The organism is Flavobacterium sp. MDT1-60 (genome assembly GCF_014844035.1).
Classification (GTDB): Bacteria; Bacteroidota; Bacteroidia; order Flavobacteriales; family Flavobacteriaceae; genus Flavobacterium.
This window is the reverse complement of sequence record NZ_CP062159.1, coordinates 115,344-230,686: the sequence shown is the minus strand read 5'-3', so window position 1 is coordinate 230,686 and position 115,343 is coordinate 115,344. Positions and strand designations below refer to the sequence as shown.

The following is a 115,343-nucleotide window of genomic DNA, read 5'->3' as shown; positions in this document are numbered from 1 at the left end:
TAGTTCGCGTTCAATTTTGATTGATAAAAATCAAATGGAGCAGGTGATTATCAATTTGATTACGAATAGTATTTATGCTTTAAAAGAAAAACAGGAAAAGAAAATGTTTCTATCCAGTTATACCGAAAACAATCGTTTTTTCATCACGATTTCGGATAACGGAAAAGGTATCGATTCTGAGATTCGGGACAAAGTTTTTCTGCCTTTTTTCACCACCAGAAAAGACGGTGCCGGAATTGGTTTAACACTCTCAAAAAACATCATCGAAGCCCATGGAGGATACTTAAGCTATCAAACTGATGAAGATAAAACGAGCTTTGTTATTTGTTTAATTTAGGTTTTTTTCTTTCCTGCAAGGTTTTCAAAACCTTGTAGGTATGTTATTTGATGATGAAAAGGAATGTAAACCTACAAGGTTTTGAAAACCTTGCAGGAAGCTCTAAAATGAACTTATATCACTTATATGGTGGAAATTTCCGGTTGCCAAAAGTGTTTTTCCAAATCAATAATTTGATTGTTCACGACTTCAATGCCTTCGCTTTCGAGAAGTTGCTGCATTAAATTGGTTCCGTCAAAATGATGTTTTCCGGTTAGAAGTCCTTTTCGGTTTACGACTCTGTGCGCCGGAACATCATCCCTATTATGACAGGCGTTCATCGCCCAGCCCACCATACGGGCAGAGCGAGCGGTTCCTAAGGCCTTTGCAATAGCACCATAAGAAGTTACTTTCCCGTACGGAATTTGTCTGGCGATCTCATAAACTCTTTCAAAAAAATTATCTTCAGCCATAGTTATTTTTGCCACGAATTTCACGAATTATTGTATTGCGTTAAATCTGGAGAAACTTTTTTTTAGCACTTATTTATATGAATGTAAAAATAAAATTAATTCGTGGAGATTAGTGAAATTCGTGGCAAACTAATCTTTACCCAAAATAGTAATTCAAAATATTGAAAAGAGTAACCACAGCAACTAACCCCGTAATGCTTCCAATAATAGTATTCATGTTGCGCATTAGGTAATCGGTTTTCTTTTCTATTTTTCCGAAGAAGCCAATATAACTGTACAAAGCAGCAAACGAACCCAAAACAGAACCCATTACAAAAGTAAAAATGATATTGTTTTCAAACACGAAAAGATGGTAAGATGCTAAAGTAACACTTACCAACACATAATAGGGAATCGGGAAAAAGTTTAAGCCTGAAAGCAGCATTCCTAAAAAGAAACGACTTTTTTTACTGCTCTTTTTGATTTTTGATTTCTTTTTGGTTTTCGGTTCTTTAGCAATAAATAAAAAGTATATCGTCAAGATTGAAAAAATTACAAATCCTACTTCGCGCAGCAACGTTACAACATCAGGGCGATTATCAATAACATGTGCAAATAAAAGTGCCACATAAACCTGAAAAAAAATAACCAAAAGCGCACCGGCAACAAACCACAAAGCATTCTTTTTTCCTTCTTTCAAATTTACTTTTGCTGCGGTCATGTTGATTAAACCAGGTGGAATAATCCCAATGAAAGCGGCAATAAAACCTGAAAGTAATGGAGTAAGTAATGCCATTCAGTAATAAAATCGGTTAGAAAGTTGGTTTCAAAAAATAAATTAGTCTTTAATTTTGAAACGAATATACGTAATTGCCTTGTTAATTTCTAAATATTGTTTTTCATAAAAGGTCTGAAAAGCAGTTACTTCTTCCGGACTTCCTTCATTTGTGTAAACATTATGATTTGCATACAAAACTTCGTGGCCTTCACCATGAAGCAATCCAAGGGTATAACCGTGCATGAATTCGCTGTCGGTTTTAAGGTTTACGACACCGTCTTTTTTAAGGATTTTTTTATATAATTTCAAAAACTCAGAATTCGTCATTCTGTGTTTTGTCCTTTTGTATTTGATTTGCGGATCCGGAAAAGTAATCCAGATTTCGTCTACTTCATTATCAGCAAAAATATGATTGATCAATTCGATTTGAGTTCGAATAAAAGCAACATTATGAAGACCAGTTTCAACAGCAGTTTTGGCACCTCTCCAGAAACGGGCTCCTTTAATATCGATTCCGATAAAATTTTTGTTGGGATATCTTTCTGCTAATCCAACAGAATATTCTCCTTTTCCACATCCTAATTCTAAAACTAATGGATTGTCATTTTTAAAGAAATCAGAATTCCATTTTCCTTTTAAAGGCATTAAATCGCCTACAACTTCTTCTCTGGTTGGTTGAAAAACGTTTTGAAATGTTTCGTTTTCTCTGAATCTTTTTAGTTTATTTTTACTTCCCACTTTTACAAAAATTTTCAGCAAAATTAAGGAATATAAACGAATGAATGTAGCGTAATTAGGGTTTAAAATTTTTTGCCACGAATTTTCATATTTCAGATCTTTTTTTTGCCACGAATTTCACGAATTTCCACAAATTAATTTAATCGGAATGATTGAAAAAAAATTAGTAAAAATTAGTGTAATTGCTTCGCCTGTTCCCTTTGGTCGGGTCGTGGTAAACCTTTTTCAATATTTTTTCCCAGTAATACGGTTCTGCTATTGCTTTTGATTTGGGATCTAAAGTTTCGTCGTGTAGTGATTGTGGTTTAAAATTTTTTGCCACAAAATTTTACATTGTGGATCTTTTTTTTAACCACAAATTACACAAATTACCACAAATTAATTTAATCGGTAGGATTGAAAAAAATTAGTGGAAATTAGTGAAATTGCTTCGCCTGTTCCCTTTGGTCGGGTCGTGGCAAACTTATTTTTTTACCCGTAATGAGGTTCCGTAATGGGTTTTGATTTTGGATCAAGTGTTTCATCGTGTTGTGATAAATCCAATCCGATGTGTTCTGATTCTTCTGAAACTCTTAGTGGGATTATAAAGTTCGTTACTTTGAATAGGAAATAAGCTCCGAAGAAAGTAAAAATAGAAACCAGTACCAACGCCATCATATGATGTCCAAAAACATTCCATCCTCCGTGTAACAAGCTCGCGTCTTCACCGTGAGCAAAAATAGCAGTCAGAATCATTCCCATAATTCCGCCAACACCGTGACAGGCAAAAACGTCCAGCGTATCATCAAATCTTTTTGAGAAACGACAGTTTACAACAGAGTTTGAAACCAAAGCGGTAACGAATCCAAAGAACATACTTTCAGGTACTGATACATATCCTGCAGCAGGAGTAATGGCAACTAAACCTACTACAGCACCAATACAAGCACCTAAAGCCGAAACTTTTCTGCCGTTCATTCGGTCAAAGAAAACCCAGGTTAACATGGCTGCTGCCGATGAAGTGGTTGTGGTTGCAAAAGCCATTGCGGCAGTTCCGTTGGCTGCAAGTGCAGAACCAGCGTTGAATCCGAACCAGCCAAACCAAAGCATTCCCGTTCCTAATAATACAAACGGAATATTGGTTGGTATATGATCACTGTTTTTTCTTTTTCCTAAAACGATAACTCCGGCAAGCGCAGCGAATCCTGAACTCATGTGTACTACAGTTCCTCCGGCGAAATCTTTAACGCCAAAATAACTTCCTAAAACTCCGGTCGGATACCAAACGGCATGACACAAAGGAGCGTATATGAAAATGGTAAATAAACTGATGAAAATTAAATAGGAGATAAAACGAACGCGCTCTGCAAATGAACCCGTAATAATAGCCGGAGCAATAATGGCAAATTTCATTTGGAACAAAGCAAAAAGCATAAACGGAATCGTGCTCGCTAATTTTTTATGTGGTAAAATATTAACGTAATCCATAAAGGCAAAAGTGGTCGGATTCCCGAAGAAGCTGTAAAAATGTTCTCCAGATCCAAAACCTACAGGATCTCCAAAAGCCAGACTAAAACCAACCGTAACCCATAAAAGTGTTACAACGCCCAGACAGATGAAACTTTGCAACATGGTAGAAATGACATTTTTCTTGCCTACCATTCCGCCATAGAAAAACGATAATCCCGGCGTCATGATTAAAACGAGACAACATGAAGTTAACATCCAGGCAACGTCGGCAGGAACAATTTGATCGATAGTGCCAAATTCTGATAAAACATAATTGTTCTCCGTAACTGTTGGCCAAAATGCACCCGTAATACAAACTAAACTTATAATAATAAAGGAAATGATCCAGCGTCTTTCTATTTTCATTTTTCAAATACTTTATTGAACCCTATTTTTTTTGGGGTCAAAGTTAAAAAAAAATAAAGATTTTGATTTTGAGGGCTGTAAAAATAGAGGCTAAGTTTTTATTTTAGTCAATATTGTAAAATTCGGGTTGTTTTTTTGAGACAATGTTATTTTGAGCTTCTAAATTCAGGCTAATATTGTCAATTGTATTATAATTAAATTGCTATTGTTTTTTGTAAAGCCCTAGAAAAGTTAGGATTATAAGAAGAAACTTAAAAATTGTTTTATTTTTTCTTAAGCTTATCAATCAAAGCGTCTTCGATTGGCGCTTTTATTTTAATTGCCGCACTAACTTCATCATTCGGAACGGTCATTGATAAAACATAATGCTGAATTTTCCATTCTTTTCCCACTTTCACCAAAACACCAGAACCGCGACAAATTTTCATTTGCGTATTCAGCAATTCATCAAACCAGGCAACATTTCCGGTTTTGTCAAAAAAGATATGACGTTCCAATGCGGTGAAATTCCATGTTTTGCCACTTTTGAAAAAAGGTTTCGCCCAGATTTGAAAGTCTGGTTTGATCCAGTTTTCTGTAGCATCCGTCCCAATGAAAATCGCATCTTCCGTCATTGCATTAAAATAGTCATCAAATTTCACATCGGCGGCCGCTTTGTGCCAGGCATCGAGTGTTTTGTTGACTTTTTCTTTTTCCGCGTTTTGTGCATTTAGAAAAGTAGTAACAAATAATAAAAGTAAGATGGTTTTTTTCATGGCTTTGGTTATTTGAGTTAAAGGTAAGAAAATTTCTTTTAAAGGTTCAGAGGCACAGTCCCGAGGCTTCGGGAGCAAGGTTCAAAGGTTTTTTTAGGCTTTGCGCATAATATCTCTCGCAAAGTCGCAGAGGCGCAAAGTTTTTGTTTCACGCAGATTTAAAAAGATTTAAGCAGATTTACGCAGATCATTTCTAAATTAAATCTGCTTAAATCTGCAGAATCTGCGTGAAATAATCTTTTTAATCTGTAGCTATAAATAAAACTTTGCGACTCTGCGCCTTTGCGAGATTAAATGACAAAGCAATTCAACATAAAACTTAAAATCTCTTATATCACTTATATGGTGTAAATTTTTTTATATTTGAATGCTTTAAAATACCACATTATGAATCCGAGAATCTTTATCAGTTCGATTGTTATTAGTTCATTGTTTTTTGTGTCTTGCAAAAAGGAATTAGAACCTCAGGAAAGTACGCCAACTTCTGAATTAGTTAAATTGGGATTGGTAAAAGATACGGCCAAAGTCAAGTCGGTAGTAGAGGCACCACAGCCACAAACTAATCCGAATACGGTATTGGGAGAAACAAAAGGAATGAATCCTGCACACGGACAGCCAGGGCATCGTTGTGATATTGCGGTTGGCGCGCCGTTGAATTCGGCTCCAACGCAAGGACAAACGGCAACGGCACAACCAACACAAACGGTACAGGTAAATCCGAATCAGAATAATAGGGTTACCACAACAACAACTGTTGCGGCACCGGCAAAAGTGGCGAAAGGAATGAATCCATCGCACGGACAACCAGGTCACAGATGTGATATTCCGGTTGGAGCACCATTAAATTCTCCGGTTGCAAAACCAGTTGCGGCGACACCAGCCCAAAGCGGAAGCACTTCTCAAACTTTTACGGTTACACCACCAGCGGCTAATCAAAATGCAGTTCCGGCTTTATTAAGCACCGAAGCGCCTAAAGTTGCTGAAGGAATGAATCCCGCTCACGGACAACCCGGACACCGTTGCGACATCGCAGTAGGTGCGCCGTTACCAAAATCTTAAATTAGTCGAAAGTCGAAGGTCAAAAGTCGAAAGTAAAAACCATATAAGTGATGTAAGTTCATTTAATTGGGGTGTTTACTTTGCGCTTAATTTTTTTTCACCATATAAGTGATATAAGTTCATTTTAATTGGGGTGTTGAACTTTGCGCCTAATTTTGTAAAGGATAGAAGCTCACATAAGTGTTGAACATAGATTTCACCAAAGTCACGAAGCCGCAAAGAAAATAAACTTTGCGGCTTCGCGACTTTGCGTGAGAATTGCTCCTATGAGCAACTTTATATGTCCTTATATCATATTAGGTAAAAAAAATAAACACAAAGTTTATTAAATGAACTTATATCACTTATATGGTGAAAAAACCGGTTGCTATATATTTAAAAAGTTTTTTGCTTTTCGAAAGTAGTCGTTAATGTTTTTTTGGCTTTGGCCAAAGCGCCACTAAAAGCTTTTTCAAGTGTATCAGAGTGTTCTGTAACGGTTATGGGTTGTAGTTTTGCTGTGCGGACTTCGATTACGCATTTTTTATCGTTCAAGCTGAATTTCTCGCCATTTTCATCTCCGAAATGAACCTCAACGCGGGTAATTTTTTCTTCAAAACGGGTAAGCCCTTTTTCTAATTCTCCAGAAAAATAAGCTTCTAATCTTTCGTGTCCTTCGATGTTTTTATCGGTATTGATTTGAATTTTCATATGGGTTATATTTTAATGATTGTTTCTCAAAGCTATCTTTTTTAAGATGAAATGCCAAGTGAGTTAATAAAACATTATGAAATTTCGTTGCCCTTTTTTTGTCATTCCGATCCCGAGTCTCTGGTAAAGAAACTCAAAAATTTTTGTCAGGCTGAGCGGAGTCGTTTGTCAGGCTGAGCGGAGTCGAAGCCCCCCGCAAGTAGCTCAACAATCAAAAGCAAATCAAAAGTAAAATTAATTCCTACAACTTTTTTCAATTGATACTGAACGCCCGTGTTTTTTGGTATCTTTGCAGTCCTAAACGTTAAAATTATGACTTCGACAAAACTTTTGCCCGTGTGGTATGGTGGCGGTATTGGAAACAACTGCAACGCATTTAACGGCGTAGGACACCTTAGCTATGCGGGTTTTATATTTCCCCTAAACGTTAAAAATTATGAGTACAAACACCCTTTCAAAAGAAGCCGAAGTCCGGCTAATTGATTTTTTCAACAAATCAGTCGATCCGGAAACTCTGGCAAAAACAATTAGACGAATAAATTACCTTTTCGCCTTAAGTGTAATGCGAGAATGCGAAACCCTTCAAACCAATATTACAACCGTAGAAAATGGTTTTTATTGGTTGAATGAATTAGCAGAAATTTTAAATCCTTATTTTGAGATTGAATAATTAGAAATTGAAAAAGCCACTAGAAGTGGCTTTTTTTGTTTTGTTTTTTCCGTCTGTTTTGTCATTTCGAGGCACGAGAAATCTTCGCAAGTAGCTCGATGATCATAAGAAACCAAAAGAGCAATAGGCAGTTATTCCTATTCAGATTTTCTTAATTCTAAATTTAATTATGTGATCACAGCAATCACACTTAATAAAACTACTATCATCTACATCCATATCTATTTCAATTTCGTAATCACAAATAGGACAATTGTAAATAATATCTATAAGTTTTATAGGCGGATTAAGTACAGTTGGAATGTCTAAAATTGAATATTCTATCATAATCATTTTATATTTTCAGCTAGTTTTTTAATTATCTAAAATCTTTCTTTTAATATTTTCAATTTATCCAAACTGTATATAGTCAAATATAAAATCATTGATATCTTCTCCTTCAGAATCAAATTTTAAAATAATTCTAGAGCATAAATTATCAACCCAATTTTCAATTTCTTCTAAAGAATTAATGTTATTTAGAAAAGACAAAAGCTTATTTTGATTTGTAAAATCATCTATGAACATAACAATATCTTCTTTAAAACTATCTGCGTAATTTTCATTTGGTCGAGACAAGTAATTTTCTAAATGCTGAATTTTTTTATTAAAGCTTAACATAATGTTTTTTCAATTAATATCTGAAATTAAATGATATTCTTTAATTTCTTTAGATCTTATAGTTCTTTCTTCAAATTTTAAATTACCAATAGGATTTTCAATTGTCAAAAAATTTGGTGAATCATTCATGTTTAAAACTAAAGCAATAATATAATCATTTTTATATTCTGAAGCCATTAAAAACTCTTTTTCAGTTAATCTAAACTTTCCTCTTTTCTCCCTAATTCCTTTAACTTCTGCTAAAAATGAACTTTCATTAACATTAATTTGAAAATCATAACCATCTCCGTATAATCTTGCATCTTCTAAAATTCCATTCTTAAAGTTAGAAATTTCATTGTAATTATTTATAAAGTATAACTCGGCTTCTAAACCTGTTTCTTGAAGTTTTTTAAATCTTGATTTTACGATTGGTTTAACTTCAACATAAAGTTCTTTTATCTTGTAATTTTCCTTTAAGTATAATTTTACGATATCGGCATAGCTTTTTACATTTTCATTGCCAAATAAACTGTCAATTAAATGTTTTCTGTGAAGGTATGCATTACCTTTTTGCCACCAACCTTTTCTTTCATTTGGAAAAAAGGGGTCAAATATGTCCATTCTATTTTTTACAACGCTTGGCGTTTCGGCTAGTCCAATTTTTACAAAATATTGAAAAAAACTAGTTTGTGTGGTAAAACCAAACTCCTTTATGAATAGCTTATCAAATTTAGATAATCCATAACCAATCAAATTTAGAACTTCATAATTTTCATGTTTATTGCTATTTTGAGTCATAAATTACATGCTTAAATTTAATTACTTACCTATTTGTACCAAAAGTAACAATAAAAAACGTTCTTAATTTTGGGAAATATGTAAATGTGGAAGAATTAATATTTAATATAATTCATGAATTGAAGTTTATCTATTTGGATATTGAAAGATTGGAAATAAATATAGAGGCTTTTTATGGACAATTGATCAACTAATTTTTATTGTCGATTTATAATTGCTTCCATATAAAATAAAATGAGTAACAAGTAAAGTATGAAAATTCCCCACTAACTTTTATCTTAAATTAAATTTGAATTTAAAACATACTAATTAAAAAAAGTTAATTTAGCAATTAATTTAAAACTATACTTCATGGCAAATAAATATTTAAATTTCATATCTGATGAGCATTTCTTATTGTGCATTTCTAATTTACATAAATCATATGTGAAAGCTAAAAAGAATATTACTAAGAAGAAGTTTTATAATAATAAAGTAGATACTATAAAGTTAACTTTGGATTCAAAGTTCAATGACATAGAAGAAGAGAGTCTTATTCAATCGGAAATATTGAGGCAGATAGATAAATCAATAAACAATTCAATTGGAACATTTCATGAGCAAATTTTGGGCGGAATAAATGGTTATGAAATTGGGAATTTAAGTGGATTTGATATAAAGGCGACTAATGATACATTATTTGCAGATATTAAAAATAAGCATAATACAATGAATAGTAGTTCGTCTGAAGCTCTTTTTCAGAAACTTGCTAGATATGCCGATACTTATAAAAAGGCAAATTGCTATTGGGTTCAAATTTTAGCTAAAAATAGTTTTAATACTTTATGGCATGGAGACATCAATGGGAAAGAATACAGTCACTCACGTGTTTATCGAATTTCAGGTGATAAGTTCTATGCTTTGCTTACTGGTCAAGAGGATGCTCTTTTTCAATTATATCAAAAATTGCCTGTTGCTATTGATGATTATTTAAATTCAATTACCAGAGATCAAACATTGAGTGAAAATACAGCAATAAAGGAAATAAAAGCTATAACAGATTCTTCAAAAAGAAGTCTTTTAGATCAAATTACTTTTGAGAGCTACGGTTATTACTTAGGTTTTGATAAATTATAGTATTGATTTAAAAATTTCACAATAGAATATCCAACTTCCTTTCCTAAGTTAACGGGAACCGCATTTCCAATCTGTTTGTATTGCTGGGCAATCGATCCTGAAAATCCCCATTCATCAGGAAATGTTTGAATCCTCGCATATTCGCGAACTGTAAATGGTCTTGTCTCTTCTGGATGGCATCTTTCCGTTTGCTTTTGCGCAGGACTGCAAGTTAATGTTAGGCAAGGTTCATCCCAACCAATTCTTCTAGCAATTCCTGTTTTTCCTCCTCCAAGATAAAAACTACCACCCATAAATTCTTTCTGAATTTCAATTGGTAAATCTCTCCAATACCCTTTTTGAGGAACTAATTTTAAAACGTCAATTTTACTTTTAGGATATTTTGAACCTCCTGAATTTGGAACATCACAATCAAATAAATCACCCTTCTTTAATGCATCTTTTAAGTTGTAAATTTTCTTATAAGGCTTTGGATATTCATATTTCAAATCAATATCTTTTCTAATTCCAACCAAGATTAATCTTTCCCTTTTCTGTGGGACATTAAAATTAATTGCTTTTAAGACTTGTACAGGAACAACATTGTATCCAATTTCATCTAAAATAGAAATCATTCCTTGAAGGGTCTTGCCATTGTCATGATTTAATAACCCTCGTACATTTTCTCCTATACAAATTGGTGGATTTACTTCTTTTACTGCTCTTGCAAATTCATAAAATAATGTCCCTCTAGCATCAGCCAAGCCAAGTTTTTTTCCTGCATAACTAAATGCTTGACATGGGAAACCGCCAGTAACAACATCTACGGTATTATGATATTCTGAAAAATTAAACTGTTTTATATCTCCTTCAAGAACATTCCAGTTTGGTCTGTTGGTTCTTAAAGTTTCACATGCCCACTTGTCTATTTCATTTAAAGCCACACATTTTAATCCAGCTTTTTCCATTCCAATGGCTAAGCCGCCAGCGCCAGCGAAAAGTTCAAGAACAGTATAATTGTTTTCGGGGATTACATAATTTGAAACGGTTTCTTGTATAGTATCATCTATGAAACTTGAAAAAAGAGTGTTAATTTCTGATTTTTTGTACATTCTATAATTGCTCATAGGTTCACGTACAGCATTTAATTTCCCTTCATTATCCCAACGTCTCAAAGTCTCTTTACTCTTTCCTAACAATTCTGATGCTTCAGACAATGAAATATAATCACTCATAACCAAGTTGTTTAACATTATACAATGGTTACAAAAATAAATGAAAAAATTTCAGAATCAAGAGTATTTTTTGTTATAAATTGGAACAAAAAGTAGTTGTTTTTTTAATTCATTAAAAATCATTTAGATAAGAGCAAATTAACTGAATACATTTTTGACTTTCTTTTTTTACGTCATGTTCCCAAAAGCGAAAAACTTTATATCCTATATTTTTAAGCTTGATATTATTTTCGATATCCCTTTGCATATTTCTTTCTATTTTAGGGATCCAAAAGTCTCGGTTTGACTTTATCTTTTTTTTCTTTTCTTCCCAATTGAACCCATGCCAAAATTCACCATCAATAAAAATAACTAGTTTAAGTTTCTTATTAACTATATCAGGATTTCCAGGAAGTTTTTTATTGTGTTTTCGATATCTTATTCCAGCATTCCATAACTCTTTTCTAAATAATATTTCAGGTTTTGTGTCTTTGGATTTGATTTTAGCCATAAGTTTGCTTCTTTGAGGAGTAGTGTAAAAACCATTAGACTCTTCAAATCGCAAAACTTTTATTCTATTTTCAGAATATTCCATTTTAAAAAAACATTTATCTCTCTTTCCTATTCTTCCCCTTATCCTTCTTCCCCCACTTAATTTTCATTTTCCCGCCATCATCCACAGCAATTAAATGCAGGACAATTCCGCGGTCGCGGACGGCGTCGCGTTCGGCTTTGGTGGCGAGTTGGGCGTCGTCTTTGGAGTTTCGGAGTGGGATGGTGAGCGCCATATTGGTGCCACGGCCAAAGGAATAAATACCTTCGGCATCGAGGTTTAACACGCTGGAGCTTATGGTGAGTTTTTTTACATCGACGAGTTCACCACGCAGTTTGAAATCGCCGGATAAATCGCTGAAGGTGATGTTTTCGACATCGCGAAACGGAAACGCAAATTTCCCCACTTTCATAATAGGTTCAAAGTTTACTAAAGCGCCGTGACTGACATTGAAAGCCAGATTTCCGTGTGCCGAATTTGGGATCAATTCGCCGTTGCTGTTGATTGAACCGGTTACATCGGCTTTGCTGGTGAGCTGTCCGTGGATATTATTTGGCGTAAATGATTTGATTCCGAAGTTGTTAAATGACTTTAAAAAGCTCGTAATATCCACCTTATTGACCTGCGCGTTGGAAGTGAAATTATAGTTTTTGCCATTTGGCGAAAGCGTGGTGTTAAAATTAATACTTCCGCCACATGTTTGTAGTGAACCGTTTTTGATCACAAGTCGGGAATCGATCATCTGGATTTGCGCTTTGGTGTTGGTTGCGGTCAATTTATTGTACGTGATTTTATCTGCTTTGAGGTTAATGTCGACAATACATTTTTCGATGGCAGTTCGCAATTGATGCGACATAGATGGTTTTTTTGAAGTCACTTTCTTTTTTTGAGAAGTAGCCAGAACGCCCAGAAACTGTCTGACATCGATACTTGGGCAATAGATATTCCAGTTTACGACCATTTTTTCGGGAGCATCGTAATAGAGATTGAGGAAATTATTGATTCTTCCGTCTATAAAAATGGTGTTGTTTTTATTTTTGTAGGCAATTTTATTAATGATCAGAGCCTCTTGTGTAAACTCAAGCTGCACGTTGATTTTTTCGGCATGAATGTTTTTAGGAATGAAATGGAAAGAGACATTTTTAACGTCGACATTGCCAATAAAACGCGGTTTGGTAATGTATAAATTGACAATATCAAACTGAAATTTAAGGTTTATTGTGGCGTGACCTTCGGTAAAATGAATCCATTTTTCGGTGCTTTCTTCATTAAAAACAGGAAGGTCAAAATCAGAATTCACGATTCCGGTTGCCAATGGTTTTTCGAGATTGTTGATCGATAACTGCGCAATTTTAAGCGGCACGTTTCTGTATTTGGCAGAAAAACGCGTTAGAATTACAGCCGAATTCGCATCGCTAAAACCTTCCTTTGGCTTGAAGTTATTGGTGAAAATTCCTTTGAAATTACAATCAGTCAATAATCCATCGGGAATGCTCAGTTCGTTATTGTGCACTTCGGCCTGAACGACAATTCGCGGATCGCCTTCGGCATTAAAATCGCCTTTGATGTCACAATTCACATCGATTTCTTTTTTTAAATTAAAGTGATTCAGCTTCGAACTGATGTTTGCGGATAATAAATTGGAAGCGTTTCGCCATAAAATCGTAGTGCTGATATTGATTCCGAACAACGCGCTGCCTTTAGCTAAATTGAAAAAAGCCACAATATCAAAGGAATCAGATCCAATTTTTAGACCATCTGTTTTAACGTCTATTTTTTGTCTTTCTGCCGAATAGGAAACCGCGAAAGTACCTTTGAGTTGTTTTTGTTTGGCAAAGCTTCCGTGAATGGTATTAAACGCCAAACTGGCAATTTGAGTGTCTAAAAAAACATCAGTTTCCCAATCGTCTCCATCGTAATTTACTTTTGATTTTAGGCTGGCGACATCAAAATCAAATAATTTATGCCCAACATGATTGTCTAAAATAAAATGAACTTTGCTGAGGTCGATCTGATCAATTGTGGTTTCAGTATCGGTTTTATCTTCGGGAGATTTTTTCTTTTTCGGTTTAAAAATATCCGAATTTGAATACCCATTTTCGGCTTTATAAAGATAAATCTGGGCGTCGTTGATCAGGATTTTATGAATGCTGATTTCCTTTTGCAGCAAACTCCAAACGTTTAAACGCACTTCTATTTCTTTGGCTTTTAGTAAAGTATGTTTGTGGGTTTTCCATTGTTTGTCTTTGAGTTCGACATCTTTTAACGCTAAAGTGAAATTGGGTAAACCGGTTAAAAATTTATACTGAAAATCGCCAATATGAAAATCACCGTTTATATTGTCGTTGATTTTGGTATTGATTTTCGCCATTATTTCGGTTTTGTTCCGATTAAAATAAATGGACAGTCCGCCACCGGCAAGTAACACTAATGCGATAAGGGCTAAAACAAAAAAGCCAAAACGTTTAGCGTATTTTTTAAAACGAACCGATTGCAAAAAAAGTTGCATTTTATGTAAAGTTTCTCTCATCTGGACGACTTTTCTTAATCATTAAAGATAAGATAAAAATTAATGTTATTTTAATAATTTGGTTTTCAATTTATTAAGATCAAAAGACGCCCGAATAACAGACATGTTAATTATATAACTATTGACAATGCATTTATAATCAAAACTAATTTGGGAATGGTGTTTCATTCGTATTTAATTTTTAAATTTGTACTCTAGTTTGAAGATTAATAATTCAGACATAATTTAAACCTAAGATATTATGGCATTAGCAATAACAGATGCTACTTTTGACGAAGTAGTTTTAAAATCAGATAAACCAGTAATGGTAGATTTTTGGGCAGCATGGTGCGGTCCTTGTAGAATGGTTGGACCAATCATTGACCAATTAAGCGACGAATACGCAGGTAAAGTTGTTGTTGGTAAAGTAGATGTAGATGCTAACCAGGAATTCGCTGCAAAATATGGTGTGCGTAACATACCGACCGTTTTGGTTTTTCATAACGGTGAAGTAGTAGGTAAACAAGTAGGAGTTGCTCCGAAACAAACTTACGCAGATAGTTTAGACGCTTTGTTGTAATCGTAAGATTATAATTGATATAAAAAAGGTTTGGCGAAAGTCAAGCCTTTTTTATTTGGATTTATTTTTTTGCCGCGAATTATATTAGTTTGCCACGAATTGCGCGAATTTTCACGAATTTATACTGGCTTGAAAATTGGATTTTTTTTGCCACAGATTAACACAGATTAAAATGATTTTGTTTCACGCAGATTCTGCAGATTTTTGCAGATCAGCGCAGATTTATTTAAAAGTATTTATCTAAATTTTTTTAAATCTTCCTAAACTTTCCCTATTAAATAGCAATCTGCGTGCATCTGCTTAAATCTTTTAAAATCTGCGTGAAAAATTTAGCATGCAGATTTGTTTCGCCAGTTCGTTATCGGTCGAGTGATGGCAAACATTTTTAATCTGTGAGAATCCTTTAATCTGTGGCTAAACTTTTTTAAGCAGCATTAAAATAAAATTAGTGGAAATTCGTGCAATTCGTGGCAAACCCTCTTTTAATCCGAATGCTTTTTTTATTTTTAACGAATCTTATATTCTTAAAAATGAAAATCCGCTACAGCTTTCTTTGTCTTTTTACTTTTATTACAATTGGTTTTTCTCAGTCGAAACAAAAAGGAAATCTTGTTTTGGAAAATGGTGTTTCAGAGCAAATGGCTATTTTTCGTAAACAGCAAATCTCCAATGTTTCTTACGGATTGTCTTTTGAAATTCCGAATCAGAAAGAGCAGAATATTATTTCCAATTTAAATTTGAATTTGACTTTATCCGATTTAAGTCAGCCTTTGTATTTAGATTTTAAAGAGAAATCTCAAAATATAAAATCAGTTTCAGTAAACGGGAAAAATATCACCATTTTGCACGAAAAAGGGCATATTGTTATTCCGGTTGAAAGTTTGATTTCAGGAAAAAATGTGATTGTCATTTCTTTCATCGCAGGCAATTTATCGTTGAACCGCAATGATGATTTTCTATACACTTTATTGGTTCCGGATCGCGCGAGTACGTTGTTTCCGTGTTTTGATCAGCCGGATATTAAGGCAACTTATAAACTGAGTTTGACTGTACCAAAAGACTGGTCGGTTTTGGCTGGTGCCGATGTAAAAGAGAAAGTCGAAAAAGGCGATTTTACAGCTTATACTTTTGGAGAATCAGACAAAATGAGTACGTATTTATTCTCCTTTGTAGCAGGGAAATTTAAAAGCGCAACACAGAAGCCAGGCAATTTAGAAATGACGATGTTGTATCGCGAAAATAATCCGGAGAAGATTCAGGTTAGTACGGACACGCTTTTCAAATTGCATGAACAATCATTAGAATTCTTAGAAAAATATACTAATTATAAATTTCCTTTTCAGAAGTTGGATTTTGCTTCGATTCCGGTTTTTCAGTATGGCGGAATGGAGCATGTTGGCGCAATTCAGTATCGCGAATCGACTTTGTTTTTGGATAATAGCGCTACTGACAGCGAGAAATTAGACCGTGCGAAACTTATTGCACATGAAACTTCGCATATGTGGTTTGGCGATTTGGTAACAATGAAATGGTTTGATGATGTCTGGATGAAAGAAGTGTTTGCGAATTTTATGGCAGACAAAATCATGAATCCGATTTTCCCGAAAGTCAATCATAATTTGCAGTTTTTTAGCGCGCATTATAGTAACGCTTACGCGGAAGACCGTTCGTTGGGTACACATCCGATCAAACAGCATTTAGCCAATCTGAAAGATGCCGGTTCGCTTTACGGAGCTATTATTTACAACAAAGCCCCTATTATGATGCGCCAGTTAGAAGCTTCGATGGGAAAGGAAGCATTTCAAAAAGGAATCGAAAAATACATTAAAAAATATGCCAACGACAATGCCGACTGGAATAATCTGGTTGAAATTCTGGATGCTGAAACGCCGCTTGATATGCAAAAATGGAGCAAGGTTTGGGTGAATCAATCGGGCAGGGCTATTTTTACGGATAGAATAAAATACGATGCTCAAGGTCGAATTTCGGCATTTGAAATTGAGCAGGAAGCAGAAGGTAAATCAGTAAATATTTGGCCTCAGGTTTTTCAGGTTGGTTTGGTTTATACAGATAAGGTGAAGGTTTTAAACGTCAATATAAAAGAGAAAAACCTTCTTTTGAAAGAAGCAATCGGACTTGAAAAACCGATACTTGTTGTTTATAATTATAATGGTTTTGGATACGGTGTTTTTCCGCTTGACGGGAATTATTTAAATGCTATTTCAAATTTAAAAGATGAGGTTGCAAGAGCTTCTTCTTATAGTAATCTATATGAAAACACTTTAATTGGAAATATTGCGCCAATCAAAGCTTTTGATTGTTTTTTGAAAGGAATTCAAACAGAAGAAAATGAATTAGTCTTAAGAATTGCCTCTAATAATCTGAATTCTATTTTTTGGAAATTCCTTACAGAGAAGCAACAGCATAAAGTTCAGCAACAACTTGAGGCTGTTTTATACGAAAGATTGCAAACGAATTTGACAAGCAATATCAAAAAGACGTTATTCAATTTATTCAGTTCCGTTGCGTATTCTGATTCGGCGAAAGTCAAATTATATCAGATTTGGAATAAAGAAACTGTGATTCCGAATTTGAAATTAAACGAAGACGATTACACGAATATTGCGATGAATCTGGCGATTTTCAAGCATGAAAAAGCAGCTGAAATTTTGGAAAAAACAAGAACAACCATTACCAATCCGGATAAACAAAAGCGATTTGAGTTTTTGCTTCCTTCATTATCCAAAGACGAATCGGTTCGTGCTGCTTTCATGGAATCTTTAAAAGACGATAAAAACAGGGAAAAAGAATCCTGGGTTTCAGTTGGTCTGGCGAATATTCATCATCCGTTGCGTCAGGAAAGTGCGCAGAAATACATTCGTTTTTCATTAGATTTAACAGAAGAAATCCAGCGCACGGGAGATATTTTCTTTCCAAAAGACTGGCTGAATAATACGATTGGGAAATATTCATCGAAATATGCTTTTGATGAAGTGCAGCGTTTCTTAAAAGAAAACCCTAATTTTAGTCCCATATTAAAACGAAAATTATTTCAGGCGACAGACGGTTTGTACCGCGCCCAAAATATTAAAAAAGAAACCGAATGAAAATTGAATCGGAAATAGAGAAAGTCTCCAGTTTTCAGCATCTTGAAATGCTGGCGAATCAGGTTGTAGAAGGTTTTATATCCGGAATGCACAAGAGTCCGTTTCATGGCTTTTCGGCTGAATTTGCTGAGCATAAAGTCTATAATGCCGGAGAAAGTACCAAACATATTGATTGGAAGTTATTTGCCAAAACCGATCGTTTGTACACGAAGCGTTTTGAGGAAGAAACCAATTTACGCTGTCATCTTATTGTCGATAATTCGTCGTCGATGCATTATCCCGAATTAAAATCGAATCAGCCTTTTTACGAAAAGAAGATTGGTTTTGCGGTTTTGGCTTCGGCCGTTTTAATGAACATTTTAAAGAAACAGCGCGATGCTGTTGGTTTAAGCGTTTTCTCAGATAGCTACGAATATTACGCTCCCGAAAAAGGAAGCGATCGCCATCATAGAATGTTGCTCAATAAACTGGAGCAATTGTTAGAACAGCCCAAAGTCAAAAAAAGCACCGATACGATTACCTATTTGCATCAGATTGCGGAGAAAATGCACCGCCGTTCGATGATTATTCTGTTTACGGATATGTTTCAGTCAGAAGACGATGAAAAGCTTTTTAATGCCTTGCAACATCTTAAACACAACAAACATAAAGTAGTTTTGTTTCATGTGGTTGATCATGAAACGGAGCTAAAATTCGATTTTGATAACACACCAAGGAAGTTTATCGACGTAGAATCAGGTGAAGAAGTGTCGATTTTTGCTGATAATGTAAAAGTGGAATATGAAAAAAGGGCAGAAGCGTACTTTAAAAACCTGGCTTTAACCTGTGCCAAGAACCAAATTAAGTACGTTCCGGTGAATGTTGGCGATAATTTCGAAAAAATCCTGACTACATATTTAGTTGAAAAACAAAACTTTGGCTAAGAATTTAAAAATATATTTAATTTTTTTTATCAAAACACTTGCAGAAATGAAATTCTGTACTATCTTTGCAACCGCAATAACGCAGAGGTTTGGTAGTTCAGTTGGTTAGAATACATGCCTGTCACGCATGGGGTCGCGGGTTCGAGTCCCGTCCAGACCGCAATATTGGGGAAAGCCTTTCGTAACAGAAAGGCTTTTTTGCCCAAATACGGTATCTAAGATTAGTTGTGTTGTTTGCTACGACTTTGTAACTCGTAGCTGGTTTAGTAGTTAGACCAATGAAAAGCTTTCCACTTTTGTGGATGGCTTTTTTGATTTACAACACTTTTGATTTAACCGCAAAGGGCGCAATCCCGAAGCCTCGGGATACGCAAAGGTTCGCAAAGTTTATATATAGCTTTGCGAACCTTTGCGCTTTTAACCTTGCGTTCTTTACGGTTAAATAACGGTTTTTTTGCATTCCAACATTGGAATTTGGTCCCGAAGCCTCGGGATAGAGGATTGGAATTTATCTAGAAATCAGAGGATTAAAATTTTCTCAATTTTTATTCGTAAAAACCCTTGTAGAATCAAAGTTCTATCGTATTTTTGCACTCACAATAAAGCAGTGGGTTTGGTAGTTCAGTTGGTTAGAATACATGCCTGTCACGCATGGGGTCGCGGGTTCGAGTCCCGTCCAGACCGCTTAAGTTTAAAAATGCCTTTCTTAACGGAAAGGCATTTTTTTTTATAATTAAAGCTTCATTTATGTTTTACGTTTATATAATTTATTCTAAAACTTTTGATGTTTATTACAAAGGTTTTAGTGAAAATATTGTTCAAAGATTATTGTATCATAATGAAAATAGAAGTAAATATACTTCTAATAAAGGACCATGGGAGTTGGTTTATTCGAGGGCATTTGAAACTAAAAAAGAAGCTTTGATTGAAGAATTGAGATTGAAAAAGTTAAATAGAAAATCACTCGAGGCTTTAATTAAGGATCAGAAAGAAACGTAAGGTTGGTTAGAATACATGCCTGGCATCTCGTCCAGGGACGAGACGGGTTCGAGTCCTCGTTTTAAGAACGAGACAATATTTAAAAATGCCTTTCTTAACGGAAAGGCATTTTTGTTTTTTATAGGAATTTAGAACTTAACCGCAATGAGCGCTAAGATTTACGCAAGGGTTGCAATGGTTAATCAATTTATTTAATAACAAATCTCCGTGAATCTCTGTGAAATAACCCTTTATTACCCTATCTTGCGACCGTTAAAAACAAAAATTATACTCCGCAACGAAAATCCAATCTTTGTCGAGCTTCTCGTGGAGATTTGCTTCGCCATTCACTATCGCTCGAGTCTCGTTCCTTGAAATGATAAACTATATGGTTAATCAATTTATTTAATAACAAATCTTCGCGAATCTCTGCGAAAAACCTCTGCGAATCTCTGTGAAATAACCCTTTATTGCCCTATCTTGCGACCGTTAAAAACAAAATTTATACTCCGCAACGAAAATCCAATCTTTGTCGAGCTTCTCGTGGAGATTTGCTTTGCCATTCACTATCGCCCGAGTCTCGTTCCTTGAAATGACAAACTATATGGTTAATCAATTATTTAATAACAAATCTTCGCGAATCTCTGCGAAAAACCTCTGCGAATCTCTGTGAAATAACCCTTTATTGCCCTATCTTGCGACCGTTAAAAACAAAATTTATAATGAAGCAGCAATGTGTTATTTTTGATATGGACGGCGTGATTTGTCACACCAATCCACATCATGCAAAAGCTTTCGAGGCATTTTTCGATAAATATGAAATTCGGCATTCAGAACAAGAGTTTGAAGAACATATGTACGGAAAACATAATGGTTATATAATGACGCATTTCTTCAAGCGTCCCATTACCGGAGAAGAGCTAACAAAACTGGAAGACGAAAAAGAGGGAATGTTTCGTGAAGTTTATAAAGACAAAGTCGAAACGATTCCGCATTATCTGGATTTTTTAAACGAATTGAAATCCCGAGGTTTTAAAACCGCTGTTGCTACATCGGCACCGCGCGCGAATCTTGACCTGATCATAAGTACATTAAAAATCGCAGACAAAATGGATTCGATGATGTCAAGCGAAGATGTGAAAGCGCATAAACCAAATCCGGAAGTTTATTTAGAATCTGCCAAACGTGTTGGTGTTGCTCCATCAGACTGTATTGTTTTCGAAGATTCTTTTTCGGGCGTTACAGCGGGCTTAAATGCCGGAATGAAAGTGGTTGGTGTTTTGAGTACGCATACAAAAGAACAATTACCTCCGTGTGACTTTTATATTAATGATTATAGTGAGGTGAATGTGGATAAGATAATAGAGTTGTTGAAGGGATAATAAAATTCCAATTTTTATCCCGAAGCCTCGGGACCAAATTCCAATTAACACAAAGTTTGTCATTCCGAGGAACGAGGAATCCCCGCAAGAAACTCGCCAACAGTGCGTGCTCAGCGTGTGGGGATTCCTCGTTCCTCGGAATGACAAATAAACGAATTTAGCTTTATTCTTTCGAAATCTCTTTTATCGTAATATTCCTAAAATCAATCGGCGAGCGCTCATAATTCAAAGAAATTTTACCTTCTATCGAAGAAGCATCCGTACACTCATTTACCAATTTGCCATTTAAATATTGCGTGATTTTTCCGTTGAAAGATTTAATAACAACAGAATTCCATTCACCATACGGATTCTCGTTGGCTAAAAACTTTGGAGAAACAACACTTGCACCGGCTTCAATTAATTTTCCATTTACTTTTGCCGTTACCTGATCCAAAAAGATAAAATCACCAGTAGTGTTTTCTTTTATTTGAAATTGGATTCCTTTTGGCCAGATTTTGTCAGAGGCGTCTAAAGGAATATTATACATTACACCGCTGTTTTTTGTGCTGGTTGTTTTGTATTTTTCTTCCAAATTCCATCTGTATTCTAAGGTGAGTTCAAAATTTTTATGGCTTTTTTTGGTCATCAAACAGCTATTGTCATTTCCATGCATGCGAATCATTCCGTCTGCGAACTCATACACTGTTGATGGTTCCTGTTGTGCTGTATTTGTTTTTGTAAAAGCGTACCAATCGCTTATTTCTAAGTTTTTTTGCTGAACGGCACAGGAACTTAAAATAAAAAGAACAATAATAGCAAAAGATGATTTTTTGAACATATGTAAAAGTTTAAAACGAAGTAGATTAACCCGATTGGTGATTTAATAAAGTAAAAATAAGGATACCCGCTAATATAAAAAATAGACTTTTCTGTTTTTTTGTTTTGAAATGGTTTTTAAACCATATAAGAAATATAAGTTCATTTAAAAAAAAATGGACGTAATTGAATAGCCTCCAGTTTTAACTGGGGGTTATTTATGTTTGAAAAGAAAGGCTTTAGCCGAAATTTGATTTTTTGCATAAAGAAAAATAAAATAGAATTGAACGCATATATGAGTTCAATTTAGAATTAAATCTCATGATTTTTGTAATATAAAAATTGAGATTATGAATGAAAATAGCTTTTCAAAAGAAACTGAAATCAGGTTAATAGAATTTTTCACAAAGACTATTGATCCTGAAGAAATGGCAAAGACAATACGACAAGTAAATTATGTTCTTTCGTTATGCGCAATTAAAGGATGCGAAACTGTAGAAACTGAATTCAACAATCTCGAAGATAATTTTTATTGGTTGAATAAATTGGCAGAAGTTTTAGATCCTTATTTGGAGGTTGAGTGAAGTATGGTTGGTTTTGCGCACAGTTTGTCATTTCGAGGAACGAGAAATCTTCGCAAGTAACTCGACAACAGTGCGTGCTCAGCCTGTGGAGATTTGTCTATTTTTTCACTAGGTATTTCCAATTTAAATGCATACTTAAACCATTTATATCTGGAAATATTGTTCGATTGTTTACACCAAACAATGATAATTTATTAAGTATATCTTTTTTTATACTAGAAGGAATTTCAATCTCTGTTAAGTTTGTTTTTATCTTTGAATTAGTCTCCAAAGTAACAAATTTTTTACTTTTTTTTGAATATTTGTGAGCGGTGAACCATCCAGATTGAGAAACAATTCTTTCATTGTTTAAATTAGGTCTAAGGATCCTTGTGCTAGAACTGTCAAAGGGAGATTGATTTTTTGATAAGTCTACTTGTAAATCTTCATCACATGATAAGATATATAAGTATGAGTTCTCTTTAATGGTATATTCATTTTGACAAGCAAACCATAGAGCCACTAATGGGTTACTGCTCCAATCTAGCAATCTGGTTTTCAATCCAAAATGTTGAGCATACACTAACCATTCCCAATCGTTTTCAAAAGTCTTCATGATTAATAAAGGAGAACGACGCTTAAAATCCGCTAACATTTTTTTTTCAATTTGTGTGGTATCAATTCTTGGATTTTCTCTACAAATTGAAGGTAACAAGGGATTATTGGATGATTGACCACGAAAGAGGTTAATATCGTAATCCATTAATTCAATGTCTTCGATGTGATTTAAAAAATCTTTGAATGATTTAATACGAGCTTTTATCATTTTTCTATTAAATGGCTATATTATTGTGCTTATTTTTGTCAAATTTCCTTAAATTAATTCAATCACATTATCATAGCCTTAAATTTTTAATTGCTTCTCTCACTTTTAAAATTTCAGATTGCTCTTCGTTTATTTTCTTTATTACAAATTTCAATAATAAATCAATACTCGATGCCCTAGCCAAACAATCTTGTTCATCTAGAGAATGTAGGCCTTCTGATGTTTGATTATAAAGAGTTTTAATTGGATTAATTCCCAATGACTGTAACGATTTTGGTAGAAACTCAAATATATTTTCATAGATTGAATATACTTGATTAGTAGAGATGTATTCTTCGTAAAGCTTTTTTATTTGAGAATCAGCAACATCTAATTCTGAAATCTCTTTCACAATGGTAATTAGTTCTTTTTCAATAATTCTTCTAAAATAAGCAAATGCTCCAATTCCATAGTTTTGTTGTATACATTTACAAGCTTTAAAATACCAATTATTTGTTTCCCTATCAAAATGCTTTTTAATTTCAGAGTCTACATTTATAATTTGTTCAGGTAAAATTCCAACTTTTTCAATAAAAATATTAGCCGTAACTCCATCGAATTCATTATTGTTTGCACTTCCAGGGGGACCAGAAAAACTATAAAGTTGAGTTGCAGGAATTTTAGCATCACTCCAAATGTGTAAGGTGAGTTCAATTTTATAAGTTTTGCAAGATTTACAACGCCCCAAGAAGTGTTCAGTAAAGTTTAAATGTTCTTTATTGTCGAATAAATTTTCTGGTATTTTGTTTCCGTCTTGAATTCCCCACCAATGTTTTGAACTTGATGGAAGTTCTAATTCAAAAGTTTTTTCCGATTTTTCATTTTCACAATAATACATGAAAGTTTCCCCTTTAAAAGCGTAAGGTTTATTATAAACAGGATTTTTAGCCTGATAATTTTCTACAATTTTAAATGGTTTATATAAGGGATAATTCTTTAGGAATTCTTCTAACTTAATTTCACTCATGTTTACGATTTATTGATTTAATCAAATATAGAAAACAATTCTTATGAAATTTAAGCAAGGATTTAATTTTCAAAAATATATTGCATAGAAGAAGAGCCCAAAAACAAAAAAGCTCCTGAGTTATCTCAGAAGCTTTTTCAGTGCGGATAATAGGACTCGAACCTACACGCCTTGCGGCACCAGATCCTAAGTCTGGCATGTCTACCAATTTCACCATATCCGCGTAATTGTGGGTGCAAAGATAAGCATAACTTCGAATATTCAAAGAAATTTTTCAAAAAAAATATTAATTCTCTTTTTTGTATTTTTGAAATTCTATAAAAATCATTTAAATGGAAAACATTAAGGCATACGTTCAACAACATAAAGATCGGTTTATCAATGAATTGATCGAATTATTAAAAATTCCGTCAGTAAGTGCCGACACCGCATATTCGCAAGATGTTATCGACACAGCAGAGGCTGTGAAAGAAAGTTTATCAAAAGCAGGCTGCGATTTTGTCGAAACTTGCGACACTCCGGGTTATCCAATTATTTATGGAGAGAAAATAATCGACCCAAAATTACCTACCGTTTTAGTTTACGGACATTATGATGTTCAGCCACCAGATCCAATGGAATTATGGACATCGCCACCATTTGAACCTGTTATCAAAACAACCGAAATTCATCCCGAAGGAGCCATTTTCGCGCGTGGTGCCTGCGATGACAAAGGCCAAATGTACATGCACGTAAAAGCGTTAGAATATATGGTACAAAGCAACACTCTGCCTTGTAACGTAAAATTCATGATTGAAGGAGAAGAAGAAGTAGGATCGGCAAGTTTAGCCTGGTTTGTAGAACGCAATCAGGAAAAACTAAAAAACGACGTGATTTTAATTTCAGATACTGGAATGATTTCGAATCAACAACCGTCAATTACGACAGGTTTAAGAGGTTTGAGTTATGTTGAGGTTGAAGTTACAGGTCCGAATCGCGATTTGCATTCAGGTTTATACGGTGGAGCTGTGGCGAACCCAATTAATATTTTGGCAAAAATGATTGCTTCATTACACGACGAAGACAATCATATTACGATTCCGGGTTTCTACGATAAAGTTCAGGAATTATCGACTGAAGAAAGAGCTGAAATGGCAAAAGCACCTTTCAGTTTAGAAAAATATAAAAAAGCGTTAGACCTAAACGATGTTTACGGCGAAAAAGGCTATGTAACCAACGAACGCAACTCGATTCGTCCAACGTTAGACGTAAACGGAATTTGGGGTGGTTACCAGGGCGAAGGAGCAAAAACGGTTATTGCGAGCAAAGCTTTTGCTAAAATCTCCATGCGTTTGGTTCCAAATCAGGATTGGCATGAAATTACAGAACTTTTTACTAAACATTTCACAAGCATTGCACCGGCCGGAGTTACGGTAAAAGTGACGCCGCACCACGGAGGTCAGGGTTATGTAACGCCAATTGACAGTGTTGGATATCAGGCAGCCAATAAAGCATACACAGAAACGTTTGGAGTTCCTGCAATTCCGGTTCGTTCAGGAGGTAGTATTCCGATTGTAGCTTTGTTCGAAAAAGAACTGAAAAGCAAAACCATTTTGATGGGATTCGGATTAGATTCTGATGCAATTCACTCACCAAACGAGCATTTCGGAATCTTCAATTACTTAAAAGGAATTGAAACTATTCCGTTGTTTTACAAGTATTTTGTGGAATTAAGTAAATAAGGTTTTGCCACGAAGGCGCTAAGTTTTAAGTTTAGATTCTTTGTAAAGATTATAAATATTCTAAATCCGTTCAGAAATGAACGGATTTTTTTATGGGCGTTCCCTTTGGTCGGGCTATCTGCTAAATCCGGAGATACCGCTCCTGTACTAAAAGTGTTTAGTGTAGGTGTAGTGTATGTTTTATTATTATTTGTCTTTAGTACAAAAACTATGGCTCAGAAATTAACTAATAAATCTGATGTTAAAGAAAAAGATCTTTACATGATGGCTGATATTGAAAATATGCCTGAATTTCCAGGAGGCCTTCCTGAGTTCTATAAATTCATTGGTTCTAACTTTAAAACACCAACGGATGCCGTGAAAAATAAAATTGAAGGAAAAGCATACATGCAATTCATCATTGAAAAAGATGGAAGTTTATCTGATATTAAAACCTTAAAAGATGCCGGATACGGAATAGGTGATGAGGTAATTCGAGTTTTAAAACTTAGCCCGAAATGGACCGCTGCAACTTATCAGGGAAGTCCTGTTCGGGTAATGTATAGTTTGCCAATAACGATTCAGGCAGCAAAATAAGTTTTAAAAAAAAGGAACAAAGGTGCAGAGGGACAAAGGTTCAAAGGTTCAGTCATAAAGAGAAGCCTCTGCACCATTGAACCTCAAAAATAAAAAATCCGCTTCTTGCATCATAGAAGCGGATAAAATTAAAAACTAAAAAAAAAATTCTCAAAAAAAAAGTAATCAGAACTAAAACAGGTCCGGATTATATCCAAAGTAAGGCATGGTTTGTTCGTTAAAAACAACACCATACTCTTCTAATTCTTTTAAAATAGGCAAATAAACTTCTTTCTTAATAGGAAGCTGTACACCGGGAGTTGTGATTTTTCCATTCAAAATCAATAATGTAGCTATAGCCACCGGAAGTCCAACAGTTTTTGCCATCGCAGTATAGGTTTGGTCGTCTCCAATGCAAACCATTTTCGAATCGATTTGTGTTTTCTCACCATACAATTCATAACCGAATTTATGGTACATCACAATCATATCTTTGTCGTCTGGTGCTAATGTCCAGCTGTCAGACAATATTTTTTCTAATATTTGAGCAGGAGTGGCATTCGGTAAATTCACTTTTTTGTCCGGATTAAATAAATCCAGTTCCAAAAGTTTGTCCCACATAATATCGTCCTGATCAATTTTTAAAATCAATCGTGTTTTAATTTCAACAGAATCTGTTGGATGATAGGGCAAGAAGGAGTTTGTAAATTGTCGGTAACTCATGTTTTCAGAATCTTCCATGATGTAACTGTCGTCTGTCATACCTAATTGGACAAACATATTCCAGGCTTTCGAAAAACCAACTCTTCTGACCGTTCCCCGATATAAAGTCAGAATATCATCCAATCCATAAATAGAGCGATACTTAAGCGAATCACGGTTGGAGTAGGCTTCAAATTTACCGTATTCCTCTACTTCAAGAAACTCCGTTCTACGAAATAAAGTTCCGTATGGAATGTATTTATAAGTACCTTCCTGGATAAATTTTGCTGCACCACCCTGACCCGCTAATACTACATTTCTTGGCGCCCAGGTAAATTTGTAATTCCACAAATTATTATCTGATTCCGGGGCTACCAAGCCGCCACAAAACGATTCAAAAAGCAGCATATTTCCGCCCTTTGATCTAATTTCATCAATAACTTTCATGGCACTCATATGATCGATCCCGGGATCAAGACCAATTTCATTCATGAAAATCAGATTGTTTTTTTTAGCTTCTTCATCAAGTGCCTGCATTGCATCACTTATATAAGAAGCGGTTACAAGATGTTTTTTGAACTGAAGACAATCTTTTGCAATTTCTATATGTAAATGAGCCGGCAACATCGAGATCACGATAGAGGCTTTTTCTATCGCGGCTTTTCTTTCGTCGGTATCAAATATGTTTAAAGCAATTGGAGTAGCATTAGGATGGTTTTCTGTCTTTTTTTCGGCTAAAGCCAATGATAAGTCGGCTACAATAAGATGTAGATTTTCGCTTTCTGATTTTGATAGTAAATAACGTATCAAGGAAGAGGCTGATCTTCCGGCTCCGATAATTAAAATGCTTCTCATGTTTTAAATATATAACACAAATATATTAAATTGTTACAAATATAACAATTGAAATGATTTAAAAAAATGAATTCTTTTTTATTTCTGACAAAAAAGTAAAGGATTCTTTTTCCGCAAAAAGATTTTAGAAAGTAAAAAGCTTTTTGAATACTTTGAAGTATTTTTGTTTTAAAATTAAAAGTATAGAAAATTATGAAAAGAAGGATCATACTCACTGGTGCATTTATTGGAATGTTAGCTATTATTTTGGGAGCTTTTGGAGCACATCTTCTAAAAAAATATTTATCGGTGGAGCAACTGGTTACTTTTGAAACCGGAGTTCGTTACCAAATGTATCATGCTTTCTTTTTGCTTTTTCTTTCAACCCGAAAAGAGTTTACTCCTAAAGCTTTAAAAACAATCTATAATTTAACGGTTGCCGGTGTCGTTCTGTTTAGTGGTTCGATCTATTTATTAGCTACAAAAAACCTTACATTATTCGATTCTAAAATTATCGTATTCGCAACACCTTTCGGCGGTCTTCTATTAATTCTCGCTTGGTTGGCATTATTCGTTAGTATTTTTAAGCAAAAATCATAAAATACAGAATAAAAAATTCTATCTAAAAATTAATCTTTAATTTTGTATCATAAATAACATAAAACTTTACTTCTGTGAATTTTTATTCCTTTTTGTCGTTATCGATAAAAAATATAACAATTCAGTATTCTTTAATATAAGTGTTTAAGAATCAGAATTAAGAATGTTTTTGTACTCAAAAAATAATATACACAACTACAAAATTATGGACACTAACACACTTTTCTCGCAATCGATTTCGTTAAACGGATTAGGAATTGAAAATGCTAAAGTTCACTATCAATTATCTGCGGATGAACTGCATGCTATTACAGTGCAATCAGGACAAGGTGTCGAAAACGCTACAGGCGCATTGGCGATCAATACAGGCGAGTTTACAGGACGTTCTCCACAGGATCGTTTTATTGTAAAAGATAGTATTACTGAAGATAAAGTTTGGTGGGGAAATGTAAATATTCCGTTTTCATCAGAAGCTTTTGAAAAATTATATAATAAAGTAACGCAGTTTTTATCAAATAAAGAAGTATTTGTACGCGATTCATACGTTTGTGCAGATGCCAATTACAGATTAAATGTTCGAGTAGTAACAGAAACGGCCTGGTCGAATTTGTTTTGCTACAATATGTTTTTAAGACCAGAAGAGTCTGAATTAGCCAACTTTACTCCGGAATGGACTGTAATTTGTGCGCCAAGTTTTATGGCAGATCCTGCTGTAGACGGAACACGTCAGTCTAATTTTGCGATTTTAGATTTTACTAAAAAAGTAGCTCTTATTGGCGGAACAGGATATACAGGAGAAATGAAAAAAGGTATTTTCTCAGCCTTGAATTTCATTTTGCCGGTTTTCGAAAATACATTACCAATGCACTGCAGCGCCAATGTTGGTGAAGGTGGTGATACTGCCATTTTCTTCGGATTATCAGGAACAGGAAAAACAACTTTATCTGCAGACCCTGCACGTAAATTAATTGGTGACGACGAGCACGGATGGACTGCTGAAAACACTGTTTTTAACTTTGAAGGCGGTTGTTATGCAAAAGTGATTAATTTATCTGAAGAAAATGAACCGGACATTTTTAGAGCAATCAAAAAAGGAGCGCTTTTAGAAAATGTGGTTTTCAAAGCGGGAACAAACGAAGTTGATTATGATGATGTTTCGATCACTCAAAATACACGTGTAAGTTACCCAATAACACATATTGATAATATTCAGCCAGGTTCTATTGGCCACAATCCTAAAAATATATTTTTCTTAACGGCGGATTCTTTCGGAATTTTGCCTCCAATTTCAAAATTGACTCCAGGTCAGGCTGCTTACCATTTTATTTCAGGATATACTGCAAAAGTTGCCGGAACTGAAGCTGGTGTAACAGAACCACAACCTAACTTTTCAGCTTGTTTTGGAGCGCCATTTATGCCTTTGCACCCAACACGTTATGCAGAAATGCTGACTAAAAAAATGAAAGATGCAAATGTAAAAGTTTGGCTGATCAACACAGGTTGGACAGGCGGAGCCTACGGAACAGGAAGCCGTATGAAATTAAAATACACGCGTGCCATGATTACCGCTGCATTAAACGGAGAATTAGACAACGTAGAATATAAAAATCATGCAGTGTTTGGAATTGCAAAACCACAATCTTGCCCGAATGTTCCAAGCGAAATTTTAAATCCTAGAAATACTTGGGAAAATCCTGAGTTGTACGATAAAAAAGCAATCGAATTGGCTCAAAAATTCAAAGCGAATTTTGCCAAATTTGAAGAGTTTGCAAACGAAGAAATCTTGGCCGGAGCGCCAAAAACGGAATAAGGAAAATTACTAATTCAAACTAAAAAAAGCTGTTCGTTATGAACAGCTTTTTTGTTTGGTCTCAGTCTCAGTCTCAGTCTCAGTCTCAGTCTCAGTCTCAGTTTTCAGTCACAGTTAAGAAACTGAAAACTGCGACTGAAAACTGAAAACTATTTCTTCCCGTCGATACGTTGCTGCATCAAATCCCATGCATAATAATGAAAAGTCATTCCGTTGCTCATGGCTACAAAAAGTCCGTTTTTATATTTTCCTCCCAAATTAATGCTGGTAACATCAGCACCATCGCATTCAATTGTTGAAGTTGGAATTTCTGCCAATAAAGGATAATTATTCGCATTGCCTTTTGCACCTTCTCTCGGATAAACCATAAAAGTATTGGCTTGCTGGTTAGATACTAAAATATAACCTGTAGAATCTGTTTTTTTGTAAATCGCGATTCCTTCGTTATCGGCTGTAAAGCCCGTTTTTCCGAATAATGCCATTTCTTTATTGTCTTTTAATGCAGGATCAGCTTTGTATTTTCTGATTCCAAATTGCTCGTCACAATATAAAATAGTTCCCAATTCGTTATCAACCGCAATAGCTTCGATTTCTTTCTTTCCGCTATAGGAGCCAAATTTGCGGACTACTTTTGCAGTTGCAAATTTTCCGTTTCCGGAAAGTTCATATTGCCATAAATAACTCCCTGAAGGTCCGGATTTTCTGCCTACAACGGCAAAAATTTTACCATCGCTTTTGCGTGTGTACAATGCAATTCCCATTGGGTCGCGTAATTCTTCGTTTTCAAAAACGGGAATTCCGCCGTTGTCAATTGGTTTTAAATCAGGCAAACTGAAGATTCTGATTTTGTTGCTTTCACGTTCTGTTGTAACAGCAATGTCCACTTTTTTTCCATCAATTAGTAAACTATAAGCGATATCAACATTATTCGGGCGTTTTAAAACTTCTGATTTACCGACAATTTTTCCATTTAAATCAAATGCGTACAAACCGCCATCGGTATCTTTATCGGTTCCAACTATAATACTTTTTGTAGCATCAGTTGGATGAATCCAGATTGAAGGATCATCTGTATCATGAGGCAAAGCTTCCGTAACCGTTGTTGGTTTAACTGCATTTTTAGAAACAGGCGCTAATTTATCATCTTTACAAGAAATGAATAAAACACTTAAAAGTAAAAAAGTGATTATAGATTTATTTTTCATTTGAGTTTCATTTGAATAAAATTAGACAGAACCGATAAGCCCTGTCTAATTTAAGAATTTTATAAAGGATTATTACAAGTCAAATTTCAATCCCAAATTGTATCGGGCCTGATAGTATTCTGCTTGTTTGGTGTGCGCTTCAACTCCCTGATAGTAACGCAACGGTTGGTTTGTTAAGTTGTTGGCTTCAGCAAAAACGCGAAGTTGTTTTGTGATTTTATAAGAAGCATTTGCATCTAAGAAAAATTGTTTGTCATAATAACTGTCTTTGTAAGACTCAGAACCCAATTCATCTAAATAATCTGATGTGAAATTGGTTGAAATTCTCGCAGAAAAACGTTTGTTTTCCCAAGACAATGATCCGTTAAACATATGTGGAGTTGTTCCCGGAAGGCTTATGTCGTTTCTTTCATTTCCATCTTCATCAGCAATTCCTTTTGCTTTAGATTTTGTATAAGTGTAGTTCAAATAGATTCCAAATCCTTTCAAAAATTTACCAGGCAAGAAATCTAACTGACGCTGAAAGGCAACTTCAAAACCGTAAACATCAACTTTGTCTCCGTTTCTTGATTGGACAAATGACCAGTTTTCACCAACCGGAATTGGATTGTTCTGATTTGGAAAATCGCTGGCAAATTTTACGCTGTCATATTGATTATCACTGTAATTGTAAATGAAATCATTTAATCTTTTGTAGAAAACACCTCCGGAAATTAATCCAACTGATTTGAAATAATTCTCTGCCATGAAATCATAATTGTATGAATATGTTGCGTCAAGATCTGGATTTCCAGCTGTAATTTCTTTGTCTGCAGCAATATTATTTACATAAGGAGCCAATGCATAATAGTTTGGTCGGGCCAAAGCTGTTGTAGCGGCCGCTCTTAAAACTAAATCTTTTGTAGCATTATATTGAAATGAAATACTTGGTAATAAATTAGTGTAAGAGTTTGTATTGTTGATTTGACTTTCTAATTCCTCTTCGTCCAAAACCCTGTTTCCTGTATAATCAATATGAGTGTTCTCTAAACGGAAACCTAAAACCATCGAAAGTTTGTCATTAAAATCCTGATCCCATCTTACATAAGCCGCATAAATATTTTCCTTAGCGTTGTAATTAACCGCCAGATATTCTGATGGGCTTGCTTCTTTATCAAATAAAGCAGGATTGTTCAAGTCTAAACTTCCTAAAAAATTAGCCGAAGCAAAAGTTCCCGGTACATATTTACTTCCCGGATTAAAGTTTTTTCCATCATAATAACTGGTTGGAATTTCAGATAATAATTCCATTCCGTCATTGATTGGCTCATAAGAATAGAACATGTTATTTCTTTCTTTTTCTTTCAAGCGAAGTCTAAGACCGGTTCTTAATCTCCCTTTTTCAGATGGAATAATCGTGAAAGGAAAACGAATGTTAATTTTTGCTCCAAATTCACTTTCACTTGTCTCATCTGTATTTTCGGTAACAGAATCAAATTCAAATTCATCTGTTGATTCGCCAACAGTTGTCATTAAGGGAAATCTTGGATTAGATAAATCTTCCATCATTTCTAAGCCTTTTTGACGGTATTCGATGTAACGTTCTCCCGGGCGATATTCTCTCGCTTTTGCGTAATTGGCGGACCAGTCTAAGTCTAATTTAGAGTTGATTAAATGTTCTCCTCGAATCGAATAATTCTGAACACGCTGATCTTCTAATCTTCTGTTTTTGTTTCTGCTATTGTCAACTCCACCTTTTGTCTGGCGTTTTACGCGTCCTTCAAAACCAGTGATTTCTTCACCGTTATAAATAGGTTCGATGTCATCATAAGTAGTTCTGAAACGATTTTCTCTATCGTCTCTCCAATTATAAATGGCATTAGCGAAAATCGTATTGTTTTCATCAAACTTATAGTCTAAAGCCACAGAACCGCTTCGGCGAATACGTTGTACGTCGTATTTTCTAACTTCAGAAGCTTGTAAATATTCATTTCCGAAATCATCTTTTACCCATTCGTTTTCAATATTATCAGATCCGTAATCTACATTATTATAGGATCCGCTGAAAACGGCTCCTAATTTATTGTCTAAAAAACGATTTCCGTAAACTAATCCTGCCGTGTAAGAAGCATGTTCACGTATTGGCAAATAACCTCCCGCAAGTGTTGCAGAAATTCTTTCGCCATTTGGAGTTGCTCTTGTAATTAAGTTTACAGAACCTCCAATTGCATCGGCATCCATATCTGAAGTTAAGGTTTTGTTTACTTCAATAGTCGAAATCATATCAGACGGAATCAAGTCCATTTGCACGTTTCTGTTGTCTCCTTCTGCCGATGGAATTCGGTCTCCATTTAAAGTTACTGAATTCAATGACGGAGCTAAACCTCTAATAATAATGTTACGAGCCTCGCCCTGATCATTCTGCATCGTGATACCCGGAACACGTTTTAAAGCGTCTCCAACGTTAGCATCAGGAAAACGACCCATTTGATCCGATGAAATTACGTTTCCGATGTTTTTATTATTTTTTTGTTGATTCAGCGCTTTGGCCTGACCTTTTAAAATGTCTCCAACAACTACTTCGTTCAATTCTGTTCCTGAAGTTTTAAGTGCAAAATCGATAACATTATTTTTTCCTGCTTCTACCTTGATTTCCTGAGTTATAGCGGTGTATCCTATATATTTTACTTGTACCTGGTAAGTTCCTTCATTAATATTTAGCAATTCAAAACGGCCATTGTAATCTGAAACAGTGTATTTGTTTTCGCCTACAATCTGAATCATTGCTCCTGGTAAGGGAAGTTTGTCATCAATATCTAATACTTTTCCGGAAATTATCGCTTTTTGAGCATAACCTGAAAAGGCAAATAACATAAAAGTTAGTAATAAATAAATTTTTTTCATTTTGGTTTAGTTTGATTTGTTGCGAAACTATAACCTTAGTGTTACTAAAACCCTTCATAGAAATTAACATACTGTTATGATTAATCTTATAAAAAACAAACTTATTAATGTTTAAATAACTTTAATTAAACCTAAATAATCTAGTCGCAAGTAAAAACAAATCAACTATTTACCTTAGAATTAAATTTTTGGCGTTAAATTTGCCCTATCAATCAATCAAAAATCATCAATCATGTTAAAACAATTTTTTATCCTTTGTTCTGGCGCCGACAGAGATCTTCTTGAAGGCTGTTCAGAAGGCGAACAAACCAAATATGTTGGTATTGGAGCCACCGTTTTTTTTACCGCAGTTATGGCTTTCCTTGCCAGCGCCTACGCACTTTTTACTGTTTTTGATTCTATTTATCCTGCCTTAATTTTTGGATTTGTCTGGAGTTTGTTAATCTTCAATTTAGACCGATTTATTGTTTCGACTATCAAAAAAAGAGATCGTTTTATGGATGAATTTCTGCAAGCGACCCCCCGAATTATATTGGCGATTATTATTGCGATCGTAATTTCGAAACCATTGGAAATTAAAATTTTTGAAAAAGAAATCAATACCGTTTTATTGAAGGAAAAAAACGAAATGGAATTGGCCAATAAAAAACAAGTTGGGAATTATTTCAAATCGGATTTAGATAAAAACAAAGCTGAAATTGCTTCTTTAAAAGCAGATATTCTGAAAAAAGAAAAAGAAGTAAACGCTTTATATTCCACTTACATTACCGAAGCGGAAGGAACTGCCGGAACTAAGAGGTTAGGAAAAGGACCAGTTTATAAAGAGAAACGAGAAAAACACGACGCCTCTTTAAAAGAATTTGCTGATTTAAAAACAATCAACGAAGCAAAAATTGCTGAGAAGGAAAAAACAGGCAAACAATTACAAGCCGATTTGGATAAAAAAGTTTCGCAAACGCAACCCATTATTGAAGGGTTTGATGGCTTAATGGCCCGAATTAATGCTTTGAATAAATTGCCATGGATGCCATCGTTTTTTATAATGTTACTGTTTCTGGCGATTGAAACTTCTCCTATTATTGCCAAATTATTAGCACCAAAAGGTGAATTTGACATCAAACAGGAAGAAGCTGAAACGGCTATGAAAGCGACGTTAGAACAAAACAAATATCAACGTGAATTGCTCAAGAAAACAAGCGCCGAAATGCATGATAGAGTTTATGCTGATATTGCACAAGATAAAAGTTTATATGATCTGCAACGCAAAAATGCAACAGAATTATTAGAACTGCAATCGAATAGTTTTGTAGAAAAACAGAAGGCTACTTTATAAGTCGAAAGTCTTAAAGTCAAAAGTCATAAAGCCGCAGTACAGATTTAAAAAGATAAAGCCAGAAATAGAATTTTCTATTTCTGGCTTTTTTATTTTAGACAAAGTAAACTTTAAGACTTTCGACTTTAAGACTTACATATAACTTAAAATCTCTTTTTTGAACGCATCATATTCACCTTGCATGATCAATCCATTATCAAGAAGTTTTTTATAATTCTGCAATTTATCAAAAAGTTCTTCTTTAGATAATTCACTTAATTTGCGTTCTCCTGTTGAAGGTTGCGTTGGCTGAATTGGCTCAAAAGTCTCTGTGTAAGAAGGCGTTGTTGCTGGCATAATTTCAGCAAAATTCGTTACTTCTTCTGCTTCAACTTCTTCGATTTCATCTTCTTCAAAATCAGTTTCGTCTTCAATTAGTTGTGCAGTTTCTGTAACTGGCGCTGAAGTTGCTGCAGGATTTTTTAAAATATCCAATTGTTCTTTAGCATACGTATAGATTTTTCTTGCCTGAATTTTAGGAATGTAATCTATTGAAACCTGAATATCAGTTTTGGTAGAAAAAGAAAACTCTGAACCTAAAATATTTTCTTTTACAAAAGTCCCAACAATTTCGTCCCAGGTGTAATCTGTAAAGTCCATCGAAAGACCTAAATTTTTAGGCTTGCAGATAATAATTCTTTTGTTTGTTAATACAATGCTATCTGGAAAAACAGTAATTGCTGGTTTTTTTTGAACCGCGATATATCCAACTTCTTCACCTTTCATCAATAAATCATTGAGTTTTGAGGTGATTTTTTCAATCGCTTTTGGATCTTGTTCTTCGTTTAGAAATTTTTTAAATTGTTCTTTCATGTTGATAAATTGCTAAGTAACTGAGTTGCTAAGTTTTTGACTGATGCTGCAAATGTAATGCCTAATTTTCTAATTGCTCCGCCAGTTCGGTAAAAAAATTACCTCGGGTCGATAATTTCATTCTGAATTTTCTTTGTCAAACTTTTGAAAACCAATTCATACGAATGATCAATGAGTTCTTTCACAAAAGCGATCGATAAATTTCCGTTCAAAGTGACAGTATTCCAATGCACTTTACTCATATGGAAACCTGGTTTTATCTCATCATATTCGGCTCGCAATTCCTGGGCACGTTCAGGATCACATTTTAAATTGACGGATGGTTCGTTCTTTTCCCATTGCGATAAGGAAGATAGAGCAAACATTTTTCCGCCCACTTTAAAAACTAAAGTGTCTTCATCAAAAGGAAAATGTTCACTGACACCCTTTTTCGACAGACAATATTCATAATACGTTTCTAGATTCATTTTCTTAAATATAAATTAAACACGAATTGCACAAATTTTTACCAATCCGAATTATGTGCAAAGCAAAATAATTTCGTGTAAATTAGTGAAATTTGTGTTGTTAAATTTTCTTTTCCATCATTTTTTCAGGATGTTCCAAAGCCTTAAAACCAAATTTCTCATATAAAAAATGAGCATCAGTTGTAGCCAATCTCCAAATTTGAATGTCTTTTAAAATTGGTTCGTTCATCATATTCTCGATTAAAATAGACGAATAGCCTTTGCCACGATGTTCTTCTGTAATAAAAACATCCATTACATATCCAAAAACCACATAATCTGTAATAACGCGTGCGAAACCAATTTGTTTGTCGTCTAAGTAAATTCCAAAACAAACCGAAGCATCAATGGTCGTCTGAACTTCTTCAATAGTTCTTCCGGCGGCCCAATAAATATCTTTTAAAAAGTTTTGAATGAAGGGAACATCAAGTTTGTTTTTATCGGTCGAAACAGTAATTTGATTCATGATTTTTGGAATTTCAATAGTCTAAACCGTTTTTAAAGCAGTTTAGTATTTTACATTTTAATTTTATCGTCAATTTTTTCTACAGGTTTTGCAATAAAACCCGGCGCATTAAAACGGTAACCAAAATACAATAATCCATAAACTTTATCATTACTAATAACATTGTTTTTATCTTCATTATAAGAACTAACGCTGAAATTTAAACTGGCTCCAAAAAGTATTCGATCCGAATTGTACCCCATCTTTATGCCTCCGTCAAGATTTCGGGTAAAGTATGTTTTTTTTTCAATACTTTCTACTCCAGCATCTTTACTTTTATCCTTTATGAATTTTACACCAAGCGAAGGAGACAAATTAGGCGCAACATAAAATCGCTTATGAATAATAAAATTATAGTAATATCCTGCCGCTAGCTTAAGATCAAACTCTTTTTGTTTTCCGTCAAGATCATCTGATTTTGATCGAATCGTGTTGTAGCTATAAATTAGGGATGGAAGAAAACTACCGGCACTCTTTTTTTGCCATTCGGTAAATGAGGTGATACTTTTTAGCGAAAATTTAGGATTGAAAAGATAAGATGTTGACATTCCGAATTGCATGGTTTTAAAATCCGGAAATTGAAGATATGGGTCTTTTCCTTCAACCCATGTGGGGTCAAATTCAGACATATTCGCCACATAATAACCTTTTGTTTTACTATAATTTACCGTTTGAAGCCAGCGGCCTAAAAAGAAACGAAAGTTATAATCCGAAAAAGAAGATTTTCCTTTCAGATCTTCGTCTTTATTTCCACCGAAAAACTTCGGGTAAAATCCGTAACTGAAACCGATAAATTTATAATCGACACTTAGAAAAAGTTTGTAGCTGTTATTAGTCTCGAGATTCAGATTTGTTCCATTTTTACTATTAAGCAAATAGTTGTCACTTTGAGTACTCATATTTGCCCTCACCATTATTTTGTCAGGATAATAAATAAAATTTGCAGTGTCTTTGGGTTTCTCGTTCTGACTAAATACTGCAGTGAAATTCAAGAAAAAAGCGACCAAAAAGACACGTATAAATGCAGGTTGATTTTTCTGATTTACGCTTTGTCTATTAGCTGTTTTCAATTCGAAAAAGTTACTTAAATTAGTACTAATATAAAACTACTAATTAATAATCAATAATTTACTACAGAATATAAAATAGGTTTACTCGGACTTGCATCGTTTTCAAAAGAGGCGATTTGCAGGTTTAAAACATAATCTCCATCCTGAATTTCGTTGGGAACAAAAATCATTTCAGTAATTGTTGCATTGAGTCGTGCGTCGGCATTTAACTGATGCGTGTCTTTGACATTCCAAAATGCTTTATGAGCCAATAATTTTCCCTCGTCATGCTCTTTGTCAACGCTTGGCAAATCGATCAATAAATGCTGAATTTCGCTTTCGCGGATGAAAATCGCAGCATCTTCAGATAAATAAGGCGGATTTGTATTGGAATATTTTCTTGATTTCTTTTCTTTTTGGTTTGGAAGCGTTCTGATAATTAAAGCTTCGGTTGTCACATTTAGCGGAGTCGAAGTGATCATTGCTCTTTCAATTTGATCTTTGGCTATAACTAAATCCTCTCCAATCTTTTCAGGTTCAACGGTAATCAATTTGGCAAAAAAGAAAAACTGCTTTAGAGCCTGATTAATGCTGTAAAAATCATTTGTAATATGCCCGAAACATTCCGTATGCGTTCCATGCCCATGAGGATTAAAGAAAATATTATTGAAGTTAGTTGAAGATTTTCCTTCAGAAACATTTCCAATCCAGTCACCAAAAACTACAGGTTCGATAACCGGTTTTTCGATATACCACGCAATCGGATTTTCGTCTGTATTGGTTAACGGAATTGAAATATCAATGGGTTTTGATAAGTCGATTTCGAAGTTGTTGATTTTTGCTAGCATGATTATTTAACCGCAAGGGTCGCTAAGGGTTTACGCAAGGTTCGCAAGGTTTATTTTTTGCTTTTTAAATTTAGAATCTATAGTTTATTTACAACTCTCTTAATTCCATTTTTTATTAAAATGACATTAAAATTTAGCAATAAACCTAATTTGCAATCCGTTAATTTTAAATAAGTCAATAGTTGAGCAAAATGAATTTCATTTAAGGCATCGACTGATTTTATTTCCAAAATTAATTTATTTTCGATTATGATATCTAATCGATAACCAATTTCTAGTTTTATTTCTTCGTAAATTAATGGTAATGGCTTTTGTTTTTCAATTCTTAAACCTGTCTTCTTTAATTCAAAAAAAAGGCATTCTTCATAAGCGCTTTCTAAAAGTCCGGGTCCTAAAGTTTGATGAACTTTTAAGGCACAATCAAAAACAATTCTTGATAATTCATTCTCTGACATAAGTAAATTTAATTGTATTTTAAGATTTGTAAAAATACAATTAAAATGTAAAAAAATAAGATTATTCTTATGGTTTAAAAAACTTGCGCCCTTTGCGTAAACCCTTAGCGAACCTTGCGGTTAAGCTTTCATTCCAAATTTAAGTAAAACAGATCACTTGCAATTCCATCTGTCAGGAATTTTCCTTTTGCAGTTGGTTTTAGAATATTATTTTCAATCGAAAGCAAATCATCATTTAAGAATTTCTGACTTTGTTTTTTCAAATAATTTAAATACTCCAAACCAAATTCTTTTTCAATTCGTTCTAACGAAACACCCCAAATCGTTCTTAATCCCGTCATAATATATTCATTATAACGATCTGATTTTGACAGAATCTCAGTTTCTATCGGTAAAACATTTTCCTGAATAGATTTTAAGTAAAGTGAATTATTCGCAATATTCCAGCCTCTTTTTTCGCCGTCATAACTGTGGGCTGATGGGCCAATTCCGATATATTTTTTACCAAGCCAATAAGCCGAATTATTTCTGGAAAAATAATTCTCTTTCCCAAAATTCGATAATTCATAATGAATAAAACCATTTTTTTGAAGTGTATCGACCAAAATCATAAAATGATTTGAAGCCACTTCGTCTTGTGGTTCAGCAATTTTTCCGGTATCGATTAATTTTCTCAAAGCCGTTTTTGGTTCAACAGTCAAGGCATAACTCGAAATATGCGGAATGCCAAAACTCAAAGCAGTTTCAATATTTCGTTTCCACATTTCATCGGTCAATCCCGGAATTCCGTAAATCAAATCAAGCGAGATATTATCGAAATATTTGGTTGCTTCTTCTAAACATTTTTTGGCTTCCGCCGAATTATGAGCGCGATTCATCATCTTTAAATCTTCTTCATAAAAAGACTGAATTCCAATGCTCAAACGGTTTATTTGGCTTTTTGATAATTCAAAAATTCGTTCTGAAGATAAATCGTCCGGATTGGCTTCAAGCGTAATTTCCGGATTTTCGGAGACTTTGTAGTTTTTATAAACTTCTGAGATTAGAAAGCTTATTTCCTCATTTGTCAATACGGAAGGAGTTCCGCCACCAAAATAAATAGTTTCAACTACATCATTTTCAAACTCATTTTTGCGCATGATAATTTCCTTGGACAAAGCCAAAACCATCTCATCTTTCTTCTTTATCGAAGTCGAAAAATGAAAGTCGCAGTAATGGCAAGCCTGCTTGCAAAAAGGAATATGGATGTAGATACCACTCATTAATTAGATAATTAGATAATGCGACAATTAGATAATGAGATTGTTAGCCAAAAAAGAATTAATAAATTAGAAAATTAAAAAATGTACGATACAAGAATTATCTAATTTTCTAATTGGCACATTTTCTCATTTCCTCACTTTGTCTTCATTTTGTTTCACAAAAGCATCCCAACCTGAATAACTTTTTCCGGCTACGATTTTTCCGGAATTAAAGAAATGACAAACTGCGGCCGCTAAACCATCGGTTGAATCCAGGTTTTTAGGCAATTCTTTCAAACCTAATAGCTGTTGGAGCATTTTCGCGACTTGTTCTTTGCTGGCATTTCCGTTTCCGGTAATGGCCATTTTTATCTTTTTGGGTTCGTATTCAGTAATCGGAATATCTCTTGAAAGTCCCGCGGCCATGGCAACGCCTTGTGCGCGTCCAAGCTTTAACATCGATTGAACATTCTTTCCGAAGAAAGGTGCTTCAATGGCAATTTCGTCAGGATGATGCGTTTCGATTAATTCGATGGTACGCTCAAAAATGATTTTTAGTTTTTGGTAATGATTGTCGTATTTGGACAATTGCAATTCGTTCAACTGCAAAAACTCCATTTTTTTATTGGTGACTTTAATCAATCCAAAACCCATGATTGTGGTTCCTGGGTCAATACCTAATATGATGCGTTCTTTTGTCAAGTGTTTTTTTGTTTCAAGTTTGAAGTTTCAGGTTGAAAGTTTGCTGAAAATTGATTCTAATTCATTTTCTCATTTTCAAATTGCCACATTTTCAAATTGATTACTTTTGCGGCATGATTTCAATTCCTCACAAAGCTAAGCAATTCCTCGTTCTTCTGATCAAACTTTTGATTGTAGGCGGTGCATTTTATTTTATTTACAATCAGCTTGCCAACAACGATAAACTCGATTGGCAGAAGTTCATTGTATTGTTTCGTAAAAATCAATCGGTTTTAGGAATTGGGTTTATATTGCTTTTGAGTGTTTTGAATAGGTATTTCGAGATTTTAAAATGGCAGAATCTGGCTAAAGTTATTCATGAAATTTCGCTAGGAGAAGCCACAAAACAAGTTTTAGCGGCGTTAACAGCCGGAATTTTCACACCAAATGGAGTAGGAGAGTACGCCGGAAAAGCGTTGTATTACCCAAAATCTGAAGCTAAAAATGTGGTTTTTCTGAATTTAATCTGCAACGGAATCCAGATGATTTTGACAGTGATTTTCGGAACAATCGGCTTGCTTTTTCTCGGATATTGGAAATGGGTTCTGGTAATAATCGCATTATCTTTCTTCTTTCTTCTTTCTTCTATTTTCTTAAAAAAAATAAAAATCAAAGGATATTCAATTGAAAAACTAATTCAGAAAATCAATGAAATTCCGAAACCAATTCATCGTAAAAATATTCTTTTGGGGATTTTAAGATATTTGGTTTTCTCGCATCAATATTACTTTTTGTTTTTGGCTTTTGATGTTGATTTGCCTTATTTAACCTTGATTTCGACGATTGCGGTTGTATATTTTTTAGCTTCATCATTACCGACCTTTCAGTTTTTAGATTTTGCTGTAAAAGGAAGTGTTGCGGTTTATTTCTTCGGAATTTTGCATGTAAACGAATGGATTGTTGTTTTTATAAGTACGCTAATGTGGTTTTTAAATGTGGTTTTACCAGTGGTTTGGGGAAGTTATTATGTGTTGAATTTTAAAACAAAAACTGCCGAATGATTTTGGTATTATTTGTCATATTAGCCATTTACTGTTGCAGCATTGCTCTGTTGATTTTTGGTTTTAGCCGAATAAAAAAATATCAAAAAACAGATTTAAAACCGCAAACTAGTTTTACGATTATAGTTCCATTTCGGGATGAAGAAGAGAATCTTCCAAATCTTTTAAATAGCTTTTCAAAACTAAATTATCCAACAGATTTATTCGAAGTAATTTTAGTTGATGATAACTCTCGAGAGAAATTCCAAATTTTAAATTGCAAATTCCAAGTTAAGATTGTAGATAACATTAGGGTGTCAAATTCTCCTAAAAAAGATGCTATTTCAACCGCGATGCAACATGTAAAAACCAATTGGGTTATTACGACTGACGCCGACTGTATTGTTCCTCAAAACTGGCTTTTAACCTTCGATAATTATATTCAGGAAAATCAGGTTTCAATGCTTGCGAGCGCCGTTTCATATGAATGTAAAAATTCGTTCTTGCATCATTTTCAGCAATTAGATTTAACGAGTTTGCAAGGCACAACCATTGGAAGCTTCGGACTTAATAAAGCTTTTATGTGTAATGGAGCTAATTTTGCCTACACAAAATCATTGTTTGAAAAGCTTAATGGTTTTGATGGAAACAATAAAATTGCAAGTGGTGACGATGTTTTTTTACTTCAAAAAGCAGTAGAGGAATTCCCGGGAGAAGTTCATTATTTAAAAGCAGAAGAAGCGATCGTAATTACAAAGCCAACAGAAAATTGGAAATCGTTATTTTATCAGAGAGTGCGCTGGGCAGCCAAAACAAGTTCGTATAAAAGCAGTTTTGGAAAGTCCTTGGGATTGATTGTTTTTTTCGGAAATCTAAGTTTTGTAATTGGATTTTTCTTTTTACTATTCGGAATTTGGTCGTATCCAATTTTTGTGTTGTTTGCCTTTTTTAAATTCGGGATAGATTTTGGTTTGCTTTATATCACGAATCAATTTTTGACGAGCACCCGAATAAAAAGCTTGTTTTTAAGCAGTTTGCTTTATCCTTTTTTTAGTTCGGCTGTGGTTTTGTATAGTTTATTTGGTTCTTATGAATGGAAGGGAAGAAGGTTTAAAGTTTAAAATTTTAAATTCCAACAATTAAAAAGGGTAATCGTATGATCCTTTGTTTCTTGGGATGACAAATAAACTAAATGTCTTTTGAAAAAGAGTGCCCTAGCCCTGATGGGAGGGAAAATCCTTTTGTGTCCGTCGCGGCGGACACAAAAGATTTGGAAGGACAGCAGGGCACGAGCGATAGCGACTGACGAAGTAAAAAGCTCCTAAAAAAAACTAGTAATTAAATGATCTTATATCACTTATATGGTGAAAAAAAATCATTTCTGATCTTTAGCCTTGATAATAACAGGCAAAATAAATTGTGTTTTAACCGGAATTCCACGTTTAATTGCCGGATTCACTTTTGGGAAATCAACTAAACGAGCGTGCAGAATACTGTCGATTTTGATGGTATCATAAGCAACAGAATCTTTAGGAAACTGAGGTTCGAATTTCATCGTTGCATTCGGGAAAACGGTTACTTTAACTTCAATCGTGTCAAGTTCCGGGTATAGGATTGACAAAGTATCAATGTCTAATTTCGCTTCAATGAGTTGTCCCATAACCTCAAAAAAACATTGCTGGCGCAGTTTTTTGTCGGCTATTTTTTCGCATTCGGCAACTGACGGATATTCGTCAACTTCTTTCCAGTTAATTGCTTTTAATTCTTTTTGAAGTAATTCTTTTTCAGACGGAATCTGCTTGTCAAGATATTGACAAGAATTGAAAAGGATAAAAACTAAAAAAATAGGAAACTGCTTCAAGGCCTTAATATTGATTGTAAACGAATTAGATTATAAAAATACGATTATTTTTTTTGAGATGCTTTGTATTGCAAATATTCTTCGTAGTTTTCTGAAAGCCATTTTTCTTTGTTTGTTGCCGCAATTTCTTTCTGATCAGGATATAAATGTGCCAAACGATCTGAAAAAGTAGCGATCTGAACTGTATAGTTGTAAAACTCAGTTTTTGTTAAAGTAATACCCGGGTCATTTTTTCGATTAAAATACTCGAAGAAAAGTGCATCAAATTCCTTTATCGAAAAATTTAATACTTTTTTCTTATTACTTTTATAAATACTGTCCTGAAGTAATTGGTCACCAACAGATAGTTTTTTAACTTGTGCATATGCAATATCGTTGATCGAAAAGATCAAAAAACAAATAAAAAATAATTTTAAAAGTCTGCGCATTGTCTAATTTTTCTGACGGCTTACAAGACAAATTTACAAAAAAATATATGGATTTACTACTGTTCACGCTTGGTTTTATCTGCATTCTTGTTGGAATTTTTGGTAGTTTTCTGCCTGTTTTACCTGGTTTATCGAGTTGCTGGGTTGGACTGCTATTATTGTATTTAACAAAGGCGGTCGAAAATAATTATTGGGTTCTGGGCATAACTCTTTTAATAACTATTGTAATTACAGTTCTTGATTACATAATTCCCGCAAAAGGAACCAAAAAATTTGGCGGTAGTTCGTACGGAATTTGGGGAACCAACATTGGTTTAATTGTAGGGATTCTGTCTCCAATTCCATTTGGCGTTATCATCGGACCATTTGTTGGGGCACTTATTGGAGAACTTATTTATGATTCTAAAAACCATAAAAGAGCATTAAAAGCAGCGACTGGATCATTACTTGGATTTCTGGCTTCAAGTTTTATTAATTTTATGTTTTGTATTATTTTTCTAGGTATTTTTATACATGTAACATGGGAATATCGAAACTTATTGTTTTAATTATGTAACATCGCCCTAAGTTTTTTCCTATTTTTTATAAAGTTTGATGTCAAGTTCTCACTTTTTTGAAAAAAAAATTTCTTTTTATTTTGATAACGAAAGGGTTATGTTTATTGGCAGTACGAAGTTTTCGACCAAAATAAATGTTAAATTCACTATTAAATTATTAACTTAATCTTTGGAAATGTTAAAATATTTTATATTTTTATCCTGATAAACGATAAAAAAGCCCCTTTTATCGATTATTTTGAATTAATTTAAATAATTTTTAAATGATTAAATTATGACTCCTAACCTACAAATTGAACTTAGACGTTTTATTTCTTCTAATGTTGTTTCAAAATTGAACAAATTTTATTTTGAAAATGATGCACTTTTAATAAAAGGGATCGATGTCTCAATCGGAACCGTTTTAATGGGGTTGTATAATAGGGCCGAGGAGTCGGGTTTCTACAAAGAACTTACCACATTAATTGCAGATGATTCCACTTTTTACCAGGAAGTCGATTTTACATCAGGTCGAATCTTATCAGTTGACGACTGTTACCGTTTAGAAGGAAACGTTTTATTGAAAGGAATCTTTACTGAAAAGAAAGGAAGAATTTCTGAAATGATTTCAAACGAAGTCGGAATTAAAAGCGAAACCGCAAGAGAAATACTTAACTTCTCAGCATTACTAGTAGTTTCTTACCTTAAGAACAACATTCAGTTACTAGATAGTTTAAAATTACTTCTTGAAGAACAAAAAAGAGAAATTTTAAACAGCATTCAACCCGGAATCAAAATTATCTTAGGATTTTCATGTCATGAAGTAGTTGAAGACAAAAATCAAACCATGGGAAGATCTATTTTTACCCTTTTCGGACACAACTTTTTCAGTTTCTAAATAATAAAAAAAATCCCATCTTACAAAAGTAAAACAGGATTTATATTCTTGAATTTGAATTGTTTATTAAACGTTTTTCAAATTAATAATTTCTTGTTCGGTCAAAAAGCGCCAGTTACCTCTTGGTAGATTCTTTTTGGTTAAACCTGCAAAAGAAACACGATCTATACGTAAAACATCATAATCGAAGTTTTCGAAAATAGCGCGAACCACTTTTACATTCGATGAACGTAATTTAAGGCCAATTTCGCTCTTTGGTTCATTATCAATATAACTAACTTCTTCAACAAATACGCGGTGTCCGTCAAGAACCAAACCTTTGCTGATTTTTTCTAAATCCTCAAATTTTAAGTTTTTGTCTAGTGAAACCTGATAAATTTTAGACGATTTCTGACTCGGTAAAGTAAATTTACGAATCATATCTGTATCGTTGGTGAACAACAATAAACCAGTTGTGTTTTTGTCCATTCTTCCAATCGGAGCAATTTTTGCTGTGGTAGAACCACGAACCAATTCTAAAACGTTACGGTATTCCTGACCTTCGTCAAGTGCAGTGGTAAAGTTTTTAGGTTTGTTCAACAAGATGTATTCTTTCTTTTCAGGAGTTAAAGTAACACCGTCAAAATTCACAACATCGTCTAATTTTACTAAATAACCCATTTCAGTAACCGGAACGCCATTTACTTTAACGTTTCCAGACTGAATGTATATATCGGCATCACGACGCGAGCATACACCTGAATTAGAGATGTATTTGTTCAAACGAATCTCGTCTGCAGCTTTCTGTCTTTTCGGAGCCTGATTCTGTTTTTTAATTTTTTCTGCTTTTTCTTCTTCAGCAGCTTTAACAGCCGGCTTCACTTTTTTTGGCCCTTGCGCACGCTTTGCCATAGGAGGTTTTGGCTTGCTAGAGTTTGATTTCGAACTGTTTGGTCTCGAACCGCCTCTTTTATTATTGCCTTCCTTATTGTTCATAAATTCTGTAATTTGTGCAAAGATAGTTTATTCTTGCTAAATAATCTTAAGTTCATTGTTCTTAGATTAATAGCTATTGTTTTTTGGGGTTTGAGAGAGTTGTATTTGGACTTTTTGGTCACTTTGAATTGTTGTTATTCCACAGAGATTCACCAAGTTCACACAGAGATTCGCAAAGTTTTTAAAAGAGCTTTGTGAATCTTTGCGAAATCTTCGTGAATCTTTGTGAAATAACTTAAACTAGAATTTTGAAATTAAAGCTTTCCCATGCCACAAAACACTAGGATTAATCAAAACAATGCAACAAACACCCGAAACAATCAGGAATTTCAAGACATTGTGAAGCAGTAAATATTGTCCCTTAGAATTCGATTTCCATAAATAAATAAGGAAAAAAAGCAAAACACCAAAGCATACATAAAAGTAAATGTCCATATAGCCAACATCGTAAATGTTGATCAAAACATAAACAGGAAGTACAGTCAAAATAGTCAAAACCGTAATAATTTGTTTAGAAACCGTTTCGTTATAAAGTATCGGAATTGTTCTGTAATTGTTGGCTAAATCACCTTTTAAATTTTCTAAATCCTTTATCATTTCCCGAATCAGCAATAATAAAAATAAGAAAATCGCATGTGCCGAAATTACCATAAAATGACTCATATGGTCTTCAATTTCTTCAAATAAAATCTTGTTGTAGAAATATAAAAGAATTGCAAAAAAGGGAATAACGGCCAGAAAAGCAGCAGTCAAATTACCAACAATTGGATATTTTTTTATTTTATGTGAGTAAAACCAAATCAGAAAAATATAAGCTGAAAAGAATAAAAAAGCGCGCCACGAAACAATGAAAGCCATTAAAACCGCCAGAAAATTCAAAGTAAAATAAACCGACAATTTTGTTTTCTGGCTTACCAAACGATCCAGCATCGATTTGTTTGGACGATTGATTAAATCTTTCTGGCTGTCATAAAAATTATTGATAATATACCCTGAAGCAATTGTAATTGCCGAAGCAAAAACGATTAAAAATAAATTGAAATCAAGGAGAATATCAAGTGCTCTTTTTTCCGGAGCCAGTATAAAAATAGCAGATAAATATTGTGCCAAAACAATAATTGGAATGTTATAGCCTCTTACCACAGAGAACAAACTAACAATTTTCATAACTAAAAGTTTGTGCTGTCTGCTTAACATTTTCAAATTTAAGTTTGGGATTTTGACGTAATTTAAGATTTTTTGCTGAAGTTGTATTTTAGTTAAAGTTAATTTTAACAATTTAGATACGGTTACTAATTCGTTTCTACACTACTAAGCAATAAAATTATTGGTCCTAAAAAATTAAATCTAAAAGAAGTAATGATGGTAAAATTGTATTTAAATATTTTTTTAAAGTATTCAAATAAATCTATTTCCTAATGAAACTTGATTTTTAGAACTGATAAACTACTTCTAGTTTATAGTCTTTTAAAGAAGCTTTAGCACGCTCTAAATCTTCGGTGAAACCAAGAATGTAGCCGCCACCGCCAGAACCACAAAGTTTTAAATAATAATCGTTAGTGTCAATTCCGTTTTGCCAGATTCCGTGAAATTGCTCTGGGATCATTGGTTTGAAGTTATTCAAAACAACTTTAGAAAGCTTTTTAGTATTGGTAAACAAAGACTTCATGTCGCCATGCAAAAAGTTTTCTACGCAGGCGTCTGTATATTTCACAAATTGGTTTTTAAGCATCGCACGGAAACCTTTGTCTTTTAGGTTTTCCATGAAAATGTTTACCATTGGAGCCGTTTCGCCTACAATTCCTGAGTCTAATAAAAAAACAGCACCTTTTCCGTCAAAACTTTGAGTCGGAATTCCGGTGGCTTCAATATTATCTTTAGAATTGATTAAAATCGGAATGCTTAAATAACTGTTTAAAGGGTCTAAACCAGAACTTTTTCCGTGGAAAAAACTCTCCATTTGAGAAAAGATATTTTTTAATTGCAACAGTTTTTCACGAGTTAAATTCTCTAAAACTGTTATTTTGTGAGTTGCATATTTGTCATAAATAGCAGCAACTAAAGCTCCGCTACTTCCCACTCCGTATCCTTGCGGAATACTTGAGTCAAAATACATTCCTGTGTCAACATCATTTTTTAAAGCTGCCAAATCAAAAGCAACCAAATCCGGTTGTTCTGTCTGTAAAGTTTCAAGGTAAGTTGCAAAACGTTTTAAACTGGCATTTGATGCTATTGCTTCCGTCGAAGGATCTTCGATTTTCTTCAAAGCACCATTATAAAAATTATAAGGAATAGAAAGTCCTTTAGAGTCACGAATGATTCCGTATTCTCCAAAGAGTAATATTTTTGAGTAAAATAATGGTCCTTTCATATTTATTTTATGTCTTTCTTAATTTTATTTGGGTCTTGTCGTGTGTCGAAAAATGCAATTATTTCAACTCTTTTTGTGTTGAATTTATAATAGATTGTTGTTTGTTTTGACAAGACGCATTTGTGATAGTTTTTATTTAGTTCTGATTTAGGAAAAATTTCAGGTTCTATTTGTATTAGATAAATTACTTTGTCCAGATTTGATATAAATTTATCTTTTACTTTTTTTGACCATTTAATTTCTAGGTACTCAAATAATTCAAATAAACTTTTTTCTGCATTTTTTGAAAAGATTATCGTTCTTTTCATTAACGATGCTTTTTCATCATATCTTCATACAAAACAAATTCACCTCGTTCAATCTGTCTTTTCCCTTCTTTAATTTCATCTTTTTGTTCATCAGTCAAATCATCCCACCAATCTTTTTCTTTTGGGTTAACAATTTTTTGACCGCTAAAATGATGGAAAGATCATCTGTACCTTCCAGAATATCGATCACTTCGCGTTTTTCTAATTGAATGTCCATAATCAAAATTTTAATTAAAGATACGAAAATTATCTCTTCATTGAGCCGCTTCCAATTTCATCGCAAATGTACTGACCATTCTGACAAAATACAACTAATTCGTCCTTAATAAATTGTAATACTTTTTCGCTAACGTTTTCGGGATAAAGTACATGCACATTTGCTCCGGCATCAAGCGTAAAACAAACCGGAATCTGAGTTTCGTTTCTGAATTTCCAAATAGTATTTATGATTTGCAAAGTGTTTGGTTTCATCAAAATGAAATACGGCATCGATGTCATCATCATGGCGTGTAAAGTCAAGGCTTCACTTTCGACCACTTTAATAAATTCTTCCAGGTTACCGTTTTCGAAAATGGCAACTAGTTGATCTAAATTTTCATGTGCCTGAGCAAAACGTCTTTCTGCATAGGGATGATTGTGCATTAAATCGTGACCAACGGTGCTCGAAACCTGTTTTTCGCCTTTATCAACCAATAGAATAGTATCCTGGTAATTCTTGAAATTTTCATGAATAGTATATGGAAATTCAACTCCAAATAAATCTGAACTTCCTTCAATATTTGCCTGTTTTCCCCAAGCCACAACTTTTCCTTTTACACTTCGGCAGGCACTTCCAGAACCTAAACGCGCTAAAAAAGATGCTTTTTGATAGAAATAATCATCTGTCATTTCCGGATTCAGTTCTTTCTCCAAACTCATGAAATTCATTGCTAAAGCCGCCATTCCAGAGGCCGAAGAAGCAATTCCTGAACTGTGCGGAAACGTATTCTGAGTATCAATCGTAAAATGATAATCCTTCAAAAACGGAAGATAAACTTCAATTCTTTCTAAAAACTTCTGAATTTTCGGTTTGAAATCCTCTTTTGGCTTTCCTTCAAACAATAAATCAAATGAAAAAACATTTTCTGTCACATTGAGCGAAGTCGAAATGTCTTTTTTCGTAAAACCCAACTTCGTAATGGTTTTACAATTATTCAAAGTAAAACTCACCGAAGGATTTGCCGGAATTTGATTGTCTTTTTTTCCCCAATATTTTACTAGTGCAATATTGCTGGGAGCGCTCCACTCAAAATTTCCGTTTTCGATTGTAGAAGTATATTTTTTAGGAATAAAATCAGTTGCTGTAAACATGAAATATAAAATTTTGGCAAAGATAGTTTTTAAATTTTTTCACCATATAAGTAATATAAGAAAATATAAAGCTGCTTTTCTAAAATGAACTTGTAATACTTATATAGCGTACAATTTTTCTTTTGACTATTTTTGATTCAAAATTTAATAAAATGAATAAATACATAAAAATTGCAATAGCTTTATTGGTTTGTTTAGCAGTAGGGTATTCTGCCAGTACAGTAACAAGACCAAGTGTAGAAACATGGTATCCAGCTTTAATAAAGCCAATTTTTAATCCGCCAAATTGGATTTTTATGCCAATGTGGACATTACTTTATATTTTAATGGCAGTCGCTACCGGATTAGTGTGGGATAAAATCAAAGAACAAAATGAAGCTGTAAAAAAAGCACTTTTTTTCTTTATTATTCAGTTAACGCTGAATGCCATTTGGTCTTATTTATTCTTCGGATTAAAAAATCCGCTTTTGGCTTTAATCGAAATTGCGCTTTTATGGCTGATGATTTATGAAACGTATTTAAAATTCACCAAAATCAATAAAACTGCAGGTTATTTACTGATTCCATATTTGGCTTGGGTTGCGTTTGCAGCGGTTTTGAATGCCAGTATTTGGTGGTTGAATAAGTAAAATTTGTTTCTGGTTTTTTTAGTTTCAAGTTTCAGGTTTAATCAATACATTTTACTTTATGAATAGATTTAGGGCTCTTGTTGTTGTCTTGCTTATGGTTTCGTTTAAAAGTTTCGCTTGTTTGAATGGTGAAACCAAGATTCTTAAGAATGGTGCTTATGTTTATATTGATCACAGAGGACTCGTTCCGCATGGGCATCATTTTTCTACAAGTGAATTCCCTGAGATGATAAAACAGCTTGATAGCTTATACAAAAAGACAAATGATATAGATTATTTGTCTGATAAAGGATATGTTTTAATTGTTCAAAAAAAGCATGACGAAGCATTAAAATTGTATTTGAACATTGAAAAAATTAAGCCTAATCGATATTCAACGGCCTCAAATCTTGGAACTCTTTACGAGTTAATGGGAGAAAATCAAAAAGCATATAATTGGATTAAAAAAGCTATCGAAATAAATCCAGAATCGCACAATGGTTCTGAATGGCTTCATTTGAAAATATTAGAAGCGAAAATCAAAAATTTACCTAATGTTTCCGGGCAGTTTTTAATCAATACAAATTTCGGAACTACAGGCGTTCCTGAAACCAAATTATCGAAAGAAGACATTGATAAACTTGTAAATGAAGTCTATTTTCAGGTAAACGAACGAATGTCTTTTATAGAACCAAAAGATAAAATTATTTCGATTTTACTTTTCGAATTGGGAAATCTTGTACAATTAAAAGGAGAACATGAAAATGCGCTTCAAATTTATAGGACTGCAAGAGAATATGGTTTTGACGGCGATTTAATTGTTGCAAGAATGATTATTAGTGCCCAAGGTAAAGGAGAATATTATCGAAAAAAAACAATAGAGTTTGGCACTAAACTTAGTATTTTAAGAGAAACTAAAAAAGGAATTGATTTAGATTATGTTTATCAAATCGAAACGAGTTTAATCGTTTTATCTGTAATTTGTATACTATTATTAGCGGCTTTAATTGTGTTTTTCTTACGATGGAGGAAATTTAAAAAGGTTATTTCAGCTTCTTAAATTCTTCATTTTTAGCATACAAAAAATCCATTGTAGCCAGAACATTTGGATTTTCTAAAAGTGTTTTCGATTTTGGATCAGCATCGCAAAATTGCAGGAAAAGCTCTTTTTCTTCAGAATTTAATTTTAAATCTTTTGCAAAGAAATCTGCTGGACATGTTGTGTTAATTAATTGTCTAAAATCAATTTTGGGAATTTCTTTTTTTGGTTTTTCTTTTTCTTTTTGAAACAAATCTAAAATTGTTGAGCCAACTTTTTTGATGTTTAACTCGTTTTTAACGGATCCGTTTTGTACAAAAGTGTAACCACTAAGATCTTTGAGTTGTTTATCTATTATAATTTCACCGATAGCTTCTGCATCATAGCTTACTTTTGGCAATTGCATTTTGGCAATTAAAACTTCATCCAGTTCTTCCGCTTTTAGAATCATATTTACAACAATATTGTTGGTTTCAATTTCTTTGGAAGTGATTTTTAATTTTGTAAATAGATAGTCTTTTGCGAAAAAAATTAAACTGTCCTGTGCTTTTACCGAAATCGTGAATTCTCCTAAAGTATTTGTTCTTGTACTTGTTTGCGCCGTTTTATTAATAACTTCAACATCTTTAAGAACAAGATTTTGAGAAACAACTTTTCCGTGAAGTAATTTTTCTGTTTGAGAAATAGAAAGCTGGTAAGTGAAAAAAGAAATTGTGGTAAGTAATTTTACTTTCATCTAAGGATATTTAGTTGATAGTAAAATTATTAGAATTGTCTTAACGAAAACTTACAGAATCTGTAAATTCTTGTTAATTCGTTTTTTTAGTATTCAGTCGCGATTGCAGTTTTCAGTCTCAGTCTCAGTTTTCAGTCACAATACAACTGAAAACTGAGACTGAAAACTTTTAAAGTATTTCAATTAAATCTGCGGGATTATTGATTACTAATTTAGCACCACTGGCAATCAATTCCTCTTCAGTTCGATAACCCCATGAAACACCAAGCGGAAACATATTAGCATTCGTTGCCGTTAACATATCAATATCTGAATCGCCTATGAAGATGATTTCTTCTGTTTTTAAATTCCAGTTTTTGCTTATTTCTATTGCTTCAAACGGATTTGGTTTTTTAAGGGCTTCGGTACTTAAACCAACGGCGGTATTAAAATAATCCGGGAATATTTCGGATGCTATTTTTTTAGTAAGTTCGTCTGCTTTGTTAGAGAAAACGGCCAATTTGATATCTCTTGAAACTAAATCATCCAGCAATTCAACAATACCTGCGTAAGGCTTTGTTTTCAGCGTACAAATTTTACGATATTCAGTAATCATATTTTGAAAACAAACTTCGATTTCATTCTCCGAATTGTTTGATGCAGGCAATGCTTTGCTTACCAGATTTCGCAATCCGCTTCCAATAAAATATTGATAAGCTTCATAAGTATGTGTTGGGTAGTTTAGATCAGTGAGCACGGTATTCATGGCGTCTGAAATGTCTTCTAATGAGTTGACTAAGGTTCCGTCTAAATCAAAAATAATTCCTTTGTATTTCATTCCTATTAAATATTATTGGCTAAAATAAATCCGCTTGTCCAGGCATTTTGAAAGTTAAAACCTCCTGTAATGGCGTCGATATTTACAATTTCTCCGGCAAAATAAAGATTTTGATGCAATTTGCTTTCCATGGTTTTAAAGTTGATTTCTTTTAAATCAATTCCACCCGCAGTAACGAATTCCTCTTTAAAAGTACTTTTTCCGTTGACCTGGAATTTTGCTTTTGTCAATTGAGCAGCCAAATTTTGTAATTGTATTTTAGATAAATCAGCCCATTTTGTTTCCGCTTCAATTTCAGAAGCTAAAACCAAACTTTCCCATAAACGATTCGGAAAATCGAAAGGAGATTTTTTAGAAACTGATTTTTTAGCGTGTTCCTGTTTTAAGTCTTTGAGGATTTTTTCGGCATCTTCAGTGTCGACATCGTTTAACCAATTCACATAAATCGTAAACTGATAATTCTTATCGTGCAAAATGCGCGCCCCCCAGGCCGAAAGTTTTAAAATAACAGGACCGCTCATTCCCCAATGTGTGATTAACAAAGGTCCGGTTGATTCTAGTTTGGTATCTTTTACAGTAACAGTAACTTGTGCTGCAACACCAGGCAATTCTTTAATTCGTGGATCTTTGATGTTGAAAGTAAATAGGGAAGGGACAGGACTTACAATCGCATGTCCTTTCTCCTGAAGCATTTCCCAAATTTTAGGATTGCTTCCGGTTGCCAGAACTAATTTTTCGGCAATAAATTTATCGTTTTGTGTGTCGATTTTCCAATGATTTTCTGCTTTGTAAATCGATTGTACACTTTGTCCTGTCAACACTTTGATGCCTAATTTTTCGGTTGCTTTTAGGAAACAATCGATTATCGTTTGAGAAGAATTTGAAACGGGAAACATCCTTCCATCGTCTTCAATTTTTAGTTCAACGCCATGTTTCTCGAACCATTCTATAGTATCTCCGGAACAGAATTGATGAAAAGGTCCGCGAAGTTCTTTTTCGCCACGCGGATAAAATTTGACCAATTCATTCGGTTCAAAACAAGCGTGAGTTACGTTGCATCGTCCTCCACCGGAAACGCGGACTTTAGAAAGTACTTCTTTTCCTCTTTCTAAAATGGCAATTTTTAGTTTCGGATTTTTCTCTGCGATATTTATCGCTGTAAAAAAACCTGCAGCGCCTCCGCCAACAATTAGGATGTCGAAATTTTGAATCATATTTTTTGGTTAGCCACGAATTTTACGAATTGGCACTAATTTTTTCTGCCACAGATTTCACAGATTAGAAGGATTTAAAATCTGTGAAATCTGTGGCTATATTTTTTATATTTTATCAGGAAAATCAGTGATGATTCCGTCAACTTTATAGTTTTTTATTTTTTGAATATCTTCTTCAATGTTTACTGTCCATGGCAAAACCAGAAATCCTTTTTCTTTTATTTCCTGAGTATTTTCCAAATTCAATAAATGATAATAGGGATTAATGGCCTTTGCTTTTATTGTTTCGGCGAAAGCCAAAGCTAAATTCAAATTTGTTTCGGTTAATACGCCAATCGGAATATTTTGATTTAAATCATGAACATGTTGCAAGGCATTCCAATCAAAACTAGAGACAATAAAATGATCGTATTTCCAATTTTTCTCTGAAACATATTCTTCAATTAAAGAAACAACTTTAGGGAAAGTATCGAAATTTTTCAACTCGATATTGATCAGGCATTTTTTGTCTACGAGATCAAAAACTTCTTTTAAAGTTGGAATTTCATGCTTTTCAGCAATCAAAAATGATTTTAATTCGGGCAAAGATAAGGTATTTACAAAACCTTTTCCGTTGGTCATTTTATCGATGGTTTCGTCGTGAATTACGATTATATGTCCGTCAGCACTTAAGTGAACGTCGAGTTCGATTCCATCAGCATTTAAGTCTAATGCTTTTTGAAAAGCCTGTAAGGTGTTTTCAGGTTCGTATCCTTTGGCACCACGATGTGCAATCTTTAGCATGTCTATAGAGTTTAACCGCAAAGGTCGCAAAGTTTTACGCAAAGGTCGCAAGGAATTTATAAAAATTAAATGGCCACGAATTCACGAATTATTTTTTGACAATCTTTGAAGATTTAAATTCGTGAATTCGTGGCTAAAAAACTTTGCGAACCTAGCGTAAAACTTTGCGCTCTTTGCGGTTAAGTACGTTCCAATAAAACGACATCGAAATCACTATCAATGGTAACTTTTCCATCGATAACTTCGACGTTTTGATCTGAATAAGCGTCTCTTAATTTTGTTCCGTTTTCGAAGATAGAATTTACAGGAATTTCTTTTTTGGCTTTTGGTAAATCTAAACCAATAACGACTTTATCTTCGAAAGCTCCTTTAGAGAAAGTTCTGGAGAAAACATAAGGTTCTGAACTAATTTGCTGATGAATTCCGGCGCCAATTGCAGGATGGTTTTTTCTGAATTGTCCTAATTTCTGCCAATGCAAAAGTGTTTTTTTTGTTTCCTGATTGTTCAGAATATCATCCCAGTTCATGTTGGAACGTAAAGTTGCATCGCCGTTAGTGCCTTCCACAACTAAAGATCTTCCGGATTCATCACCATAATAAACTTGTGACATTCCAGGAGATAATAATAATTTGGTTCCGGCTTCGATGCTTTTTGTTCTGTTCGCATCAAACGGCTGCCCATCGTCGTGAGAAGACATATAATTGAGGACAGAATATCCTTTTAATTCGTTGTTTAAAGCATTCGAATATTTCGAAAATAAACCTTCATAATTGTTTTGGGCCGAGTTCCATTTGAATTCAAAATTAATCATGCTGTTGAATCCGTTTTGGAAATAATTTACTTTTCTATCTCCAAAATCATAATCCTGACCACCGCTGATTCCGTAGCCATAAACTTCAGCAATCGTATAAAATGGGTTTTGATCTAAAACTTGTAACGGATGATGTTTCTTCCAGGTTTCGAAAGCATAATCACATTCCTTTTTAAAATCGGCCCAAACATCTTCGTTGGTATGTTTTACGGTATCAGCTCTGTACCCGTCAATTCCGAATTCAACTATATAATCTGTCAGCCATTTTATGATGTAATATTTTGGTGTTCTTGGATAATTGGTTCGTTTGAAAAATTCATCCAATGAAGCCATTTCTTTTTCATAACGGTTTTCTTTTTTCCATTTTTCAATCAAAAAAGGAGGGAGTTGAACTTCCTGCGTACTTTCTGTTCGTACATCCGGAAGATTATCGACTAAAGTACACATTGTTGTATTTTCAAACGATTTGTAATCGCAAACGACTCCGGTTCTAACCCAGTCAGCAGGCCAAACGGGATCTTCGGGAGTTACGGGGCCGGTATGGTTGATAACGCCGTCGAGAATAATTCGGATACCCTTTTCATGGGCTTTTTGAACCAATTTTGCCAAATCTTCTTTTGTTCCGAAATTCGGATCTAAAGCCGTCCAGTCTCTCGCCCAATAACCATGAAATCCATAACTAAGACCCGTTCCTTCATCAACACCATCATGAATTTGCTCTACAATCGGCGTAAGCCAAATGGCATTTATTCCCAATCGCTCAAAATAACCAGATTCGATTTTTTTTGTAATTCCAATAATATCTCCGCCTTCAAATCCGCGTAGTTTTGCAGGTGTTTTGGTTCTGTTGAAATTTAAATCGTTTGCCGTATTTCCATTATAAAAACGATCGGTAAGTAAAAAGTAAACATTAGCTCCTTCCCAGACGAAAGGTGTTTTTGAAGTATTTTCGTTATTCATTGAAACTGATTTTGAGCCAGAACAACTCGTGATTAAGAATACTAAAGATAAAAAAAGGAAAGTGTATTTTTTCATTATTTAGGAATATTTTAGATGCATTGTGTTGAAAAAATAAGCCACAGATTACAAGATTAAAATGATTTTTTCTTTTGCCACGAATTTCACAAATTTTCACAAATTTAAATCTGATGAATTAATTCGTGGAAATTTGTGAAATTGCTTCGCCAGTTGGCTTTCGCTCGTGTCGTGGCAAACAAATCTGTGTAAATCCTACAATCTGTGGCTAAAAAACTTTGCGGAGACGCACTGCTGTGCGCCTCTACGATAAAATTTATGTAATATCTATTCCAATTCTAAAACCAGAGCTGATTTTGGTTCCAATGTAATTTCAGTAGCTAAATCGAATGTTTTTCCAGTCAAAACATCTTTTCCTGATTTAAAGTTTTTGATATTTTCTTTAAAACGATTTGTCTTCACAGTTTGTGCTTTTGCATTGTTATTAAAAACGACCATAACCGTTTTCACATCATTATATCTGAAATAAACATACGTGTTGTTTTCCGGAATATAGTGCGTCATTTTCCCCGTATGAATAGCTTCATTAGATTTTCTCCAATTGAATAATTTTGAAGTAAAATCAAAATATTGTGCTTGTTGAGCTGTTCTTCCTGCTGCGGTTAATGCATTGTTTTTATCGCCATCCCATCCGCCAGGAAAATCCTGACGAATATCTGCGTCGCCTTTACTTTTTTCGCCACCCATTCCAATTTCTGAACCGTAATAAACTTGTGGAATTCCACGAACTGTAGCCAATAAAGTCATCGCCAGTTTATATTTTGGAAAATCGTATTTAAAGTTATCGTTCATACGATCAGTGTCATGATTTTCGGCAAAAACTAAAATGTTATTTGTATTTGGATATAAATAATCCATTGCAAAATTGTTATAGAATTTAATTAACCCGCTGTCCCAGTTTGGTTCGTCTTCGTTGAAAGCAGAAGTAACCTGACTTTGAAGCGTAAAATCCATTACACTTGGTAAATTCGAATTGTAGTTTTCGATCGCACCAATTTTACTGTCTTTTTGCCAATAGGCTAAATTCGCCTGATTGTGCATCCAGATTTCACCAACAATATTAAAATTAGGATATTCATTCGTAATTGATTTTGCCCAATTGGCCATTGCCGTTTGGTCAGAGTAATTATAAGTATCGACTCTAAACCCATCAAGATTAGCAAATTCTATCCACCAGATGGCATTTTGAGTTAAGTATTTAGCCACTAAAGGATTTCTTAAATTCAAGTCTGGCATAGAAGGTACAAACCAGCCATCAACACAAACTTCCTGATCTATTTTTGAAGCATGAATATCTGTAATTACCTCACGTCTGTGGTGTGTTTGCGTGAAATTTTCAAATTGATTGAACCAGGTTTTGGTTGGTATGTCTTTCATCATCCAGTGGGTAATTCCCCAGTGATTCGTAACATAATCCATTACCAGTTTCATATTTTTCTTATGCAATTCTGATGATAAACGAACGTAATCTTCGTTCGTTCCGTAACGAGGATCTATTTTGTAAACGTCAGACTGTGCATATCCATGATATGAATGTTGTTTGTCGTTGTCTTCGCATAAAGGCGTGTTCCAGATTGTAGTTGCACCTAAAGACGAAATATAATCTAAGTTTTTGATAATTCCTTCGATATCTCCACCATGACGCCCGGCCGGTTCCTGACGATTTCCTTTTTCAGTTAAAGAAGCATTGCTGTCATTTTTCGGATTTCCGTTAACAAAACGATCCGGCATAATTAGGTAAATCAGGTCTGAAGAATCGTAGCTTTTTCGGTCAGCCGAATTGGCTCTTCTTTCTTTAAGGGAGTATTTTTGAGTAAAGGCAACTTTGTTGTTGGTTTTAAAAGAGAAAACCAATTCAGAAGCTTTGATATTTTGTGTTTCAATCGTAACAAAAAGATAGTTTGGGTTTTCTGTTTTTTCGACATTTTTAATCACCACATTATTAGAAACCGAAGCTTCATATTGTGCGATATTTTTTCCGTAAAACATAATCTGCAATTCCGAATTTTTCATTCCGGCGTACCAAAATGGTGGTTCTACTTTCTGGATTTGCGCTTTCGCGGAAGCAGAAAATATTAGGATGAATAGGAGTATTATGTAGAATATGTGGTTGGTTTGGAATGATTTTTTTTGGATGTTCATAATATCTGGATGTAATTATCTTCATTGTCAGTTCGAGCGGAGTCGAGAACTTTTGCGGCATCTCGACTCCGCTCGATGTGACAAAAAAGATGTTATTAAAAAAAAGACAAGCAATCCTGGGGGAGATTACTTGCCTTTAAGAAATTATTTGGTTTCAATTATGCTGATTGCATAACCTCCGCCAGGAGCAGATAACTGCGATAATTTTGATTTATTTGTTACAGCAATTTTCTTGATAGTATAAGCTTGCGGATTTGTTTTGTAATGCGCATCTTTTGCATCAGCATAAATGGTTGCGGTGTATTTTTTTCCTTTTTCAAGGAAACTGAAATCGATGTTTGAGGTACGGGAATTGTCTCCGTTTACGTTTCCAACAAACCAATTGTTTGTTCCTTTTGCTTTACGGGCAACAGTAATAAAATCACCAGGTTCAGCTTCGATATATTTACTTTCAGACCAATCTACAGCCACATCTTTAATGAATTGGAAAGCATCTGGAAAACGGTTGTAATTATCCGGAGTATCTGCCGCCATTTGCAACGGGCTATACATCGTAACGTATAATGCTAATTGATTACAGATTGTACTGTTTACATGCGATTTGTTATCCGGATTCATTTTGCTAATATCCATTTCGAAGATTCCAGGAGTGTAATCCATTGGACCTCCAATTAAACGAGTAAAAGGTAAAACTGTAACGTGATTTGGTTTAGAACCGCCAAAAGCCTGGTATTCTGTTCCTCTTGCTGCTTCGTTTCCAATTAAGTTTGGGTATGTTCTGCAAATTCCGGTTGGGCGAACAGCTTCGTGCGCGTTTACCATAATTTTATAATCTGCTGCTTTTTCGATTGCGTATTGATAGTGGTTTACAATCCATTGATCGTAATGATTTTCACCACGAGGCAAAATATCTCCAACATAACCGCTTTTTACAGCATCGTATCCGTTGTCTTTCATGAATTGGTACGCTTTATCCATATGGCGCTCGTAGTTACGAACAGAACCAGAAGTTTCATGATGCATGATAATTTTGATTCCTTTAGATTTTGCGTATTCGTGCAAACCTTTTACATCAAAATCAGGGTAAGGCGTAAGGAAATCAAAAACATAATCTTTTGAATGTCCAAACCAATCTTCCCAGCCTTCGTTCCAACCTTCAACTAAAACTGCGTCGAAACCATTTGCAGCAGCAAAATCAATGTATTTTTTTACGTTAGCATTGTTTGCTCCGTGTGTTCCGCTTGGTTTTGCTTTTGAGAAATCAGAAACGCCCAATTGTACTGTTGGAAAATCATTTGTGTAAGACCAGGAACTTTTTCCTGTAATCATTTCCCACCAAACACCAACGTATTTTACTGGTTTAATCCAGGAAGTATCATCAATTTTTGATGGATCATTTAAGTTTAATGTCATTTTTGAAGCTAAGATTTCTCTCGCGTCATCACTAACCATAATTGTTCTCCACGGCGAATGGCCTGGCGCCTGAATATAACCTTTATCTCCTTTTGCATCTGGTGTTAACCAAGATTCAAAAATCATATTTTTATCATCTAAATTCAAATGCATACAAGAATAATTGATCAAAGCTGCTTCGTGCAGGTTGATGTAGATTCCGTCATTCGTTTTTAACATCAAAGAAGTCTGAACTCCTGTTGGAGAAAAGTTCTTTTGCGAAACGTTTGCGGTATATGCTTTTTGAGATAGACCTCTAATTTCAGATAATTTCGATTTTGTATAATCGTATTCCTGTGTATCATAATCTCCCGGAATCCAAAATGCTGTGTGGTCACCCGCCATTGCAAATTGTGTTCTTTCTTCTTTAATTATGAAATAAGTAAGATTCTTTTGAGTTGGGAATTCATATCTAAATCCAAGTCCGTCTTCAAACAAACGGAAACGAATTACGATTTGTCTGTCCGTTCCTTTTTGATTTAGCGTAACAGCCAATTCGTTATAATGATTTCTGATGTTATCCACTTCTCCCCAAACTGGTTTCCATGATTCATCAAAAGTGGTTGTTTTTGTATCAACAACAGTAAAGTCATTCAATAAAGATTTTTTATCATCTTTAAGTTCAAGGCCTAATTTACTTGTTTTTACTACATCTTTGTTTTTGTATTTCAAGCTGTAAGTTGGAGTTCCGTCATTTTGAAGCGAAAATTCCATTACGAACTTTCCTTCGGGTGATTTTAATTGCTGTGCTTTTGCAATTGAGCAGAAAGCAAGCAAGACTAAACTTGCGAAAAATAAGTTTTTCATGTTTTTTATTTTTAAGGTATTAATCAATTTGTACAAATTTACTTGCGATTTCGGGTTTTCCATTGACCACAATTGTTAAATCCTGATCGCCGTCTACGGTAAAAGTTGTTTCATTGTGATTTACAGCTACTTTCAGAATTTGATTTCTGAAATTAATTTTAAACGAATAGCCTTTCCATTCTTTTGGAATTTTTGGAGCAAAATGAAGCTGGTCATTTTTAACACGCATTCCTCCAAAACCTTCTACAATACTCATCCAGGTTCCGGCCATCGAAGTAATGTGACAACCTTCTTCTACTTCTTTATTATAATCATCCAAATCCAGACGAGAAGTTCTTAAATAGAATGTATAAGCCATATCCATTTTATCTAAATGTGCAGCCTGAATTGAGTGAACACAAGGCGAAAGCGAACTTTCGTGAACCGTAAACGATTCATAAAAATCGAAATTGCGTTCTAATTCTTCTTTAGAAAAATGATCTTCGAAGAAGTAGAAACATTGTAAAACATCGGCTTGTTTGATATAAGGAGAACGTAAAACGCGATCCCATGACCATTTTTGATTGATTGGTCTTTGTGAACGATCTAAATCTTTTACCGGAACTAAATCTTTGTCTAAGAAACCGTCTTGCTGTAAATAAATACCCAATTCTTTTGAAGTTGGAAAATACATATTGTTAGCTACTTTTTTCCATTCCTGAATTTCATTCGCCGAAAGGCTTACTTTTTCCAAGATACGTTTGTGATCTGCAGGATATTCTAAACCAACTTTAGAAATTTGTTCCGATGCGTAATCGATACACCATTTTGCAATATAATTAGTATAAAAATTATTGTTGATGTTATTCTCATATTCATTTGGACCCGTAACGCCCAAAATCACGTATTGATTTTTTTCTTTAGAGAAAGAAGCTCTTTGGTGCCAGAAACGTGCAATCCCAATTAAAACTTCTAAACCTTTCTCAGGAATATAAGAGTAATCTCCCGTGTAACGATAGTAGTTGAAAATCGCAAAAGCAATCGCACCATTTCTGTGAATTTCCTCATGCGTGATTTCCCATTCGTTGTGGCATTCTTCACCATTCATGGTAACCATTGGATACAGCGCTGCTCCATTTTTGAATCCTAAATTGTCCTTCGCATTTTCAATCGCTTTATCCAATTGATTGAAACGGTATGTCAATAAGTTTCTCGCAACCTGCTGATCTTTTGTCGCCATGTAAAACGGAATACAATAGGCTTCAGTGTCCCAATAAGTAGATCCGCCGTATTTTTCTCCGGTAAAACCTTTTGGCCCAATGTTCAATCGGCTGTCTTTTCCTAAATACGTTTGATTTAATTGGAAAATGTTGAAACGAATTCCCTGTTGTGCTTTTACGTCGCCATCAATTGTAATATCTGACATTTCCCAGATTTTACTCCAGGCGTCAATTTGATTTTGAAGTAAAGTATTATATCCTAAATTAACGGCAGCTTTAATTGTTTTTTCGGCTGCAGCCAAAGTATTTTCGTGATTTAAAGAAACCGTATAACCACCAATTTTTTGAATGGATGAGGTTTGCCCTTTTGCGATAATGGTTCCGTAAGTAAACTGAATTTTATCAGAAGTGGAGTCGATTGTTGAAGGCGAAATGTTTACGTTTTCTCCGTTTGCAAAAATTGTATTGTGCATGAAAGTCGTAACCTTAAAATGCGTTTTAAAAGTCTGCGCCGTTACAAAAGCCTCGTTTGCCCCTTTTTTTACTTCAAGGGGTTCCCAGAATTTTTCTTCCCAGTTGGCATCTTCATTCGTAACACCTGCATCAATATATGGTTTGTAAACAATTTTGGCATCTTTGTTTAAAGGCGTAATTTCATATTTGATAATTCCGGCTTCATCCAAATCCAAAGAAAGAAAACGGCGAATATTTACGGCAATTTCAGTTCCGTTTTTTAATGTCGCTTCAAAAGAACGATTGTACCATCCTTCTTTCATATTCAATTCTCTACGGAAGTTTTTCACCTCTGTACAAGTATTTAAATCTAAGTTTTCTTCGTTGATTTTAACGTCAATTCCAATCCAGTTTGGAGCGTTTAATACTTTCGCAAAATATTTTGGATAGCCGTTTTTCCACCAGCCCACTTTCGTTTTGTCCGGATAATAAATTCCGGCGATATAACTTCCCTGAAAAGTTTCGCCAGAGTAAGTTTCTTCAAAATTGGCACGTTGTCCCATAGCACCGTTTCCGATACTGAAAAGACTCTCAGACGATTTTACTCTTTCAACATCAAATCCTTCTTCTATGATGGACCAATTGTCTGGTTTTATATAATCTTGATTCATTTTTTAAATTAGATAATTTTTAAATTAGATAATTCGTCAATTAGATAATTAGATAATTTGCATTTAGGAAATTATCTAATTGCCTCATTGGCACATTTTCTAATTGATTAATTTTTCAATAAAGCTTGTTTCGATTTGGGTAAAATCTTTAAAAATATAATCAGCTTCATGTAAAATTGTTTCCTCACCAATTCCAACACTTACCATTTCTCCTATGTTTGCTGCCTGAATTCCGGCAACAGAATCTTCAAATACAATTGCATTTTTTGGATCAATATTTAATAATTGAGCCGCTTTTAAGAAAACCTCCGGATCTGGTTTGGCGTTGGTAACGTCGTTTCCGTCAACAATAACATCAAAATACGAAAGGATTCCAGTTTTTTCAAGGATTGGTCGGGCGTTTTTACTCGCAGAACCCAACGCAATTCCCTGGTTTTTATCTTTTAATAATTGCAGAATTTTAAAAACTCCAGGAAGAATCTCGCTTTCGTCCATGTCAACTAAATAAGATAAGTAATCTTCATTTTTTTGAATTAACCATTTGTCCTTGTCTTCCTGCGAAGCCTGAACATTTCCTAATCCAAGTATAATATCTAACGAACGTACACGGCTAACGCCTTTAAGCAGTTCGTTGTCTTCGTGTGTAAAATTTATGTTTAAAGACTGAGCAATTTTCTGCCAGGCTAAAAAATGGTATTTGGCGGTATCAACGATTACGCCATCAAGATCGAATATGAATGCTTTTTTCATTATAAGGGAAATTCTTATTTATGATTTTTGAATAGTATCGTCTACGTCTTTTACTTTATAGACCAAAAGAGCGGCAATTAAAAAACTTACACCGCTTGTTATCAATGCGTAAATGGCATCGCCATTGTAAAGATATTTTACAATTGGACCTCCAATTAGTGCATTTACAATTTGTGGAATAACAACAAAGAAGTTGAAAATTCCCATGTAAACCCCCATTTTTTTAGGAGCAATTGATCCTGCAAGAATAGCGTATGGCATAGCCAAAATACTTGCCCAGGCAACTCCAATTAAAATCATAGGCAATACAACCCAATCTTCATTCGGCATAAAATAAATGGAAATTAATCCGATTCCTCCAATGATAAGCGATATGGCATGAGTTGATTTACGGCCGATTTTTTTAGCGATAAACGGTAAGAAAAACAAAGCGATAATGGCAGAAACTAAATTGTAAACTCCAAATAAAATTCCAACCCAATCTCCGGCATCCTGATACTGTTGGCTTGAAGTATCATCTAATGGCAATCCGTAAATGTGATGTGCAATTGCGGGCGTTGTAAATACCCACATTCCGAATAATCCAAACCAGGAGAAAAACTGAACCCAACTAAGCTGACGCATCGTGGTTGGCATCTTTGCAAAATCGGTAAAGATGTCTGTTAATTTTGATTTTTCGTCAGAAGGAACATCAATTTCACTTTGAGGATCTTCAAAATTGGCCAATTCTTCCGGAGTATATTCTTTAGTTGTAAAAAGTGTTACCAGAATGGAACCAATTAAAACTGCTGCTCCAATGATAAATGATAATTTAAGGTTTAAAGGAATACTTCCGGGAATGGCATTGTTTGAAATGTCAAACCATTTTGTTAAAACATATGGTAAAGCTGAACCAATTACAGCTCCAAAACCAATTAAAGAAGTTTGGATACTGAATCCTGCAGTACGCTGATCTGTTCTTAAATTATCACCAACAAGAGCACGAAATGGCTCCATAGCAATATTAAAAGAAGCGTCCATGATCATTAACATTCCGGCTCCAACCCATAAAGCAGGCAGGACAGAAATGAAAATATTAGCCTGAGGCATTAAGATTAATCCAACTGAAGCTAAAATCGCACCTACAAGAAAAAAGGGCTTTCGTCTTCCGAAACGTCCCCAGGTTTTATCACTGTAATGACCAATAACGGGCTGTACTATTAATCCCATAAGGGGAGCAATAATCCAGAACCATGACAGTTCATGTACGTCGGCACCAAAAATTTGAAGAATCCTGCTGGCATTTGCATTTTGAAGTGCAAATCCCATTTGTATTCCCAAGAAACCGAAACTCATGTTCCAAATTTCCCAGAAACTTAATTTACGCTTTTCCATTATCGTAATTAAAAAATTAATTAGACGATAAGCGCTTTGCTTATCAAAACTTACTGTTTTTTCGAAGTAAAAGTAAAAGCTTTGACGGCCGTAAAAGTATAAATTATTTTTAGATATATGCTAACAAAAAAGTCATAAATATTTTTTATGGCTTTAGAAAGCGTTGATTTTAAGATTTTTAGTCAGTAGATTCTCTTTTTATTAAGTGTGTTTCTATAACTTCAGTAGTATAATTTTCGTTTTCTTCTTCGTCATCATCATGTCCGGCTTCCAACCTTTCAATTAGCATTTTAGCTGCTTTATTACCCATTTTTTCACCACTTTGACTTACGGTTGTAATGCTTGGTGTTGAGTATTTAGAAATAATTCCGTCGGTAAAAGCGATTACGGCTAAATCTTCAGGAACTTTAAGTCCCATTTTGTTGGCTGTTTTGATAATTGTTACTGCAAAAAGTTCGTTTACCGCAAAAACGGCATCAAAAGCTCTGTCATGTAAAAGCTGACTAATTGTAATTTCGCAGGTATCGACATCTTCAATTTTGATGATTAAATCTTCGTTAAAAGGTAATCCGTTGTCCAAAAGTGCTTTTTCGTAACCATCTGTTCTTAATTTTCCAACACTTACGTAATCGACAGTAGTAACTAATGCGATCTTTTTTCTGCCATTATCAATTAAGCTTTGAACCGCTTCATAAGCAGCAGCTTTATCATCAATAATAACTTTATCGCATAAAATATCATTGGTCACGCGGTCGAACATTACAACCGGCATTCCCTGATTTATAACTTCTGTAATGTGGTGAAAGTCGCCTTTATACTGGGTTTCTTTAGAAAGAGACATGATAAAACCATCGATACTTCCGTTGGCCAACATCTCCATGTTTAGGACTTCTTTGTCGAAAGAATCATCAGATAAACATATTACGACACTATAACCATTTTCGTTAGCAACCTGTTCGATTCCGTTGATTACAGTGGAGAAAAAATAATGTACAATTTCCGGAATGATAATACCAATACTTTTGGTTTTTCGATTTTTTAAACTAAGGGCAATATTGTTGGGTTTATAGTTGTAAAACTTTGCAAAAGCCTGCACTTTTAAGCGCGTTTCTTCCCCTATTTCTAAACTGTTTCTTAGTGATTTTGAGACAGTTGAAATAGAGACGTCTAGTTCCTTTGCAATCTGTTTTAAAGTGATTTTACGTTTCATGTGTATTATTGAAAAAAATCTAATTAATAATAAAGGTATCTTTTATTTTCTGATTTAGCATTTTTTGACTTAAAAGATTACAAAAAATAGAAAGTTTTCAACACTACCACGTTTTCGTAACCCAATTAAAATTGTCTGCGGTTGAGCATGTTAATAAATTCCTAATTTTGAAATTCGAAGTAAAATTAAAAACTTAACTAACAATCACAAACTCAAACTAATTTAAACAAAAAGTATGAAAACAATTTACAAAAAGTTGTTATTTTTATTCCTATTGTTGCCGTTTTCTGTGTTAGCTCAAAACACTTTAAGCGGGACCGTTGTCGATAAAGCAACGGGACAGCCAATACCGGGAGTAAATGTAAATGTACAAGGTGCTCCAAGCGGTGCATCAACAGGATTTGATGGTAATTACCAACTATCAAATGTTAAAAGCGGAAACAAAATTGTTGTTTCTTTTATTGGATACAAAACGCAAACCATTGATTTCAATGGGCAAAAAAACACTAAATGTTTCTTTAGAAGAAGATACGAACCAACTTAAAGAAGTTGTGGTACAAGTAGGTTACGGTACTGTTAAGAAAAAAGACGCAACAGGTGCAGTGACAGTATTAACAACTAAAGATTTTAATAAAGGACCTGTAACGTCTGCAGATCAAATGATTCAAGGTAGAGTAGCTGGTTTACAGATCATAAACGGAGGTGGTTCTCCAGGAGCTGATCCAGTGGTAAGAATTAGAAGTGGTTCTTCTCTTAGTGCCAGCAACGATCCATTGTATGTAATTGATGGTGTTCCGGTTGCAGCTGGAGGAGTTGAAGGAGGTAGAAATCCCTTGTCTACTATTAACCAAAATGATATTGAATCTATTTCTGTTTTAAAAGATGCTTCAGCTACGGCTATTTATGGTTCAAGAGCTTCTAATGGAGTAATTATTATAACTACTAAAAAAGGTAAAGCCGGAGACATTAAAATTAGCTATAACGGAAACTTCCAGGTTTCAGAAGTTACCGAAAAGGTTGATGCTTTGTCAAGCGGCCAATTTAGAGATTTTGTAACTGCAAACGGAACTGCTGCGCAACAAGCTTTATTAGGTTCTGCAAATACAAACTGGCAGGACGAAATTTACAGAACTGCCATGGGTACGGATCAAAACATATCTGCTAGCGGTGGTCAAGACAATATTGCTTATCGCGCATCTGTTGGATATACGAATTTAAACGGTGTTTTGTTAAGAGATAATTTTGAGAGAACTACATTAGGAGTTTCGCTTACAGGTGACTTTTTTGATAAGCATTTAAAAGTTCAGGTAAATAATAATACATCTGTAATAAATAGTAATTACAGTAATACTGGTGCAGTTGGGTCTGCTATTGCTTATGATCCTACTCAAGCTGTAAAAAATGCTGATGGTACTTATTTTCAATGGTTGACAAGTCCAACAGAATTTAATCAGCTAGCTGTAAAAAATCCAGTAGCTATGATTAATCAGCAAAATAACCTAGGTACTTTTTATAGAAGTATCGGAAATATTCAATTAGATTATAAATTACACTTTTTGCCGGAATTAAAAGCTGTTGCAAATTTTGGTTATGATCAAATGAATGGTAGAGGTTATGGTGGTACTAACTCAGATTATTTAAATGGTCTTAAGGGATCTGGATATAATAATACTTATGAGAATACAGAAAAGAGAAATAATAAAGTAATGGATCTGTATCTTAACTATAACAAAAGAATTGAGGCAATTGATACGCAGTTAGATGTTACAGCAGGTTATACTTATCAAGATTTTAGAGAAGAGAAAAATAAATCAAACTACAATTTTGAGAATAATTTGAATACAGTAGAATTATTTACTCCAACACATATTAATTTACAGTCTTTCTTTGGAAGAGCTAATATTAGTGTTGCTGATAAATATTTAGTAACTCTTTCCCTAAGACGTGATGGAACTTCAAGATTTGCAGAAGCAAATCGATGGTCAAATTTCCCGGCAGCTTCTGTAGCTTGGAAATTGAATGAAGAAAGTTTCTTAAAAGATGTTAGCGATATTACTTCATTAAAATTAAGAGGAGGCTGGGGTATAACTGGACAGCAAAATATTGGAGTAAGTTATCCTTCTTTGCCATTATATTTAGCATCAAATAGTGCGGCTCAATATCAAATAGGAAATACATTTTATACAACCTACAGACCACAGCCATACAATAGCAACCTGAAATGGGAAGAAACTACAACAGTAAATGTTGGATTAGATTTTGGACTTTTCAATAATAGAATTACAGGTAGTGCAGATGTTTATCAAAGAACAACTGATGATTTATTATTATATACTCAAAACCCCGCATTTTTCGGATTTTCTAATTATGATAACTATAATGTTGGTAGTATTAAAAATAAAGGAATTGAATTGTCTGCTGAAGTAGTTCCGGTACAAAATAATAATTTAGAGTGGAGAATTGGAGGGAATATTACTTTCCAGGATTCAAAAATCACAAAATTAACTACTACTCAAGATAATACTCCGGGTATTGATGTAGGTGATATTTCTGGAGGAACAGGAAATAAAATTCAAAATCATCAGGTTGGTTATGCGCCAAGCTCATTTTATGTATACGAACAAGCGTATGGTGCAGACGGAAAACCTTTAGATGGTGTTTTTGTGGATCGCAATAAAGACGGAATTGTAAATGCTGATGACAGATACCGTTTTCACAAACCTGCAGCTGATATTTTTTACGGATTCTATACTAGCTTAACTTACAAAAGCTGGGATATGTCTATGAACTGGAGAGGTTCATGGGGTAACTATATGTACAATAATGTTGATTCTGGTTCTGGTACTTATAACAATATTCTAACTAGACAAAGCGATTTATCAAATGGTGTTGAAAATCTTTTGGAAACGGGATTTAAAAAATCAAGCGACTTTCAATTACACTCTGATTACTACGTACAAGATGCTTCTTTCGTGAGACTTGATAACGTTGCAATTGGATATACTTTTACTCAAAAAATAAAAGGTGTTTCAATGCTGAAATTAACAGCATCGGCTCAAAATGTTTTGACAATTACAAAATATGACGGATTGAATCCTGAAATTTCAGGAGGTGTAGATAACAACATTTATCCTCGTCCAATTACTTTTACGTTAGGATTAAACGCTAACTTCTAATTCAAATAACAAGAAAAATGAAAAAGATACAAATAAAAATAATGGGTATTTCTTTGTTTATGATGACGATGTTGTTTTCATCATGTACAGATGATTTAAACCAATCACCAGATACGGGAGATTCTGTAAGCAGTGACGAACTTTTTGCAGATCCTGCCGCTTACAAAGGAAACTTAGCTAAATTATATGCTGGTTTTGCAACTACAGGACAACAAGGCCCAGCAGGAAGTCCTGATATTTCAGGAATTGACGAAGGAACAAGCCAATATATCAGAGGTTTCTGGATGATGCAGGAATTAACAACTGATGAAGCTGTTATTGCCTGGAATGATGGTACGATTAAAGATTTTCATTCGCAAACATGGTCATCATCAGATACTTTTATTGCCGCTACATTTGCACGTTTTTCTTTTCAAATCGTGAACTGTAATGAGTTTTTAAGACAAACGACAGATGAAAAATTAGCAGGAAGAGGAGTAACAGATGCTGCAGTATTAGCAGATATTAAAGTGTATCGTGCAGAAGCTCGTTTTTTAAGAGCATTAACATACTGGCATTTAGTAGATACTTTTGGAGCCGGATCTTTAGTAACTGAAGATTCACCAACTACATTCTATTATCCTGAGTATGCTACAAGAGCTGAATTGTATAAGTTTATTGATGAAGAGCTTACAGCTGTTGAACAATTATTAAAAGCACCAAAAACAAATGAATTATATCGTGCTGATCAGGCGGCTGCATGGATGCTGCATGCTAAATTGTATATGAATGCTAAAGTTTATATTGGTACAGATAATTATGTAGGAGCACTTCCATTAATTCAAAAAGTTATTAGTTCTGGTTATTCTATTCATAATAACTACAACCAGTTGTTTTTAGCTGATAATGATAAAAATGGAGCGCAAAATGAATTTATTTTTGCTGTTGCTTTTGACGGAATTAAAACTCAAACTTATGGAGGAACAACATTTTTAGTTCATGCACCAGTGGGAGGAAGTATGCCTATAGCTCAGTTTGGTATCAACGGTGGCTGGGGAGGTATTAGAACAACATCAGCTTTTGTAAATAAATTTGATGCTAATACAGTAGATACTCGTGGACAATTTTACACAGCTGGTCAATCTAAAGAAATTGCAGATCTTGGTTCATTTACAGACGGATATGCTATTCAGAAGTTTAAAAATGTTGATGTTAATGGTGTTCAGGGATCAGATAAAGCCGGAAATTTTGCAGATACTGATTTTCCAATTTTCAGATTAGCTGATGCTTACTTAATGTATGCAGAATGTGCAGTTAGAGGAGCAGGAGGTAGTTTAGGAACTGCAACTACTTATGTAAATGCTTTAAGAACCAGAGCAAAAGGTAATATCATAACTCAAACGGATCTTAACTTAAATTTCATTTTAGATGAAAGAGGAAGAGAACTTCATTGGGAAGGACACCGTAGAACTGATTTGGTTCGTTTCGGAAAATTTACCGGAGGTGCTTATTTATGGCCTTGGAAAGGGAATGTTGCCTCAGGTACTTCGACTCAATCTTACAGGGATTTATTCCCAATCCCGGCAGGGGTATTAGCTTCAAATCAAAAATTAAAACAAAATCCTGGATACTAAATTAACTAAAAATATACCAAAATGAAAAATATAACTAAATCATTAATTGCTTTATTAGCATTAGTTGCAATATCATGCAGCGTTGAAGACGTACAAGATAGACCTGTTATCGAAGGAATTGATTCTCCTGTTTTAACAGCTCCTTTAGCTGGTTCGGCTTATGTATTATCTCCAGCTAACGCTGATTCACAAATCGAGCGTTTCACATGGAAATCTGCTAATTATGGTGGGGATGTTGAAGTAACTTATACGGTTGAGGTTGATTCAAAAGGGAATTCTTTTAAAACACCTCAGGAATTAGGAACGGTAAAATCTGCAAATCAGGTTTCAGTTTCTGTAGCAAAATTAAATGGTGCTGCATTAGCTTTAAAAGCAGCTCCATTTGTAGCCGCAGATTTTGAAGTACGTGTTAAATCAACCGTAGCGACAAACGTTATGTATTCTAACGTTGCTGGTATTGTTATAACTCCTTATACTACTGAAACTCCAAAATTATGGCTCCCAGGTGGATATCAAAATGCAAGTGGTTATGGTGCAGACTGGGCACATTCTTCTGCTCCAACATTGTTAGCTGAAGGTTACGGAAAAACTGCTTTTGAAGGTTATGTATATTTTGCAACTGCACAAGATGGTACTCAAGATGGAAAAGGATTTAAATTGTCTACTCAGGCAAATTGGGACGGGACAAATTATGGAGTAGGTGCAACAGCTGGTACCATTAGTACAACGGGAGGAAACTTATCAATTGCTGCTCCGGGTTACTATAAAATTAAAGCAGACACTGATCCTGCAAAATTAACATATTCTGCAACTAAACTTTCATGGGGTATTGTTGGTAATGCTACTCCTGGAGGATGGGATGCTGATACTCCTATGGCATACAATCCAGCTACTAAAAAATGGACAATTACAGTTGTTTTAACGGCTCAATCCGCTCCTGATAATGGTTTGAAATTTAGAGCAAATAATAGCTGGGATTTCAATTTTGGAGATACTGGAGCTGACGGTAAATTAGAAGATGGTGGAACTAATATTGGGACCACTGCTGGAACCTTCTTAATTACTCTGGATTTAAGTAATCCAAGAAATTATACTTACACTATGGTAAAACAGTAATGAGTTAAATTAAAAAGAGGCTATCTACGGATAGCCTTTTTTAATAAAAAGATTAATTATGAAAAAAATTATACTATTATTTTTCTTTTTGTTTTCAGTATTTTCGTTTGCGCAGCTGAAACAAGTTACCTGGTCAGTAAGTCCGTCAACTTTTGAAGAAACGACTCCAATTACCATTACTATTAATGGAAATAATCTGGATGAAAGTTCTTGGGGAGTTACTGATAATTCTCTGTATCTATGGGCTTGGGCTTTTGACACAAATGATACAACTCAAAAGGGAACTCCAAATAATGGAAGTTGGGAGGCTTCAAGCGAAGCTAGTAAATTTACATATAATGCAGGTTCTGATACTTACACGAAAACAATAACGCCAACAGTGTATTATAATACTACAGGAATTGGTAAAATTGGTTTTTTAATAAAAGCAAAAAATGGAACCGGAGATAAGAAGTCTCAGGATATTTTAGTCGAAGTGGGCTCTTTTCAGGTAACACTGACTTCGCCAACTGAAAATAGCGCTACAATTATTGGCTCCGGATCTAATTTTAATATTGCAGCTACAAATACAAACGGTGTAGCCAGTTATACATTAAAAGCTAACGGAACTACGATTGATGCGAATGCCAGTACATCGGGTTATTCGTATACAGCAACCAATGTTACTGCTAATCAAAATTATGAATTAGTAGTGGTGCAGGGAACTGTAACAATCTCAAAAAAGTTTTCTGTAATAGTAAATCCAAATACAGTTTCTGAAGCTATGCCTGCAGGTTTAGTTGACGGAATAAATTATAATGCAACAGACGCAACAAAAGCGACTTTAGTTTTAGATGCGCCCTTAAAAGATTTTGTCTATGTTGCCGGAAGTTTCAATAGCTGGCAGCCTACACCAACGCACGCAATGAAAAAAGATCCTGTTTCTGGTAAATTTTGGCTAGAATTAAACGGATTGGTTTCTGGCGTAAATAATACCTATCAATATTGGGTAGTTGATGCAACTCCATTGGCAAATTCACCTTCAATGGTTAAAACGGCCGATCCTTACTCGACTTTAGTTTTATCACCTTATGATGATTCTTCGATTCCTGCGGCTTCTTATCCAAATATGCCAGCTTATCCGGCAGGTCAGAATTTTGAGGTTACTGTTCTGAAAACAGGGCAAACGCCATACAATTGGCAAGTAACTAATTTTACAAAACCTGAAAAAGATAAATTGGTTGTTTATGAAGTTTTGGTCCGTGATTTTGATGCTGCAAGAAATTACCAAAGTTTAATTGACAGAATAAGCTATTTTAAAACACTTAAAATAAATGCAATAGAACTGATGCCGGTAATGGAATTTGAAGGCAATGAAAGTTGGGGTTATAATACTTCATTTCACATGGCTTTGGATAAATTTTATGGTACTTCGGATAAATTGAAAGAGCTTATCGATTTATGTCATCAAAACGGAATTGCCGTTATCCTTGATGTTGCTTTAAACCATGCTTTCGGAAGAAATCCTATGGTAAGAATGTGGATGAATGATCCCGATGGAGATGGTTTTGGGTCACCAACAACAGAGAATCCGTATTTTAATACTGTTGCGAAACACAGTTATAGTGTAGGTGAAGATTTTAATCATCAGTCGGCAAGAACGCAATATTATGTAGATCGCGTTATCAAACAATGGATTGAAGAATATAAAATTGATGGTTTTCGTTGGGATTTAACCAAAGGATTTACCCAGGAATGTACTGCTGCAGATGAATCTTGTACAAACGGATATCGTCCGGACAGAGTTGCGGTTTTAAAGAAATATGCCGATTATTCATGGAGTTTAGACCCTACGCATTATACTATTTTTGAACATTTAGGATCTGATACTGAAGAACAGGAATGGGCAAACTACAGAATCACTGAAACGCCAAGCAAGGGAGTGATGATGTGGGGGAAAATGACAGACCAGTACAGCCAATTGTCAATGGGATATGCTACAAGCAATAATATCTCGAGAATGATGAGCTCCAGCCGTGGTTTTACAACAAACCGTTTAATGGGCTATGCTGAAAGTCATGATGAAGAACGTTTGATGTATAAAAATGTGCAATATGGTAATTCGGCAGGAACTTACAATGTAAAAACATTGAATACCGGATTGTCAAGAATGTCGGCGATTGGAGCAGTTTCATTGTTGATTCCCGGTCCAAAAATGATTTGGCATTTCGGTGAATTAGGCTGGGATGATTCTATTTTTACATGTAAAGACGGAAGTGTAAATGATGCTTCGCCAACTCTTTCAGGCGATTGTAAATTAGATACAAAACCACAGCCTCAGTGGAATGAAAATTGGTTAGGAGATACAAATCGAAATAAAATTTATTACGATTGGGCTAAAATGATTAACCTAAAGGTAACAGAGCCAGTATTTCTTGGAACAGCTACAATGGCAAATGCAAATACCTTAATGGTAAATGTGAAAATTACAAACAGCACTTTGGCTTCAACACAATTAAAAGATGTTTTAATTTTAGCCAATTTTGATGTGACGGCTCAAAATGTTCCTACTGGTTTTCAATATACTGGAACCTGGTATAATTTAATGGATAATACTTCTATAAATGTGACCGATGTAAATGCTACAATTAATTTAGGACCGGGCGAATATAGAATCTACGGAAATAAAACAGCCAATCTGGCGATTCCTGAATTTGAAAAAGAGAACTCGGTTAATTTATATCCAAATCCGGTTTTACACCATTTTACCTTAAATATTGCAACAACAAAAGTTCAGGTTTATGGAATGTCTGGTCAATTGGTGAAAAGTTTTGCTCCGAATGGAAATACAGATTTTCAATTTGGTGTAAGCGAATTAAAAACTGGATTATATATTGTGAAAGCAATTGATGAAAATAATAAAGTTCAGATTATGAAATTTATTAAAAAATAAAATTAAAACTACAGTCATTATTTCTAATGATGAATGTTTGGTTAGTTTAGTAATGCGAAAGGGCTGTCAATTTTTTTGACAGCCCTTTCAGTTTTTAAGTTAATTTGGTTATTTTTTCTGATCGTATTCTCCAATCACAGAAAAATAACCAAAAGTTCCCAAGCCTAAAACGATTAATGGGGTAAGAATAAATAGGATAATAATTCCAAAGACTAAATCATCCTGCTGGTCCGATAGAAATTTGGGCAAACCAAATTCAAAGACACAAAAATAAGCCGCGGCAATGGATAGTATAATCCACAAAACACCTAAAATTTTTTTAACTGTATTCATATTATGTAGGTTTTAAAGGTGATTCGTTTTGTTTTTATTATCGATGTAAATCATTCCTATTACAAAGCAGACTGAAGCAATAATTATTGGGTACCAAAGTCCGTCAAGATAAAAGTCGGGTTTTCCACTGGCTTTTGCATGTGTTACAAAGTAGGTTGAAATTGCAGGAAGCAAACCTCCAAAAATTCCATTTCCAACATGATATGGCAGCGACATCGAAGTGTATCTGATTTTTGTGGGAAACATTTCTACTAAAAATGCAGCAATTGGTCCGTAAACCATTGTTACAAATAACACTTGGATAAAAACCCAAAAAATTAACGCCCACTCATCTTCAGAATTTATTTTGATTGAAATAGTACTTTGAGATGCTTTTTTATTGGCAAAATCTGTTTTCTTTTCTATATATGCGGTTCCGTCTGTATAGGTTTTAGAGATAGTTGTTACCGTGTCATTATTCTTCGTTGTCTCAATATTTTTCGTTGTTTTTTCAACGATTTCGGTTTTGTAACTCACATTAGTGGTGTTGTACATTTCCTTATAAATAGATCTGTAAGATAAAATCGCGAGTAACATTCCGAACATCATAATGTATTTTCGACCTACTTTGTCGCTCAGCCATCCAAAGACAATAAAAAATGGTGTTCCTATTAAAAGTGCAATTCCTAAAAGTCCGTCAACTTGTGAAGAATCTACATTCATAACGGTTTTCATAAAACTCATGGCATAGAACTGTCCCGTATACCAAACAACACCTTGTCCCATTGTTGCTCCAAAAAGGGCTAATAAAACAAATTTTAAATTATATCGGTTTCCAAAACTTTCTTTAAGCGGATTTGTACTCGTTGTTCCTTCTTTTTTAGCCTTGGCAAATACAGGAGATTCGTCCATATTTTTTCGGATTAAATAAGAAACCCCAACCATAACAATAGAAACCCAAAACGGAACACGCCATCCCCAGGTATCAAAATCTTCAGCTGAAAGAATATTTTTAGTTGCCAGTATCACCATTAACGAAATGAACAAACCAACAGTAGCTGTGGTTTGAATCCAGGAAGTCCAATACCCTTTTTGTCCAGCGGGAGCATGTTCTGCAACATAAGTCGCGGCACCTCCGTATTCACCACCAAGAGCAAGTCCTTGTAGTAAACGTAGAATTAGGACTAATAAAGGGGCTAAAAAGCCTATAGTTTCATAACTCGGAATACATCCTATTAAAAACGTAGAGCCACCCATTAATAATAAGGTAGCCATAAAAGTATATTTACGGCCAATAATATCACCAAGTCTTCCAAAAAACAAAGCACCAAAAGGACGAACTACAAATCCGGCAGCGAAAGTGGCTAATGTCGATAAAAATGCAGCTGTTGGATTATCACTTGGAAAAAATTTGGTAGAAATTACAACAGCTAAGCTGCCAAAAATATAGAAATCATACCATTCAATCATTGTTCCCATCGAGGAAGCCGAAATAACTTTCCAAATGCCTTTAGTCGAATTTTTGCTCATAAAACGCTATGTGTTTTTAATAGTATATAAAATAGTAAAGTATGATTTTACGAATATATAAGATATTTTTTTATTTAGTTGATACTTTTTTAACAAAAACAACTTAATTGTTGACTTTACACTTTTTAGTAGTATTTAAGTTTCAAAGTAGAAGATTTTAACCTTGAAAAGCGCATCCCGAAGCCTGTGATACGCAAAGTTCGAGATGTTTTTTCTACGATAAGATGCTAACACGTAATAGTTTTGTTTGTTCAAAAATTAAAAAGAATCAAAATGAATCTATAGAAGAAAGAACATAGCCAACGGTTTCAACTGTTGTGACACCAATATGCATGTATTATTAAAAAAAAGCAAGGTTTTCAAAGTTTAATAAAAACCTTGAAAACCTTAGCGTTCCTTGTGCTTAAGCTTTATTGGAATTTGGAATTTAGAAAAAAATGGAATTTAAATTTCCCCCGAGGTATTAAAAACAAAAAAACCACTCAGTTGAGTTGGTTTTGGTGGTACCTCCAGTACCGAGGCTTCGGGAGAACCAGGGACACATTATGATTTTCTTTTAGATAAAATGTCTTTTATAATAGACGGATCTGTGATTATTTTGTTATTAAAAGTTTTACTTTTCATTCTTTTGATAAACTTTTCCAAATAAATGGCCTCTTCTCTGTTTAAGCAATCAAAAGTTAAAAGGACTCTCCAGTCATTGGCAATTTTGGTAAAAGAATTTTGGTAAGAATGATTTTGATGTTTTAAAATACGCTCTTCAATATTGTTTGTTTCTCCGATATAAAATTTTTGAGATGAATCCGAGTACAGAATATATAAGTAATGCATTTGTAAAAAAATATTAAAAACAAAAAACCCACTCAGTTGAGTGGGTTTTGGTGGTACCTCCAGGGATCGAACCAGGGACACATGGATTTTCAGTCCATTGCTCTACCATCTGAGCTAAGGTACCGTGTTGTGCTCATTGCGGGTGCAAAGATAGAATCATTTTTCGTTTATCCAAAACATTTTTTTAAAAAAATCAATTCGTATCTTCGCGTTTATAAAAAAACAAACATGGTTTTAACAGTTGATGTTGGAAACACTCGAATTAAAGCAGCTGTCTTTGAGGGAAGTACTGTTCTTGAAAATTTTGTTTTTGAGAAAAATGAACTCGAAAAAAAAATTAAAAAAATTTTAGAAAAATTTCAAAATTGCTCTGATTTGGTTGTTGCTTCGGTTGGAAATGTCGAAAAACAGTCTTTTTTGACATTCGAAGATCAGCTAAAAATTCATTTTTTAACTCATGAAGATGTTTTTCCTTTCATAAATAAATATGCAACACCAAAAACATTAGGAATTGATCGAATGGTTTTGGCTGCCGGAGCTACTTTACAATTCCCAAAACAAAATAGATTAGTGATTGATGCCGGAACTTGCATAACCTACGATTTTATCGACGAAAATGATAATTATCTGGGCGGAGCGATTTCGCCAGGTTTGCGATTGCGTTACGAAGCATTGCATAATTTCACAGCCAAGTTGCCTTTGTTGACATTAGATGCGCCTGAATCCTATATAGGAAACTCTACTAAAGAAGCGATTCATTCTGGTGTTGTCAATGGGTTCGTCTATGAGATTGATGGTTTTATCGATGAATATCGGGAGAACTTTTCAAATTTTATAATAATTTTAACGGGTGGCGATGCAGAATTTTTGGCTAAACGATTAAAAAATACCATATTTGCCAATTCAAATTTCCTTCTGGAAAGTTTGAACCAAACATTTCAATATAAAATCGACAATGATTAAAAAAATTATAATAAGTGCTTGTTTACTTATCTCGTTCGTTTCATTTGCTCAGCAAGGTACAGCTTCTCCTTATTCTTTTTACGGAATTGGTGATGCAAGATTCAAAGGTACTCTTGAAAACAGATCTATGGGTGGCGTATCAGTAGAGCAGGATAGTATTCACTTGAATATTGATAACCCTTCAAGTTATGCGAGTTTAAGACAAACTACATTTACGATTGGAGGAACTTTTGGAACATCTACATTAAAAAATACTAATGAATCTGCAAAAGCACAAAGATCTACTTTTGATTATTTAGCAGTTGGAATTCCGATGGGTAAATTTGGAGCTGCTTTTGGTTTGGTTCCGTTATCTTCTGTTGGATATAAAATTATAAATAATAATTCTGATGTAACTGGTGCAACAAATAGTCAGTTTGAAGGAAAAGGTGGTGTTAATAAGGTATTCTTTGGTTTAGGATATAAGATTTTACCAAATTGGAATATTGGAGCTGATGTACAATATAATTTTGGACAAATTACAACAACAAGTATTGAAGGTATTACAGACGTTGCAAGTGTAACCCGAGAAACGAACCAATCTGAGTTATCTGGTGTGAATTTTAATATTGGTACTATGTATCAAAGAAAGATTTATAAAAAAACGACTTTATTTACTAGTTTAAGTTACACTTTTGCAAGTACTTTAAAATCGGATAATGCAAGAATTATTTCGGTTTCCGGAGATCCGGATCCTTATGAATATCCATCAACAGAAACTAATTTAAAATTACCTAATAAATTAACGATCGGCGTTGGTGTTGGAGAGGCAAGAAAATGGTTAGTTGGTACTACATTAGCTTTTCAGGGTGATGGACGATACGCAAATTACTATAACTCTAGTGATGATGTACGTTACGAGAAGTATTCGAAATATGCAGTTGGAGGATATTATATTCCAAATTACACTTCGTTTTCAAGTTACTTCAGCAGAATTACCTATAGAGCTGGTTTAAAATATGAGAAAATTGGTTTAGTGATTAATAACCAGTCAATTAATGATGTCGGAATGACTTTGGGAGCTGGATTTCCTATTACGGGATCATTTTCAAATGTGAATTTAGGTATTGAATTTGGTAAAAGAGGAACTACATCTGCAGGTTTGATTCAGGAAAATTATATGAACTTTAGTTTAAGCTTCTCTTTTAACGACAGATGGTTCGTTAAGAGTAAATTCAACTAAACATAAACTATTCTGTTTTTTTAAGCTCATTACAATTTACTACATTTGGCAAATGAATTTACCAAAAAAATATAGTATACACGCTGTCACAGTTCTTACTGTGGCACTGTTTTTTGGATGCGAAAGTAATTTTAAGGAGGTTCAAAAAATTAACTTTTCAGAATTTGTTCCAGGCAGTGATGCAGACACGGTTAATATAAAATATACTGATTCAGGACGCATTACAGGAGTTTTGAAAAGCCGAAAAATGCTGGATTATTCTAATCTTGAATTTCCATTTACTGAATTCCCAAAAGGAATTGATGTTACCTTATACGATAAAAAACAAAAGCGTACTTTTATAAAAGCAAATTATGCGGTTTCCTATAAACAAACCGGAATTATAGATTTACAGGGTAAAGTAAAAATTACTTCAGAAACCGGCCAGATGCTCGAAACAGAACAACTGTATTTTGACCAGAAAAACGAATGGTTTTATACCGAAAGAAAATTTAAACTTACCGATGCTAAAGGAGTTTCAAATGGTCAGGGAATTGACTTTAGTAAAGATTTTAAAGTGATAAATTCACAACGAATAACTGGCGAATTAGAAGCCAACGAATAAAACAGATTATGGGTTACTTAAAATATACACAATACGTTTACATCGCATTTGCAGTCTACTTTATTTATGATGGAGTTATAAAGTTAAATGAAGGTAATGAGAATTACGCTTTGAGTTTTATAATTGCCGGAATGGCGGTTTTTATGTTTTTCTTCAGAAGAAAATTTGTCAAGAAATTTGATGATCGTAATAAAAAACAGTAAAAATGGAAATTAGTATTATAATACTATGTTTAATACTATCAGCCTTTTTTTCAGGAATGGAAATAGCTTTTATTTCCTCGAACAAAATTTATCTTGGAATAGAAAAGAAGCAAGATAATTTTGCCTCTCAAATTCTAACCAAACTTACAGAGAATCCTTCGAAGTTTATTGCCGCAATGCTTATAGGTAATAATGTTGCCCTGGTTATTTACGGGTTTTTCATGGGTGATTTAGTTTTAAGATGCATCACTAAATTAGGATATCATTTTTCAGACATCACTAGTTTATTGATTCAGACCCTGATTTCAACTTTTATCGTTTTAATTACGGCTGAATTTCTCCCTAAAGTTTTCTTTCAGATTTATGCAAATTCATTAATTAAGATTTTGGCTGTTCCAGCGTATTTGTTTTACAGATTATTCTATTATATCTCTACCTTTTTTATCTGGATTTCAGATTTTGTTTTGAGAAAATTCTTTAAAACAGAAGGCGATCAGGTACAATTGTATTTTAGTAAAATTGAGCTTGGAAATTATATTACAGAGCAAATGAATTCGGTTGAAGATGACGATGAAGTCGATTCTGAAATTCAGATTTTCCAAAATGCATTAGAGTTTTCAGGTGTAAAAGCGCGGGATATTATGACGCCGCGTACTGAAATTGTTGATATAGATTTATTTGATAGTATAACAGATCTTAAAGAACTTTTTATAGAGACTGGTTATTCTAAGATTGTAGTCAGTCAAAACTCACTCGATGATATTGTAGGTTATGTGCATTCATTCGATTTATTTAAAAAACCAAAGACGATAAAATCAGTTTTGATGACAGTTGAGTTTGTTCCTGAAACTATTTTGATAAAAGACGCTTTAAATCTTTTGATTAAAAAGAGAAAAAATGTCGCGGTTGTTTTAGATGAATACGGAGGTACTTCCGGAATTATTACAATCGAAGATATTGTTGAGGAATTATTTGGAGAAATTGAAGATGAGCATGATTTAGATGAAGAATTAATCGAACAGGAATTGGGAGATGGTAAGTATTTGTTTTCTACCAGATTAGATGTGGAATACTTAAATGAAACCTATAAATTGATGATTCCTGAGGAAGACTCATATGGTACTCTGGGAGGGTTTATTGTAAACTTTACGAAGGAAATTCCTCAGAAAGGGGAAGAAATTGTAATAGATCACTATCATTTCGTGATAGAAGAAGCTACAAATAAGAAAATTGAATTGGTGAAAATGACAGTAAAAGAGTGATTTCTTTTATTAATTAAAAAAATTGTGCAAAATAAATTGCTAGTTGTATTGTTATTAACTAGATAATTGTATTTTCGCAAACTGAATATAAAATTAACGATAATAAAAATGGCAGTTTTAGCAAAAATTAGACAGCGTTCCGCATTATTGATAGGAGTTATTGCACTTGCATTATTTGCATTTATAATACAAGATCTATTCAACAGCGGTACTTTTGGTCAAAGTTCAAAAGATGTGGGAAGCATCGATGGAAAGGATATTTCATTTGAAGACTTTAGAGTTAAAGTTAGTAATGTTGAAAAAAGTGGGCAGGGAATTACTTCCACTGAAGCTGCAAACAGAGTTTGGGATCAAGAAGTTTCAATCGCATTATTATCAGCTCAGTTTGATAAATTAGGATTGAGAGTTGGAGAAAAACACTTAATTGAAGTTTTGAAAGCAGATCCGAATATTGGAAAAAACCCAATGTTCCTTAATGCAGCAGGTATGTTTGATATTGTGAAATTTAAAGAGTATTTCAAAACAAACCCTGAAGCAGCTCAATATATTTCTGCAAAAGAAAAAGATGCTGAATTGAACGCAAAATTTCAAATCTACAATACGTTAATTAAATCTGGACTTTACACAACTGCTAGTGAAGGAAAGTTGAAATACGAAATGGAAGCTAACAAAGTAAACTTTGCTTATGTTGGTGCATTGTATTCTTCTATTAAAGATAGTGATGTGAAAATTTCTGATGATGAGATTGTAGCTTACATGAAGAAAAACGAGAAGAAATTCAAAGCGGACGAAACTCGTGAGATTCAATATGTTTTAGTAGAAGATAAAGCTTCAAAAGAAGATGAAGCTGAAATTAAAGCTAAAATCACAGGATTATTAAATGGAAGTGTTGTTTACAATGCTAAAACTGGTAAAAATGATACTTTAGCTGGTTTCAGAAGCGCAACAAACGTTGCAGAATTTGTAAATGCAAATTCTGATGTTCCTTATGATTCTACATATGTGCCTAAAAATAGTTTACCTGCAGTAGATGCTGATAAATTATTCAGTTTGCCTGCCGGAGCAATTTATGGACCTTATGTTTTTGGAAGATACTACGCTATTTCTAAATCTTTAGGATTTAAAGCTGGAGTAAATGCAAAAGCAAGTCATATCTTAATTGGTTACGAAGGATCTCAAACTCCAAATCAAAAAGAAAAGAGAACTAAAGAAGAAGCTAAAGCTAAAGCTGAAGAAATTTTAGCTCAGGTTCAGGCTAATCCTGATAGTTTCATGATGTTGGCTTTTACAAGTTCTGATGATTCATCTGCACAACAAGGTGGTGATTTAGGCTATTTTGGTCCAAATCAAATGGTAAAACCATTCAATGATTTTGTATTCAGTAACGGAATTGGAAAAGTTGGTTTAGTAGAAACTCCTTTTGGTTTCCACATTATCAAAATTACAGATAAACAAGACGGAATTCGTTTAGCTACAATCGCTCAAAAAATTGAGCCATCTGAAGCTACTTCTGATAAAGTATTTACATTGGCAACTAAATTTGAAATGGATGCTGCTGATAAAGATTTTGCAGCTACAGCAAAAGAATTAGGTTTAAAAGTTGCTGCTCCGGTAACTGCAAAAGCGATGGATGAAGCGTTTGGTCCATTAGGAAACCAACGTAACATTGTAAGATGGGCATTTGACAAAGAAACTAGCATTGGAGATGTAAAACGTTTTGAATTAGCTAATATTGGTCACGTAATTGCGCAATATAAAAGCGAAAACAAATCAGGTTTAGTATCTGTTACGATGGCCAGACCTTATGTTGAGCCAATCTTGAAAAATAAGAAAAAAGCTGAAATGTTAAAAGCTAAATTGACAGGATCAAGCCTTGAAGCTATTGCTAAAAGTGCTGGTGTAGCTGTTCAGCAAGCTGCTAACGTTACAATGGATAATCCTGTTTTACCTGGTGGAGTTGGACAAGAGCCAAAAGTTGTTGGAAATGCATTTGCTTTAACTGCAAATAAAGTTTCTGCTCCAATTGAAGGAAATACAGGTGTATATGTTGTAAAAAACATCAGTACTATAAAAGCTCCGGCAATTGCTAACCATGCAGAATATGTGGCAAAAGTAAAAGCTCAAAGCGCATCTGATACAAGCAGAATTTTACCAGCGTTGAAAAACAATGCTAAAATTGAAGATAACAGACTACAGTTTAACTACTAAGTAGTACTTAATAAAATATAAGAAAACCCGAAGCATTTTAAATGTTTCGGGTTTTTCTGCTTTAATAGGATTACCACTTGTTTTTGTAATAAATATCTATTTATTTGTCTTTAATTATATAGGAATAATCGAAATATAATTTAAAAAATTTGTGATATTCAAAATTATACAGTTAATTTGCTCGAATTTTTGTTCTAGGAAAGTAGATTTGATTTAATGAATGTTAAATAAAAATTGCGAAAAAATGATAGAAAATTACCTTAATAATCAAGTGTTTAATGTTTTTTATGTTTAATTTTTTTAAAAGAAAGCCCAGAGTATATTCCAAAATAGAGAATCATATTTATGGAATAATAACGGAACTTTTAAAAGTCAGCAGTACCGACATCAATGTTGATGAGTTGGGAGGTAAGTACTATTTAAGTAATGAAGAACAGCATTTTAAGGTTACTATTTTAAGTAACGATTATGTTATCAGACTAACGAATACCCGTGATTCTGTTGCTGAAAAGTACGATAAGATTTTTGTAGAAGATGTTTTAAAAGCAGTTAAAGAAGAGAAACATCGCAGAATGGAATTAGTATACGATTCTATTAATAATAGTATAGAAAAAATGGCAGAACGTTTACATAATACGCTTATTGAATCTAATGAGCAGGAAAGCCAGAAGGTTCGTCGCCTGGAGACAAAAGATCTTAAAAGCAAAAAAGTGAATTATTAAATTCACTTTTTTGCTTTTAAGATAGGTTATCCGATATTTTTATTACTGCAAAATCATTTCGTCATAAGTAAGGATTGTTTCATATCCTTGTGAGGTGAAATATTCTTTTGGATTTTCTTTTGAAATTGCCATTACAAAATCACCACCCCAGGCACCAAGACTTTTTACAACTCCATTGAAATCTGGAAATGCAATTTCCTTAATGGTTTTTAATTCCAGAATGTTACTCAAATGTATTTCATGTTTTTCTACAAAATGTGCAAATTCGTTAAGTGTTTTTGCTTCCAGAATAGCTCTGGTAATTTTATTATTATCCTGAATATTTTCTGCTAAATTTTCATTTTTGTTGTTGTAATAAGCTTTGATGGCAATTTTGCTGCTTTGTTTTTTATTTAGGTAAACAAAAAATATGTTTTTAGTAAATTCAGGATTAAATTCTACCTTTTCTACGATTGGCAGATTTTGCTCTAATCGATAAATAATAGGAGTATTATTTTGAGCGCAGGCAATATCATAGCCACTACCTCCAAAACTGTTTTTAAGCAAAGTAAAAGCATCAATCTTGGTCCACTGCGCTACATTATTTAATAAAGTAGATGAAGTTCCTAATCCCCAGTTTTTTGGAAAAGTAAGATGAGTGCTGATTTTATATCCTTCAGAATTATTGATAAAATCGGGATTTAAAAGATAAGCTTCATGTAAAATGTTAGTTAAGGTTGTTTTTACAGTTTCGCTTTTTGCCGCAACATTATTTATTATTTCAGAAAATGTAATAGTATCTTCGAACCACAAGTGATCATCAAAATTGTAACTTTTCCATAATATTTCCTGGTTTGAGCCATTTTCCACAACTAAATCCTGACCAAATTTTGTTGGTAATGCAAATGCTTTGGCCCCATCTAAAACCAGATATTCGCCTGTTATTAAAAGTTTTCCGTTACTATAAAAGGTCTCTTTCATTCTATAATTATTTCAAGGAAATTCCAATATTTTTAAAATTCCAAATTCCAATTATTGTAGGGGTTGGAATTTGGAATTTATTTAAATTTTAATATTTGGAATTTTTCAATCCGGTTATTTTCGTAAATTCTCGATAAATTCAACAACAGCGCTGTGCGAAACGACATTTTTCTTAAAATGTGATTTAATTAAATGACGTTCTTCTTCGTTGGCTTCAAATTGATTGATAATATTGTTTAAGTGCATTTTCATATGTCCTTCCTGAATTCCTGTTGTTGTTAAGGAACGCAAAGCAGCAAAGTTTTGTGCCAGACCTGCAACCGCAACGATTTCCATTAATTCTTGTGCAGATGGTTTTTCAAGCATTTCAAGACATAGCTTTACCAACGGATGTAAAGAAGTAAGTCCGCCAACAGTTCCTAAAGCAAGTGGAATTTCTAACCAAAAAGTAAAAATCCCATTTTCTATTTTAGCATGTGATAAACTTGCGTATTGACCATTTCTCGAAGCGTAAGCATGAACACCAGCTTCAACTGCTCTAAAATCGTTTCCAGTGGCTAAAATTACGGCATCGACTCCGTTCATAATACCTTTATTATGTGTTACAGCTCTAAAAGGTTCGACTTCGGCAATTTGAACAGCCTGAACAAATCGCTCGGCAAAATCCTGCGGATCTGTAATATGTTTCTCAGTTAAATCTTTAACTGGGCAGGAAACTTCGGCTCTTACAAGGCAATTCGGAACATAATTGGATAAAATGCTCATAATTACTTTAATGTTTTCATCCTCTGAAAAGAGATCAGACTGCTGAAATTCTTCTTTTAAAGTTGTCGCAAATTGCTCTAAACAGGAATTAATGAAATTTGCACCCATGCTGTCTTTCGTTTCGAAAGTGGCATGAAGCTGAAAGTAATTTTCTAATAAACTTCTTTTGTCTTTAAGTTTGATATCTAAAATTCCACCTCCACGTTGCTGCATATTTTTGGTAATGCTTTGTGTGTCAGAAAAGAATTTAGGTTTTATTTGATCAAAGAAAGATTGTAGCTTTTCTGCCTCTCCATTAAATGTAAAATGAACCTGACCAATTTTTTCGGTATTAATAACTGTTGTTTTAAACCCGCCACGGGTAGCCCAATATTTTGCTGATTTTGAAGCTGCGGCAACAACTGAACTTTCTTCAATTGCCATTGGAATCGTTTTGTATTTTCCGTTGATTAAAAAATTAGGAGCAACTCCAAGTGGGATATAAAAATTTGTGATCGTGTTTTCGATGAATTCATCATGCAATTGTTGAAGCTTCTCATCTGAATTCCAGTAATTTCTTATGATATTAAGTGCCTCATTTGGGGTAGAAAAATATTCATTGGCGATCCAGTTTATTTTTTCTTTTTTGGATAATTTAGAGAATCCGGCAACAGCATTGTTCATTTTCAGTATATTAAATAATAATGTAGCGGCAAAGATACCAATTTAAGAGTTTTGTTTACAATCTATTTGAAGTTTGAAAAGTACGCAATCGTTATTTTTTTTAACATTTAACACTTAAAATGTGTATTATGTTTATTTTTTTTACTAAAATTGGGCTCTTTTTATATTTAAAATAATTCTAATGAATACAAGTAAAATAACGGTAGTACTTTTATTTTTAGTTGCTACTGTATTTGGACAACAAAAAATTACTGTCGAAAACATTTATGGAGGGGCATTCAAGGCGAAAGGAATGGATGAACTTCAATCACTAAAAAACACAGATCAATATACTGTTTTAAATGCTGATCAGGCCAGCAGAAGTATGCAGATCGACTTATATGATTTTGCAACCTTAAAAAAAGTTTCTAATTTAATTGATACAAAAAATCATAAAGAACTTTCGAATGGAATTGACAGTTATACTTTTGATGCTTCAGAAAAAAAGATTTTAATTGCATGCAATACCAATAAAATCTTCCGTCACTCTTTTACAGCAGATTATTTTTTATATGATATCGCTTCAAAGTCATTAATCAAACTTTTTGATTTTCAGGTTCAGGAGCCAACTTTCTCACCAGACGGAACTAAAATTGCTTATGCTAAAGAAAATAACCTTTATGTATATGATGCAGCTTCTAAAAAATCGACTGCAATTACTACTGATGGAAAGAAAAACGCCATTATTAATGGTATTACGGATTGGGTTTATGAAGAAGAATTTGCATTTGTCCGGGCTTTTGACTGGAGTAAAGACAGTAAAAAACTAGCTTATATTCGTTTTGACGAAAGCGCTGTTCCAGAATTTTCAATGTCAATGTTTCATAAAGATTTATATCCAACCATTGAAACGTTTAAATATCCAAAGGCAGGAGAAAAAAATTCAGTAGTTTCATTACATATATATGATGCAACTATAAATTCAACTAAAAAGGTTGATTTAGGAAATTATAATGATTTCTATATCGCCAGACTACAATGGACAAATGATAATAATGTATTATCGGCTCAGGTTTTAAATCGCCACCAGGACAATCTTGATTTGTTATTTGTAGACGGAACCACAGCTGCTGCAAAAGTGGTATTAAATGAAAAAGACAAAGCTTATGTAGATGTTACAGATAATTTGACATTCTTAAAGGATAATAGCTTTATCTGGACAAGCGAAAAAGACGGTTTTAATCATATTTATGTATATGATAAAACAGGAAAACTTAAAAATCAGATTACAAAAGGAAACTGGGAAGTGGTATCTTACTACGGTTTTGACGAAAAAACAAAAACTATTTTCTATCAATCTACAGAAAATGGTTCAATCAACAGAGATATTTACAGAATTGGTTTAGACGGAAAAAATAAATTACGTTTAACTACAAAAGTTGGAACAAGCGTTGCGACTTTCAGCCCTAATTTCCAATACTTCATTAATACTTTCTCAAGTAATTTACAGCCTACAACTTATACTTTAAACGAGGCAAAAACTGGAAAAAAAATACAGGTTATCGAAAATAATCAGGCACTTGCTGATAAGCTAAAATCGTATAATCTTCCTGCAAAAGAATTTTTCGTTTTAAAAACGGCTAAAGGAAACGAACTTAATGCATGGATTTTAAAGCCAAAAGATTTTGATGCTTCTAAAAAATATCCTGTTTTTATGTACCAATATTCTGGTCCGGGATCTCAACAAGTAAATAACGACTGGAATAATTCTGATGATTATTGGTTTTTGTCACTTACACAGCAAGGTTATATTGTAGCTTGTGTTGACGGAAGAGGAACTGGTTTTAAAGGTGCTGATTTCAAAAAAGTTACTCAAAAAGAACTCGGAAAATATGAAGTTGAAGATCAGATTGATGCCGCAAAAGTAATTGGAGCTTATCCATATGTTGATGCTTCAAGAATTGGAATCTTCGGATGGAGTTATGGAGGTTTTATGGCTTCAAACTGTATTTTTCAAGGAAACGACGTTTTCAAAATGGCAATTGCAGTAGCTCCTGTAACAAACTGGCGTTTTTATGACAGTGTTTATACAGAAAGATACATGCAGACTCCGCAGGAAAATGCAAGCGGATACGATCATAATTCTCCAATAAATCACGTTGATAAATTAAAAGGTAAATTTTTATTGATTCACGGATCAGGTGATGACAACGTTCATGTGCAAAACTCAATGCAAATGATGGAAGCGTTAATTCAGGCTAATAAACAATTTGATTCTCAGATATATCCAGATAAAAATCACGGTATTTTTGGAGGTAAAACGAGAATTCAGCTTTATAATAAAATGACTAACTTTATCAAAGAAAACTTATAATCTAAATCTTTTAACCTTAAATAAATAATGAATAATATGGGAGAAACTCAAGTAAAAACTGCGCATCCAAAAGGACTTTGGGTATTGTTTGGAACGGAGATGTGGGAGAGATTCAATTTTTATGGAATGCGAGCTTTATTGACTTTATTTCTTGTGAACTCATTATTAATGAAAGAAGAAGAAGCTTCATTAATTTATGGTGGTTTTCTGGGGCTTTGCTATTTAACGCCAATGTTAGGCGGTTTTGTTGCTGACCGTTTTTTAGGAAACAGAAATTGTATCTTATTAGGTGGGTTATTGATGGCAACAGGGCAAATGTTGTTGTTTACTAGTGGAAGTATTTTTGAAGGTAATTTAGAAATGGCTAAAGCTATTATGTACTGTGGATTAGGTGTCATTGTTTTTGGTAACGGATTCTTCAAGCCAAATATTTCAAGTATGGTGGGAAGTTTATATCCGAAACAAGAAAAAACAAAATTGGATACCGCTTTCACGATTTTCTATATGGGAATTAACATGGGAGCTTTCTTAGGACAGTCTATTTGTCCTTTGTTGGGAGATGTAAAAGATGCTGGCGGAATTAGAGACATTCATGCTTTCAGATGGGGATTCTTAGCTGCTTCAGCGGCAATGCTTATCGGAACAGTTCTTTTTTACTTCTTAAAAAATAAATATGTGGTTTCTCCGGAAGGAAGGCCATTAGGAGGATTGCCTTCTAAAAATGTAGCAGCAGATTTTGAAGAAGGAGAAGCGCAAAAAGCTAATTTTTCTAATAAAGCTTTAACTATTGCCGGAATTGCATTTATTGCATTAGGTTTCTTTTTCCACTATGTTGTAGGTCAAAACTTAATTTATACTTTAATCTATTCTAGTGGATTGGCATTGGCCGGATTAATTATCTCTGATACTTCATTGACTAAAATTGAGAGAGACAGAATTATTGTAATTTATATAGTGTCATTTTTTATTATTTTCTTCTGGGCTGCATTTGAGCAGGCTGGTTCTTCATTAACTTTTATTGCAGATAATCAAACCGACAGACATTTCTTTGGTTACTTAATGCCACCATCAATGGTTCAGATTTTTAATGGATTATTTGTAGTGATTATGGCAGTGCCTTTTAGTATTTTATGGGATACTCTAAGAGCGAAAGATAGAGAACCTATTTCGCCGGTAAAATTGGCGGCGGGCTTAGTAATAATTTCGATCAGTTTCTTTATGATCGCAACTCAGGTTTCATACATTGGAACTTCTGGATTGCTTTTAGTAAAATGGCTTATTTTATTGTATTTCTTAAATACATGTGCTGAGTTGTGTTTATCTCCAATTGGGTTATCATTGGTGGGTAAATTATCTCCAAAACGTTTTGCTTCGCTTCTTTACGGAGTATTCTTTTTGTCAAATGCTTCGGGTTATGCTTTAGGAGGAACTTTAGGTTCTATCTTGCCTGCAACCGGAGATAAATTTGCAAAAGCAAAAGAATTAGGAATCGATCTTCAGGCAGTTTTAGATAATAAAATTGTGCCAACTGCAGAGCAATTATCTCTTTTAGAAAAACATCAGATTAGTGCGCATAATCACTTTTTTGCCGGATTCGAAATTCATAACTTATATGAGTTCTTTATGGTATTTGTAGTTCTTACAGGTATCGCTGCAATTATATTATTTGCTTTGACTCCGTTCTTGAAAAAAATGATGCACGGGGTTAGATAATATGGAAAGCAATACAATTACATTAGAGCAAATACAAAATTTTAAAGGCAAGTACCCAAAACAATTGTGGTACTTGTTTTTGGTTGAAATGTGGGAGCGTTTTTGCTTCTACGGAATGAGAGGTGTTTTGGCTTTTTTCATGGTAGATCAATTAGGTTTACTTGAAGGAAAAGCTAATCTTCAATACGGAGCTATTCAGGCTTTTGTATATGCCTTTACTTTTATTGGTGGAATCTTTGCTGATAAAGTTTTAGGTTTCAAAAAATCATTACTTTTTGGTGGAATTATCATGATTTTGGGGAATTTGCTTATTGCAGCTTCACCTCATGACTTCTTTTATTACGGAATAACTTTATCGATTATTGGAACAGGTTTTTTTAAGCCAAACGTATCTTCAATGGTAGGAGAGTTATATCATGAAAGTGACGGACGCAGAGATGCTGGTTATGGGCTTTTTTATGCCGGAATCAATATTGGTGGAATGCTTGGAGGTGCAATTCCGATTTACTTAGGGAAAAATTATTCCTGGAGTTTATGTTTCCTTTCTTCGGCTGTTGTTATGATTATTGGAGTGGTTACATTTCTTTTAACCAAAAAACATTTGGCTCCAATTGGAAACTCTCCTTTAGAAGGGCAAACTCCTAAAAGAAGAAGAATGAACGAGATTGCAGTTTATCTTGGTTCAATAGTGGTAATTCCGTTTATATATATCATGGTAATAAATTCTGATTATACCGATTATTTCATGTATACTATCGGGGTGATTGCACTAGGATATTTTTTCTTTGAATTATTGAAAATCAAGGAAAGAAAACAGCAATATAAATTATTAGCGGCTTTCATTTTTATCTTTGGGTATTTTATGTTTATGGCAATTTCTGAGCAATCCGGAGGATCTTTGTCCTTATTTGCAAAAGACAATTTATCAGACAAATTGTTGTTTTTTAATATTGATCCGAATGTGGTTAATAATAGTATTAACTCCTTGTATGTTATTATTTTTAGTCCTCTGGTTGGTATTTTATGGATTTTTCTATACAAAAGAAAAATTGAGCCTAATACCGTAATCAAATTTGGGCTTTCTTTTATATTATTGGCAGCTGGTTTCTTTATTTTTTACAGTGCCAGATTTTTTATTAATCCGGAAGGATTAAGCTCTTTAAATGTTTTTGCTTTAGGATACCTGATTTACACGCTTGGAGAATTATGTATTGGCCCAATTGGAATGTCGGTAATTACTAAATTGTCGCCTAAACGTTTGTTTGGAATGATGATGGGGTTATGGTTTCTTTCAAGTGCTTTTGGTCAATTAGCGGCAGGAAAGTTAGGTTCAGAAATGTCAAATGCAAATACGGGAACAACTTTAATGTCTAAACTTATTGCCTATACAGATGGGTATTATCAGTTGGCGCTTTATTCGCTTATTGCGGGTATCGTTTTGATTGTGACAACACCATTAATTAAAAAATTAATGCAAGAAGTAAAATAGACGAGATTTACCAATAGATATTTTGTTTAAATTTGTAGAAAATTAAAGCAGCATGAAAAAAATATTTTTGATTACTTTCTTTTTAACCAATGTGTTTGCAATGCAATCTCAAGAGTTAAAATGGTATACTGATGTAAGAGAAGCTATTACTGAGAGTAATAAAGTGCATAAGCCAATGTTGATGTTTTTTACAGGAAGCGATTGGTGTGGATGGTGTATTCGTTTGCAAAATGAAGTTTTAAAAACGCCTGAATTTACAAAATGGGCCGCTGAAAATGTAGTTTTAGTTGAATTAGATTATCCAAGAAGAACACCTCAAACTCCTGAAATCAAAACTCAGAATAACGAACTGCAACAAGCTTTTGGAATTCAGGGATTCCCTACCATTTATTTTACAAGTGCAGAAGCGAAAGATGGAAAAGTAAACTTTAAAGGTCTTGGTCAGACAGGATATGTTGCCGGTGGGCCTGGTGCATGGTTGGCAGTTGCTAATGGAATTGTGGCTCAAAAAAGCACTAATTAGATAAAATTAAGATTAAAATACTTTAAATCCTTATACTTTGTATAAGGATTTTTTTTGTTTAGTAAGAAAAGGTGTCCTTAATTTTATGGCTAATTGTTAATTTGTTATTTTATTGTAATTAAAAAAACACATTATGTATTTTTTATATTAATTAAAATTGGAAAATTAAAATAATATGTTAATTTCGTCTTAACTAATCTAACCAAAATCGAAATAATATGACCAAAAAATTACTTATCCTACTATTTTTTTTAGGTTCATTTTTTACGCATGCTCAGAACTTAGTTTGGAGAACTAATATGACTGACGCAATTGCTATCAGTAATGAACAAAGAAAACCAATGTTAATTTTATTCACTGCCTCAGGTGTAGCAGAAAATCTTCAGAATGAAATATTTAAAACGCCCGACTTTGCAGTCTGGTCGCGTGATAATGTCATTTTAGTAAAACTTGATTTGTCTGACTCATCTGCATCAGATGGTGATAAAGAACAAAATATAAAACTTAAGAATGCTTTTGGTGTCGAAGAATTACCTGAAGTGTGTTTTGCACTGGCATCCATCCGAAAAAACAAAACAACGTTTAGTGCCTTAGGGAAAATTGCCTATAGGCCTGGTGGAGCAAAAGCGTGGATTGCAGAATCAAACGCACTGTTACATCCAAGTGAATAATAAGCTTTGAATTAAGTTGATTAATTTAATCTGTATAATCCCTTTTTACCTGATTGGTAAAAGGGGATTTTTTTTGAAATAGATTGTAATTGTTACAAAGAGTTTTGTAATTTATTGCATGATTTTTTTTCATTTCCTTAAAAATTTGATGTTTTATTAATAAATTCCGTTTTTTTGTATTTTTATTAACTTTTTTGTCTAAATAACACTTGTTTGGTAGAGATATTATATTAATTTAGTCGCATAAACCTACTTAAAACCCAAATTATTATGATCAAAAAATTACTATTCCTACTGTTTTTTTTAGGTACATTTCTTACGCATGCACAAAACTTAGTTTGGAAAACGAGTATGACAGATGCTGTTGCTGCAGGTATGGAACAAAAAAAACCGCTCTTAATATATTTTACGATTGAAGGGGCACCACAAAAAATTCAAACTGAAATATTTAATACTCCAGATTTTGCAGTTTGGTCGCGAGAAAATGTTATTTTAGTAAAGCTTGACTTGTCAGATCCTAAGATTTCAGATGCTGAAAGAGAACAGAATACTAAATTAAAAGGAGCATTTGGTGTGGATGAATTACCTGAGGTTTGTTTTACCATAGGTTCTGTTAGAAAGGAGAAAACGACTTTCAATTTGTTAGGTAAACTTCCATATAGACCAGGAGGAGCAATTGCGTGGCTAAAACAATCTAATCTGATTTTGAATCCGGAATAATCATCTTCAGTTTAATTTGTAGAATCCCTTTTCATTTGTAGAATGAAAAGGGATTCTTTTTTTATGACAGGAACTTTTCCAGTATTTTGAAGTGAGTACGAATTAGAGCCGTCCGCAATAACTATTTTTGGTTGTAAGTCTTCTAAAACACGGTTCAGGTTTATTTTTGGAGAGGCTGTCAACAACAGAATGTCCGGTTTAATTCTATTTTCAGAGATACCGGAATTATCTATTATTAATATTTTCCTTCCATTAAAAAACAGAACGTTTTTAATTTTATTTACTGATTTCAACACTCCGAAATTTGCAACCAAATAAGCTTCAAAAACGTTATTTTTTAATTCTTTTTCTGAAAGAACATCACTTGTAAAAAGTTTGATGTCTTTACCAATTCTTTTAGTGATGACTGTTTTTTTCTTTGCGTTGTAAACAATTAATTCTTGCTTGCTTTCGATTTCTTTTTGGTTTCAACAAATGAAAGCTGAATCATAATTATTGTGATAAGGACGATAATAAGTTTATTATAAGAAGACTTTTTAAACCAAATAGTGCCTGCAATCAAAAACAAGTAAAAAGAAATTAAGTGATAAGAATTAAAACTAATATTTTTGATTACAAATGATTCAAACGAAGCCACATAATGTATAATTTGATTTAAAAGATAAATGCTTTTTTCGAAAATTTGAATCAGAATTAGCGGGCAGCTTGTGAATGCAGAAATAAGCATAACTACAATGCCAACGATCATTATAAAGGATAGCACAGGTAGAATTAGAATATTGGTTACAAAAAAGAGTGACGGAAATTGGTGAAAGTAATAAAGGCAAATTGGAAATGTACCAATTTGAGCTGCAAATGAAACAGTTAATGCTTCCCAGATATATTTGACTATTTTGTTTTTAGGAGGCCATATGCTTTTTAATAGTGGCTGCAGCCAAAGTATCGAAAATAATGCGATATAACTTAATTGAAATCCCGCATCAAATAAATAATAAGGTTCGAAAAGTAATATTAATAAAATAGAAACCAATAAAGTATGATAGATATTGCTACTTCTATGTAAATGATTGCCAATTGCCAAAAATGAAAACATAACAACAGATCGCAAAACTGGTGGAGAAAGACCTGAAATAATTGCGAAAAGCATTAATGAAATTATAATGCTGGTTAATTTTATAAAAGAACCTTTTTGAGTGTTTGGAATTGGTTTGAGGATGAACAATATAAATAACATTATGAAACCAACATGCAATCCTGAAACGGACAAAACGTGAGTTGCACCGGAATATTGATAATCCTGAATAATATCTGAAGAGATTTCTTGCTGCTGACCAAGGATTAATGCAAGCGCAACATTCATTTCTTCTTTATTAAATTTTGCTTTTTCAAGATTGTGAACTATCCTTGTATTTAAGCGTGAAGCATAAAACCAGATGTCTTTTTTTGCATTTTTATTGAGGACAATTTCTGCTTTTGAAATATAGATTTGAGCATATATTTGTTTATTGCTAAGGTATTGAGCATAATTAAATTGATTTGGATTTTTAGGTGAATTAGTATGTTGAAGGACGGTTTTAGTTCTGATGCTATTTCCAATAACAAAAGAATTTTTGATACTGTCTTTTGCTATGTTTACGATGATTCTGCCGGAATAATATTTATTATCTACGCTATTTATAAGTGCAATGTAACGATCATTGTAAGTGTTGCTTTTTAGTTTTTCGCGCAATGTAATGTCGATACAATGCGGATTTTCGAATGCAGTTTTATAATGTGTATAATTGGAGTTTTGAAAAGAATCGGTGTTGATTGAGAATGCAATTATGCCAATACAAAATGAAGTGTAATAAGTGCTTAAACCGAAGAATATATTCAGCTTTTTATTTTTTTTTGAGAAAAGATAAAGCGCTGAAAGAAATAAAATGCCAATGAAAAGACATCTTACGGAAATTGTAATTGAAGGTAGCCAATAATACGCGGCCACAATACCAAAAACGAAGCTAAAAGTTATTTTAGCCAATGGAAAATCTAATACTTTCATGGCTTAAAAGTATTAAAAAATTGTAAGAAAAATAATATTTATTCAAATAATATTATTCGACAACTCTGTTAATCTGAGCAAACGAATTTTTATAATAAGGTTCTTTTGTCGATGAAATTATAACTCCTTTTGAAGTGGAAGAATGTACAAATTTTATCTCGTCAGATTTTACTTCTGTTATCAAACCAACGTGATTTATTTGTTTACTCTTATTGGTTTTAAAGAAGATTAAATCGCCTTTTTGAGCATCGTCAATATTGATTATTTTTCCAATTTTAGATTGCTCATTGGAGCTACGTGGTAGTTTTATATTTTCAGATTCGAAAGTGGTGAATACTAACCCTGAGCAATCAAAGCCGCTTTTTGTTGTTCCGCCGGCTTTGTATTTTACTCCAATATTATCAGTTGCATTTTCAACTAAATGATTGACAATATATTTATTTTCCCGTATAGTTTCTCTATTGTTTACTGCATTTGAAATCGACTTACAAGAAGTAAAAACAATAGAGAGAAGAAGAAAAATAAGTATTTTTTTCAAAACAATAAGTCTTTTAATGTTGCATTAAATCCGCTACAATTAGTTTTGCGGTTTTCTTACTGGCACCAACCCCGCCTAATTTCTGTTCCAAAATATCATAATTTTTAAGCAGTTTTTCTCGATAGTGCGGTTCAAGTAACTTTTGAAGTTCTTCTTTAATTCGTTTGGTGTTGCAGTCAGCCTGAATTAATTCGGTTACAATCTCTTGGTCCATAATTAAATTGACAAGCGAAATATATTTTAGTGTAATAATCCGTTTTGCAATTTGATACGAGACAGCGCTTCCTTTGTAACAAACGACTTCGGGAACTTTAAAAAGAGCCGTTTCTAATGTTGCTGTTCCGGATGTTACTAACGCAGCTGTTGAGGAACGTAATAAATCGTATGTTTTGTTTGAGACAAATTTGATGTTTTTATTGCTGATAAATTGCTGATAAAACTCGTACTCCTGACTTGGAGCACCGGCAATTACAAATTCATATTCCTGAAAATCATCAACAACACTTAGCATTACGCTTAACATTTTTGTGATTTCCTGCTTACGGCTTCCCGGTAAAACAGCAATAATAGGTTTTTCACCTAATTGATGTTCTTTCCTAAAAACAGTTTCATCAAAAGAAGGTTGATTCTGAATGGCATCAATCAAAGGATGTCCCACAAAATCGACAGGAAAATGATGTTTGTCTTCATAAAAGCTTTTTTCGAAAGGTAAAATCACAAACATTTTATCGACATCTTGTTTGATGGCTTTGATTCTGTTTTCTTTCCAAGCCCAGATTTGGGGCGAAATATAGTAATGCGTTTTATAGTTCAGTTCTTTAGCCCATTTTGCAATACGCATATTAAAACCAGGATAATCAATAAATATGATAACATCTGGTTTGAACTCCAAAATATCTTTTTTGCAAAAAGTAATATTGCTTAAAATAGTTTTCAAATTAAAAACAACTTCAATAAAACCCATAAATGCCAATTCACGATAGTGTTTTACTAGAGTCCCGCCCGTCTTTTGCATTAAATCGCCACCCCAAAATCTAATATCAGCCTGAGGATCCTCCTCATATAATGCTTTCATTAAATTGGAACCATGTAAATCTCCAGAAGCTTCACCAGCAATGATGTAATATTTCATATGAATTTTTTTGAGAACTGTTTCTGTTATTAAAGAGCAGAATTTTTTTGCAGTACAAAGATAATATTTAAATGAACAAAGTTGAAATTGCCAGAACAATCACGGCTAAAACAACTCCTCGCGCCATCAATTCTTTATCTTTTTTTAATAAAATTAAAAATACTGCAAGATCTAAAAGAGTGCCCAGAGTAATTATCTTTCCTAAATAGCCATAATGTTTAATGGTCTCAATTCCTGATGAAAGATCAAAAGTGGTAAAGAATGTGATAAACAAATAGCTTCCAAGAAGAGCAGTAAATATTCCGATAATAAAACCAATAAGAATGTCTTTTTTATTCATTTAATTTCCAGGTATTAAGTTGTTGCATAGTATGATGTGCTGTTAAATCAAATTGTACAGGAACGACTGAAATGTAGCCATTTTCCAGGGCCCATTCATCAGTGTCTTCTCCCTTATCTTCGTTTGTGAATTTTCCGGTAAGCCAATAATAATCTTTTCCATAAGGAGTTTGGCGTTTGTCAAATTTTTGAGCATAATAAGCTTTCGCCTGACGGCAAATTTTTATTCCTTTAATTTCTTTTTCCTTTAATTTTGGAAAATTAACGTTTAAAACCACCCCGGTTGGAAGTTTATTGGCAAGGGTTTCGAGTGTGATTTTTTTGACAAATGATTTAACGGGCTCAAAATCGGCATTCCAGTCAAAATCTAATAAAGAAAAACCAATTGCCTGAATGCCTTCAATTCCTGCCTCAACTGCGGCACTCATTGTTCCGGAATAAATTACATTTATAGAAGAATTTGAACCGTGATTGATTCCTGATACACACAAATCAGGTTTCCTGTGCAGGATTTCATTTACCGCCAGTTTTACACAATCTACAGGCGTTCCGGAACAGCTGTATTCGGTAGTAACGTCATTTTCCTTTGAAATTTTATCCAGAAATAAGGTATTATTGATGGTAATGGCATGTCCCATTGCGCTTTGAGGCTTGTCAGGGGCAACCACGATTACATCGCCAATAGTTTCCATCACACTTATCAAAGCTCTGATTCCGGGTGCTAAAATTCCATCGTCATTAGTAACTAATATTAAAGGTTTTTCATTTTTCATGCCTGGATTTCATTTTTGATTTGTCAAAATTAAAGCTTGTTAAAGCAAATGTAGTAACAGATTATGGTAGAATACTAACAAATAAATAAAAATTGTCAACTAAATTAAAGAACGTTTTCGTACATCAAACATTTTTATACCTTTAACAAAAAATTATAGTGAACTTGGCTGTCTTGGCATAGTTTTTACCGTAACTTAGATTAAAAAATTGATGAATGCTATTATTAAATTGATGAAAAGAAATTATAAAATACTTATAGCCGTATTATGCTTGTCATTAACATTATTTGCTTTTAAAATTAATGCAGATAAGTCAGTAGATCCGGATCCAAATAGAGATAAAACACTTTTAGAATTACTTGCCTTTGTTATTGAAAAAGGACATTACAGTCCGGCTGAAATAAATGATGAATTCTCTAAAGGAATTTTTAAAGATTATATTGATGCTTTAGATCCTTCAAAAAGGTTCTTTTTGCAGTCTGATATTGATGAATTTAAGCAATATGAGCTACAATTAGATGACCAGTTTTTGAATAAAGACCTGACGTTTTTCAATCTGACTTATACGAGATTGATGAAGAGAATGGAAGAGAGCAAAAAACGTTACAAAACGATTTTGGCTCAACCGTTCAATTATAACGTTGACGAAACTTTTAATGCGGATTATGAGCATCTTCCGTATGCTAAGAATGCAACTGAAATTAATGAAAGATGGAGAAAACAGATTAAATTATCTACCCTTTCATCTCTTGTTACTAAACAAAAATTAGAAGAAGATAAAAAGAAAACAGATGCTGCTTACAAAGCAAAATCTTTTGAAGCTTTGGAAAAAGAAACTCGTGAGAGTTCTTTAAATCTTTAGATGATAATTTTAGTTTAATTAAAGATTTGAATAAAGAAGATTGGTTTTCTGTGTACGTAAATTCGATTATGACACGTTTCGATCCGCATACAAGCTATTTTGCACCAGAGGAAAAAGATCGTTTTGATGTTAATATCAGCGGAAAATTAGAAGGTATTGGAGCAAGATTAACCAAGAAAAATGATTTTACTCAAATTGACGAATTGATTTCCGGCGGACCAGCATGGAAAGGAAAAGAACTTGAGGCAGGCGACATGATTTTGAAAGTAGCGCAAGGAAACGAAGAGCCGGTTGATGTTGTGGGAATGCGTCTTGATGATGTCGTGAAAAAAATCAAAGGTCATAAAGGAACTGAAGTAAAGCTTACAGTTAAAAAAGTTGACGGAACGATTAAAGTAATTTCAATCATTAGAGATGTAGTTGAAATTGAGGAAACATATGCTAAATCTAGTCTTGTAGAAAGAAACGGATTGAAATATGGGGTGATTTATTTGCCTAAATTTTATATTGATTTTGAAAATAAAGATGGCCGTGATGCCGGAAAAGATATCGCTCTTGAAGTTGAAAGACTGAAAAAAGAAGATATTAACGGAATTGTACTTGATGTTCGTGATGATGGTGGTGGATCTTTATCGACAGTAGTGGATATTGCAGGTTTATTTATTGAAGAGGGGCCAATTGTTCAGGTAAAATCTGCAGGAAAAAAGAAAGAAGTTTTATACGATAAAGATAAAAAAATCGAGTGGGACGGTCCATTAGTAATTATGGTGAACAGCTTCTCGGCTTCGGCTTCAGAGATTTTAGCAGCTGCAATTCAGGATTACAAACGAGGAGTAATTATTGGAAGTAAACAAACTTACGGAAAAGGTACGGTGCAAAACGTTTTAGATCTAAATCAGTTTGTTCGTAATGCAAGTTATGGGGATTTAGGTGCTTTGAAAATTACTGGTCAAAAGTTCTACAGAATTAATGGTGGTTCAACTCAGTTAGAAGGTGTTCATAGTGATGTGGTTATGCCGGATCGTTATGCTTACTTAAAAATGGGGGAGCGTGATATTGATAATGCAATGCCATGGGATAAAATTGATCCGGCAGATTATAACACCTGGACTTCAAATGAGAAATTTAATCAGGCGATTGCAAACAGCAGAAGTAGAATTGCAGGTAATGCTCAGTTTAAATTAATTGAGGATAATGCTAAATGGATTGATGTTAAAAATAAAGAAAATACCTATAGTTTAAATATCAATAGTTTTAAAGCAACTCAGGATCAAGTTGAAAACGAAGGTAAAAAGTACAAACCAATTGCAGATTACAAAAATAATTTGGTTTTTAAATCTTTGCCTTACGAAGAACTTGAAATGAATAGCGACGCTACTTTAAAAGAAAAAAGAGAGGCATGGCATCAGTCGTTAGCAAAAGATGTCTATGTAGAAGAAGCATTAAACGTATTAGATGATTTACAAACTAAAGGTTTAGTTAAAAATAGTGTTACGCCTAAAATGAAAAAAGATAAATTAGTAAAATCTTAATTTTAGAGAAAGCATAAATTTGTTATTAAACGCTCTGGAAAATTTATTTTTCTGAGCGTTTTTTTTGTAAGTTTAATTAATAAAGATATTCTGTAGATGAGAAATTATATTTTGTTTGGTTTGATGATTTTGCTATCGATTTCCTGTAAAAAAGAAATGATAAATAGTAATGTTAAAAATGATTTGAAAGAGACTGAATCCAATTTTGTCTCCAATCAGAGTCATACAGATTCGGTTTATACTTTTTCTTATTTGCCAACTTCGACAACGAAACAAATTGTAAAACATAAATATTATACACTGTCTTATAATGAAAAATTCGAGCAGGCTGAATGGGTTGCTTATGAGTTAAAGAAAGAATATCTCAAAAATAACGATTTTAAAAGACCGTATTTTATCGAAGATCCAAAAGTAACAACAGGCTCTGCTGATTGGAGAAACTATAAAAAATCAGGTTATGATAAAGGACATCTTTGTCCTGCCGGTGATATGGAGTTTGATAAAAGTGCTTATACGGATACTTTTTTTACTTCAAATATTTCTCCTCAAAAACATGATTTTAATAGCGGTGTCTGGAATAGATTAGAACAAAAAGTACGTTACTGGGCTGGAAAGTATAGCGATATTTACATAGTAACTGGCGGAATTTTGAAAGATTCAGATAAAAAAATAGGAACAGAAGAAGTATCTGTTCCTAAATATTTTTATAAAATCATTTTGGCTAAATCAGGAAAAGAGCATAAGGCAATTGCTTTTTTGGTTCCGAATGAAGATAGCGATAAGTCACTTTATGATTTCGTAGTTCCGATTGAAACTTTAGAAAAAATGACCGGAATTGATTTCTTTCCGAATTTGAAAAATTTAAAAAGTAGTAAGAGCTTTTAATTCAGCAATAGTTTGAGCAGGATTCTCTGTTTTAAAAACAAAGCTTCCGGCAACTAAAACATCGGCTCCGGCTTCTACTAATTGTTTTGCATTTTTGCTGGTTACACCGCCGTCAATTTCAATAATAGTTGAAGCATTTTTACGTGTAATTAAAGCTTTAAGTTTCGCAACTTTAGCATAAGTATTTTCGATGAATGATTGTCCTCCAAAACCAGGGTTTACACTCATAATAAGCACTAAGTCTATGTCGTTGATTACATCTTCTAATAAATCAATATTAGTATGAGGATTAATCGCAACTCCTGCTTTCATTCCTTCAGCTTTAATAGCTTGCAAAGTTCTGTGCAAGTGCGGACAAGCCTCATAATGTACAGTTAAAATGTTTGCGCCTAAATCTGCAAAGGTTTTTATGTAACGGTCCGGATCAATTATCATTAAATGTACGTCGATTGTTTTTTTAGCATGTCTTGAAATGGCTTCCAAAACAGGCATTCCGAAAGAAATATTCGGAACAAAAACTCCATCCATAATATCAATATGAAACCAATCAGCCTGACTGTTGTTAATCATTTCGATATCACGTTGCAAATTAGCAAAATCAGCGGCAAGAACAGAAGGAGCAATAAGTGTATTCTTCATTGTGTAGTTGTGTGTAGTTGTTTTTTTGCAAAGATAATTTTTTTTAACCGCAAAGTTCGCAAGGATTTATGCAAAGTTTATTTAACCGCAAAAGTTCGCAAAGCTTTGTGAACTTTGCGTTTTTACAACATTCCAAAAGATAAAAAACCTTTCATTTAAGACCAATAAAAAACTCCGGTAATCAGCCGGAGTTTCAATCATCAATCAAAAAACGAACAGTCAATCAAACTGTTGTTTGCTTTAAGGTCCAATATAAGTAGTTTCGCAATAAATTCCAAATTCCAATAAAATAATTGGGATTTGGAATTTATAATATTGGATTTTGTCGGTTTTTTACCCAAGATAAGTTTTAAGAATTTTACTTCTTGAAGTATGTTTTAATCTGCGAATTGCTTTTTCTTTAATCTGACGTACACGTTCACGGGTTAAGTCGAAAGTTTCTCCAATTTCTTCTAATGTCATTGGGTGTTGATCACCAAGACCAAAATACAAACGAACAACATCAGCTTCTCTAGGAGTTAATGTTTCTAGTGAACGTTCAATTTCAGTACGTAATGATTCGTGAATTAATTCTCTGTCTGGATTTGGAGATTCACCAGAACGTAAAACGTCATAAAGGTTAGAATCTTCTCCTTCAACAAGAGGTGCATCCATTGATAAGTGACGACCAGAGTTTTTCATAGACTCTTTTACGTCATTTACAGTCATGTCAAGTTCTTTTGCAATTTCTTCAGCAGAAGGCGGACGCTCGTTAGATTGCTCTAATAACGCATACATTTTGTTGATTTTGTTGATAGAACCAATTTTGTTTAATGGTAAACGAACAATACGTGATTGTTCTGCTAAAGCCTGAAGGATCGATTGACGAATCCACCAAACTGCGTAAGAAATAAATTTAAAACCACGAGTTTCATCAAAACGTTGAGCGGCTTTAATTAATCCTAAGTTTCCTTCGTTAATTAAATCAGGAAGCGTTAATCCTTGATTTTGATATTGTTTAGCAACCGATACTACGAAACGTAGGTTGGCTTTTGTAAGTTTTTCTAAAGCTCTTTGATCACCAGCCTTTATTCTTTGTGCTAATTCTACCTCTTCATCAGCGGTAATTAGGTCAACTTTTCCGATTTCTTGTAGATATTTATCTAACGATGCAGTTTCACGATTGGTTACCTGCTTGGTGATTTTAAGTTGTCTCATTTTCTTGTCTCCTTATTTTTAAAGTGTACAAATGGTTATACGTAGGAAGTTTCAAAAAAGTTACAATAATTATAAAAAAAATAAAAAAGATCCGTTTCAATATACTGAAATGGATCTTTTTATCTTAAGTATTGAGGTTTTAATTTGAGATTAAATCCTGTATTTCAATGTTTTCTTTTATAAAAACTGGTTTTCCTGTACCCGAAAATCCTTCTAAAATTATTTCATATTTACCCGGAACATCAGATGCATAAAAAGATACTTTTGAATCTGAATTACTCAAATCAACTTTTGGCATCCATAATAATTGATGTCTGTAATCTGGAATTCTTGAATATTTGCCATCTGCATAATCTGGCTGAAAATATTCTTTTTTATATTGAGGTCTTAAAATTTCTGGCCTAATTATAAAATTACCTTTAAGATTAGTGTCATAATCTCCATTTTTGGTTGTAAAAGCAACAATTCCGTTGAATGATTTTGAACCATAGTAATAAAGTCCTTTTACAACATTAACTTTATAAATATTTTTAGGATTATAGGTAAACAATTCATTTACATTTTGAATAATTAACCCATCAACTGTTATTAAGGCAGGTATTGTCGATTCATAATTAGGATCATAATCATAAACATGAATCGAATAATCGTTGTTGATTTTTTTGAAGTAAACACCAGCCACAACTTCTGTAATCGTTTCTGCCATTGTTGGGAATCGTGTAAATGCATCAAGTTTAAATTCCTTTGACAAAGATCCATAAAATGCAATACTATCATTAGGAACTATAGTGCTATCTTTCTTTTTGCTAAAATAGGCATTTTCGATTTGAGTCGAAACTAAGCGCTCGGTCACGTTATTTACAAACTCTGAATTAAACTCAAAAACAGGGAATGTTAAATTTGAAATATCTATGTCTTTAGGCTGGTCCATCACAATAGTATAATCTTCGTTATTATCTTCAATAACCTGTACAATAATATTTGGATTTGGATTTGGGTTTTCCAAATTAAATTGAAATTTACCTTGCTCATCCGTCTTAGTCAATTTCAAATCATTGTTTTTGCCTACAATAGAAAGTGCCACTTTTTTATTTTTAATTTCCGAGGTGTTAGACGAAAGTTTTCCGCTGATGATTTCCCCGCGTAATTCAGGAAGTAAAAAATTAGTACTATTGATTTCCGTATTAAAATTTCTATTTTGGTTTTCCGCTTGTGATTCTTTAAAATTTATTTTATTTTGAGATAGTAAACCATCTGCTTTTCGAATAGATACTATATAATTCCCTTTAGCAAATTCCTCAGAAGTTGTATTGATTTTAAATTCTATTTTATCTCTGCTTTTGTAAGTTTTACTTTTTAAATCAAAAGAAATATTTTCATTCGAGATTACTTCTGACTGAGAAACTTTCTCAGTGATAACATTTTTTGATTTTTCTTTATATGGATTTATTATAAAGATATCTTGACTAAAATATACTGAAGCATTTTTATTAAGCATCCAATTCGTATACCCGATAATCTTATAGCTTCCGGTTTCTAAAGTGGTCGGAATAAAAAAATCACCATTTGAAATTCCGTTTTCAAGGAATAATTTCTGAGTAAAAATGGTTTTTTTATTACTGTCTATAAGTTTGAGATAGGCTACTTTGCTATATTTTGATGGAATATTTGTTGTACTGTTGACGCAGAAAAATTTATAGAGTAAAGTTTCTCCGGTTAGGAACGAATTGCCGTTTGTGCTAACATAAATTGACTCGTTTAACTTTTTGTCGATCTCACTCAGCTCATTAATAGTATTGCTTTTCTGAGCAAAAGAAATTTGCTGAAAACTTATTATTAAAGCTATGACTAATATATATTTTAATCTATCCAAAATGATGGTTTTATATTTGATGAAAATGACGTGCAATCTCCACATTCAATAGGGTACAATAAATAAAGGTTACCTTCATTGGGGAAAAAGACTTTGATTCTTGTTCGTATGTATTCTACAATTAAATTTCCCTGACAACCCGCATTTGGATTAGTAGAAAAACAATAATTGAAAAAGTATTGTGGAAAGTCTGATTCTGGTATCTCTGAAGGACATTCGTATTGATATTGCGGCTTAGGCTCTTTCGGGAAAAGTTCCGTAAAACTGAAGAAAATTCTTTTTTCTGAATAAGACGAAACATCAAAGTAACCGATTACTTTTTCAGATGGATTAGTTTCTGATTGAATGTTTCCGTAAAAAAAGCCAGGTTGCGTTTGCGATAAAATACTTCCGGTGGCTGATATTTCTTTAAGTGTTTCAGAAAAAGTATGCGCAGCCAGACTTTGAACGTATTGCTTAACTAAAATGCTATATCTGTTTCTGATAAATTTGTCTTTGCTAGAAATAAATCGAACTGGAAAATTAGATACTTTGTCTTCTGATAAATGGCTCGTGCTTGTCAATAACAAAGTGTTTGATTTCTCCGTAGTATAACAAATTCTTGCTTCATAATTTCTTGGCTGAAAAGTAACCCTACCGTTATTTGCAACCAACATTTCCGGATAATATTTTGGAGCAATAATTTGAGAAGTTTCTTCATATTCATATCTATAGTATTTTGATGAATTAGTGGGGTCAGTACTGTTTACTGTAATTTCTACTCCAAGAACTCCTGCTTTGGTAATAGCATCAGCGTTTACACTTTCGATTTGGGTTTGTTGTGGTAATTTTTCTGCATTTGAAATATATGATCTTCCATCTTGGGTACGAATATGTAATTCATAAGTTCTGTCCGGACTTGCCTGAAACTGATTTATAGAAGTGTATGTTCCTGCATTCTCTTTAAAATCGTATTTATTCCCTTTGTCATCAGTTACAAAAACAATAGCTTTCGTTTCGAACGTAGGTACTTTTTCTTCAAGTTTGTAAGTTCTTGTAAGTTTTATTTCCTGAGTTTTAAATTGATCAGTTATAGTAGCTTCAATTGTAATAACATCATCGAATCCGTTAGTTTGATAGTCGTATGGAGTCGTACACCCAGCGGTTGTTGAGAGTATTAATATTGTGAGAAATCTGAATAAGACTTTCATGACTTTAAAATTTAAAATTATAAGTAATAGTTGGTATCGGAACTGCAAAAATAGAGGTCTGATAGGCTTTAATTTGTCCATCTTTTGTTACAAAAAAGATGGAGTAAGGATTATTTCTTCCCAATACATTGTAGATCGAAATATTCCAGAAACTATGCGCTAATTTTTTTATTTTATGATTTCCTTCAATGTTAAGTCCTATGTCAAGTCTGTAATAATCAGGTATTCGGTATTTATTTCGGTCACTATACATTGTATATTCGGCACCCTGATAAAAATATTTACCAATTGGGTAGGTAACTGGTCTTCCGGTTTGATATACAAAATTAGAAGAAAAACTATAGCGATGTGTGAATTTATAATTCATTACAATGCTAAAGTCATGTGGTTTATCAAAATTAGTTGGAAAATATTCACCATTATTTACTTTTTCATCATTAAATTGACTGTCTAATTTTATAAAAGTTCTAGAATAAGTGTATCCAATCCATCCGTTAAGTCTTCCGTTAGGTTTTTTTAATAAAAATTCGACTCCGTAGGCTTTTCCATCTCCTTGCAATAATTCGGTTTCTAGATCTTGGTTTAAAAGAATATTGGCGCCTACTTTGTAATCTAATATGTTTTTTGATGTTTTATAATAACCTTCAAGACTAAGCTCGATATCTTTGTAATCCAATTTTTTGAAAATGCCTAAAGAATATTGTAATCCACTTTCTGGTTTAACATTCAAATCAGATAATTTCCAGGTATCCGTTGGAGATTGAGTAGTATTATTTGTTAGTAGGTGAATATATTGGAAATTTTTATCGAAACCAGCTTTTACAAATAAGCTTTCATCAAAGATATATCTCAAACCTATTCTTGGCTCAAATCCGCCAGAAGTGTTTATTACCTGATTATTAGTGTATGTTTTTTCCTCGATTACAGTTGAAGGAGTCATCGGAACGCCTTCTTGGTAAATTTTTTGCGTAGATGGTCCTAAAGCTGCATAAAGAGAATATCGGGCTCCAATATCCAATAATAATTTTTCGGTGATTTGAAATTTATCAGAGAAAAACACAGCCGATTCCAATCCTTTTTCATCATCTACTTTTGTCGGAGTCACAATTGAAGAAGATCCGTTTGGACTTAATTCTCCCGGATTAACTTTGTATAATTTACTCGTTACTCCATAAGTGAATTTGTGATTAGCGCCTAATTCACTATTGAATTTTAAATTTGCCTGAGTTTCATTTATTTTATATTTGAAAATAAAGGATTCCGGATTAGTAGATTCATAATTGATACTGAAATTATAGCCACTATTTGTAAAGTTTAGTTCGCCGCTGTTTTTTTCATTAAAAGCATGTTTCCATTTTAAAGAAACAAGACTGTTGCTGTATTTATAGATAGAATCAGGAGTTATACTGTACGCATCTTTACTGTAATATCCGGTTCCTTCTACTGAATTATTTTTGTTTATTTTGTGATTGTATTTTGCAAATAAATCATAAAAAGAAGCCTGGCTGTTTTTTAGGTTTTCATCATCTAATTGCTTTAAAATCCAATCTGAGTAAGTTGCTCTTCCACCGATTAATAAACTGGCTTTGTCTTTTACAACGGGAATTGAAAGAGTAAGATTACTTGTTACTGGCCCAATACCCCCTTCTCCTGATATTTTTTCGGCATTTCCATTTTTAGAAGCAATATCAAAAACAGATGATAATCTACCTCCGAATTCTGGAGGTATTCCACCTTTATAAATGTCAACTTTGTTTATTGTATAAGGATTAACAGAAGAGAAAAATCCAAAAAGGTGCGTAGGGTTATAAATGGTTGCGTTGTCCAATAATATCAGGTTCTGATCTTCTTTTCCTCCTCGGACATTAAATCCAGATGAACCTTCACCGGCAGTTTTTATCCCGGGAATGGTTAAGGCAACCTTAAAAATATCTCGCTCTCCCAGCACTAAAGGGATATTTTTAATTCCTTCAGCTTCGATAGTTGTAACACCTGTAATCGCTGTTCTGATGTTTTGGCTGTCTTTCCCTTTTACTAATACTTCATCTAATTGATTTATTTTTTCGATGATAGAAAAATCCAAAGTACCGTTACTATAAATCATGATTTTTCGAGAAGTACTATTGTGAAATATCGACTCGATTTCTATTGTACTCAGACCGGTAGGAAGTTTTAAACTGTAAAATCCTTCAGTATTTGTAATAGTTGATATTGGAGTATTTTTTGCTTTTACCGTTATGTCCGCAAGAGGTTTGCCATCTTTTAAATCAGTAATGTGACCAGAAAGTGTATAAAGTTCAACATCTGAATCTAATGACTCTTTACCAATTAATGCAATTGGTGATGCTGCCTCCAATTTATTTTTTTTAACGGAATCATATTGTTGGAAAAAGATTGGGGTATTAGAATCTTTGGTTCCGTTACTTGGTAATTTGCTGTAAATAATACTGTTTTTGGTTAGTATGATTTTATTTTTACTAATAAAAAAATTTAGGTCAGTGTCTTCTAAAACTTTTGATAATAATTCTTCAATAGTCTTATTTGAATAATCGCCTGAAATTAAAACAGTATTATCGAGCCAGTCGTCCTGAAAATAAAATTTATAATTAGTAGAAGCTTCAATTTTTTTTAAAACATCAATCCTGCTGATGTTGCTGTAATTAATGTTGATCGTGTTTTTTTGAACTTGTGAATACATTAATTGATTAAAACCGAAAAATAATATAAGGATCGTAAATATTCTCATTTGGATGATTTCTGCAAATTTTAATTATTAATGTATTTGATAAGGTTTTTCATGAATAGGGGAGGATTCTCTTTTCTCAAGTCTCTATTCATAAGATAAAAATCATTTATTTTTCTTTTACTGTCAGGAAACAGCGTTATGATTTCTTTTTTTTCACTTATCAAATTATACCTGTTTTCTTTAAATAAGACAAACTCATATTTGGGTACATAATCAATTAAATTAATTTCATCCTTGCTGCTTTTCTTTTTTTCTTTATAGTATTTGATATAAAGTGTAATGTTTTTTCCAATTAATACCTCTTCATAATATCCACCTTTTAAGACGGTTGGGTTAAGTTCTTTAAGGTTGGTAAATTTCTCATTTCCAATGGAAAAGGACTTAATGTTGTCTTTAATAAGGTTGATTTTGGTTGTGTTAGCTTCATCGTAAGGTCTTAAAACCAATTCATCACTATGAATATCATATTTCAGAAACAAATCAAAGTATATCTGTTCATTGTAGCTAATACTTCCTTTTCTGAATTCATCAGTTAAATAACGATTTTGATTAGTAGCAGTCTTGTCAAAATTTAGATGGGCTAGTCCGTTTTTAAAATCCAGAGATTCTAAACCTAAATTTTTATCGAACCAATTATAGACAATAATATCATCATTTGTTTGACTTTGGGTGGAGTAAATATTTAAGAATAATCCAAATAAAACAAGGAAAATAGTTTTTTGTTGATGATTTTTCAAAGGATTGGTCGTTTTAGTGTTTTGTTTTGGTTGATTTCAAAAGTATTAAAAAAATGTTATAGATAATGTGTATACGTGTTAAAATGTGATAAATTATTTGTTATTATTAACGAAAAGTCCCAATTTAAATGAATAAAATGGGATTTTTGTGAATTTTTATTAACTAACGTGAGCGCTCTCTTTATTAGAATAACCATATCTATTATTTTAATTAGCAGTCACATTTTTTACTTCTATAGTTTCTTTTAAGGTAACAGGAATTCCTTTTTCTGTAAATCCTTCTAAATTTATTTCATAAACTCCCGGTACATCAGAAGTGTAAAAGGAAATTACGTTTTCAGTTTTTTCCAATTTTAATTCAGGTTGCCAAAGCAATTGGTATCTGTAATCAGGAATTCGACTATATTTAGTTCTGTCTGTATAGTCTTGTTTAAAATATATTGTTTTTTTTAATGGTCTTTGAATCTCTGACTTCAGAATGTAATTACCTGTTGTTTTACTCACATAATCATTATTTTTTGTAGTAATACTAATGATACCATTAAATGCTTTTGGTCCATAAAGATAAATTCCGGGAACAATACTGACTTTGTATATATTCTCAGTTTTATAATCGACCAATTCATTAACATTTTGGATTAATAATCCGTCGACTAATACCAATGCAGGTTCTGAAAAATATTTTAAATCGTAATTTATATCTCTCACATTTAGTGTGAAACTATTATTTTCTTCACGATAATATGCTTCTGTAATTACTTCTGTAATGGTTTCTTTTAAACTTGGAAATTTGGTGTAATCCGCAAGAACGTACTCTTTTTCTAACGGATGATAAAAAGGGATCGCTTTAGTATTACTTTCTATACTATCTTTTTTGATTGGATAATAGGCATTCTCAATTTGGTTTGCAATTGACCTTTCTTCAATGTTCTTTTTATAATCAGATGTAAGATTTAAGTCATTTGTAAATTTCAATTCTGACAGATCATAATCTTTATCTTTTTCAATTTCTATTTTATAATCATTTCTATCATTTTCCACAACCTGAAGGACAGTATTTGCATAATTTGGGTTTTTATCTAAAATAAAATTGAATTTACCGTACTCATCAGTTTTGACAATCTTAAATGCAAAATCAGTTCCTGGTATTGATAACGCTACATCTTTATCTACAATTTGTTTTGGGTCTTTTATGTTTATAATGGAGCCTGATATCATTTCTCCTCTAAATTCTGGTAAAAATAAGATATTATCGTTGATAGTGTTTGCCAATTGATTATTAGAATTAGATTTTGTAAACTCGTAAGAATTCATTGGTTTTATACTGGGTAAATTATCTGTTTTTTTTACTGACAGTGAAAAACTTCCTTTAT

General features: G+C 33.5%; 101 protein-coding genes, 4 tRNA genes and 1 pseudogene (2 of these 106 cut by a window edge). 43 read left to right on the top strand and 63 right to left on the bottom strand.

Annotated elements, in window-relative coordinates:
- Nucleotides 1–337 carry the 3' end of a PAS domain-containing sensor histidine kinase gene (locus tag IHE43_RS00985; RefSeq protein WP_192186268.1) on the top strand. The gene continues 989 nt to the left of window position 1, outside the view, so 337 of the gene's 1,326 nt are visible here — the last part of the coding sequence; its start codon lies beyond the left edge, outside the window; its stop codon occupies nt 335–337.
- Nucleotides 338–459: 122 nt separating this feature from the next.
- Here IHE43_RS00985 and IHE43_RS00980 read toward each other — a convergent pair whose 3' ends face one another.
- The 5 genes from IHE43_RS00980 to IHE43_RS00960 form a co-directional block, all read right to left on the bottom strand.
- Nucleotides 460–789 carry an MGMT family protein gene (locus IHE43_RS00980; RefSeq protein ID WP_192186267.1) on the bottom strand — a complete coding sequence of 110 codons (330 nt, stop codon included), beginning with the start codon at nt 787–789 and terminating at the stop codon, nt 460–462.
- A 136-nt stretch (nt 790–925) separates the two neighbouring features.
- Nucleotides 926–1,564, bottom strand: a complete 639-nt coding sequence (locus IHE43_RS00975) for a LysE family transporter (RefSeq protein ID WP_192186266.1) — start codon at nt 1,562–1,564, stop codon at nt 926–928.
- Between the two features lie 42 nt (nt 1,565–1,606).
- Nucleotides 1,607–2,284, bottom strand: a complete 678-nt coding sequence (trmB, locus tag IHE43_RS00970) for a tRNA (guanosine(46)-N7)-methyltransferase TrmB (RefSeq protein ID WP_192188129.1) — start codon at nt 2,282–2,284, stop codon at nt 1,607–1,609.
- A 471-nt stretch (nt 2,285–2,755) separates the two neighbouring features.
- Nucleotides 2,756–4,138: an ammonium transporter gene (locus IHE43_RS00965; RefSeq protein ID WP_192186265.1), complete on the bottom strand. Its 1,383-nt coding sequence runs from the start codon at nt 4,136–4,138 to the stop codon at nt 2,756–2,758.
- A gap of 263 nt (nt 4,139–4,401) precedes the next feature.
- Nucleotides 4,402–4,893, bottom strand: coding sequence for a nuclear transport factor 2 family protein (locus IHE43_RS00960; protein ID WP_192186264.1), 492 nt, complete (start codon nt 4,891–4,893; stop codon nt 4,402–4,404).
- Nucleotides 4,894–5,280: 387 nt separating this feature from the next.
- Here IHE43_RS00960 and IHE43_RS00955 point away from each other — a divergent pair, with 387 nt between their 5' ends.
- Nucleotides 5,281–5,952, top strand: a complete 672-nt coding sequence (locus tag IHE43_RS00955; protein ID WP_192186263.1) for a hypothetical protein — start codon at nt 5,281–5,283, stop codon at nt 5,950–5,952.
- A gap of 375 nt (nt 5,953–6,327) precedes the next feature.
- Here the strand turns inward: IHE43_RS00955 and IHE43_RS00950 are convergent, their stop codons facing one another.
- Complete coding sequence (locus IHE43_RS00950; protein ID WP_026982687.1) at nt 6,328–6,642, bottom strand: HPF/RaiA family ribosome-associated protein; 315 nt, start codon at nt 6,640–6,642, stop codon at nt 6,328–6,330.
- A 436-nt stretch (nt 6,643–7,078) separates the two neighbouring features.
- On the opposite strand from IHE43_RS00950, the gene IHE43_RS00945 reads away from it, so the two are divergent.
- Nucleotides 7,079–7,312 carry a hypothetical protein gene (locus tag IHE43_RS00945; protein ID WP_192186262.1) on the top strand — a complete coding sequence of 78 codons (234 nt, stop codon included), beginning with the start codon at nt 7,079–7,081 and terminating at the stop codon, nt 7,310–7,312.
- 390 nt (nt 7,313–7,702) lie between these two features.
- Here IHE43_RS00945 and IHE43_RS00940 read toward each other — a convergent pair whose 3' ends face one another.
- Nucleotides 7,703–7,972 (bottom strand): hypothetical protein, encoded by a 270-nt coding sequence (locus tag IHE43_RS00940; protein ID WP_192186261.1) that lies wholly within the window; start codon nt 7,970–7,972, stop codon nt 7,703–7,705.
- 9 nt (nt 7,973–7,981) lie between these two features.
- Nucleotides 7,982–8,752 carry a DUF3883 domain-containing protein gene (locus tag IHE43_RS00935; RefSeq protein ID WP_192186260.1) on the bottom strand — a complete coding sequence of 257 codons (771 nt, stop codon included), beginning with the start codon at nt 8,750–8,752 and terminating at the stop codon, nt 7,982–7,984.
- Between the two features lie 351 nt (nt 8,753–9,103).
- On the opposite strand from IHE43_RS00935, the gene IHE43_RS00930 reads away from it, so the two are divergent.
- Nucleotides 9,104–9,868 (top strand): Eco47II family restriction endonuclease, encoded by a 765-nt coding sequence (locus tag IHE43_RS00930; protein ID WP_192186259.1) that lies wholly within the window; start codon nt 9,104–9,106, stop codon nt 9,866–9,868.
- Here the strand turns inward: IHE43_RS00930 and dcm are convergent.
- The 3 genes from dcm to IHE43_RS00915 form a co-directional block, all read right to left on the bottom strand.
- The gene (gene dcm, locus IHE43_RS00925; protein WP_225585484.1) at nt 9,844–11,088 is read right to left on the bottom strand and encodes a DNA (cytosine-5-)-methyltransferase; all 1,245 of its coding nucleotides are present in this window, start codon (nt 11,086–11,088) and stop codon (nt 9,844–9,846) included. The genes IHE43_RS00930 and dcm overlap by 25 nt on opposite strands.
- Before the next feature lie 106 nt (nt 11,089–11,194).
- Nucleotides 11,195–11,656 carry a very short patch repair endonuclease gene (locus tag IHE43_RS00920; RefSeq protein ID WP_192186257.1) on the bottom strand — a complete coding sequence of 154 codons (462 nt, stop codon included), beginning with the start codon at nt 11,654–11,656 and terminating at the stop codon, nt 11,195–11,197.
- A gap of 13 nt (nt 11,657–11,669) precedes the next feature.
- The gene (locus IHE43_RS00915) at nt 11,670–14,144 is read right to left on the bottom strand and encodes an AsmA family protein (RefSeq protein WP_192186256.1); all 2,475 of its coding nucleotides are present in this window, start codon (nt 14,142–14,144) and stop codon (nt 11,670–11,672) included.
- A gap of 241 nt (nt 14,145–14,385) precedes the next feature.
- Here IHE43_RS00915 and trxA point away from each other — a divergent pair, with 241 nt between their 5' ends.
- The 7 genes from trxA to IHE43_RS00880 all read left to right on the top strand — a co-directional run bounded on the left by trxA (nt 14,386) and on the right by IHE43_RS00880 (nt 21,093).
- Complete coding sequence (gene trxA, locus IHE43_RS00910; RefSeq protein WP_012023423.1) at nt 14,386–14,703, top strand: thioredoxin; 318 nt, start codon at nt 14,386–14,388, stop codon at nt 14,701–14,703.
- A 530-nt stretch (nt 14,704–15,233) separates the two neighbouring features.
- Nucleotides 15,234–17,810: a M1 family aminopeptidase gene (locus IHE43_RS00905; protein ID WP_192186255.1), complete on the top strand. Its 2,577-nt coding sequence runs from the start codon at nt 15,234–15,236 to the stop codon at nt 17,808–17,810.
- Nucleotides 17,807–18,733 carry a DUF58 domain-containing protein gene (locus IHE43_RS00900; protein WP_072970290.1) on the top strand — a complete coding sequence of 309 codons (927 nt, stop codon included), beginning with the start codon at nt 17,807–17,809 and terminating at the stop codon, nt 18,731–18,733. The genes IHE43_RS00905 and IHE43_RS00900 overlap by 4 nt, the downstream gene beginning before the upstream one ends.
- An 86-nt stretch (nt 18,734–18,819) precedes the next feature.
- Nucleotides 18,820–18,893 (top strand) — tRNA-Asp (locus IHE43_RS00895).
- A gap of 450 nt (nt 18,894–19,343) precedes the next feature.
- A tRNA-Asp gene (locus IHE43_RS00890) sits at nt 19,344–19,417 on the top strand.
- Between the two features lie 63 nt (nt 19,418–19,480).
- Nucleotides 19,481–19,732: a GIY-YIG nuclease family protein gene (locus IHE43_RS00885; RefSeq protein WP_192186254.1), complete on the top strand. Its 252-nt coding sequence runs from the start codon at nt 19,481–19,483 to the stop codon at nt 19,730–19,732.
- Nucleotides 19,733–20,433: 701 nt separating this feature from the next.
- Nucleotides 20,434–21,093 carry an HAD family phosphatase gene (locus IHE43_RS00880; protein ID WP_192186253.1) on the top strand — a complete coding sequence of 220 codons (660 nt, stop codon included), beginning with the start codon at nt 20,434–20,436 and terminating at the stop codon, nt 21,091–21,093.
- A gap of 163 nt (nt 21,094–21,256) precedes the next feature.
- Here IHE43_RS00880 and IHE43_RS00875 read toward each other — a convergent pair whose 3' ends face one another.
- Entirely contained in the window at nt 21,257–21,913 is a 657-nt protein-coding gene (locus IHE43_RS00875) for a DUF1080 domain-containing protein (protein WP_192186252.1), read from the bottom strand.
- Between the two features lie 328 nt (nt 21,914–22,241).
- Here IHE43_RS00875 and IHE43_RS00870 point away from each other — a divergent pair, with 328 nt between their 5' ends.
- Nucleotides 22,242–22,475, top strand: a complete 234-nt coding sequence (locus IHE43_RS00870; protein WP_192186251.1) for a hypothetical protein — start codon at nt 22,242–22,244, stop codon at nt 22,473–22,475.
- Nucleotides 22,476–22,572: 97 nt separating this feature from the next.
- Here IHE43_RS00870 and IHE43_RS00865 read toward each other — a convergent pair whose 3' ends face one another.
- From IHE43_RS00865 to IHE43_RS00855, 3 genes are all read right to left on the bottom strand, one after another.
- A complete protein-coding gene (locus IHE43_RS00865) occupies nt 22,573–23,280 on the bottom strand; it encodes an FRG domain-containing protein (RefSeq protein WP_192186250.1) in 708 nt (235 codons plus the stop codon).
- Between the two features lie 70 nt (nt 23,281–23,350).
- Complete coding sequence (locus IHE43_RS00860; RefSeq protein WP_192186249.1) at nt 23,351–24,286, bottom strand: hypothetical protein; 936 nt, start codon at nt 24,284–24,286, stop codon at nt 23,351–23,353.
- A gap of 141 nt (nt 24,287–24,427) precedes the next feature.
- Nucleotides 24,428–24,509, bottom strand: a tRNA-Leu gene (locus IHE43_RS00855).
- Nucleotides 24,510–24,618: 109 nt separating this feature from the next.
- On the opposite strand from IHE43_RS00855, the gene IHE43_RS00850 reads away from it, so the two are divergent.
- Nucleotides 24,619–26,007, top strand: a complete 1,389-nt coding sequence (locus IHE43_RS00850; RefSeq protein ID WP_192186248.1) for a dipeptidase — start codon at nt 24,619–24,621, stop codon at nt 26,005–26,007.
- A 210-nt stretch (nt 26,008–26,217) separates the two neighbouring features.
- Nucleotides 26,218–26,583 (top strand): energy transducer TonB, encoded by a 366-nt coding sequence (locus IHE43_RS00845; RefSeq protein WP_192186247.1) that lies wholly within the window; start codon nt 26,218–26,220, stop codon nt 26,581–26,583.
- A 171-nt stretch (nt 26,584–26,754) separates the two neighbouring features.
- Here IHE43_RS00845 and IHE43_RS00840 read toward each other — a convergent pair whose 3' ends face one another.
- Nucleotides 26,755–28,119 (bottom strand): saccharopine dehydrogenase family protein, encoded by a 1,365-nt coding sequence (locus IHE43_RS00840; RefSeq protein WP_192186246.1) that lies wholly within the window; start codon nt 28,117–28,119, stop codon nt 26,755–26,757.
- A gap of 192 nt (nt 28,120–28,311) precedes the next feature.
- Between IHE43_RS00840 and IHE43_RS00835 the strand changes: the two genes are divergently transcribed.
- Together IHE43_RS00835 and pckA are read left to right on the top strand one after the other, a co-directional pair.
- A complete protein-coding gene (locus tag IHE43_RS00835; protein WP_192186245.1) occupies nt 28,312–28,698 on the top strand; it encodes a DUF423 domain-containing protein in 387 nt (128 codons plus the stop codon).
- Nucleotides 28,699–28,903: 205 nt separating this feature from the next.
- A complete protein-coding gene (gene pckA, locus IHE43_RS00830; protein ID WP_192186244.1) occupies nt 28,904–30,508 on the top strand; it encodes a phosphoenolpyruvate carboxykinase (ATP) in 1,605 nt (534 codons plus the stop codon).
- A 149-nt stretch (nt 30,509–30,657) separates the two neighbouring features.
- Here pckA and IHE43_RS00825 read toward each other — a convergent pair whose 3' ends face one another.
- Nucleotides 30,658–31,713, bottom strand: a complete 1,056-nt coding sequence (locus IHE43_RS00825; protein ID WP_192186243.1) for a phytase — start codon at nt 31,711–31,713, stop codon at nt 30,658–30,660.
- 72 nt (nt 31,714–31,785) lie between these two features.
- Nucleotides 31,786–34,596: a TonB-dependent receptor gene (locus IHE43_RS00820; protein ID WP_192186242.1), complete on the bottom strand. Its 2,811-nt coding sequence runs from the start codon at nt 34,594–34,596 to the stop codon at nt 31,786–31,788.
- 232 nt (nt 34,597–34,828) lie between these two features.
- On the opposite strand from IHE43_RS00820, the gene IHE43_RS00815 reads away from it, so the two are divergent.
- Complete coding sequence (locus IHE43_RS00815; RefSeq protein ID WP_192186241.1) at nt 34,829–35,929, top strand: DUF4407 domain-containing protein; 1,101 nt, start codon at nt 34,829–34,831, stop codon at nt 35,927–35,929.
- Between the two features lie 132 nt (nt 35,930–36,061).
- On the opposite strand, the gene IHE43_RS00810 is transcribed toward IHE43_RS00815, so the two are convergent.
- The 8 genes from IHE43_RS00810 to ruvC form a co-directional block, all read right to left on the bottom strand.
- A complete protein-coding gene (locus IHE43_RS00810; protein ID WP_192186240.1) occupies nt 36,062–36,781 on the bottom strand; it encodes a PH domain-containing protein in 720 nt (239 codons plus the stop codon).
- 98 nt (nt 36,782–36,879) lie between these two features.
- Entirely contained in the window at nt 36,880–37,248 is a 369-nt protein-coding gene (locus tag IHE43_RS00805) for an MmcQ/YjbR family DNA-binding protein (RefSeq protein WP_192186239.1), read from the bottom strand.
- Nucleotides 37,249–37,348: 100 nt separating this feature from the next.
- Nucleotides 37,349–37,753: a GNAT family N-acetyltransferase gene (locus IHE43_RS00800; RefSeq protein ID WP_192186238.1), complete on the bottom strand. Its 405-nt coding sequence runs from the start codon at nt 37,751–37,753 to the stop codon at nt 37,349–37,351.
- A gap of 50 nt (nt 37,754–37,803) precedes the next feature.
- Nucleotides 37,804–38,784, bottom strand: coding sequence for a DUF4421 family protein (locus tag IHE43_RS00795; protein WP_225585483.1), 981 nt, complete (start codon nt 38,782–38,784; stop codon nt 37,804–37,806).
- Nucleotides 38,785–38,912: 128 nt separating this feature from the next.
- Nucleotides 38,913–39,689 (bottom strand): cyclase family protein, encoded by a 777-nt coding sequence (locus IHE43_RS00790; protein ID WP_192186236.1) that lies wholly within the window; start codon nt 39,687–39,689, stop codon nt 38,913–38,915.
- A gap of 77 nt (nt 39,690–39,766) precedes the next feature.
- Nucleotides 39,767–40,144 carry a GxxExxY protein gene (locus IHE43_RS00785; protein WP_192186235.1) on the bottom strand — a complete coding sequence of 126 codons (378 nt, stop codon included), beginning with the start codon at nt 40,142–40,144 and terminating at the stop codon, nt 39,767–39,769.
- A 128-nt stretch (nt 40,145–40,272) separates the two neighbouring features.
- Complete coding sequence (gene hemW, locus IHE43_RS00780; RefSeq protein WP_192186234.1) at nt 40,273–41,406, bottom strand: radical SAM family heme chaperone HemW; 1,134 nt, start codon at nt 41,404–41,406, stop codon at nt 40,273–40,275.
- A gap of 126 nt (nt 41,407–41,532) precedes the next feature.
- Nucleotides 41,533–42,087 carry a crossover junction endodeoxyribonuclease RuvC gene (gene ruvC / locus IHE43_RS00775; RefSeq protein ID WP_007804801.1) on the bottom strand — a complete coding sequence of 185 codons (555 nt, stop codon included), beginning with the start codon at nt 42,085–42,087 and terminating at the stop codon, nt 41,533–41,535.
- A 113-nt stretch (nt 42,088–42,200) separates the two neighbouring features.
- Between ruvC and IHE43_RS00770 the strand changes: the two genes are divergently transcribed.
- Together IHE43_RS00770 and IHE43_RS00765 are read left to right on the top strand one after the other, a co-directional pair.
- Nucleotides 42,201–43,127 carry a lysylphosphatidylglycerol synthase domain-containing protein gene (locus IHE43_RS00770; protein WP_192186233.1) on the top strand — a complete coding sequence of 309 codons (927 nt, stop codon included), beginning with the start codon at nt 42,201–42,203 and terminating at the stop codon, nt 43,125–43,127.
- A complete protein-coding gene (locus IHE43_RS00765; protein WP_192186232.1) occupies nt 43,124–44,227 on the top strand; it encodes a glycosyltransferase in 1,104 nt (367 codons plus the stop codon). The genes IHE43_RS00770 and IHE43_RS00765 overlap by 4 nt, the downstream gene beginning before the upstream one ends.
- A 254-nt stretch (nt 44,228–44,481) precedes the next feature.
- Here the strand turns inward: IHE43_RS00765 and IHE43_RS00760 are convergent, their stop codons facing one another.
- Both IHE43_RS00760 and IHE43_RS00755 read right to left on the bottom strand, forming a co-directional pair.
- A complete protein-coding gene (locus tag IHE43_RS00760) occupies nt 44,482–44,967 on the bottom strand; it encodes a hypothetical protein (protein ID WP_192186231.1) in 486 nt (161 codons plus the stop codon).
- Nucleotides 44,968–45,011: 44 nt separating this feature from the next.
- Nucleotides 45,012–45,395, bottom strand: a complete 384-nt coding sequence (locus IHE43_RS00755) for a hypothetical protein (RefSeq protein WP_192186230.1) — start codon at nt 45,393–45,395, stop codon at nt 45,012–45,014.
- 47 nt (nt 45,396–45,442) lie between these two features.
- On the opposite strand from IHE43_RS00755, the gene IHE43_RS00750 reads away from it, so the two are divergent.
- Both IHE43_RS00750 and IHE43_RS00745 read left to right on the top strand, forming a co-directional pair.
- Nucleotides 45,443–45,943 (top strand): DUF456 domain-containing protein, encoded by a 501-nt coding sequence (locus tag IHE43_RS00750; RefSeq protein ID WP_192186229.1) that lies wholly within the window; start codon nt 45,443–45,445, stop codon nt 45,941–45,943.
- Between the two features lie 283 nt (nt 45,944–46,226).
- Nucleotides 46,227–46,829, top strand: a complete 603-nt coding sequence (locus IHE43_RS00745; protein ID WP_192186228.1) for a DUF937 domain-containing protein — start codon at nt 46,227–46,229, stop codon at nt 46,827–46,829.
- Nucleotides 46,830–46,895: 66 nt separating this feature from the next.
- Here the strand turns inward: IHE43_RS00745 and IHE43_RS00740 are convergent, their stop codons facing one another.
- The 6 genes from IHE43_RS00740 to IHE43_RS00720 form a co-directional block, all read right to left on the bottom strand.
- Complete coding sequence (locus tag IHE43_RS00740; RefSeq protein WP_192186227.1) at nt 46,896–47,804, bottom strand: pseudouridine synthase; 909 nt, start codon at nt 47,802–47,804, stop codon at nt 46,896–46,898.
- A 240-nt stretch (nt 47,805–48,044) separates the two neighbouring features.
- On the bottom strand, nt 48,045–49,001 hold the full coding sequence (locus IHE43_RS00735) for a geranylgeranylglycerol-phosphate geranylgeranyltransferase (protein WP_192186226.1): 957 nt from the start codon (nt 48,999–49,001) through the stop codon (nt 48,045–48,047).
- Nucleotides 49,002–49,236: 235 nt separating this feature from the next.
- Nucleotides 49,237–50,175 (bottom strand): mevalonate kinase, encoded by a 939-nt coding sequence (locus tag IHE43_RS00730; RefSeq protein ID WP_192186225.1) that lies wholly within the window; start codon nt 50,173–50,175, stop codon nt 49,237–49,239.
- Nucleotides 50,176–50,177: 2 nt separating this feature from the next.
- Complete coding sequence (locus tag IHE43_RS00725; protein WP_192186224.1) at nt 50,178–50,483, bottom strand: type II toxin-antitoxin system RelE/ParE family toxin; 306 nt, start codon at nt 50,481–50,483, stop codon at nt 50,178–50,180.
- A gap of 94 nt (nt 50,484–50,577) precedes the next feature.
- Entirely contained in the window at nt 50,578–50,700 is a 123-nt protein-coding gene (locus IHE43_RS23850) for a hypothetical protein (protein ID WP_255513819.1), read from the bottom strand.
- 29 nt (nt 50,701–50,729) lie between these two features.
- Complete coding sequence (locus IHE43_RS00720) at nt 50,730–51,833, bottom strand: diphosphomevalonate/mevalonate 3,5-bisphosphate decarboxylase family protein (RefSeq protein ID WP_192186223.1); 1,104 nt, start codon at nt 51,831–51,833, stop codon at nt 50,730–50,732.
- A gap of 152 nt (nt 51,834–51,985) precedes the next feature.
- Between IHE43_RS00720 and IHE43_RS00715 the strand changes: the two genes are divergently transcribed.
- Complete coding sequence (locus IHE43_RS00715; protein WP_192186222.1) at nt 51,986–52,462, top strand: TspO/MBR family protein; 477 nt, start codon at nt 51,986–51,988, stop codon at nt 52,460–52,462.
- A gap of 58 nt (nt 52,463–52,520) precedes the next feature.
- The gene (locus IHE43_RS00710; protein ID WP_192186221.1) at nt 52,521–53,501 is read left to right on the top strand and encodes a tetratricopeptide repeat protein; all 981 of its coding nucleotides are present in this window, start codon (nt 52,521–52,523) and stop codon (nt 53,499–53,501) included.
- Here IHE43_RS00710 and IHE43_RS00705 read toward each other — a convergent pair.
- The 11 genes from IHE43_RS00705 to IHE43_RS00655 all read right to left on the bottom strand — a co-directional run bounded on the left by IHE43_RS00705 (nt 53,485) and on the right by IHE43_RS00655 (nt 68,935).
- Nucleotides 53,485–54,216 carry a hypothetical protein gene (locus IHE43_RS00705; RefSeq protein WP_192186220.1) on the bottom strand — a complete coding sequence of 244 codons (732 nt, stop codon included), beginning with the start codon at nt 54,214–54,216 and terminating at the stop codon, nt 53,485–53,487. The genes IHE43_RS00710 and IHE43_RS00705 overlap by 17 nt on opposite strands.
- A gap of 169 nt (nt 54,217–54,385) precedes the next feature.
- On the bottom strand, nt 54,386–55,033 hold the full coding sequence (locus IHE43_RS00700) for an HAD family hydrolase (protein WP_192186219.1): 648 nt from the start codon (nt 55,031–55,033) through the stop codon (nt 54,386–54,388).
- 5 nt (nt 55,034–55,038) lie between these two features.
- Entirely contained in the window at nt 55,039–56,247 is a 1,209-nt protein-coding gene (locus IHE43_RS00695; RefSeq protein ID WP_192186218.1) for an NAD(P)/FAD-dependent oxidoreductase, read from the bottom strand.
- Nucleotides 56,248–56,352: 105 nt separating this feature from the next.
- Complete coding sequence (locus IHE43_RS00690) at nt 56,353–57,030, bottom strand: glycerophosphodiester phosphodiesterase family protein (RefSeq protein WP_192186217.1); 678 nt, start codon at nt 57,028–57,030, stop codon at nt 56,353–56,355.
- 179 nt (nt 57,031–57,209) lie between these two features.
- Nucleotides 57,210–58,877 carry an alpha-amylase family glycosyl hydrolase gene (locus tag IHE43_RS00685; protein ID WP_192186216.1) on the bottom strand — a complete coding sequence of 556 codons (1,668 nt, stop codon included), beginning with the start codon at nt 58,875–58,877 and terminating at the stop codon, nt 57,210–57,212.
- A gap of 267 nt (nt 58,878–59,144) precedes the next feature.
- Nucleotides 59,145–61,019 carry a glycoside hydrolase family 13 protein gene (locus tag IHE43_RS00680; protein WP_192186215.1) on the bottom strand — a complete coding sequence of 625 codons (1,875 nt, stop codon included), beginning with the start codon at nt 61,017–61,019 and terminating at the stop codon, nt 59,145–59,147.
- A 144-nt stretch (nt 61,020–61,163) separates the two neighbouring features.
- On the bottom strand, nt 61,164–63,278 hold the full coding sequence (locus IHE43_RS00675; protein ID WP_192186214.1) for a glycoside hydrolase family 97 protein: 2,115 nt from the start codon (nt 63,276–63,278) through the stop codon (nt 61,164–61,166).
- A 19-nt stretch (nt 63,279–63,297) separates the two neighbouring features.
- Nucleotides 63,298–65,601, bottom strand: coding sequence for a glycoside hydrolase family 65 protein (locus IHE43_RS00670; RefSeq protein ID WP_192186213.1), 2,304 nt, complete (start codon nt 65,599–65,601; stop codon nt 63,298–63,300).
- 99 nt (nt 65,602–65,700) lie between these two features.
- Nucleotides 65,701–66,354: a beta-phosphoglucomutase gene (pgmB, locus tag IHE43_RS00665; protein ID WP_192188128.1), complete on the bottom strand. Its 654-nt coding sequence runs from the start codon at nt 66,352–66,354 to the stop codon at nt 65,701–65,703.
- A gap of 15 nt (nt 66,355–66,369) precedes the next feature.
- On the bottom strand, nt 66,370–67,725 hold the full coding sequence (locus tag IHE43_RS00660; RefSeq protein ID WP_192186212.1) for an MFS transporter: 1,356 nt from the start codon (nt 67,723–67,725) through the stop codon (nt 66,370–66,372).
- 178 nt (nt 67,726–67,903) lie between these two features.
- Nucleotides 67,904–68,935 (bottom strand): LacI family DNA-binding transcriptional regulator, encoded by a 1,032-nt coding sequence (locus IHE43_RS00655; protein WP_192186211.1) that lies wholly within the window; start codon nt 68,933–68,935, stop codon nt 67,904–67,906.
- 235 nt (nt 68,936–69,170) lie between these two features.
- Between IHE43_RS00655 and IHE43_RS23425 the strand changes: the two genes are divergently transcribed.
- The 5 genes from IHE43_RS23425 to IHE43_RS00635 are packed head-to-tail and all read left to right on the top strand — an operon-like array spanning nt 69,171 to nt 77,772.
- On the top strand, nt 69,171–69,479 hold the full coding sequence (locus IHE43_RS23425) for a carboxypeptidase-like regulatory domain-containing protein (RefSeq protein ID WP_225585327.1): 309 nt from the start codon (nt 69,171–69,173) through the stop codon (nt 69,477–69,479).
- Nucleotides 69,427–72,111 carry a SusC/RagA family TonB-linked outer membrane protein gene (locus IHE43_RS00650; protein ID WP_225585325.1) on the top strand — a complete coding sequence of 895 codons (2,685 nt, stop codon included), beginning with the start codon at nt 69,427–69,429 and terminating at the stop codon, nt 72,109–72,111. Before IHE43_RS23425 ends, IHE43_RS00650 begins: the two co-directional genes overlap by 53 nt.
- Before the next feature lie 17 nt (nt 72,112–72,128).
- Complete coding sequence (locus IHE43_RS00645; protein ID WP_192186210.1) at nt 72,129–73,724, top strand: RagB/SusD family nutrient uptake outer membrane protein; 1,596 nt, start codon at nt 72,129–72,131, stop codon at nt 73,722–73,724.
- Nucleotides 73,725–73,745: 21 nt separating this feature from the next.
- The gene (locus IHE43_RS00640; protein WP_192186209.1) at nt 73,746–74,840 is read left to right on the top strand and encodes a SusE domain-containing protein; all 1,095 of its coding nucleotides are present in this window, start codon (nt 73,746–73,748) and stop codon (nt 74,838–74,840) included.
- A 58-nt stretch (nt 74,841–74,898) separates the two neighbouring features.
- Complete coding sequence (locus IHE43_RS00635; RefSeq protein WP_192186208.1) at nt 74,899–77,772, top strand: alpha-amylase family glycosyl hydrolase; 2,874 nt, start codon at nt 74,899–74,901, stop codon at nt 77,770–77,772.
- 108 nt (nt 77,773–77,880) lie between these two features.
- Here the strand turns inward: IHE43_RS00635 and IHE43_RS00630 are convergent, their stop codons facing one another.
- The 4 genes from IHE43_RS00630 to IHE43_RS00615 all read right to left on the bottom strand — a co-directional run bounded on the left by IHE43_RS00630 (nt 77,881) and on the right by IHE43_RS00615 (nt 80,569).
- A complete protein-coding gene (locus tag IHE43_RS00630) occupies nt 77,881–78,105 on the bottom strand; it encodes a DUF6814 family protein (protein WP_192186207.1) in 225 nt (74 codons plus the stop codon).
- Nucleotides 78,106–78,117: 12 nt separating this feature from the next.
- Entirely contained in the window at nt 78,118–79,614 is a 1,497-nt protein-coding gene (locus tag IHE43_RS00625; protein WP_192186206.1) for an MFS transporter, read from the bottom strand.
- Nucleotides 79,615–80,157: 543 nt separating this feature from the next.
- Nucleotides 80,158–80,445: a GIY-YIG nuclease family protein gene (locus IHE43_RS00620; RefSeq protein ID WP_192186205.1), complete on the bottom strand. Its 288-nt coding sequence runs from the start codon at nt 80,443–80,445 to the stop codon at nt 80,158–80,160.
- A 48-nt stretch (nt 80,446–80,493) separates the two neighbouring features.
- Nucleotides 80,494–80,569: transfer RNA gene (locus IHE43_RS00615), tRNA-Phe, on the bottom strand.
- A gap of 104 nt (nt 80,570–80,673) precedes the next feature.
- Here IHE43_RS00615 and IHE43_RS00610 point away from each other — a divergent pair.
- The 7 genes from IHE43_RS00610 to IHE43_RS00580 all read left to right on the top strand — a co-directional run bounded on the left by IHE43_RS00610 (nt 80,674) and on the right by IHE43_RS00580 (nt 87,629).
- Nucleotides 80,674–81,408, top strand: a complete 735-nt coding sequence (locus IHE43_RS00610; protein WP_192186204.1) for a type III pantothenate kinase — start codon at nt 80,674–80,676, stop codon at nt 81,406–81,408.
- The gene (locus tag IHE43_RS00605) at nt 81,401–82,630 is read left to right on the top strand and encodes a hypothetical protein (RefSeq protein ID WP_192186203.1); all 1,230 of its coding nucleotides are present in this window, start codon (nt 81,401–81,403) and stop codon (nt 82,628–82,630) included. Before IHE43_RS00610 ends, IHE43_RS00605 begins: the two co-directional genes overlap by 8 nt.
- Before the next feature lie 52 nt (nt 82,631–82,682).
- The gene (gene lptC / locus IHE43_RS00600; RefSeq protein ID WP_192186202.1) at nt 82,683–83,234 is read left to right on the top strand and encodes an LPS export ABC transporter periplasmic protein LptC; all 552 of its coding nucleotides are present in this window, start codon (nt 82,683–82,685) and stop codon (nt 83,232–83,234) included.
- A gap of 8 nt (nt 83,235–83,242) precedes the next feature.
- Nucleotides 83,243–83,437 (top strand): hypothetical protein, encoded by a 195-nt coding sequence (locus tag IHE43_RS00595; RefSeq protein ID WP_192186201.1) that lies wholly within the window; start codon nt 83,243–83,245, stop codon nt 83,435–83,437.
- Between the two features lie 2 nt (nt 83,438–83,439).
- Entirely contained in the window at nt 83,440–84,699 is a 1,260-nt protein-coding gene (locus IHE43_RS00590) for a hemolysin family protein (RefSeq protein WP_192186200.1), read from the top strand.
- A gap of 108 nt (nt 84,700–84,807) precedes the next feature.
- The gene (locus IHE43_RS00585; RefSeq protein WP_192186199.1) at nt 84,808–86,907 is read left to right on the top strand and encodes a peptidylprolyl isomerase; all 2,100 of its coding nucleotides are present in this window, start codon (nt 84,808–84,810) and stop codon (nt 86,905–86,907) included.
- A gap of 287 nt (nt 86,908–87,194) precedes the next feature.
- Nucleotides 87,195–87,629, top strand: coding sequence for a hypothetical protein (locus IHE43_RS00580; RefSeq protein ID WP_225585316.1), 435 nt, complete (start codon nt 87,195–87,197; stop codon nt 87,627–87,629).
- 42 nt (nt 87,630–87,671) lie between these two features.
- Here the strand turns inward: IHE43_RS00580 and IHE43_RS00575 are convergent, their stop codons facing one another.
- Together IHE43_RS00575 and IHE43_RS00570 are read right to left on the bottom strand one after the other, a co-directional pair.
- Nucleotides 87,672–88,589: a GYDIA family GHMP kinase gene (locus IHE43_RS00575; protein WP_192186197.1), complete on the bottom strand. Its 918-nt coding sequence runs from the start codon at nt 88,587–88,589 to the stop codon at nt 87,672–87,674.
- A 114-nt stretch (nt 88,590–88,703) separates the two neighbouring features.
- On the bottom strand, nt 88,704–90,017 hold the full coding sequence (locus tag IHE43_RS00570; RefSeq protein WP_192186196.1) for a hydroxymethylglutaryl-CoA reductase, degradative: 1,314 nt from the start codon (nt 90,015–90,017) through the stop codon (nt 88,704–88,706).
- A gap of 181 nt (nt 90,018–90,198) precedes the next feature.
- Between IHE43_RS00570 and IHE43_RS00565 the strand changes: the two genes are divergently transcribed.
- The 6 genes from IHE43_RS00565 (at nt 90,199) to IHE43_RS00540 (ending at nt 97,486) form a co-directional block, all read left to right on the top strand.
- Entirely contained in the window at nt 90,199–92,370 is a 2,172-nt protein-coding gene (locus IHE43_RS00565) for a S9 family peptidase (protein WP_192186195.1), read from the top strand.
- A gap of 36 nt (nt 92,371–92,406) precedes the next feature.
- Complete coding sequence (locus tag IHE43_RS00560; protein ID WP_192186194.1) at nt 92,407–94,083, top strand: peptide MFS transporter; 1,677 nt, start codon at nt 92,407–92,409, stop codon at nt 94,081–94,083.
- Between the two features lies 1 nt (nt 94,084).
- Nucleotides 94,085–95,572, top strand: a complete 1,488-nt coding sequence (locus IHE43_RS00555) for a peptide MFS transporter (RefSeq protein WP_192186193.1) — start codon at nt 94,085–94,087, stop codon at nt 95,570–95,572.
- 52 nt (nt 95,573–95,624) lie between these two features.
- On the top strand, nt 95,625–96,095 hold the full coding sequence (locus IHE43_RS00550; RefSeq protein ID WP_192186192.1) for a thioredoxin fold domain-containing protein: 471 nt from the start codon (nt 95,625–95,627) through the stop codon (nt 96,093–96,095).
- A 218-nt stretch (nt 96,096–96,313) separates the two neighbouring features.
- Complete coding sequence (locus IHE43_RS00545) at nt 96,314–96,766, top strand: thioredoxin family protein (RefSeq protein WP_192186191.1); 453 nt, start codon at nt 96,314–96,316, stop codon at nt 96,764–96,766.
- Between the two features lie 270 nt (nt 96,767–97,036).
- Nucleotides 97,037–97,486 carry a thioredoxin family protein gene (locus IHE43_RS00540; protein WP_192186190.1) on the top strand — a complete coding sequence of 150 codons (450 nt, stop codon included), beginning with the start codon at nt 97,037–97,039 and terminating at the stop codon, nt 97,484–97,486.
- Nucleotides 97,487–97,919: 433 nt separating this feature from the next.
- Here IHE43_RS00540 and IHE43_RS00535 read toward each other — a convergent pair whose 3' ends face one another.
- From IHE43_RS00535 to surE, 5 genes are all read right to left on the bottom strand, one after another.
- A complete protein-coding gene (locus tag IHE43_RS00535) occupies nt 97,920–99,527 on the bottom strand; it encodes a ComEC/Rec2 family competence protein (RefSeq protein ID WP_225585314.1) in 1,608 nt (535 codons plus the stop codon).
- Nucleotides 99,528–99,579: 52 nt separating this feature from the next.
- Nucleotides 99,580–100,065 (bottom strand): C40 family peptidase, encoded by a 486-nt coding sequence (locus IHE43_RS00530; RefSeq protein ID WP_192186189.1) that lies wholly within the window; start codon nt 100,063–100,065, stop codon nt 99,580–99,582.
- A gap of 13 nt (nt 100,066–100,078) precedes the next feature.
- Nucleotides 100,079–101,197: a lipid-A-disaccharide synthase gene (gene lpxB, locus IHE43_RS00525; protein WP_192186188.1), complete on the bottom strand. Its 1,119-nt coding sequence runs from the start codon at nt 101,195–101,197 to the stop codon at nt 100,079–100,081.
- Nucleotides 101,198–101,264: 67 nt separating this feature from the next.
- Nucleotides 101,265–101,537: a hypothetical protein gene (locus IHE43_RS00520; RefSeq protein ID WP_192186187.1), complete on the bottom strand. Its 273-nt coding sequence runs from the start codon at nt 101,535–101,537 to the stop codon at nt 101,265–101,267.
- A complete protein-coding gene (gene surE / locus IHE43_RS00515; RefSeq protein WP_192186186.1) occupies nt 101,530–102,309 on the bottom strand; it encodes a 5'/3'-nucleotidase SurE in 780 nt (259 codons plus the stop codon). The genes IHE43_RS00520 and surE overlap by 8 nt, the downstream gene beginning before the upstream one ends.
- Before the next feature lie 211 nt (nt 102,310–102,520).
- Here surE and IHE43_RS00510 point away from each other — a divergent pair.
- Both IHE43_RS00510 and IHE43_RS00505 read left to right on the top strand, forming a co-directional pair.
- A pseudogene (locus tag IHE43_RS00510) lies at nt 102,521–104,703 on the top strand (carboxy terminal-processing peptidase).
- A gap of 96 nt (nt 104,704–104,799) precedes the next feature.
- On the top strand, nt 104,800–105,588 hold the full coding sequence (locus IHE43_RS00505) for a DNA/RNA non-specific endonuclease (RefSeq protein ID WP_192186185.1): 789 nt from the start codon (nt 104,800–104,802) through the stop codon (nt 105,586–105,588).
- Here the strand turns inward: IHE43_RS00505 and rpe are convergent.
- The 7 genes from rpe to IHE43_RS00470 form a co-directional block, all read right to left on the bottom strand.
- A complete protein-coding gene (rpe, locus tag IHE43_RS00500; protein ID WP_192186184.1) occupies nt 105,565–106,227 on the bottom strand; it encodes a ribulose-phosphate 3-epimerase in 663 nt (220 codons plus the stop codon). The two genes, IHE43_RS00505 and rpe, sit on opposite strands and share 24 nt — an antisense overlap.
- A gap of 333 nt (nt 106,228–106,560) precedes the next feature.
- Nucleotides 106,561–107,424 (bottom strand): RNA polymerase sigma factor RpoD/SigA, encoded by an 864-nt coding sequence (locus IHE43_RS00495; protein WP_007804760.1) that lies wholly within the window; start codon nt 107,422–107,424, stop codon nt 106,561–106,563.
- 139 nt (nt 107,425–107,563) lie between these two features.
- A complete protein-coding gene (locus IHE43_RS00490) occupies nt 107,564–109,297 on the bottom strand; it encodes a hypothetical protein (RefSeq protein WP_192186183.1) in 1,734 nt (577 codons plus the stop codon).
- Complete coding sequence (locus IHE43_RS00485; protein WP_192186182.1) at nt 109,285–110,487, bottom strand: DUF4249 domain-containing protein; 1,203 nt, start codon at nt 110,485–110,487, stop codon at nt 109,285–109,287. The genes IHE43_RS00490 and IHE43_RS00485 overlap by 13 nt, the downstream gene beginning before the upstream one ends.
- 4 nt (nt 110,488–110,491) lie before the next feature.
- Entirely contained in the window at nt 110,492–113,233 is a 2,742-nt protein-coding gene (locus IHE43_RS00480; protein WP_192186181.1) for a TonB-dependent receptor plug domain-containing protein, read from the bottom strand.
- Nucleotides 113,234–113,253: 20 nt separating this feature from the next.
- Nucleotides 113,254–113,970 carry a hypothetical protein gene (locus tag IHE43_RS00475; protein ID WP_192186180.1) on the bottom strand — a complete coding sequence of 239 codons (717 nt, stop codon included), beginning with the start codon at nt 113,968–113,970 and terminating at the stop codon, nt 113,254–113,256.
- Nucleotides 113,971–114,177: 207 nt separating this feature from the next.
- On the bottom strand, nt 114,178–115,343 hold the 3' portion of the coding sequence (locus tag IHE43_RS00470; protein ID WP_192186179.1) for a hypothetical protein. The gene runs 586 nt beyond the window's last position; only the last 1,166 of its 1,752 coding nucleotides appear in the window; its start codon lies beyond the right edge, outside the window; the stop codon is at nt 114,178–114,180.

Coding starts and splice junctions, on each gene's coding strand:
- IHE43_RS00980 (WP_192186267.1), bottom strand. CDS start 789: ATGGCTGAAGATAATTTTTTTGAAAGAGTTTATGAGATCGCCAGACAA.
- IHE43_RS00975 (WP_192186266.1), bottom strand. CDS start 1,564: ATGGCATTACTTACTCCATTACTTTCAGGTTTTATTGCCGCTTTCATT.
- IHE43_RS00965 (WP_192186265.1), bottom strand. CDS start 4,138: ATGAAAATAGAAAGACGCTGGATCATTTCCTTTATTATTATAAGTTTA.
- IHE43_RS00960 (WP_192186264.1), bottom strand. CDS start 4,893: ATGAAAAAAACCATCTTACTTTTATTATTTGTTACTACTTTTCTAAAT.
- IHE43_RS00955 (WP_192186263.1), top strand. CDS start 5,281: ATGAATCCGAGAATCTTTATCAGTTCGATTGTTATTAGTTCATTGTTT.
- IHE43_RS00950 (WP_026982687.1), bottom strand. CDS start 6,642: ATGAAAATTCAAATCAATACCGATAAAAACATCGAAGGACACGAAAGA.
- IHE43_RS00945 (WP_192186262.1), top strand. CDS start 7,079: ATGAGTACAAACACCCTTTCAAAAGAAGCCGAAGTCCGGCTAATTGAT.
- IHE43_RS00940 (WP_192186261.1), bottom strand. CDS start 7,972: ATGTTAAGCTTTAATAAAAAAATTCAGCATTTAGAAAATTACTTGTCT.
- IHE43_RS00935 (WP_192186260.1), bottom strand. CDS start 8,752: ATGACTCAAAATAGCAATAAACATGAAAATTATGAAGTTCTAAATTTG.
- IHE43_RS00930 (WP_192186259.1), top strand. CDS start 9,104: ATGGCAAATAAATATTTAAATTTCATATCTGATGAGCATTTCTTATTG.
- IHE43_RS00920 (WP_192186257.1), bottom strand. CDS start 11,656: ATGGAATATTCTGAAAATAGAATAAAAGTTTTGCGATTTGAAGAGTCT.
- IHE43_RS00915 (WP_192186256.1), bottom strand. CDS start 14,144: ATGAGAGAAACTTTACATAAAATGCAACTTTTTTTGCAATCGGTTCGT.
- trxA (WP_012023423.1), top strand. CDS start 14,386: ATGGCATTAGCAATAACAGATGCTACTTTTGACGAAGTAGTTTTAAAA.
- IHE43_RS00905 (WP_192186255.1), top strand. CDS start 15,234: ATGAAAATCCGCTACAGCTTTCTTTGTCTTTTTACTTTTATTACAATT.
- IHE43_RS00900 (WP_072970290.1), top strand. CDS start 17,807: ATGAAAATTGAATCGGAAATAGAGAAAGTCTCCAGTTTTCAGCATCTT.
- IHE43_RS00885 (WP_192186254.1), top strand. CDS start 19,481: ATGTTTTACGTTTATATAATTTATTCTAAAACTTTTGATGTTTATTAC.
- IHE43_RS00880 (WP_192186253.1), top strand. CDS start 20,434: ATGAAGCAGCAATGTGTTATTTTTGATATGGACGGCGTGATTTGTCAC.
- IHE43_RS00875 (WP_192186252.1), bottom strand. CDS start 21,913: ATGTTCAAAAAATCATCTTTTGCTATTATTGTTCTTTTTATTTTAAGT.
- IHE43_RS00870 (WP_192186251.1), top strand. CDS start 22,242: ATGAATGAAAATAGCTTTTCAAAAGAAACTGAAATCAGGTTAATAGAA.
- IHE43_RS00865 (WP_192186250.1), bottom strand. CDS start 23,280: ATGATAAAAGCTCGTATTAAATCATTCAAAGATTTTTTAAATCACATC.
- IHE43_RS00860 (WP_192186249.1), bottom strand. CDS start 24,286: ATGAGTGAAATTAAGTTAGAAGAATTCCTAAAGAATTATCCCTTATAT.
- IHE43_RS00850 (WP_192186248.1), top strand. CDS start 24,619: ATGGAAAACATTAAGGCATACGTTCAACAACATAAAGATCGGTTTATC.
- IHE43_RS00845 (WP_192186247.1), top strand. CDS start 26,218: ATGGCTCAGAAATTAACTAATAAATCTGATGTTAAAGAAAAAGATCTT.
- IHE43_RS00840 (WP_192186246.1), bottom strand. CDS start 28,119: ATGAGAAGCATTTTAATTATCGGAGCCGGAAGATCAGCCTCTTCCTTG.
- IHE43_RS00835 (WP_192186245.1), top strand. CDS start 28,312: ATGAAAAGAAGGATCATACTCACTGGTGCATTTATTGGAATGTTAGCT.
- pckA (WP_192186244.1), top strand. CDS start 28,904: ATGGACACTAACACACTTTTCTCGCAATCGATTTCGTTAAACGGATTA.
- IHE43_RS00825 (WP_192186243.1), bottom strand. CDS start 31,713: ATGAAAAATAAATCTATAATCACTTTTTTACTTTTAAGTGTTTTATTC.
- IHE43_RS00820 (WP_192186242.1), bottom strand. CDS start 34,596: ATGAAAAAAATTTATTTATTACTAACTTTTATGTTATTTGCCTTTTCA.
- IHE43_RS00815 (WP_192186241.1), top strand. CDS start 34,829: ATGTTAAAACAATTTTTTATCCTTTGTTCTGGCGCCGACAGAGATCTT.
- IHE43_RS00810 (WP_192186240.1), bottom strand. CDS start 36,781: ATGAAAGAACAATTTAAAAAATTTCTAAACGAAGAACAAGATCCAAAA.
- IHE43_RS00805 (WP_192186239.1), bottom strand. CDS start 37,248: ATGAATCTAGAAACGTATTATGAATATTGTCTGTCGAAAAAGGGTGTC.
- IHE43_RS00800 (WP_192186238.1), bottom strand. CDS start 37,753: ATGAATCAAATTACTGTTTCGACCGATAAAAACAAACTTGATGTTCCC.
- IHE43_RS00790 (WP_192186236.1), bottom strand. CDS start 39,689: ATGCTAGCAAAAATCAACAACTTCGAAATCGACTTATCAAAACCCATT.
- IHE43_RS00785 (WP_192186235.1), bottom strand. CDS start 40,144: ATGTCAGAGAATGAATTATCAAGAATTGTTTTTGATTGTGCCTTAAAA.
- hemW (WP_192186234.1), bottom strand. CDS start 41,406: ATGAGTGGTATCTACATCCATATTCCTTTTTGCAAGCAGGCTTGCCAT.
- IHE43_RS00770 (WP_192186233.1), top strand. CDS start 42,201: ATGATTTCAATTCCTCACAAAGCTAAGCAATTCCTCGTTCTTCTGATC.
- IHE43_RS00765 (WP_192186232.1), top strand. CDS start 43,124: ATGATTTTGGTATTATTTGTCATATTAGCCATTTACTGTTGCAGCATT.
- IHE43_RS00755 (WP_192186230.1), bottom strand. CDS start 45,395: ATGCGCAGACTTTTAAAATTATTTTTTATTTGTTTTTTGATCTTTTCG.
- IHE43_RS00750 (WP_192186229.1), top strand. CDS start 45,443: ATGGATTTACTACTGTTCACGCTTGGTTTTATCTGCATTCTTGTTGGA.
- IHE43_RS00745 (WP_192186228.1), top strand. CDS start 46,227: ATGACTCCTAACCTACAAATTGAACTTAGACGTTTTATTTCTTCTAAT.
- IHE43_RS00740 (WP_192186227.1), bottom strand. CDS start 47,804: ATGAACAATAAGGAAGGCAATAATAAAAGAGGCGGTTCGAGACCAAAC.
- IHE43_RS00735 (WP_192186226.1), bottom strand. CDS start 49,001: ATGTTAAGCAGACAGCACAAACTTTTAGTTATGAAAATTGTTAGTTTG.
- IHE43_RS00730 (WP_192186225.1), bottom strand. CDS start 50,175: ATGAAAGGACCATTATTTTACTCAAAAATATTACTCTTTGGAGAATAC.
- IHE43_RS00725 (WP_192186224.1), bottom strand. CDS start 50,483: ATGAAAAGAACGATAATCTTTTCAAAAAATGCAGAAAAAAGTTTATTT.
- IHE43_RS23850 (WP_255513819.1), bottom strand. CDS start 50,700: ATGGACATTCAATTAGAAAAACGCGAAGTGATCGATATTCTGGAAGGT.
- IHE43_RS00720 (WP_192186223.1), bottom strand. CDS start 51,833: ATGTTTACAGCAACTGATTTTATTCCTAAAAAATATACTTCTACAATC.
- IHE43_RS00715 (WP_192186222.1), top strand. CDS start 51,986: ATGAATAAATACATAAAAATTGCAATAGCTTTATTGGTTTGTTTAGCA.
- IHE43_RS00710 (WP_192186221.1), top strand. CDS start 52,521: ATGAATAGATTTAGGGCTCTTGTTGTTGTCTTGCTTATGGTTTCGTTT.
- IHE43_RS00705 (WP_192186220.1), bottom strand. CDS start 54,216: ATGAAAGTAAAATTACTTACCACAATTTCTTTTTTCACTTACCAGCTT.
- IHE43_RS00700 (WP_192186219.1), bottom strand. CDS start 55,033: ATGAAATACAAAGGAATTATTTTTGATTTAGACGGAACCTTAGTCAAC.
- IHE43_RS00695 (WP_192186218.1), bottom strand. CDS start 56,247: ATGATTCAAAATTTCGACATCCTAATTGTTGGCGGAGGCGCTGCAGGT.
- IHE43_RS00690 (WP_192186217.1), bottom strand. CDS start 57,030: ATGCTAAAGATTGCACATCGTGGTGCCAAAGGATACGAACCTGAAAAC.
- IHE43_RS00685 (WP_192186216.1), bottom strand. CDS start 58,877: ATGAAAAAATACACTTTCCTTTTTTTATCTTTAGTATTCTTAATCACG.
- IHE43_RS00680 (WP_192186215.1), bottom strand. CDS start 61,019: ATGAACATCCAAAAAAAATCATTCCAAACCAACCACATATTCTACATA.
- IHE43_RS00675 (WP_192186214.1), bottom strand. CDS start 63,278: ATGAAAAACTTATTTTTCGCAAGTTTAGTCTTGCTTGCTTTCTGCTCA.
- IHE43_RS00670 (WP_192186213.1), bottom strand. CDS start 65,601: ATGAATCAAGATTATATAAAACCAGACAATTGGTCCATCATAGAAGAA.
- IHE43_RS00660 (WP_192186212.1), bottom strand. CDS start 67,725: ATGGAAAAGCGTAAATTAAGTTTCTGGGAAATTTGGAACATGAGTTTC.
- IHE43_RS00655 (WP_192186211.1), bottom strand. CDS start 68,935: ATGAAACGTAAAATCACTTTAAAACAGATTGCAAAGGAACTAGACGTC.
- IHE43_RS23425 (WP_225585327.1), top strand. CDS start 69,171: ATGAAAACAATTTACAAAAAGTTGTTATTTTTATTCCTATTGTTGCCG.
- IHE43_RS00650 (WP_225585325.1), top strand. CDS start 69,427: ATGGGCAAAAAAACACTAAATGTTTCTTTAGAAGAAGATACGAACCAA.
- IHE43_RS00645 (WP_192186210.1), top strand. CDS start 72,129: ATGAAAAAGATACAAATAAAAATAATGGGTATTTCTTTGTTTATGATG.
- IHE43_RS00640 (WP_192186209.1), top strand. CDS start 73,746: ATGAAAAATATAACTAAATCATTAATTGCTTTATTAGCATTAGTTGCA.
- IHE43_RS00635 (WP_192186208.1), top strand. CDS start 74,899: ATGAAAAAAATTATACTATTATTTTTCTTTTTGTTTTCAGTATTTTCG.
- IHE43_RS00630 (WP_192186207.1), bottom strand. CDS start 78,105: ATGAATACAGTTAAAAAAATTTTAGGTGTTTTGTGGATTATACTATCC.
- IHE43_RS00625 (WP_192186206.1), bottom strand. CDS start 79,614: ATGAGCAAAAATTCGACTAAAGGCATTTGGAAAGTTATTTCGGCTTCC.
- IHE43_RS00620 (WP_192186205.1), bottom strand. CDS start 80,445: ATGCATTACTTATATATTCTGTACTCGGATTCATCTCAAAAATTTTAT.
- IHE43_RS00610 (WP_192186204.1), top strand. CDS start 80,674: ATGGTTTTAACAGTTGATGTTGGAAACACTCGAATTAAAGCAGCTGTC.
- IHE43_RS00605 (WP_192186203.1), top strand. CDS start 81,401: ATGATTAAAAAAATTATAATAAGTGCTTGTTTACTTATCTCGTTCGTT.
- lptC (WP_192186202.1), top strand. CDS start 82,683: ATGAATTTACCAAAAAAATATAGTATACACGCTGTCACAGTTCTTACT.
- IHE43_RS00595 (WP_192186201.1), top strand. CDS start 83,243: ATGGGTTACTTAAAATATACACAATACGTTTACATCGCATTTGCAGTC.
- IHE43_RS00590 (WP_192186200.1), top strand. CDS start 83,440: ATGGAAATTAGTATTATAATACTATGTTTAATACTATCAGCCTTTTTT.
- IHE43_RS00585 (WP_192186199.1), top strand. CDS start 84,808: ATGGCAGTTTTAGCAAAAATTAGACAGCGTTCCGCATTATTGATAGGA.
- IHE43_RS00580 (WP_225585316.1), top strand. CDS start 87,195: ATGTTTAATTTTTTTAAAAGAAAGCCCAGAGTATATTCCAAAATAGAG.
- IHE43_RS00575 (WP_192186197.1), bottom strand. CDS start 88,589: ATGAAAGAGACCTTTTATAGTAACGGAAAACTTTTAATAACAGGCGAA.
- IHE43_RS00570 (WP_192186196.1), bottom strand. CDS start 90,017: ATGAACAATGCTGTTGCCGGATTCTCTAAATTATCCAAAAAAGAAAAA.
- IHE43_RS00565 (WP_192186195.1), top strand. CDS start 90,199: ATGAATACAAGTAAAATAACGGTAGTACTTTTATTTTTAGTTGCTACT.
- IHE43_RS00560 (WP_192186194.1), top strand. CDS start 92,407: ATGGGAGAAACTCAAGTAAAAACTGCGCATCCAAAAGGACTTTGGGTA.
- IHE43_RS00555 (WP_192186193.1), top strand. CDS start 94,085: ATGGAAAGCAATACAATTACATTAGAGCAAATACAAAATTTTAAAGGC.
- IHE43_RS00550 (WP_192186192.1), top strand. CDS start 95,625: ATGAAAAAAATATTTTTGATTACTTTCTTTTTAACCAATGTGTTTGCA.
- IHE43_RS00545 (WP_192186191.1), top strand. CDS start 96,314: ATGACCAAAAAATTACTTATCCTACTATTTTTTTTAGGTTCATTTTTT.
- IHE43_RS00540 (WP_192186190.1), top strand. CDS start 97,037: ATGATCAAAAAATTACTATTCCTACTGTTTTTTTTAGGTACATTTCTT.
- IHE43_RS00535 (WP_225585314.1), bottom strand. CDS start 99,527: ATGAAAGTATTAGATTTTCCATTGGCTAAAATAACTTTTAGCTTCGTT.
- lpxB (WP_192186188.1), bottom strand. CDS start 101,197: ATGAAATATTACATCATTGCTGGTGAAGCTTCTGGAGATTTACATGGT.
- IHE43_RS00520 (WP_192186187.1), bottom strand. CDS start 101,537: ATGAATAAAAAAGACATTCTTATTGGTTTTATTATCGGAATATTTACT.
- surE (WP_192186186.1), bottom strand. CDS start 102,309: ATGAAAAATGAAAAACCTTTAATATTAGTTACTAATGACGATGGAATT.
- IHE43_RS00505 (WP_192186185.1), top strand. CDS start 104,800: ATGAGAAATTATATTTTGTTTGGTTTGATGATTTTGCTATCGATTTCC.
- rpe (WP_192186184.1), bottom strand. CDS start 106,227: ATGAAGAATACACTTATTGCTCCTTCTGTTCTTGCCGCTGATTTTGCT.
- IHE43_RS00495 (WP_007804760.1), bottom strand. CDS start 107,424: ATGAGACAACTTAAAATCACCAAGCAGGTAACCAATCGTGAAACTGCA.
- IHE43_RS00485 (WP_192186182.1), bottom strand. CDS start 110,487: ATGAAAGTCTTATTCAGATTTCTCACAATATTAATACTCTCAACAACC.
- IHE43_RS00480 (WP_192186181.1), bottom strand. CDS start 113,233: ATGAGAATATTTACGATCCTTATATTATTTTTCGGTTTTAATCAATTA.